General features: G+C 43.6%; 88 protein-coding genes, 2 tRNA genes and 1 pseudogene. 52 read left to right on the forward strand and 39 right to left on the reverse strand.

All coding sequences use genetic code 11. From position 1 onward, the window contains the following. The first annotated feature begins 549 nt into the window (after positions 1–549). From thrS to rplT, 4 genes are all read left to right on the forward strand, one after another. Positions 550–2496 (forward strand): threonine--tRNA ligase, encoded by a 1947-nt coding sequence (gene thrS / locus BLT07_RS18600; RefSeq protein ID WP_091873471.1) that lies wholly within the window; start codon positions 550–552, stop codon positions 2494–2496. A gap of 31 nt (positions 2497–2527) precedes the next feature. Further along, positions 2528–3076 (forward strand): translation initiation factor IF-3, encoded by a 549-nt coding sequence (infC, locus tag BLT07_RS18605; RefSeq protein ID WP_262503262.1) that lies wholly within the window; start codon positions 2528–2530, stop codon positions 3074–3076. Positions 3077–3321: 245 nt separating this feature from the next. After that, positions 3322–3519, forward strand: coding sequence for a 50S ribosomal protein L35 (gene rpmI, locus BLT07_RS18610; RefSeq protein ID WP_091873479.1), 198 nt, complete (start codon positions 3322–3324; stop codon positions 3517–3519). Positions 3520–3649: 130 nt separating this feature from the next. Beyond that, on the forward strand, positions 3650–3994 hold the full coding sequence (rplT, locus tag BLT07_RS18615) for a 50S ribosomal protein L20 (protein WP_091873481.1): 345 nt from the start codon (positions 3650–3652) through the stop codon (positions 3992–3994). Between the two features lie 74 nt (positions 3995–4068). Here the strand turns inward: rplT and BLT07_RS18620 are convergent, their stop codons facing one another. Next, entirely contained in the window at positions 4069–4491 is a 423-nt protein-coding gene (locus tag BLT07_RS18620) for a secondary thiamine-phosphate synthase enzyme YjbQ (RefSeq protein WP_091873484.1), read from the reverse strand. A gap of 305 nt (positions 4492–4796) precedes the next feature. On the opposite strand from BLT07_RS18620, the gene BLT07_RS18625 reads away from it, so the two are divergent. Beyond that, the gene (locus tag BLT07_RS18625) at positions 4797–5591 is read left to right on the forward strand and encodes an HAD family hydrolase (RefSeq protein ID WP_091873487.1); all 795 of its coding nucleotides are present in this window, start codon (positions 4797–4799) and stop codon (positions 5589–5591) included. A gap of 193 nt (positions 5592–5784) precedes the next feature. On the opposite strand, the gene BLT07_RS18630 is transcribed toward BLT07_RS18625, so the two are convergent. The 5 genes from BLT07_RS18630 to tgt all read right to left on the reverse strand — a co-directional run bounded on the left by BLT07_RS18630 (position 5785) and on the right by tgt (position 12312). Then, positions 5785–7047 (reverse strand): asparagine synthetase B, encoded by a 1263-nt coding sequence (locus BLT07_RS18630; protein ID WP_091873490.1) that lies wholly within the window; start codon positions 7045–7047, stop codon positions 5785–5787. 229 nt (positions 7048–7276) lie between these two features. Further along, entirely contained in the window at positions 7277–8827 is a 1551-nt protein-coding gene (gene dnaB / locus BLT07_RS18635; RefSeq protein ID WP_091873494.1) for a replicative DNA helicase, read from the reverse strand. A gap of 156 nt (positions 8828–8983) precedes the next feature. After that, entirely contained in the window at positions 8984–9937 is a 954-nt protein-coding gene (locus BLT07_RS18640) for an acetyl-CoA carboxylase carboxyltransferase subunit alpha (RefSeq protein WP_091873498.1), read from the reverse strand. 162 nt (positions 9938–10099) lie between these two features. Beyond that, complete coding sequence (locus tag BLT07_RS18645; protein WP_091873501.1) at positions 10100–11182, reverse strand: LptF/LptG family permease; 1083 nt, start codon at positions 11180–11182, stop codon at positions 10100–10102. Further along, positions 11182–12312: a tRNA guanosine(34) transglycosylase Tgt gene (gene tgt, locus BLT07_RS18650; protein WP_091873713.1), complete on the reverse strand. Its 1131-nt coding sequence runs from the start codon at positions 12310–12312 to the stop codon at positions 11182–11184. Before tgt ends, BLT07_RS18645 begins: the two co-directional genes overlap by 1 nt. A 266-nt stretch (positions 12313–12578) precedes the next feature. On the opposite strand from tgt, the gene BLT07_RS18655 reads away from it, so the two are divergent. The 3 genes from BLT07_RS18655 to BLT07_RS18665 all read left to right on the forward strand — a co-directional run bounded on the left by BLT07_RS18655 (position 12579) and on the right by BLT07_RS18665 (position 15143). Beyond that, positions 12579–13424 (forward strand): transketolase, encoded by an 846-nt coding sequence (locus tag BLT07_RS18655; RefSeq protein ID WP_091873505.1) that lies wholly within the window; start codon positions 12579–12581, stop codon positions 13422–13424. A 105-nt stretch (positions 13425–13529) separates the two neighbouring features. Next, the gene (locus BLT07_RS18660) at positions 13530–14483 is read left to right on the forward strand and encodes a transketolase family protein (RefSeq protein ID WP_091873509.1); all 954 of its coding nucleotides are present in this window, start codon (positions 13530–13532) and stop codon (positions 14481–14483) included. Between the two features lie 48 nt (positions 14484–14531). Next, positions 14532–15143, forward strand: a complete 612-nt coding sequence (locus tag BLT07_RS18665) for a porin family protein (protein WP_091873515.1) — start codon at positions 14532–14534, stop codon at positions 15141–15143. Positions 15144–15253: 110 nt separating this feature from the next. Here the strand turns inward: BLT07_RS18665 and BLT07_RS18670 are convergent, their stop codons facing one another. Continuing rightward, positions 15254–16204 (reverse strand): FKBP-type peptidyl-prolyl cis-trans isomerase, encoded by a 951-nt coding sequence (locus BLT07_RS18670; RefSeq protein WP_139205170.1) that lies wholly within the window; start codon positions 16202–16204, stop codon positions 15254–15256. A gap of 85 nt (positions 16205–16289) precedes the next feature. On the opposite strand from BLT07_RS18670, the gene BLT07_RS18675 reads away from it, so the two are divergent. Together BLT07_RS18675 and BLT07_RS18680 are read left to right on the forward strand one after the other, a co-directional pair. Next, positions 16290–16676, forward strand: a complete 387-nt coding sequence (locus tag BLT07_RS18675) for an RNA-binding S4 domain-containing protein (RefSeq protein ID WP_091873716.1) — start codon at positions 16290–16292, stop codon at positions 16674–16676. Between the two features lie 236 nt (positions 16677–16912). Then, positions 16913–17410, forward strand: coding sequence for a phosphoribosyltransferase family protein (locus BLT07_RS18680; protein ID WP_091873524.1), 498 nt, complete (start codon positions 16913–16915; stop codon positions 17408–17410). Positions 17411–17711: 301 nt separating this feature from the next. Here the strand turns inward: BLT07_RS18680 and BLT07_RS18685 are convergent, their stop codons facing one another. Beyond that, positions 17712–18236, reverse strand: coding sequence for a shikimate kinase (locus tag BLT07_RS18685; protein ID WP_245726601.1), 525 nt, complete (start codon positions 18234–18236; stop codon positions 17712–17714). A gap of 168 nt (positions 18237–18404) precedes the next feature. Between BLT07_RS18685 and BLT07_RS18690 the strand changes: the two genes are divergently transcribed. Further along, a tRNA-Lys gene (locus BLT07_RS18690) sits at positions 18405–18477 on the forward strand. Positions 18478–20443: 1966 nt separating this feature from the next. Next, a complete protein-coding gene (locus BLT07_RS21105) occupies positions 20444–20599 on the forward strand; it encodes a hypothetical protein (RefSeq protein ID WP_175455367.1) in 156 nt (51 codons plus the stop codon). 118 nt (positions 20600–20717) lie between these two features. On the opposite strand, the gene BLT07_RS21110 is transcribed toward BLT07_RS21105, so the two are convergent. Next, positions 20718–20987, reverse strand: coding sequence for a hypothetical protein (locus tag BLT07_RS21110; RefSeq protein WP_091873533.1), 270 nt, complete (start codon positions 20985–20987; stop codon positions 20718–20720). A gap of 305 nt (positions 20988–21292) precedes the next feature. On the opposite strand from BLT07_RS21110, the gene BLT07_RS18705 reads away from it, so the two are divergent. Beyond that, the gene (locus BLT07_RS18705) at positions 21293–21649 is read left to right on the forward strand and encodes a hypothetical protein (RefSeq protein WP_139205171.1); all 357 of its coding nucleotides are present in this window, start codon (positions 21293–21295) and stop codon (positions 21647–21649) included. A gap of 218 nt (positions 21650–21867) precedes the next feature. On the opposite strand, the gene BLT07_RS18710 is transcribed toward BLT07_RS18705, so the two are convergent. Continuing rightward, positions 21868–22740 carry a diacylglycerol/lipid kinase family protein gene (locus BLT07_RS18710; RefSeq protein WP_091873541.1) on the reverse strand — a complete coding sequence of 291 codons (873 nt, stop codon included), beginning with the start codon at positions 22738–22740 and terminating at the stop codon, positions 21868–21870. A gap of 56 nt (positions 22741–22796) precedes the next feature. On the opposite strand from BLT07_RS18710, the gene BLT07_RS18715 reads away from it, so the two are divergent. Next, a complete protein-coding gene (locus BLT07_RS18715) occupies positions 22797–23765 on the forward strand; it encodes an App1 family protein (protein WP_091873544.1) in 969 nt (322 codons plus the stop codon). A gap of 193 nt (positions 23766–23958) precedes the next feature. Beyond that, a pseudogene (locus BLT07_RS21765) lies at positions 23959–24144 on the forward strand (DUF1206 domain-containing protein); the annotation flags it as partial. An 80-nt stretch (positions 24145–24224) separates the two neighbouring features. Here BLT07_RS21765 and BLT07_RS18720 read toward each other — a convergent pair. After that, on the reverse strand, positions 24225–25622 hold the full coding sequence (locus BLT07_RS18720) for an NAD-dependent succinate-semialdehyde dehydrogenase (protein WP_091873549.1): 1398 nt from the start codon (positions 25620–25622) through the stop codon (positions 24225–24227). Positions 25623–26277: 655 nt separating this feature from the next. On the opposite strand from BLT07_RS18720, the gene BLT07_RS18725 reads away from it, so the two are divergent. Then, a complete protein-coding gene (locus tag BLT07_RS18725; protein ID WP_091873553.1) occupies positions 26278–27021 on the forward strand; it encodes an SDR family oxidoreductase in 744 nt (247 codons plus the stop codon). 221 nt (positions 27022–27242) lie between these two features. Here the strand turns inward: BLT07_RS18725 and BLT07_RS18730 are convergent, their stop codons facing one another. The 5 genes from BLT07_RS18730 to BLT07_RS18750 are packed head-to-tail and all read right to left on the reverse strand — an operon-like array spanning position 27243 to position 31847. After that, on the reverse strand, positions 27243–27461 hold the full coding sequence (locus tag BLT07_RS18730; protein ID WP_317040782.1) for an SDR family oxidoreductase: 219 nt from the start codon (positions 27459–27461) through the stop codon (positions 27243–27245). A 9-nt stretch (positions 27462–27470) separates the two neighbouring features. Continuing rightward, positions 27471–28328 carry a glycosyltransferase family 2 protein gene (locus BLT07_RS18735; RefSeq protein WP_091873561.1) on the reverse strand — a complete coding sequence of 286 codons (858 nt, stop codon included), beginning with the start codon at positions 28326–28328 and terminating at the stop codon, positions 27471–27473. Beyond that, on the reverse strand, positions 28325–29440 hold the full coding sequence (locus tag BLT07_RS18740; RefSeq protein WP_091873566.1) for a hypothetical protein: 1116 nt from the start codon (positions 29438–29440) through the stop codon (positions 28325–28327). Before BLT07_RS18740 ends, BLT07_RS18735 begins: the two co-directional genes overlap by 4 nt. Beyond that, complete coding sequence (locus BLT07_RS18745) at positions 29437–30531, reverse strand: glycosyltransferase (protein WP_175455368.1); 1095 nt, start codon at positions 30529–30531, stop codon at positions 29437–29439. Before BLT07_RS18745 ends, BLT07_RS18740 begins: the two co-directional genes overlap by 4 nt. Then, complete coding sequence (locus tag BLT07_RS18750) at positions 30531–31847, reverse strand: glycosyltransferase family 2 protein (RefSeq protein ID WP_175455369.1); 1317 nt, start codon at positions 31845–31847, stop codon at positions 30531–30533. Before BLT07_RS18750 ends, BLT07_RS18745 begins: the two co-directional genes overlap by 1 nt. A gap of 305 nt (positions 31848–32152) precedes the next feature. On the opposite strand from BLT07_RS18750, the gene BLT07_RS18755 reads away from it, so the two are divergent. After that, positions 32153–33193 carry a helix-turn-helix domain-containing protein gene (locus BLT07_RS18755; protein WP_091873577.1) on the forward strand — a complete coding sequence of 347 codons (1041 nt, stop codon included), beginning with the start codon at positions 32153–32155 and terminating at the stop codon, positions 33191–33193. Between the two features lie 23 nt (positions 33194–33216). Further along, complete coding sequence (locus BLT07_RS18760; RefSeq protein ID WP_091873580.1) at positions 33217–34401, forward strand: glycosyltransferase family 2 protein; 1185 nt, start codon at positions 33217–33219, stop codon at positions 34399–34401. Here the strand turns inward: BLT07_RS18760 and BLT07_RS18765 are convergent. Then, a complete protein-coding gene (locus BLT07_RS18765) occupies positions 34371–35711 on the reverse strand; it encodes a bifunctional PIG-L family deacetylase/class I SAM-dependent methyltransferase (RefSeq protein ID WP_091873584.1) in 1341 nt (446 codons plus the stop codon). The genes BLT07_RS18760 and BLT07_RS18765 overlap by 31 nt on opposite strands. Before the next feature lie 10 nt (positions 35712–35721). After that, positions 35722–36804 carry an acyl-CoA dehydrogenase family protein gene (locus BLT07_RS18770; protein WP_091873588.1) on the reverse strand — a complete coding sequence of 361 codons (1083 nt, stop codon included), beginning with the start codon at positions 36802–36804 and terminating at the stop codon, positions 35722–35724. Between the two features lie 710 nt (positions 36805–37514). Between BLT07_RS18770 and BLT07_RS21115 the strand changes: the two genes are divergently transcribed. From BLT07_RS21115 to BLT07_RS18780, 3 genes are all read left to right on the forward strand, one after another. Next, positions 37515–37682, forward strand: a complete 168-nt coding sequence (locus BLT07_RS21115; RefSeq protein WP_175455370.1) for a hypothetical protein — start codon at positions 37515–37517, stop codon at positions 37680–37682. 244 nt (positions 37683–37926) lie between these two features. Next, complete coding sequence (locus BLT07_RS18775) at positions 37927–40281, forward strand: glycosyltransferase (RefSeq protein WP_217633355.1); 2355 nt, start codon at positions 37927–37929, stop codon at positions 40279–40281. Further along, positions 40281–41288: a glycosyltransferase family 4 protein gene (locus BLT07_RS18780; protein WP_091873591.1), complete on the forward strand. Its 1008-nt coding sequence runs from the start codon at positions 40281–40283 to the stop codon at positions 41286–41288. Before BLT07_RS18775 ends, BLT07_RS18780 begins: the two co-directional genes overlap by 1 nt. A gap of 52 nt (positions 41289–41340) precedes the next feature. Here BLT07_RS18780 and BLT07_RS18785 read toward each other — a convergent pair whose 3' ends face one another. Next, the gene (locus BLT07_RS18785) at positions 41341–42798 is read right to left on the reverse strand and encodes a glycoside hydrolase family 130 protein (RefSeq protein WP_091873596.1); all 1458 of its coding nucleotides are present in this window, start codon (positions 42796–42798) and stop codon (positions 41341–41343) included. Between the two features lie 679 nt (positions 42799–43477). Here BLT07_RS18785 and BLT07_RS18790 point away from each other — a divergent pair. Both BLT07_RS18790 and BLT07_RS18795 read left to right on the forward strand, forming a co-directional pair. After that, positions 43478–43681 carry a hypothetical protein gene (locus BLT07_RS18790; RefSeq protein ID WP_091873600.1) on the forward strand — a complete coding sequence of 68 codons (204 nt, stop codon included), beginning with the start codon at positions 43478–43480 and terminating at the stop codon, positions 43679–43681. Between the two features lie 28 nt (positions 43682–43709). Further along, entirely contained in the window at positions 43710–44231 is a 522-nt protein-coding gene (locus tag BLT07_RS18795; protein ID WP_091873603.1) for a DUF421 domain-containing protein, read from the forward strand. Here the strand turns inward: BLT07_RS18795 and BLT07_RS18800 are convergent. Both BLT07_RS18800 and BLT07_RS18805 read right to left on the reverse strand, forming a co-directional pair. Further along, on the reverse strand, positions 44228–45928 hold the full coding sequence (locus BLT07_RS18800; RefSeq protein WP_091873605.1) for a PAS domain-containing sensor histidine kinase: 1701 nt from the start codon (positions 45926–45928) through the stop codon (positions 44228–44230). The genes BLT07_RS18795 and BLT07_RS18800 overlap by 4 nt on opposite strands. Positions 45929–45934: 6 nt before the next feature. Then, the gene (locus BLT07_RS18805; RefSeq protein ID WP_091873608.1) at positions 45935–46378 is read right to left on the reverse strand and encodes a response regulator; all 444 of its coding nucleotides are present in this window, start codon (positions 46376–46378) and stop codon (positions 45935–45937) included. Positions 46379–46725: 347 nt separating this feature from the next. Between BLT07_RS18805 and BLT07_RS18810 the strand changes: the two genes are divergently transcribed. From BLT07_RS18810 to ligD, 4 genes are all read left to right on the forward strand, one after another. Next, positions 46726–47265, forward strand: a complete 540-nt coding sequence (locus BLT07_RS18810; RefSeq protein WP_091873611.1) for a hypothetical protein — start codon at positions 46726–46728, stop codon at positions 47263–47265. A 22-nt stretch (positions 47266–47287) separates the two neighbouring features. Continuing rightward, positions 47288–48325, forward strand: a complete 1038-nt coding sequence (locus BLT07_RS18815; RefSeq protein ID WP_245726602.1) for an AI-2E family transporter — start codon at positions 47288–47290, stop codon at positions 48323–48325. A 734-nt stretch (positions 48326–49059) separates the two neighbouring features. Continuing rightward, positions 49060–49833, forward strand: coding sequence for a non-homologous end joining protein Ku (ku, locus tag BLT07_RS18820; protein ID WP_091873614.1), 774 nt, complete (start codon positions 49060–49062; stop codon positions 49831–49833). Between the two features lie 3 nt (positions 49834–49836). Then, positions 49837–52263 carry a DNA ligase D gene (gene ligD, locus BLT07_RS18825; RefSeq protein ID WP_091873617.1) on the forward strand — a complete coding sequence of 809 codons (2427 nt, stop codon included), beginning with the start codon at positions 49837–49839 and terminating at the stop codon, positions 52261–52263. A gap of 60 nt (positions 52264–52323) precedes the next feature. Here ligD and BLT07_RS18830 read toward each other — a convergent pair whose 3' ends face one another. From BLT07_RS18830 to BLT07_RS18845, 4 genes are all read right to left on the reverse strand, one after another. Further along, entirely contained in the window at positions 52324–52935 is a 612-nt protein-coding gene (locus BLT07_RS18830) for a hypothetical protein (protein WP_139205172.1), read from the reverse strand. A 186-nt stretch (positions 52936–53121) separates the two neighbouring features. Beyond that, a complete protein-coding gene (locus tag BLT07_RS18835) occupies positions 53122–53274 on the reverse strand; it encodes a YqaE/Pmp3 family membrane protein (protein ID WP_091873622.1) in 153 nt (50 codons plus the stop codon). Positions 53275–53538: 264 nt separating this feature from the next. Next, positions 53539–53859, reverse strand: coding sequence for a four-helix bundle copper-binding protein (locus BLT07_RS18840; protein ID WP_091873625.1), 321 nt, complete (start codon positions 53857–53859; stop codon positions 53539–53541). 139 nt (positions 53860–53998) lie between these two features. Beyond that, positions 53999–55216, reverse strand: a complete 1218-nt coding sequence (locus BLT07_RS18845) for a glycoside hydrolase family 18 protein (protein WP_091873628.1) — start codon at positions 55214–55216, stop codon at positions 53999–54001. A gap of 185 nt (positions 55217–55401) precedes the next feature. Here BLT07_RS18845 and BLT07_RS18850 point away from each other — a divergent pair. After that, positions 55402–55485: transfer RNA gene (locus BLT07_RS18850), tRNA-Leu, on the forward strand. A gap of 96 nt (positions 55486–55581) precedes the next feature. Here BLT07_RS18850 and BLT07_RS18855 read toward each other — a convergent pair. After that, complete coding sequence (locus tag BLT07_RS18855) at positions 55582–58023, reverse strand: Ig-like domain-containing protein (RefSeq protein WP_091873630.1); 2442 nt, start codon at positions 58021–58023, stop codon at positions 55582–55584. 501 nt (positions 58024–58524) lie between these two features. Between BLT07_RS18855 and BLT07_RS18860 the strand changes: the two genes are divergently transcribed. From BLT07_RS18860 to BLT07_RS18875, 4 genes are all read left to right on the forward strand, one after another. Then, the gene (locus BLT07_RS18860; protein WP_091873633.1) at positions 58525–59424 is read left to right on the forward strand and encodes a MerR family transcriptional regulator; all 900 of its coding nucleotides are present in this window, start codon (positions 58525–58527) and stop codon (positions 59422–59424) included. 28 nt (positions 59425–59452) lie between these two features. Further along, positions 59453–60922 carry a phytoene desaturase family protein gene (locus BLT07_RS18865; RefSeq protein WP_091873635.1) on the forward strand — a complete coding sequence of 490 codons (1470 nt, stop codon included), beginning with the start codon at positions 59453–59455 and terminating at the stop codon, positions 60920–60922. Between the two features lie 2 nt (positions 60923–60924). Next, positions 60925–61764, forward strand: coding sequence for a phytoene/squalene synthase family protein (locus BLT07_RS18870; protein WP_091873637.1), 840 nt, complete (start codon positions 60925–60927; stop codon positions 61762–61764). A gap of 233 nt (positions 61765–61997) precedes the next feature. Further along, complete coding sequence (locus tag BLT07_RS18875) at positions 61998–62447, forward strand: sterol desaturase family protein (RefSeq protein WP_091873639.1); 450 nt, start codon at positions 61998–62000, stop codon at positions 62445–62447. Positions 62448–62451: 4 nt separating this feature from the next. Here BLT07_RS18875 and BLT07_RS18880 read toward each other — a convergent pair whose 3' ends face one another. The 6 genes from BLT07_RS18880 to BLT07_RS18905 form a co-directional block, all read right to left on the reverse strand. After that, positions 62452–63015 (reverse strand): TlpA family protein disulfide reductase, encoded by a 564-nt coding sequence (locus BLT07_RS18880; protein WP_091873642.1) that lies wholly within the window; start codon positions 63013–63015, stop codon positions 62452–62454. A gap of 242 nt (positions 63016–63257) precedes the next feature. Then, on the reverse strand, positions 63258–63812 hold the full coding sequence (locus tag BLT07_RS18885) for a TlpA family protein disulfide reductase (RefSeq protein WP_245726603.1): 555 nt from the start codon (positions 63810–63812) through the stop codon (positions 63258–63260). Positions 63813–64125: 313 nt separating this feature from the next. Further along, positions 64126–66393 (reverse strand): aconitate hydratase, encoded by a 2268-nt coding sequence (locus BLT07_RS18890; RefSeq protein WP_091873644.1) that lies wholly within the window; start codon positions 66391–66393, stop codon positions 64126–64128. Positions 66394–66710: 317 nt separating this feature from the next. Then, entirely contained in the window at positions 66711–67664 is a 954-nt protein-coding gene (locus BLT07_RS18895; protein ID WP_091873647.1) for an AAA family ATPase, read from the reverse strand. Between the two features lie 3 nt (positions 67665–67667). Continuing rightward, positions 67668–69119 (reverse strand): peptidylprolyl isomerase, encoded by a 1452-nt coding sequence (locus tag BLT07_RS18900; RefSeq protein WP_245726604.1) that lies wholly within the window; start codon positions 69117–69119, stop codon positions 67668–67670. Then, positions 69112–70017 (reverse strand): peptidyl-prolyl cis-trans isomerase, encoded by a 906-nt coding sequence (locus BLT07_RS18905; RefSeq protein WP_091873652.1) that lies wholly within the window; start codon positions 70015–70017, stop codon positions 69112–69114. The genes BLT07_RS18900 and BLT07_RS18905 overlap by 8 nt, the downstream gene beginning before the upstream one ends. Before the next feature lie 246 nt (positions 70018–70263). Between BLT07_RS18905 and BLT07_RS18910 the strand changes: the two genes are divergently transcribed. The 4 genes from BLT07_RS18910 (at position 70264) to BLT07_RS18925 (ending at position 74220) form a co-directional block, all read left to right on the forward strand. Then, entirely contained in the window at positions 70264–70503 is a 240-nt protein-coding gene (locus tag BLT07_RS18910) for a hypothetical protein (protein WP_091873656.1), read from the forward strand. A 196-nt stretch (positions 70504–70699) separates the two neighbouring features. Continuing rightward, positions 70700–71839, forward strand: coding sequence for a serine hydrolase (locus BLT07_RS18915; protein WP_091873658.1), 1140 nt, complete (start codon positions 70700–70702; stop codon positions 71837–71839). Between the two features lie 65 nt (positions 71840–71904). After that, entirely contained in the window at positions 71905–72639 is a 735-nt protein-coding gene (rluF, locus tag BLT07_RS18920) for a 23S rRNA pseudouridine(2604) synthase RluF (protein WP_091873660.1), read from the forward strand. A gap of 228 nt (positions 72640–72867) precedes the next feature. After that, positions 72868–74220, forward strand: a complete 1353-nt coding sequence (locus BLT07_RS18925) for a carboxypeptidase-like regulatory domain-containing protein (RefSeq protein ID WP_245726605.1) — start codon at positions 72868–72870, stop codon at positions 74218–74220. Between the two features lie 147 nt (positions 74221–74367). Here the strand turns inward: BLT07_RS18925 and recQ are convergent, their stop codons facing one another. Beyond that, the gene (gene recQ, locus BLT07_RS18930) at positions 74368–76563 is read right to left on the reverse strand and encodes a DNA helicase RecQ (RefSeq protein ID WP_091873743.1); all 2196 of its coding nucleotides are present in this window, start codon (positions 76561–76563) and stop codon (positions 74368–74370) included. Between the two features lie 285 nt (positions 76564–76848). Here recQ and BLT07_RS18935 point away from each other — a divergent pair, with 285 nt between their 5' ends. The 3 genes from BLT07_RS18935 to lptB all read left to right on the forward strand — a co-directional run bounded on the left by BLT07_RS18935 (position 76849) and on the right by lptB (position 79582). Next, on the forward strand, positions 76849–77814 hold the full coding sequence (locus BLT07_RS18935) for a KpsF/GutQ family sugar-phosphate isomerase (RefSeq protein WP_091873662.1): 966 nt from the start codon (positions 76849–76851) through the stop codon (positions 77812–77814). Positions 77815–77823: 9 nt separating this feature from the next. After that, the gene (gene tatC, locus BLT07_RS18940) at positions 77824–78678 is read left to right on the forward strand and encodes a twin-arginine translocase subunit TatC (RefSeq protein WP_091873664.1); all 855 of its coding nucleotides are present in this window, start codon (positions 77824–77826) and stop codon (positions 78676–78678) included. Positions 78679–78841: 163 nt separating this feature from the next. Then, positions 78842–79582, forward strand: a complete 741-nt coding sequence (gene lptB, locus BLT07_RS18945; RefSeq protein WP_091873747.1) for an LPS export ABC transporter ATP-binding protein — start codon at positions 78842–78844, stop codon at positions 79580–79582. 68 nt (positions 79583–79650) lie between these two features. Here the strand turns inward: lptB and BLT07_RS18950 are convergent, their stop codons facing one another. Beyond that, complete coding sequence (locus BLT07_RS18950; RefSeq protein WP_091873668.1) at positions 79651–80403, reverse strand: CDP-alcohol phosphatidyltransferase family protein; 753 nt, start codon at positions 80401–80403, stop codon at positions 79651–79653. 116 nt (positions 80404–80519) lie between these two features. Here BLT07_RS18950 and BLT07_RS18955 point away from each other — a divergent pair, with 116 nt between their 5' ends. The 9 genes from BLT07_RS18955 to BLT07_RS18990 all read left to right on the forward strand — a co-directional run bounded on the left by BLT07_RS18955 (position 80520) and on the right by BLT07_RS18990 (position 92023). Beyond that, positions 80520–81698, forward strand: coding sequence for an Lnb N-terminal periplasmic domain-containing protein (locus BLT07_RS18955; protein ID WP_091873673.1), 1179 nt, complete (start codon positions 80520–80522; stop codon positions 81696–81698). Positions 81699–81814: 116 nt separating this feature from the next. Then, positions 81815–83692 carry an ABC-F family ATP-binding cassette domain-containing protein gene (locus BLT07_RS18960; RefSeq protein ID WP_091873676.1) on the forward strand — a complete coding sequence of 626 codons (1878 nt, stop codon included), beginning with the start codon at positions 81815–81817 and terminating at the stop codon, positions 83690–83692. Between the two features lie 111 nt (positions 83693–83803). Continuing rightward, entirely contained in the window at positions 83804–84307 is a 504-nt protein-coding gene (locus tag BLT07_RS18965) for a hypothetical protein (protein WP_091873679.1), read from the forward strand. Positions 84308–84337: 30 nt separating this feature from the next. Further along, positions 84338–84484, forward strand: coding sequence for a hypothetical protein (locus BLT07_RS21120; RefSeq protein ID WP_175455371.1), 147 nt, complete (start codon positions 84338–84340; stop codon positions 84482–84484). Between the two features lie 91 nt (positions 84485–84575). Next, positions 84576–85157 (forward strand): cob(I)yrinic acid a,c-diamide adenosyltransferase, encoded by a 582-nt coding sequence (locus BLT07_RS18970; RefSeq protein WP_091873682.1) that lies wholly within the window; start codon positions 84576–84578, stop codon positions 85155–85157. A gap of 152 nt (positions 85158–85309) precedes the next feature. After that, positions 85310–85534: a DUF2795 domain-containing protein gene (locus BLT07_RS18975; protein ID WP_013994285.1), complete on the forward strand. Its 225-nt coding sequence runs from the start codon at positions 85310–85312 to the stop codon at positions 85532–85534. Between the two features lie 367 nt (positions 85535–85901). Beyond that, positions 85902–89264 carry a preprotein translocase subunit SecA gene (secA, locus tag BLT07_RS18980; protein WP_091873685.1) on the forward strand — a complete coding sequence of 1121 codons (3363 nt, stop codon included), beginning with the start codon at positions 85902–85904 and terminating at the stop codon, positions 89262–89264. Positions 89265–89536: 272 nt separating this feature from the next. Next, on the forward strand, positions 89537–90745 hold the full coding sequence (locus BLT07_RS18985) for a sensor histidine kinase (protein WP_091873689.1): 1209 nt from the start codon (positions 89537–89539) through the stop codon (positions 90743–90745). Positions 90746–90808: 63 nt separating this feature from the next. Beyond that, entirely contained in the window at positions 90809–92023 is a 1215-nt protein-coding gene (locus tag BLT07_RS18990; protein ID WP_091873752.1) for a sensor histidine kinase, read from the forward strand. Positions 92024–92034: 11 nt separating this feature from the next. Here the strand turns inward: BLT07_RS18990 and BLT07_RS18995 are convergent, their stop codons facing one another. Next, positions 92035–92289: a hypothetical protein gene (locus BLT07_RS18995; RefSeq protein WP_091873692.1), complete on the reverse strand. Its 255-nt coding sequence runs from the start codon at positions 92287–92289 to the stop codon at positions 92035–92037. A 256-nt stretch (positions 92290–92545) separates the two neighbouring features. Next, entirely contained in the window at positions 92546–92785 is a 240-nt protein-coding gene (locus BLT07_RS19000; protein WP_091873696.1) for a hypothetical protein, read from the reverse strand. A 268-nt stretch (positions 92786–93053) separates the two neighbouring features. On the opposite strand from BLT07_RS19000, the gene BLT07_RS21125 reads away from it, so the two are divergent. Then, positions 93054–93227: a hypothetical protein gene (locus BLT07_RS21125; protein WP_175455372.1), complete on the forward strand. Its 174-nt coding sequence runs from the start codon at positions 93054–93056 to the stop codon at positions 93225–93227. A 22-nt stretch (positions 93228–93249) separates the two neighbouring features. Here the strand turns inward: BLT07_RS21125 and BLT07_RS19005 are convergent, their stop codons facing one another. Together BLT07_RS19005 and BLT07_RS19010 are read right to left on the reverse strand one after the other, a co-directional pair. Next, complete coding sequence (locus tag BLT07_RS19005) at positions 93250–95751, reverse strand: ABC transporter permease (protein ID WP_091873756.1); 2502 nt, start codon at positions 95749–95751, stop codon at positions 93250–93252. A gap of 50 nt (positions 95752–95801) precedes the next feature. After that, the gene (locus BLT07_RS19010) at positions 95802–96491 is read right to left on the reverse strand and encodes an ABC transporter ATP-binding protein (RefSeq protein WP_091873700.1); all 690 of its coding nucleotides are present in this window, start codon (positions 96489–96491) and stop codon (positions 95802–95804) included. Between the two features lie 93 nt (positions 96492–96584). Here BLT07_RS19010 and BLT07_RS19015 point away from each other — a divergent pair, with 93 nt between their 5' ends. Continuing rightward, on the forward strand, positions 96585–97292 hold the full coding sequence (locus tag BLT07_RS19015) for an arylesterase (protein ID WP_091873759.1): 708 nt from the start codon (positions 96585–96587) through the stop codon (positions 97290–97292). Between the two features lie 63 nt (positions 97293–97355). On the opposite strand, the gene BLT07_RS19020 is transcribed toward BLT07_RS19015, so the two are convergent. Beyond that, a complete protein-coding gene (locus BLT07_RS19020) occupies positions 97356–97601 on the reverse strand; it encodes a hypothetical protein (protein WP_091873703.1) in 246 nt (81 codons plus the stop codon). Between the two features lie 457 nt (positions 97602–98058). Here BLT07_RS19020 and BLT07_RS19025 point away from each other — a divergent pair, with 457 nt between their 5' ends. Together BLT07_RS19025 and msrA are read left to right on the forward strand one after the other, a co-directional pair. Beyond that, complete coding sequence (locus BLT07_RS19025; protein ID WP_091873706.1) at positions 98059–99372, forward strand: invasin domain 3-containing protein; 1314 nt, start codon at positions 98059–98061, stop codon at positions 99370–99372. A gap of 158 nt (positions 99373–99530) precedes the next feature. Further along, positions 99531–100214 carry a peptide-methionine (S)-S-oxide reductase MsrA gene (msrA, locus tag BLT07_RS19030; protein ID WP_091873709.1) on the forward strand — a complete coding sequence of 228 codons (684 nt, stop codon included), beginning with the start codon at positions 99531–99533 and terminating at the stop codon, positions 100212–100214. Positions 100215–100478 lie beyond the last annotated feature (264 nt).

Genomic DNA, 100478 nt, shown 5'->3' on the forward strand with positions numbered 1-100478 from the left:
CATCGTTGTACTTTATATATATTCGCGCACACCCACTGAAAAGCCCTCCCGGCCCCGTCTCTCTCTATTAAATCTTACGCCCGGCCCCCATCGCGCTTTCGCGACCGGGGACGGGCCTCCTTGTTATATGGTTCCTTCCAACGGGCTTTCGCCCGATGGTCGTTGTTTATCTCCACAGTATGTCAATGAACTTGTCAAAAAATCCGCCCCTTAAATCTTCTAGGTCGCCCTATTGTCTCTCAAAGCGGGTGCAAATATAAGAGGGTTTTTCGAATAAAAAATACAAACAAAGATTTTTTTTGAAGTTTTTTTCGAGGCATCCTCCTAGCCCCTATTTATTAGGACTTTACGTCCTATTTTTATTTTAAACGGCCTTGAATATAATACTATTTATCCTATTGTGCAAGCAAGTGTATCCTTTTTTCATCTTCATCCTTATCCAAATACTAATCCTTCCCTAGCAAAACACAGAACAAACATGTCCATCCTAATATAAAATGTTGTGCGCATCCGCTCGGATTGCTATCTTTGGCATCTTAAAAAAATGGTATGATCGCTATCACCTTACCGGACGGTACTGTAAAAGAATTTGCCAAGGGAAGCACTCCCATGGACGTCGCCAATAGCATCAGTGCAGGCCTGGCGCGGAACGTTATTTCGGCCAAATTCAATGATACCGTAGTGGAAAGTGTAACTCCCCTGAACGAAAACGGCAACCTGATACTCTACACTTGGAACGATAAGGAGGGGAAAAAAGCGTTCTGGCATTCTACTTCCCACATTGTTGCCCAGGCTTTGGAAGAACGCTATCCGGGAATTAAACTGACCATCGGTCCTGCGATCGATAACGGATTTTATTATGATGTGGATTTTGGCGAACATACGTTTTCCGAAAAGGATTTTCCCGAAATAGAAAAAAGGGCCTTGGAAATTGCGCGCGGCAAACATGACTTTAAACTGCATGCCGTCTCAAAAGCGGACGCCCTATCCTTATATAAGGAACAAGGGAATGAATTTAAGGTAGAGCTTATCGAAAATTTGGAGGACGGTACGATTACCTTCTGCGACCACGATACGTTTACCGATCTCTGCCGCGGGGGCCATATACCGAATACCGGTATCGTCAAGGCCATTAAAATATTGAACGTAGCGGGCGCCTATTGGAGAGGTGATGAGAACAAGCCGCAGTTGACACGGGTGTACGGCATATCCTTCCCCAAGCAAAAAGAGCTGACCGAATATCTCGAAATGCTCGAGGAAGCCAAAAAACGAGATCACCGAAAATTGGGCAAGGAGCTTGAACTGTTCACTTTTTCACAAAAGGTGGGGCAAGGGCTTCCGCTATGGCTGCCCAAAGGGGCGGCGTTGCGAGAGCGTTTGGAGCATTTTCTTAAAAAAGCACAGAAAAAAGCGGGCTACGAAATGGTCGTCACCCCGCATATCGGCTCTAAAGAACTATATGTCACCTCGGGTCATTACGAGAAATATGGTGCGGACAGTTTTCAGCCCATACGCACCCCGAAAGAGAACGAGGAGTTTTTGCTCAAACCGATGAACTGTCCGCATCACTGCGAAATCTATAACGCCCGACCGTTCAGCTATAGGGAACTGCCCAAGCGCTATGCGGAATTCGGCACGGTATATCGATACGAACAGAGCGGAGAACTTCACGGGCTTACCCGGGTGCGCGGCTTTACCCAAGACGATGCCCATATTTTCTGTACCCCCGAACAGCTGGATCAGGAATTCAAGAATGTTATCGACCTATCTCTATATGTATTGGGAAGTTTGGGCTTCGATAATTTTACGGCGCAGGTTTCCATACGGGACCTTGACACGCCCGAAAAATATATCGGTTCTGTGGATAATTGGGAAAAAGCGGAAAACGCGATCATCAATGCGGCTACCGAAAAAGGACTCGATTTCGTCATCGAAAAAGGGGAAGCCGCTTTCTATGGCCCGAAACTGGATTTTATGGTCAAGGATGCCCTGGGAAGACAATGGCAGTTGGGCACCATTCAGGTAGATTACAACTTACCGGAACGTTTCGACCTTACCTATAAAGGTAGTGATAACGAGCTACACCGGCCGGTCATGATCCATCGCGCGCCCTTCGGAAGTATGGAACGTTTTATCGCCCTGCTATTGGAACATACGGGCGGAAATTTCCCATTATGGCTGATTCCCGAACAGGCTATCGTACTGCCCGTGAGCGAGAAACATGAAATATATGCCGAAAAAGTTTTGAGTTCTTTGGAAAATAACGAAATTCGCGCCCAAATCGATGCTAGAAGCGAAACCGTAGGTAAAAAAATACGGGAAGCTGAAATGAACAAAATTCCGTTCATGCTTATTGTAGGCGAAAATGAAGAGGAAGCGAATACGATTTCCGTACGCCGGCACGGAGGCGAAGATTTGGGATCGATTTCCATAAAAAAGTTTACCGACTTGGTTGCTACTGAAATAAATAGTACCTTAAAGTCGTTCGTTAATTAAAATAGTTTAACTAAAAATAGAAGTCATAGCAATACGTAAAAGATTTAGGCCCCAACCTAGAAGGGAAAACAAGAACCCGCATAAAATCAATAGAAAAATATTGGCGCCAGAGGTACGATTAGTAGGCGACAATGTCGAACCTGCAGTGATACCCATACGCGAAGCACTTGATAAGTCCGTCGAAATGGGTCTCGACCTAGTGGAAATATCACCGGATGCCAAACCGCCCGTAGTCAAAATCATGGACTACAAGAAGTTTCTTTATGAACAAAAGAAACGGGAAAAGGCAATGAAGGCCAAAGCATCGAAGGTAACGGTTAAAGAAATACGATTCGGTCCGAATACCGATGATCACGATTATGAGTTTAAAAAGAAGCATGCGGAAGGGTTTTTAAAAGACGGTGCCAAATTAAAGGCTTACGTTTTCTTTAAAGGACGTTCGATTGTTTACAAGGATAAAGGGGAAATTTTGCTGCTAAAACTTGCCCAAGAATTGGAAGACGTCGGTAAAGTAGAGCAATTACCTAGATTGGAAGGCAAAAGAATGACCATGTTCATTGCGCCCAAGAACAAGAAATAGGGAGGGATATTTAATCATTCATTATCGGTTGCGAAAAACGGTTAGGGTCTGTTTAAATAGAACCAGCTGAAATTAGCGCGATATTTTGAATCTATCCTTAGCCCTCGGCTCAAGCCCTGTTGTGGGGCTTGATGATTGTAAAAGGGATGCTGTAAATGCTAACGGAGTATCATACTATTCTTTACATGGAATTATGGCTCCAGAGAGATTGAGTTTAATAAGTGAGATTAATATAAATAGGAAAAATGCCGAAACAGAAAACAAAATCCAGTGCCAAGAAGCGTTTTAAGCTGACCGGTTCAGGAAAAATCAAAAGAAAGCACGCTTTTAAGAGTCACATTCTTACGAAGAAGTCTAAAAAGCGAAAGCTCAAATTGACACACAGTACGTTGGTCCACAAAGCGGACGAGCCGAATATCAAAGATCAATTGTGCCTGAGATAATTTATTCGGGGACATTGTAAAAGGTAATTTATTAACCATGGAGTTGGGCTAAAAAAGAGTTATGGGTTATGATTCATAGTTAAGGATTCTAACAAAAGTTAACCGCCTACTACAAAAACAAGTAAACAGTATGCCAAGATCAGTAAATGCAGTGGCTTCACGCGCTAGAAGAAAAAAAGTGATGAAGCAGGCCAAAGGGTATTTCGGACGACGTAAAAACGTTTGGACGGTTGCCAAAAATGCGGTAGAAAAAGCAATGTTATATGCTTACCGTGACAGAAGAAATAAAAAACGGACGTTCCGCGCCTTGTGGATTACCCGTATCAACGCAGGGGCACGCCAGCACGGCATGTCGTACTCCCAATTTATGGGAGGCATGAAAGCCGGCGGTATTGAATTGAACCGAAAGGTTTTAGCCGATTTGGCGATGAACCATCCGGAGGCTTTTAAAGCTCTTGTCGATAAAGTAAAATAACTAAATGGTTACCCTGAGCGCAGGCGAAGGGTCATTTTAAAAATCCGATCGGTAAATTTACCGATCGGATTTTTTTATTTCCCGAACGCAGTCAAGACCAACTTTCGCCCCGAAGCGTTGTTGCGATGCTCACAGAGGTAAATACCTTGCCATGTACCCAAATTCAACCTTCCATTAGTAATCGGTATCTGAACCGAAGAGCCCAGTAAGGAAGCTTTGATATGTGCCGGCATATCATCGGGGCCTTCATAATTGTGCACATAATAAGATGCATTCTCCGGTACCATCATGTTAATATGACTCTCAAAATCCGTACGGACTGTAGGGTCGGCATTTTCGTTAATGGTCACACTTGCGGAAGTATGCTTTATGAATATCTGTAGCATACCCGTTTCTATCTGCTTGATTTCTGAAAAAGATTTCGTAATGACCTGCGTAATCAAATGGAAGCCACGTTCATGTGCGGGCAAGCGTACTTCTTTTTGATAAAATTTCATTAGATATCTGTTTAACGTGACCTAATTTGGTATTACACTTCTTAGCTATCGAATATCGAATATCGAATAAAAATAAAACTTTTACCATCCACACCCTAAGGGCATCTCCAAAAACTCTATTTTGGATGCTGACTTGTCCATTTTTCCCGCTACTTCGTTGCCAAAATACTCATTTAGCTCTGCTAAACTCCGCTTTTGGCGCCTCATATCTGAAAAAAAATTCTGCGTCATCATTCCAAAAAGAATTATTAGAGATGCCCTAATTTCATTTTGAAGGGATACCTTTGCCCGTTCAAATCAATACAATGGATCTATCTCGAATAAAAATGGTCGTCACGGATATGGACGGCACCTTGCTCAACTCCGATCATGAGGTCAGCGACCGCTTTCTAGAAATTTTTCGAAAGCTCAAAGAGCGCGATATTCTTTTCGTAGCGGCCAGCGGACGGCAGTATCAAAGCATAGTCGATAAGCTACCCAGCATTAAAAACGATATTACCGTCATCGCCGAAAACGGGGGCGTTGCGATGCAGAACGGAACTGAACTCGTATCAACCCCATTTCCTCATAAAGCCAAGAACAAGGTGTTGGATATTTTGGGGGATATAGAAAATATACATCCCGTGCTTTGCGGAAAGGATGGTGCCTTTATTTTGGACAATTCACCAGAATTCGAAGAAAAACTACAGGAATATTATTCCAAATATACCGTTTTGAAAGACCTGAAAGCATTTGAAGGCGAAATCATAAAAATCGCAATCTACCATTTTGAAAGCTCGGAAAAATATATCTATCCGGCAGTCAAACATTTGGAAAACGATTTGCAGGTTAAAATCTCCGGCCAAAACTGGGTCGATATTTCGAGTCCGAATGCGAACAAGGGGTATGCTCTTCAAAAAGTCCAAGAACTACACGGTATTACCCCGGAAGAAACTATAGTATTTGGAGATTACAACAACGATCTGGAAATGTTGGCCTTGGCGGATTTCAGCTTTGCCATGGAAAACGCACATCCGAACGTAAAAAAGGCGGCTAAGTATAGTACTGCAAGTAATGACAATTTCGGGGTGGAACGGGTGCTGGAACAGCTGTTGTCCTAAAATTCAACTCACCGATGTATAAGGTTCTAGGTTTGATCGCTGCTCTCAGTTCTTCAAAGTTAAACATGCACTAAAAATACCTTGAACCTGAATCTCCGCAGACAGATTTGCAGCCTTAGGTTTTCACCCTTTTTAGCGAAGTGTTTAGCGGTCGCAAATACACTCCGAACCGCACATACAATTACTCATTGCACTAGGTTTTCTGCTTCTTCTTGCGTGCCGCCGGAAACAAGACATTGTTTAGTATCAGCCGATAACCCGGGGAATTCGGGTGCAGTTCCAGTTCCGTTTTTGGGTCTCCTACGCGATGTTGGTAATCTTCGGGGTCGTGACCGCCATAGAACGTGAAAAATCCCTTTCCCTTGATACCGTGAATATAGCGGGCCTCACCATTGATTTTATTTTCGCCCAATACCAACACCGTCGGTTTCACCTCATCTCTCGAAAAAGCGGTAGTCTGCCCCATAAAACCTTTGACCAAGGCGGTGTGGTTTTGACAGAGCATAGTGGGCACGGCATCCCACTTGGCGGAAAAATCCATTAGCGAAAAATAATCCTGTTCTTTTTGGACATTCCCGCGTTTGGTGGTCATATCGATGGACGAAAATTCGTACTTGAGCGGACTCCGCTCCAAGGTAAAATCGGTGAACGCAAAGGTATTGGTGAAGTCCAGCTTCGCTTGATAGTTGGCATCGGAAGGGTCTCCATCGAACATAGGCTCACAGATATCCACCCCTTCCGAGGCCAGTGCGATATCGAAGCTATCCGTTGCAGAGCACATGGCAAACATAAAACCACCACCGATGACGTACTTTCTGATTTTTTGGGCTACCGCGCTTTTTTCGTCGGATACTTTATTAAATCCAAGTTTTGACGCCAAAGCCTCTGCTTCTTCTTTTTGTTCAATGTACCACGGCGCGGCGCGATAAGCACCGTAAAACTTGCCGTACTGACCGGTAAAATCTTCGTGGTGCAGATGCAACCAATCATAAAGTGCGAGTTTATCGCCTAAAACTTCCTCATCATATACCGTATTATAAGGAATCTCGGCATACGTAAGTACCATAGTCACGGCATCGTCCCAAGGTGCGTTTCCCTTAGGGGAATAGACGGCAATTTTAGGTGCTTTTTCAAGAATGACCGCATCTTGGTTTTGAGAGGGGCTGCTAATTTTGTCGAGAATGGATTGCGTCTGTCCGTCGGACAGTATTTCGAACGACACCCCCCTGATTTGGCATTCCTTTCGTATCGCCTCGCCATCGGGCAAGAGAAAAGAGCCGCCACGATAGTTTAACAGCCATTGCACTTTCTGTTGTTTGCTCAACACCCAATAGGTGATTCCATAGGCCTTTAAGTGATTCTTTTGACCCTCGGCATCCATGGGAATAAGAATCGAACTTGCTATAGCGGGAAAAGAAAAAAGAAGAAAGAGAAAGGAGAAAAAAAGATTGCGCATTAGCCGAAATTTACGAGTGTACTCTCAAAGATAACGTAAATCGTCGCTGCGGATTGTTCCGTGGCGTTAAAGGTTTCTAAAGGGGAATGGCTACAAAGGTATGATTAAGCTTAAAAAAGATTGCAAGATGACGAATCTTGAATGTACAAATTTCAAAAATCAAATCTCGAACGCTCACGTCATACTATTGAACTAAACTCATAAACCCCTAAACTCATAAACCTTTTTCTCAAAACGGCACATCACTATCCTCATCCGGCCTTACTCCATCGTTTAAAGAACTACCAAAAGCTTGGTCGGCACTTGGAAGGTTCTTGGTGATAAACGGATTTTCTTCGTTAGCGTTCATTTTGGACTGAAATTCGAACGGGGAATCAAAATCGTCAAGATTATCGAATTTACCGAGCTGGCCGATGAATTTTAGGCGGATGTTATCCAAACCGCCATTACGGTGTTTGGCGACAATAAATTCCGCTTGGCCTTGGGTCGGGGAACGTTCTTCGTCGTCCCACTCGTCGATTTTGTAGTATTCGGGGCGGTAGATGAACGATACGATATCGGCATCCTGTTCAATGGCGCCCGATTCCCGTAAATCGGAAAGCAAGGGCCGTTTACTTCCCCCACGTGTCTCCACGGCACGAGACAGTTGCGACAGGGCGATGACCGGCACGTTCAATTCTTTTGCCAAGGCTTTCAGGTTTCTTGAGATCGTGGAGATTTCCTGTTCGCGATTCCCCCCTTTTTGACTTCCTCCGGCGGTCATCAGTTGCAAGTAGTCGATAATGATCAATTTGATATCATGCTGCGATGCCAGACGTCTCGCTTTGGCACGCAGATCGAATATCGACAGCGATGGGGTGTCGTCAATGAACAAAGGGGCCTTTTCGAGGGACTTGACCTTAACGTTCAATTGCTCCCATTCATGCTTCTCTAATTTTCCGGTTCGGAGTTTCTCCGAGGATAAACCGGTTTCGGAAGAAATCAGACGGGTTATCAACTGTACCGACGACATTTCACAGGAAAAGAACGCCACGGGAATGTTATTATTGACGGCCATATTCCGGGCCATGGAAAGCGTCAATGCCGTTTTACCCATACCCGGCCTTGCGGCTACTATAATCAAATCACTGGGCTGCCATCCGGAGGTCAATTTATCTACCTTATCAAAACCTGAGGGTACGCCACTGAGTCCTTCTTTATTAGCGATTTCCTCAATGCGTTTTTTGGCCTGGATTACCAAATTCTGGGCGGTTTCTGCGGATCGCTTTAGGTTGCCTTGGGTAACATCGTAGAGTTTGGCCTCCGCATTATCCAACAAATCGAATACATCGGTACCGTCATCGTAGGCTTCCTCAATAATTTCGTTGGATATTTTGATAAGGCTGCGCTGAATATATTTCTGTAGGATAATCCGTGCATGAAACTCGATATGTGCCGAAGAAGCGACCTTTTGGGTGAGTTTTATGAGGTAGAAATCCCCTCCAATAGCCTCCAGTTTCCCATCCTTCTTTAGTTGGGAAGAAACTGTTAATAAATCCACCGGTTCGGAGGTTTCGAACAATTTAAAGATAGCCTCGTAGATGTAGCGATGTGCATCCTTATAAAACGCATCAGGATGTAGGATATCTATTACTTCGTCCACCCCCTTTTTATCAATCATCATGGCACCCAGAACAACCTCCTCTAAATCAACAGATTGCGGCGGAATTTTCCCACGCTCCAAGCTAATGATGGTGGACTTGTCTATCTTGCGGCCGATAACGGGATTGATTTTTTCCATGGCTACGAAATTATGCAATTAACCTTGAGTTAACATAAACGAAACGGACTGCGATATTCACAGTGGCATGTTGATAAGTTACGATTTTGTGTTGATAACAAAAAAAATCCGAAGAAAGCGTTCTCCGGATTTTCATCAGCTTGATAAAACCGTGGGTCAACCGTTAAAAACACCCATATTGGCATATTTATCCATCCGTTGATTTACCAATTCTTTTGGGGATAACTTTTGAAGTTCCTCATAATTGGCCGCGATTTTACTTTTTACGATCTCAAATGTTTTTTCGCGATTGGTATGTGCCCCGCCTGCAGGTTCACGTACGATTTCGTCGATCAACTTCAATTTTTTCATGTCCGTCGCCGTCAGCTTAAGGGCCTCTGCAGCCTGTTCTTTATACTCCCAGCTACGCCACAAGATCGAGGAGCATGATTCGGGAGATATCACGGAGTACCACGTATTTTCCAACATTAAGACCTTGTCGCCCACTCCTATTCCCAAGGCACCCCCGGAAGCGCCTTCGCCTATAATAATCACGATTATAGGAACTTTCAAACGGGTCATTTCCAGAATATTTCGGGCTATAGCTTCGCCCTGACCTCTTTCCTCTGCCTCGATCCCCGGATAAGCGCCAGGCGTATCGATCAAACAAACTACGGGAATACCGAATTTCTCGGCGGATCTCATGGCCCGCAAGGCTTTTCTATAGCCTTCGGGGTTGGCCATCCCAAAATTGCGGTATTGTCGGGTCTTGGTATTGTATCCTTTTTGTTGGCCGATAAACATATAGCTTTGGTCTCCGATCTTACCGAGACCGGTGATCATCGCTTTGTCATCCTTAACATTTCGATCGCCATGAAGCTCTAGAAACGCCTCTCCGCATATCGCATTGATATAATCCAACGTATAGGGTCTGTTCGGATGTCGCGATAATTGAACGCGTTGCCAGGCCGTAAGGTTCTTATAGATTTCCTTTCGGGTATCCGCGAGTTTTTTTTCAATCTGCTTGCAGGTCTCGGTTACGTCGACATCGCTCTCTTCTCCGATGACCATGCATTTGTCAAGCTGTTCTTCGAGCTCCTTAATCGGGAGTTCAAAATCGAGATATTCCATATTTTAATAGGTTTAGTTTGATGTACGCGTCTTGATAGCGCAAATATAAAATTTTCTGAACGTTTGTTTCGGATTTAAAGAATTTAACCGTGTGACGGTCAAAGATTGCGCATTGCAGGTTAAAATAGTTTAAGGTCTAATCCGCCATTTTCTATTGCGTTGCTACCTTTTCGCCTTTTGCAACAGCACAAAAGCCAAAATGCCAAAGAGTAGGTTCGGGATAATTACCGCCAATAACGGTGAAAAGCCCGCTTGTTCGGCCAGCGTACCAAAGACCTTGTCAAAAAATATAAAGATAAACGCCACGACGATTCCAAACGCCAGGTTTACCCCCATGCCGCCCCTCCGTTTTACCGAGGCTACGGCGACTGCGATGATGGTCAGGATAAAAGCCGATATCGGGAGGGCCCATCTTTTATATTTTACGAGTACGTAGGTATTGATGTTAGAAGCTCCCTTTTGTCGCTGATCGGCAATAAACCTGTTCAATTGAAAAATATTCTTGGTCTCCGCAACGTACGACACCGGGGTCAGATCCCCGATATCAAATGTGAACAAGGTATCTAACCGGCGTTTGGTATCGACCAGGGCGGTATCGTTTACCAACCTTCTTTTTTCGTACGAGGTGAGGCGGTAAATCGTATCCTTTTCGATCCAACGGATATTGGCCGCGGAAATCTTGAAATCGAGTTCATTATCGGCATTAAAACGCTCATACGTAAAATTGTACCCGATCTGTCTGGCGGGGTCGAAGCTGCTCACATAAATAAAATCCGTTTTATTGAGCTGGGTAAATACATTATTGGTCACCCGATCTTGATTTCCCTTTTTGAGGTATTTAAACTTGAATTCGTTGAAACCTTTGCTCGCCGTGGGCACAATGAACATCCCCATAATAAACATCATCAGGGCTATAATGGATGCCCCGATAAGATAGGGCCGTAAAAATCGGTTATAGGAAACCCCAGAACTCAAAATAGCGACAATCTCAGTATTACTGGCGAGCTTAGAGGTGAAGAAGATGATGGATAGGAACAAAAAAATGGGAAATAACAGGCTTCCTATATATATGGTAAAGTTGCCGAAATAGACCAAAATTTCATCCAAAGGTGCTTCATTGGCCTGCATTTTTCCGATCTGCTCCGCCAAATGGGCCATGATACCGATGGGAATGAACAAAAGAATCATCACCCCAAAAGTGATCAGGTAGCGTTTTAATATGTATTTATCGATGATACTAAGCACTAGAGTCGTTTATCCATTTGTTTGACCATGACGGCCTTCCACTGTAAAAAATCTCCCGCTAAAATATGCTTTCTGGCCTCACGTACCAACCAAAGATAAAAACCGAGGTTGTGTATGGTGGCAATCTGTTTACCCAAATATTCGTTGGCTGCGAACAAATGTCGCAAATAAGCCTTTGAATATTCGGTATCCACAAAGGTAAGGCCCATTTCATCGACCGGGGAAAAATCGTCTTCCCATTTTTTGTTCTTGATATTTATGGTGCCGTGCGCCGTGAACAACATGCCGTTTCTGGCGTTTCGTGTCGGCATCACGCAATCGAACATATCGACCCCCAAGGCTATATTTTCTAAAATATTGATCGGTGTACCCACCCCCATAAGATACCGGGGTTTGTCTTCGGGAAGAATGTCGCAGACCACCTCGGCCATCGCATACATCTCTTCCGCAGGCTCCCCGACGGATAATCCTCCGATGGCATTGCCCTCCGCCCCCACCCCTGCAATATATTCAGCGGACTGTTTCCGAAGGTCTGTATAGGTCGAGCCTTGTACAATTGGGAAAAAAGTTTGCGAATATCCATATTCAAAAGGCGTTTTCTCTAAATGTGTGATACACCGCTCCAACCAACGGTGTGTCATGTGCATCGAACGTTGGGCGTACTTATAATCACAGGGGTACGGCGTACATTCGTCGAAGGCCATGATGATATCGGCCCCGATGGTACGCTGAATTTCCATGACCCGTTCGGGCGTGAACATATGGGTAGAACCGTCGATATGTGATTTAAACTTGACGCCTTCCTCCTTGATTTTTCGGTTGTTGGATAGGGAATACACCTGATATCCGCCGCTGTCCGTAAGTATGTTGCGGTCCCATCCCATAAATTTATGGAGTCCGCCTGCTTGTTTCAGGATATCCGTTTTCGGGCGGAGAAATAAATGGTAGGTATTCCCGAGGATGATATCGGGGTTAATATCTTCTTTCAGCTCCCGCTGATGCACGCTCTTTACGGAAGCCACAGTGCCCACCGGCATAAAAATCGGGGTTTCTATAGTGCCGTGATCGGTGACCATGCTACCGGCGCGTGCCTTGCTATGAACGTCTGTGTGGTGTAGGGTAAACTTCAAACTTCGAATTATGGGGGCAAAGGTAATCAACTGGAAAACATTACTAACCTAACGAAAAAATAAAGTTGTGCGGATGGGTCGCGGTCCAAGGTGATAAACGTTCTTCTAAATTTTTAAAGATTCTTTTTCCACTTTCCACTTTTCACTTTCCACTTTTCATTTTTCACTTTACCCTTCATTAAAAGGATTAAAAATAATCTCGACACCACTTGTATTCCCAAAAGATTGCGATTACATTTGGGAAATTCTTAAATCAAGGCATTACAATGGCAGAACTGGATAAATTACAAAATATCGTTACACAGACCCGACGGGATATACTAAGGATGGTGCATGATGTGAATTCGGGGCATCCCGGTGGTTCGTTGGGCTGTACGGAGTTTTTTATAGCCCTGTACTACGAAATTATGAATCTCAAGGATGATTTTGATATGGATGGGAAGGAGGAGGATATTTTCTTTTTATCCAATGGACATATTTCCCCGGTCTGGTACAGCGTGCTGGCACGGAAAGGATACTTTCCAGTAAAGGAGCTGGAGACCTTCAGAAAATTGAATTCCCGTTTGCAGGGCCATCCGACCACCCACGAAGGGCTTCCCGGTATTCGAGTATCCTCCGGATCTTTAGGCCAGGGCATGTCCGTCGCCATCGGTGCCGCCCTTGCCAAAAAATTGAACGGAGACGAGCATTTGGTATATAGCCTGCACGGGGATGGGGAATTACAGGAAGGCCAGAATTGGGAAGCCATCATGTACGCCGCAGGTAACAAGGTCGATAATATCATCTCGACCGTAGACCGCAACGGACAGCAAATCGATGGCCCCACCGAAGATGTTCTTCCGCTAGGCAATTTGAAACAAAAGTTCGAGGCCTTCGGATGGGATGTGCTCGAAGTACAGGACGGCAACAATTTAGAAGCTGTCATTAAAGGATTGAACGAGGCCAAAAGTAGAACCGGCAAAGGAAAACCTGTTGCCATTATCCTGGATACGGTAATGGGCCACGGCGTCGATTTCATGATGCACACGCACGCATGGCACGGTAAAGCGCCCAATGATGAGCAACTCGAGGATGCGCTTTCTCAAAATGCGGAGACGCTGGGGGATTATTAGGAATTACCACCCAAATGCTTTAATGAACTATTGACAAAAACATACAGATTTCCGCCGGAGTTTAAGCTGAGTGCAGCCGAAGTAAGGAAATGACAAATACGAGTAATCATGAAATATACAGACCAAGGGAAAAAAGATACAAGAAGCGGATACGGAGCAGCCATGACCGAATTGGGAAGAAGCCACCCCAATGTGGTGGCCCTTTGCGCGGATTTGGTAGGATCGCTTAAAATCGAGGATTTTATCGAGGAGAATCCCAAACGCTTTTTTCAGACCGGTATTGCGGAAGCCAATATGATGGGCATCGCAGCGGGACTTACCATCGGGGGCAAAATACCCTTTGCCAGTACTTTCGCCAATTTTGCTACGGGCAGGGTCTATGATCAGATTCGACAATCTATCGCCTACTCGAACAAAAATGTGAAGATTTGTGCATCGCATGCCGGTCTGACGCTAGGGGAAGATGGGGCGACACACCAAATACTCGAAGATATCGGAATGATGAAAATGCTACCCGGCATGACAGTCATCAATCCCTGTGACTATAATCAGACCAAAGCGGCCACCCTCGCCATTGCCGACTATGAAGGTCCCGTTTACCTACGTTTCGGACGGCCTAAAGTGGCCAACTTCACCCCTGTCGACCAGAAATTTGAAATTGGGAAGGCCGTGTTGCTTCAGGAAGGCACCGATGTTACTATTATCGCCACTGGCCACTTGGTCTGGCCTGCATTAATAGCTGCCGATAATCTGAAAAAGCAAGGTATTTCCGCGGAGGTTTTGAACCTTCACACCATCAAGCCCCTTGATGAAGCGGCTGTGTTAAAGTCCGTTAAAAAAACAGGTTGCGTAGTGACCGCTGAAGAGCATAACTTTTTGGGCGGACTCGGCGAAAGTATCGCCAGAACCCTTGCGGTTCAGCATCCTACGCCCCAAGAATTTGTGGCGACCCAAGATACTTTTGGCGAAAGCGGTACTGCAGATGAGCTGATGGACAAATACGGATTGAACAATAAAGCCATCGAAGACGCCGTTGTTAGGGTTAAGAACAGAAAATGATCATGGTATCGTTTTTGATATCTTGATACTAACAAAAACGAGAACTATATGAAAAATTCACTGCTAGTGGCAGCGTTTGCTATGTTCAGCATCGCTGCCTTTTCACAATCGGATTCAGGTTTCGGAATCAAAGCCGGACTCAACTACAACCAAAATGGCGACCTTACCATTGAATCGGTAGGCAATGCTGCCGAGGACATCATCAAAGGTTCGGAGGGTAAAGTCGGCTATCATGTCGGTGTTTTTGGCAAACTGGCATTTTCCAGATTTTACCTTCGCCCAGAACTTGTTTACACCAAGACACAAAGTGCCTATAACTTCGAGGGCGGCACGAAGTACGATATTTCAAGACTTGATCTTCCCGTGCTGCTCGGTGTCCGAATTATTGGACCCCTACATGTGTTCGCTGGCCCGGCATTTCAGTATATGCTGAGCAACGATTTAGAAAATTTCAATATCAACGATGCCGAAAAGGACTTTACCGTAGGTTTGCACATCGGCGCAGGTATCGATTTGGGCAGATTAGGACTTGATGTTCGTTACGAAAGAGGCCTTTCGGAGAACGAAGCTCAATTTGTTGGCGAGAATGTGACCGATATTTCTGGTCGGGTGGATTCTCGGCCGTCGCAGGTTATTTTTGCGGTGTCCCTCAAACTATAGCGTGCTGATCATTGTCTTACAAGCGCCTATAGCATTGAAGGAACTGATAAAAAATAGCCCCGACAGCGAACTGTTGGGGCTATTTTATTTACTTTGGATTCAATTTGCAACTATTTGGTATCCGGATCGAGATAGTCAGGGATACCGTCTTTGTCCTCATCCGGTAGGGGCATTATGAGATTGCCTGCTTCATCAAAGGTAACTTCTTCTCGTGTCGGTGTACCATCATTATCATCATCCGTATCTTCATGGTTATAAATCGGTCTATTTCCCGATTGAGTAAGGGTAAAATCCCCATCGCTGTTGTCATTATTAACATTTCCATCCCCATTAACATCCTCTAAAATAGAGGGCACACCATCATTATCAAAATCGGTATTTTCCACATAAAGGCCTAGTTCCAATTTAAACAGCAAAGGATCATATGGCGCTATACTACCTCTTGGTGAGTTGTAATAGCCCAGACCAGAAGGGAAAAGAATCATTCCGATTCCCGTATTTTCTATAGAAGTTGTTCCGTCGTCGTTAACAATAATTTTACCACCGGCATTCAATTTTGAAATTCCGATGGAAAAACCACGTAAAAAGTTCGGTAAATATCTCCAATTGAAAGACTCGGAAGAATCGAACAAGGTACCGTTCAATTTTACTCCCTCATACTTAAAGAAGGTAGAATCAGCAACCGTAGGACTTCCACCTTGTCCTTTTCTAGCTATTAAATAGTAATATTTAAGAGGCACATCACCACCTTCAGATAATCCTAAATCGCTTGAAGACACTGTGATAGTTTCCGAGGTCATATCTTCCGCTAATGAAGATTTGTCTGCATTATTCCCAGCTATGGTATCGATTTTTATTTTGAAATCGAAATTTTCTGGGATACTATCGAATTCCTCATAGTTATAAAAATGGGTCTCTAAATATTCCTGAATTTTTGCTTCGTCTTCCACCGCTACTTCCGCAAGTGGTCTTGGCGGCGTTGGCGGTGGGGCACCTTCATCATCCTTTTTACAGGAAACTATAAGAAACCCCAATACTAAAAAAGAAACTATTCGGCTCATGGTCATGCATTCGTTTTTAAAGGCGGCAAGATACAATTTTCCCTTACTTTTGTCCGTGAGCTTAACAAAGAATTTTAGTTATATCATGCGTATCGACAAATACCTTTGGCACATCCGTTATTTCAAGACCCGAAGCATTGCCTCCACGGCCTGTAAAAAGGGACAGGTGAAAATCAACGATCAGGTCGCCAAACCATCGCGGGAAGTCTTTAATTTGGATAAAATCATTGTCCGTAAAAACCAGATCGACCTACAGCTCACCGTACTCGATATTCCCGCAAACCGTGTTGGGGCCAAACTGGTCGATATGTACCGAAAAGATACTACACCCAAGGAAGCCTACGAGCATGGCGAGCTCCTAAAAAAAGCCAAGGAACACTACAGAAAACAGGGCACGGGACGGCCAACGAAAAAGGATAGAAGGGATATTGAGGGCTATTTGGATGGGGAGCTTCCCTCTAATACCCCATGAGAGGGCTAACGGAATTAGCCGTGAGAACAGCGTCAGGCTCAAACATCCTTCCGAGATTTATGATGTATTAGGCCATCTCATCGAGAACATTCCGACAAGCTCCGCAGTAGCAAATCACCTTACATCCACTTTATCCGTTTCAAGCCTGCCATTTCGTACCAAATCATAAAAAAATGAGCCTAAATTAGTGTAAATAGCATCTAGCCAATTATCTTTGAGAAGCAAATATCGCATCCATGGACAACAAAATATTATCTCACCAACAAATACAGCATACCATACGCCGCATTGCCTACCAAATCTATGAGGCCAATGTCGAGGAAAAAGAGATCATCATTGCGGGCATCGATGGTGGGGGCTTACAATTTGCCAAAAAACTACAGACCGTACTACTAAAAATTACGGGAGCTGAAATAACGCTTTGTAAAATGGTCATGGACAAGGCCAACCCCTTAAAAAGCGGTGTTGAAACTTCGATACCCGAAGCAGAATACCGTAATAAATCCGTAGTCTTGGTAGACGATGTACTGAACTCGGGCACTACACTGATTTACGGAGTGCACCACTTTCTAAAAACACCCTTAAAACAGTTGAAAACAGCGGTGTTAGTGAACCGCAACCATAAAAAATATCCTGTAAAAGCAGATTATAAAGGCATTTCGTTATCTACCTCGTTGCAAGAACATGTGCATGTGGAGTTCAAGGCCAAAAACGACATGGTGTATTTGGACTAAAATTCTAAGCACCAAATTCCAATTCCTTAATGGGAACGAGCTGCGCTTGAAATCTGAGAAATGAGCTATTTGGTAAGGGGCACTTTGGCTACGCTTAGAACTCTTTTAGAGGTATTGTCTGGAACCGATAATATCCGCTTTTGAGGTGAGATGAAGTCATTCTTTAACAGCATAGTAGAGCTACGGTTTTAAAAAATGAGGAGGAAATAGGGTTTCAAAATGTGATAGTCGGAGGTAAAAGAAAAGTCGAAATGAGTTCTTAGAGTCAATGACGGGTGACGATCGAAAGTTCATTTTCATTTTAAAAAATTTTACCCAGCTTACCCACAATTTCATTTACCACAATCTCGGGTTCTTTACTTCCGCAATCAATTACCTCATGGGCTTGATTGTAAAATCGACTACGTTCGAAAAGGTGTTTGCCAATAAATTCGGGAAGTTCGTCATCGGGAATATGACTAATCAAAGGTCTCTGGGCTTTTTGTTCGGATAATCTTTGTGCCAATTCTGCAATGGGAACTTTGAGATAGAATACGGTTTTAGAGCTGTTTAAAATAACTTCTAAATTCTTGCCGTAGCATGGCGTTCCCCCTCCTACCGATAACACAAAATTATTTTGCTGCTGCAGCACCTCTTTGAGGTGAATGTGTTCTTGTTTCCTGAAATACAATTCTCCCTTGCTCACGAAAATATTCGCAATGGACATTTTTTCCTTTTTTTCAATAAAATCGTCAAGATCCAAAAACTGTAGTTTTAACCGTTCAGCAACTTGCTTTCCCACAGTGGTTTTCCCACTTCCCATATACCCCAACAATATTATTTTCACCTTCTTTATTTTTGTAAAAATGACGCATTTTAGCCTCATTTCAAAGAAAACCGAAATTTCTCTTCAAATCGACTTGCAAAATTAATTATTGATCTTATATTTGCAGCCGCTAAAGGGAAGCATTTTAATTAATTTCGAAAGTATTTTTTTAGCTTTTTAGCAGATATTGACCTGGTAGCTCAGTTGGTAGAGCATCTCCCTTTTAAGGAGAGGGTCCCGGGTTCGAGCCCCGGCCAGGTCACTTTAAGACCTCCATTAGTATTCAAAAAGCCTGTAAATCGTTGATTTACAGGCTTTTTTATTTTCCTTGTATTCATTTGATATCAAATAGGACTATCTGTCGCGGTGCCCTATTCGGTGCCCTATTATGGAATTCGTTAAAAGGGCACCAGATCAATGTTAAAAAAATCGCTGTCAATTTTTTACATCGGATTAAGACTCAAATTGAAACAGGAAAAACAACGTCAAAATGGAAAATGTTTCCTTCTGCGTTTTATGCTATGTCAAAAGAGGAAAACTTGACAAACTTGACAAACTTGGAGAATTTAGCAAAAAACATGATTTAGATCTTGCAGTGCGGACATATGATCGATGAACGGTAAAAAGCCAGGGCGTCTCGATACATTGGTTCCTAAACATCCTATGAATCTATCTCATAAATATTCTACTGATATAAAATCTAGAAAATGATGTGAAAATTCACGAAGTACGTTTGGACGACCGTTTTCGATTTACCTTTTTCATCCATAAAAAAGGCCCAGCATTTTCTGCGGGCCATTTTTTCGACTAAAAAATATGAGATGCCTCTTATTTTTTGGAAGGACTTTTTTTAGGAGCGGTTTTGCCGGGACCTTTCTTATCGGACCCAGAACCGCTTTTTTTGTTTTTGTCCTCTTTCTGATTTTTCTTTTTATCAGGTGTTGCCATAATTACATTTTTTAAGATTAATATTAAGTAAAGTTAGCATATGGGAAAGCTATACTCTGACCTCAAAGAGAATTAATTTAATCCAATCATACCATACACTTGCGCGCATCCATCATTTCATGATCGTTAATATCATATTCATCTCAAAAGCCCTGATAATTGTAAATCAAATTCCGTTCACACTTGAACATGGCCCCATAAGACGCAGAATCCGGCAGTTCAACCAATATCTGGCCATTTCACACACCATTGAATTACATTTGAAGAACCATAACATAAGTAGGTTAAGTTCATGGTAATGATTTGGGGAAAAGACAGGGGCGACCCTGTCTTTTTATTTTATGCCTTTTAAATTATTTCAAAGAATTTATATTTTAAATAAGCGCATTGCAAGAATCGGAAAAGGCGTGGGCCATCATGAGCCTCATCCTTTCAAGGAACAGTTTTAGTATAACATGTGCCCTATTGGTTTTTCAAAACAACGGTACAATAAAGCTTTCTTCACTAGGTGTTTTTCCAACGCGCCATTTCCCGCCCCATACCAAATTGGTAGTGCCCTTTTCAGTGGCCGTTCGAACGTCCCCAGCCATGGGTGCTGATTAATTCCGGAATTTTTATGCTTTCACTGTACGGCGCGCTTACAAGCTTACCTTCTGCTTTAGGGGTGATTTCTTTCGTAGTGTTGTTGATAAGTGCCGCTGTTGGTATGTTTTATTATTTGAAGTATATAAGGTAGAAATTCCTACTGTAAACGTTCAAATAATCGATAACTGAAGGAGCCAAAGTTTACATAATCGGTTTATTTTTCCTATCCCTTGCACTAATCCCCACCATAAATCGGATGTATCCTTAACCTTCGGTCCGGGAGCGGAACCTAAAAATTTTCTTCACTGCGACTATAACCGAAAAATTCAGGATAGGTAGAGTGCTCAATAATGTTCATGCCCAGCTAGCCAAAGGTATTCCTGGCAGTATTGGGGCGGTGGAAAGAAAATCTACCAAGAGACACCAAAATGTTATCTGATGAAATGAACGTAGGCCTATCTGTGTACACAGCCTCCAAACATAATTGCGGTTGCTCGGAACCTGAACGGAAACCGCAAAATGCTGGATTATGGGGAACGTACCGAGCCATTTTGAAATAGCCATGAAAATCGGAGTGAACAGATTATATAGCGGGACTATGTAAATCCTCTATTTATTTTGCGGTTAATCGTTGGCACAACAATTTTCCGCAATAAATGGCATTATAGTACACATAAGAAACAATCATTGCATTTATGAAAAAGATCGAGATAAAGGGCCCATATGAAACCTTGGAAAGGATTTCAATATTTCTTGAAAACAACTACATCAAACACAATGTAATCGGTGATGTAGGTAGCGACCAGGCACCGGAAGAAATCCAAGAAAGTATCGATTGGCCGTTCTTATAGGCCTGAGCAATGGCATGGCGCCCTGATTTTCGTATGGCTGGCCAAAGAAGTGTAAACACAGTTCAAATAAATGGCTCCTGAACTTCAATCGGGACAAAAGAAAATCTATCAGTTTTGCTTAGATTTCTTGTCTTTCCTTAATATTATCATTCAAGAATTCTTTCCAATCTGCATTATTCTCAGTATTTGCTCTGTCTTTAAATTCTGTAGAGTTATCAAAAATTTCCGAACCTGACTTACGCGGAATCTCATCGTCGATATCATAGAAAATTTGAAGGTGGTATTCGTAATTATTGAAGTCTCTTTTTTTTGGATAAAAACAATTGCGTGTTTGCGGGCGAGGACTTTCCGAAGGAAAATCTGAAGCTAGCAAACTAGCAACTAACATTGGTTCAACTGTTCGCGGGCAAGTCCTTTTCGACAAGACTAACAATGGATTTAATAAATTTCATGCCATCGTACGATTCAATCAATATGAGAATTTTTTGCGTTAATCATCCTTTCTCGTTTTCAATACCTTGTAATATGAAAAATAAGAATTCAAATTCGACTGCGAGCCGAGGAGGCATGTACACAAATATACCGGTGCTCGTTTTGTTAATATTAAATATTCTATTAATAACCGCCTGTAAATCAGACAACAAAAGTTCGGAAGATTCGGCCGAATTAACAAATTTACAAAAAACTGAAAGCATGCCCAGCGAAGAATTTACGGATACTACAATACGGAGTACCTATACCCAAAAGATAAAAAATGTACCAAACGCGACCTCAAATGGAGCTACGGGAGGAAATGCAAATATGAACTATCTAATTACGCATGATTCATCCGAAGATTGGGTTGACCTTACCCAACTTTACGCCGACTTGGAGATGACTTCCCGACAGATAGATGATTATCAAAATGCAATGCATATGTATCAAAAAAACCTCGGTGGTGCCAGTCCTAACGAATTACGTTCCATCGGTGATGAGAGGAAAAAACAACTAAAATCTATTCTGTCGGACAAACAATATAAGAAATTTAAGTCCATTAGGTCAAGTAATTAGATTTATGAATCTGAACCTAACCTACATTCAAAAAAAATCATCATAATGGCAAGTCCGCAAGGCACTTGCGCGAGGTACCTGAATCTATATATTTTTTTGATTATTGAAAACCTTTCACTTTTAAACCTTCCCCTAAAATTATAGGTAATTTGGGGTTAATCAAACCCAAAGAAATAAAAAGGCCGGACTGCATAAATAGGTTAGCGCATCTCTCGTCATCAGGTTGCAATGGCGACATAGTCAGGAAGAATAGTAACGGTTATTTCTTCTATATCGTCATAGAATTCCCCATCTATCTGAAAGGAAACCGGCTTTTCAGTGGTGACCCGAACCTCGGTGGATTGTATGACCTCAACAAAATCGGAAGTCATGTCGATATTGCCGTTCAGTGTTTTCAGTACCTCGAAAAAATTGAGCTCTTTAAAAATCAATACTTCAAATTTTCCATCGTCAATCTTTCCGTTTGGATTAACCAGTGCTCCCGTACCGAATTTTTTGCTGTTGGCAAAGGCCACCATTACCGCATCGACTTCACGCTTTACGCCATTTGCCGCTATGCTAAACCGATAGGGAGACTCGGTCTTCCAAAGTGTTGGAATACTGTTCACCAAATACCCAAAATGGCCCCGCACCGCGCTATCAGAATAATTTTTAATAAGTTCCGCATTGATGCCCATGTCGCATATATGTAGACCGATCGATTCTCGTATACGTAAGGCGTCTATACTCTTAATCTGATCGCCCATGGCCACCGTAAGTGCTTTTTCATGGTTTTGGGGAAGTTCTAGATCGGTTGCCAGACCATTGGCGGATCCAGCGGGAATAATACCGATAGTCACATTTTGATCGTGACAGACCTGGGCGGCTAATTTAATAGTGCCGTCACCCCCAACCACCAAAATGCGATCTGGTCGAAAAGCTTTTACTTTTTTACGCAGTTTGTCGATGTCTTCCTTTCCTGTAGTTGTGTACATTGAGTATTCGGTTTCCTTTCCTAAAGAATCCGTAATCATATCAATGATCGGTGTCTTATCGGTATCGCCCGAAACCGGGTTTATTACCAATAGAACTTTATTTAACTTCGCATTCATTTTATGAATTGTTTAAGTATCTATTATTTTTAAAACGCTCTTTATCCAAGGTGCACATGAAACGGAGATTAACAGTTTATCGCGGATATGCCAATGAACAGGAAATCGTTGTTTTTGGACATGTCTTTAAAAAAAATACTCCCGATAGCTACAATTTGGAGGGGAAACGTCTACATCATGCCCATTCCGTTTTGCGGATGTTCACTATCAAGACTTTGGGCGACATACCTATAAGCTTCCGATTCGAGGACATCACCGCAACAACAAAAACTTTGGCGAACGGGTACTTTCGTATCGCCCTACCCTACCCGAAAAAAATAAAGAGCGGATGGCATACGTTTACGATTACCGCAAATTTGAATGGTGAACCCGTGGAGGAAACAGGTGAGTTCAACAAACCCTTCCCTGGTGGTTACGCTTTAATTTCAGATATCGATGACACCTTTCTTATTTCCCATTCCGATAATTTCTTTAAAAAAATATATGTGTTGCTGACCCGCAATGTATACAAACGTAAAATTTTCGAGGGCGTCGTTAGACACTATCAAATGCTCAGTGTCGCAGGACGAACAGCGGAAAATGGAATCAACGCCTTTTTCTACGTATCGAGCAGCGAATGGAATCTCTATAATTTTATCGTGCATTTTACAAAATTGAACGATATGCCGAAAGCTGTTCTAAAATTAAAGGACTTAAAGTCCGGCCTCGGCGATTTTCTGTTTACCGGGGGGGGCAACCATAATCATAAGTTCCGTAAAATAAAACATCTTCTCGAATTTTATCCCGAATTGACGTTCATTCTCTTGGGAGACGATAGCCAAAAAGATCCCTTTATCTATGAACAAATTATTAAAATGTTTCCGACTAACGTAAAAGCGGTCTACATACGCAGTACTGGCCGCAACCAAAAAACGACTGTAATAGAGGCTTTAGACAACATACAATCTTTAAAAGTTGAAACTTGTTATTTTAAGAATAGCGCCACAGCTATATTGCACTCCCAAAACATTGGCCTCATTTCTTAATAGAATGACATCGTATACTTCTCCATTACCATCGCTAAAAATGACTCAGAACAACACGATATATGCTTAAAAATTTTTAATATGAAATATAACGACACGGTTATTCGACCTTTATCTTTTCTATTGCCGTGCCAGCACAGCCTTTCTACCGCACTACCAAAAAAACTATTAGTGGCTTGGATATCAAGGCATAATCTCTAGGGAGATTTTAGGCGGTCTTGTTTCCTATTTCTTTTTTAAGGCTGCGAACGGGGCGGAATCTGAAGAAGTGAAAAGAACCGCAGAGGCTTTTTCGTTCTTACAAGAATGTCCCGCCCCTTGGCTCGCAGGCTTAATTGCTTTCGGGCTGATTCGTTATTGTGTTTATATGTTCATCATGGCGAAATATCGAAGGCTCATAATGCCTGTTCTTTATGATAATGAAATTTTTGAACAAATAAACACCTCGTTTGCACTAAATCATTTCGAATTCAATTTCATTATCGATTTGACGTTTACGAACTCCCGAACACCAAAACCGCCATGTTCCCGTCCGTATCCTGAGTTCTTTACGCCACCAAAGGGCATATTGGGCTGTGCCAGTCCGAAAGAGTTGATGAACACCATGCCGGTATCGAAATGTTGCTTCGCCAACTGGATGGCCCTGTTTTCATCCTTTGAAAAAATACCTCCTCCAAGACCGAAACGACTGGCATTTGCTATGCTCATGGCATCTTCATCATCCTTGGCACGAATCAACGATGCAACGGGACCGAAAAGTTCATCATCGTAAGCCGGTTGACCACTGGTTACGTCTGCAAGAATGGTCGATGGATAATAATAACCTTCCCTGTCGGGTACTTCCCCCCCGGTTAAAATCTTTGCTCCTTTTTCGACGCTATCTTTGACTTGGTCAGCCAGTTTATCCCGTAAATCCTTACGCGCCATAGGTCCCAAATCGGTTGCATCATCAGTGGGGTCACCCATTTCAATGTTGCTCATACGTTCTACGAAGGCTTTTTTAAACTCGTCATAAATAGAATCGACCACGATAAAACGTTTGGCGGCAACGCAGGTCTCGCCGTTATTATAAATACGTCCATTCGCGCAGGTAGCTGCCGCCATGGGAATATCTGCATCGGACAATACCAAGTAGGCATCATTGCTACCGAGTTCCATAACGGTTTTTTTCAGAACCGAACCTGCCTTTTCAGCCACATGTCTTCCCGCCGCCTCGCTTCCGGTAAGGGTAACCCCACGAACGAGTTCATTTTCAATAATCGTATCGGATTGATCGTGGTCAATAATTAGTACAGTGAACAGATTTTTCGGAAGACCGGCACTTTCATAAATCTCTTGGAGCATCAATGCGGAACCAGTAACGTTTTCGGCATGTTTTAGGAGGACACCATTACCTGCCATTAGATTGGCTATGGAATATCGAACCACCTGATAGGCTGGAAAGTTCCACGGTTGTATCCCATATATTACCCCGATAGGCGAGTAGGTAATGATGCCTTTTCCACCCTCGGGTAGTTCACGCTCTTCATCGGCCAATTGTTCTGCCGCATTCGCGGCGGAATACTTGCATATACCTGTACATAAATCGATTTCTTGTTCGCCATGTTTTAAAAGCTTCCCCATTTCTTGGGTCATTAGCTCAGCGAATTCACTTTTTCGTTCTTGTAACGCCTTTCCGATAGCTTCAATAATTTTACCACGCTCGTCGACGGAATACTGTCGCCATTCCTTATAAGCTTCGTGGCATTTTTCTACGGCCTTCCCCGCTTCCTTATCCGTCATGTGCGTATAACTCTTTAGATTTTTCTCGTTTGCAGGATTAACTGTGCTGAATCCATTTTTATTCATTGTTTCCATAGCATTGTTTTTAAAATTTTTTGGTATTGAAGGTATCGCAGGCACAACTGTGACCTACCATTTTAATCCAGTCCCTTACTTTCGAAAATTTGAGGCAGAAAGTATCCGCTGCCGTCTACGGCTTATATAGGTCTTTACTTATAAAATTGGATAGATTTACAAAGACTTTGGGAATGTAGGATTTAAACTATCCGAAGTTTACTTCAATACATTTGGATTTTGCTTCAAAACGTCTTGAAAAGCTAATTGATTGCTAAGTACGAAAGTTATAGCGTCCTCTTTCTAAAACGGTAAAGAATCGTTCTACTGAATACCATCATCCACAAACAGATTGCTGGCGCCGTTATATATAAATAGCGCTTGGACATTCGCATAATTGTCGTTGTTTTCTTTAAATCGGAGCTACAGTCGCCCGAAGGAATAAATCACTATGAAACGAATCGTCCATTACTCCTTACTATTGAATCCCGTCTCTTTTCCAAGGCAACTTCTGTACGGCAAAAGCCCCCCGAAGACGTTGTCAATTCCAAAATATGTGACAGATTAATCGACCTTTCAAATTTAAAGTCAAGAATTATCTTGAATTAGTCAAGCCCTTACCTTTTGAACTGAGATATTTAACTATACTTTAAATTCTTTTCAAAACTAAACTCTTATGGATGTAAAAAACAAAGTTATCATTATCACTGGTGCTTCAAGTGGAATCGGCGAAGCAACAGCCATGAAATTGGCCGAAAAGGGTGCCAAAGTAGTATTGACAGCTCGTAGGGAGAGTAAGTTAAAAGAACTTGAGAGAAAAATCACCTCAAAGGGCGGAAAGGCACTGGTTGTCTCGGGCGATGTAACCAAAAAATCGGACTATGAAAATCTGATAAAAAAAACCTTGAATGAGTTCGGCACCATCGATGCCCTGATAAATAACGCAGGGCTAATGCCGCTATCCTATATAAAAAAGTTAAAGACCGATGAGTGGGAAAAAATGATTGACGTGAATATCAAAGGTGTTCTGAACGGAGTCGCAGCCGTTCTACCCACTATGATTGAAAATAAGAAAGGCCATATCATAAATATTTCTTCGAGTGCAGCCCATGGCTATTTTCCTGGAGGTGCGGTATATTGCGCAACGAAAGTCGCCGTAAAGATGTTCTCAGAGGGCTTGCGAAAAGAACTTGCCCCGAAGTACGGAATCAATGTCACCTCCATTGAACCTGGTGCGGTTACCACGTCGTTGATGGAAACTATAACCGACGAAGATATTAAAAAGGAAATGAAGGAGATGCAAAAAATGACTTTTCTCGAGCCCGAGGATATCGCCAACGCTATTTACTATGCCTTGGAACAACCTGAGCGTGCCAATGTAAATGATGTTTATATTATGCCTACGGAACAAAAAGGGTAACGTATTAGGTGTTTTTGATCGTTAGAATTATTAAAAAATGCAAACGATTCAATTCTTCCATAGGAATACCGTAAAAATAAAGTTTGATACCTATCGATTTTGTCTAAAAGCGGAATGGTCCCAATACCATTTATTTTGAATTCTGGTACGAAGGAACTTTTATGAAACGCTATCAAGAACTGTATATTCGGTTAAATTGATGGGGATAAAGGAAGACAGGATCAAATGAGTCCAGTAGTCGATAGGTCTTTTTGGAGTTTTATGGATGTAGCCAAGCCACCAATAATTTCGCCAACGTTGATATGCAGAACTTGACCCGTCATGTAACTACTGTCGCGACAGGCGAGAAAAACATATGCGGGCCCTACCTCCAACGATTGTCCGGGGCGACCCATTGGCACCTTTTTTCCAAAATCCTTAAGCTTTTCCCTGTCAAACACGATTGATAATTAGCGATAGGGCGCATTCTTGATTAACCGCTCCCTTATATCCTGAGTAGTTGGTTTTCGTTTAAGGGTTATCGGAGTATCCTTGTTCCCTTGCCATTGGATGTAGCCCATATCCGAAAAATCCTGAAGGCAGTCCACCATTGGCCAGTACCCCCATTTTGCAAAGAAAAGGTTTGAATTTTTGATGATAGGTTCCAAGTGATTCAACGGCGGAACATAGATAGGATGTTGTTGATGGTATACCTCGGCATCCGTTAAGTAAAAGGGAATCCCCGCTTTTTTCACTTCCAAGGCGAAATCGGTATCCTCCGCGCCATAACCCTCGAACCTATCATCGAATCCCCCGATGCGCTCGAACAGTTCGCGCGATAGGGAAAAACAGAGGCTCCAAAAAAGTTCGTAACATTCTTCTTTCACAATTCCGTTCACCTCAGGCCTGGACGGATGGAAGATACTATTCTCCCGTAATTCCTTCACGCAAAACCCCATGGGATTATTATGTAATATGTATCGTGGAGACCCCATGGCCAAAGCGTTCCTTGAAGCGCTAGCGGCCACAATTTTCTGGCAGAAATTATCGGAAGGTATGCAATCGACATCCAAGAAGACCAGATGCTCCGTGCTGCTATGTTCCGCACCCAGGTTCCGTGCTGCCGCCAACGGCATAAATTCCCAAAACCTTTCGAAATTGACGATTTTGAGGGGGAATTCAAAATTGTTTTCAAGATGTAAACCTTGGCCCATTTCGATGACAATAACCTCTGTTGGCAAAACGCTCTGTCGATTTAAACCTTTTAACGTGTTTTTGAGGTTGCCTTCCCTCTCATAATGTGTGATGATGACACTGTACGGATTCATATCGCGGATAGTTCGATTTTTGTATTCTTATTTTTATAGCTATTTCCGAGTGCTTGATGGGCTAAATTTCGGGAATGTTCGTACGCTAATTTGTCCGCCCGATACCCGAAAAATTCCAATTTTGCCTTGAAAGCCTCAAGCTCGTGAAGGCTAATACGTGGCAGATCTTTCTGCTGGATATTTGACAGGGCCCTTACTGCGGTATTTAGGCATCCATATTTGGAAAAATCTATGGCCCAACCGAGCCTATCGAGATTCCTTGCTATATATTCCTGCTCTTCGAAATGTCTTTTTTCCGGGGACGCTACAAACCGCTTTCCAAGCGAGAGTAGCTCCGAAGTTGTATTTAAGCCACATGCGGCAATGATGAGATCGGCATGATTTATAAATGCTCTGGTATCGTCTACGACACCGATATACTCAATTCCGGAGCGCCTATCGCTCCCCCCGCGTCCCGGTCCGATAACATAAATATCATAGCGTTTGGGAAGGTTTCCAAAGTCAAAAGCACGAGTACCACCGAATCCGTTCAAGTGCAGGAGAATAGGTTTAAGGCCTATTCTAAATTCGACAGGCCTTTTGTTTACACCCTTATCGAACATAAATTTGGACAAGAACCCGAAATAAACAGTTTTGTTGGTTATCCATGATGGGGTATCCACAGACTCCATTTCCTTGGGAAAATAGGCCAATAGGAAACTTGCGCCTTCAAAGGCGTTCAAGTGCGGGATATCATTCCTATCTCCCTGCAGTCTGACGTAGGCATATGGAATCGAACTGACACGGGCCAACATCGCCATCTCGACACTTACATCGATTATCAGCAGTGAAATGTTTCTTTTCAATACGTTATCGAGAATGGTTTTGTTCCTTCTGGTGATTTTTCCAATATTTACAGGGGCATAATGTAAGGCCCGAGGTTCGGGGAAGCAGCTACGCTGATATTCGTTACCGTCTGGGTCTTCGTTTTCAAGCATCACAACGTCCGTTCCCCTATCGAAGGCGTGGTTCCTATCGGTAAATACCGTTAGCGATTTCCCGAATATCTTTGAAAAAAGGTTGGCATAGTTGCAGTGTCCGGAACCCTGGCTATGTGCATAATAGCCTATCATGGTACCCTATATGTTATATATTCCTTTTGTTCTAAAAGACGGTTGTAAATATTCAAATAGCCCTCCACCATAAGCTCATGAGAGCAGAAGTTCTCGGCCCTTTTCCTACAATCCGAACGATTTAATTTAGGTATCGTGTGTATAGCCGATGCCATTGCTTCACTATCGTGCTTAGGCACTATAATACCGCAGGCATCGGTCAATATTTCGCGTGTTGCTCCGCCTTCAAAGGCAACTACCGGGGTTCCGCAGGCGAGGGATTCCGCCAAAGTCAGTCCGTAGGGTTCCTCCCAAGTACTTGTGAATAATAGGGCCGATGCGTTCGCTAACCATGGTCCCAACTTCTTCTGTTCTATATGTCCGATATACGTTACCCCTGCTTCTTCCAATAGCGGTGCCACCCGGGTATTGAAATAGTCTCTGTTGCTCACAGGGCCTGCCAATATAATTGGAATTCGAGCTCGTAGTGCGGCTTTGATTGCCAAGTCCGTACCTTTTTCCGGACATATCCTTCCATACCACAGCACATAGTCACACGAGGGTTCACGGACCGGTTCCCAATGGGACAGGTCGATCCCATTGTAAACGACCGTCGCCGACGGAATCATTTTGTTCCATGTATTTGCTAAACTTTTGCTTACCATGGTGAAGGTCTGACGCTCGTTTCCCTTCACTCCGTTAGCCCCAAGCTGCAGATAGGGAAAGGTGGGTGTGTGAATAGATGTGACCATAGGAATACCGAGGGAATTGCCCATTAGTATCGGCATATAGTGCAATGAATGATTGTGCACCAAATCATAATCACCCTCTGCAATTTGCTGCATTACATGAGTATAGGCCAATAGTTCGCGAACGGCGACAGCATCCTGTCCCATTGCTGACATTTCCGAAAAAAACGCGCTTGGATATAATTTATCCGTAGGGATAGCCTTTATATGGAAACTTTCATGCGAATCTCTGTGGCCAAATAAATGAACCTTGTGTCCACGCTCCATAAGGGAACGGCATAAAAGGAAAGTGATCATCTCGAGCCCCCCTTCGAAAGGTTCCCGAATGGGATGAAGGCAATGGGCAATAATGGCTATTTTCATTAATGTAATTTTAAGTTCAATGCAATTTGTGAATTTGTGCCGGCACGGCATAGATAGTCGAAACGTGTGGCCATGACATGGAGCGTGGCGAACGTAAATGCATTAACGGCGATTATGATAGAGTCAAAACCCAAGGCACAGAAGAAAAGCGACAGATGCAGAAACGGATAGAGCAGGTTCACTTTATAATCAGAACGGACTTTATTCTTGTTCGTTCTAATAAAAGGTCGATTCTTTCCCCACATCGCAGGCCACCAATCGAAGGCCCCGATATCAAGGCTGGAAAAGTGAATGAGAAACGTACGGAAGGCCCCGGCACCTCGACGACCCTGATCCAACTGTAGCTGTACGATCTTGGAAAGTATAAAAATCCAATAAGCGATATATGCACCTCCGGACAGGTGAACAAAGGTTGCCTGATTTAACCATGGAGTGAGCATCAGGCAACATAGTAGTATCAGAATGGGCATACCCAACATATTTATCCATGCGGTCAATTGGGAAACTCCTGAAACCCATTTCTCGAAATTGTGCCAAGGGCGCATCGAATAGTTCATAAGTGTCTGTACGTTTCCGAATATCCACCGCTTACGCTGCTTTATGAAGTCTTCTTGCTCAATGGGCGCTATGCCTTTGCCTATAATACGGGGTACATATTTGATATCATAGCCGGCAACCTGTAGGCGCGCGCCTAGTTCGGCATCTTCGGTAATGGAATTTGTAGGCCATCCGCCTACCTTGTCAAGTGCGGTAATCTTTATGAGGCTCAAAGTGCCGGTCGCCAGGGCACCGTGGCAGGTATCCGCTTTAAAACAATAAAAATCAAAAAAATGATCAAACTCCGCTATGAGCGGAACATGACGTTTGCTATCACATTGGTAGGCCTGGGGAAATTGAACCAATGCCGTGTTCGGGCGATCAAAATTGGACACCGCAAGTTCAAGTGCATTGGGAGTTAGCCGATAGTCCGCATCGATAACGAACACAAATTCAGCATTTCTATGGGTGACCTTTCTTGCGAAATTAAGCGCCCCTGACTTAAAAAACGGCCATTTTTCTAGATGAAAAAACCGGACATTAGGTAGTGTACTGCAAAAATCTTCGACGGGTACCCAACTATCCCTTTCCGTTGTATTGTTATCTACTACGATAATCTCAATTTGGGCATACTCTTGTTTTAAAATTTCCTTGAGGGTCGATATTACCATGTACGGTGGTTCGTTACATATGGCCAAATGTACGGAGACCATCGGTCGAGTTTCGTTCACCAGAACGTCCGAAGGTTTATGGAATCCGAGCCAAAGCTTGAACTTCATAGCTTCCAAAAGGCATATACAGCATATCAATCCTATTAAAAATATAGAAATAATATATGGAGCTTTCAGTATACCTATGCAGAGCAATAGTATCAAAGCAATATATCCCCAAGACGTATAAAAAAAGTTTAGAATTGATTTCATTACATTCGTGTCTAACGGTAATATTAGCTCTAATAAAGCGGTGTAAATGTCACTATTGATGCAATTTACGTTACGATAGCGAACGGGTCATATTTAATCTTGATTGCGCTAGGGAAAGGTGCCAATTAAATGTCATATTGTATAAGCAGTAAATCATACCCATGAAAAATTTCATTGTAAGTTCGCTTCCCCTAAAAGAGGTAATCTCGGACCTTGCCCGCGAACTCGAAACGGATTATTTGGAGAGTTGCGGCATATTTTACGTGCGGATCCCTGATGAGTACGGTCAAGGTATCATAGTCGGGACGGATTTCAAAGATGGTCTAGGTCTCATCCGTTATGAATGTAGGTTTAAAGAGGATGTTACCATCGAATACACTGTCGATAAGGTGCACCCGGTCAAGTTTCTTTTTTCGATGGAAGGGGAACTACAGCACCAATTCACCGAAGAATCGGAATGGCACAGCATTCCAAAATATAAAAATGCCATCGTTGCCAGTTCTGCACACTATGGTCATTGCATCCGATTTAAAGCCTGCGAACTGACCATTTATAATAGTCTGGAATTGAACAGGAAAGATTTCCAATCAAAAATAAATTGTAAACCATTTAGTATTGTACCCTCTTGGCGGGATATGCTCAATGATATTACCGCAAAAAAAACTTTTTATCACGATGGTTTCTATTCTCTGGAACTATCCCGAATTATTGATGAATGGGATAAATACCCTGAGGGAGATTGGCTTAAATCATTACATCTCGAAGGTTTGGCGTATAGGATTTTGGTTCTTCAAATCACCCAGTTTCAAGACGACCTGAAGTCTGAAGGCAAGAAAACCCTGCTACGTAAATCAGAACTAAATCAAATGCTCAAGGCAATACACATGATAGAGGAACGGTTGGAAAATCTTCCGACAATAAGTGAAATTGCATCGGAGGTCGGACTTAACGATAATAAACTTCAACAGGGTTTTAAGGAACTGTTCGGCAAGACCGTCAATCTATATATCAGGGAAAAACGTTTGGAAAGTGCAAGAACGTTATTGATCAATACGGATCAAACACTTTCGACCATTGCATCTACTATCGGTTACCAAAGCCCTAGCTATCTTTCCAAAATGTTCCGTGAAGAATACGGTGTCAAACCCTCGGAGTTTAGACGACATCGCGAACGTAGGAGGACTGAATTCGGTTCGCTGTAAAATCTAAATTCTTGGAATCTATAATGAAAACTATCCCTGATCAGAACCAAGTAAATTACTTTGATGTTGGCAATTGTGCTCAACTTGATACTATCGCCGATATTTTGGGAAAAGGGATTCCCCCTAGGCAAGTTAACCCTAAGATTGTAATCACCATACCTGCCCATAACGAAGAGGAATTAATCGGAAAATGCATTGAATCTATCGCCGGTCAGCGAACCGTCTATGCCCGTGGAATCGATTGGAACGATTTCGAAATTTTAATTCTTTGCCATAATTGTACCGATGCTACCTATGAAACCAGTATAGGAATGTTGTCGCGTTTCCCAGACCTAAAACTTTCGGTTCTTGAAACAAAAAGCCCGGAAGTCAACAATGTGGGCGCAGTCCGCCGGGTGCTGATGCGCATCGCCAGTGCCAGAATTGCAAACGGGGAGGGATATATCGCCATGACAGATGCCGATTCCGTTGCCCACCCCTATTGGCTTGCCAACATCTTCGGCTACATCGGAAGCGAATATGGTCTTATATGTGGACAAATCGATATTGATACGGCAGGTATTCCCAGTAACGCTTTAAGAGTATTGGCGCTGAAAAAGCACTATGACACTCTTTGGATTTCCTTAAAAAATACGATAGTTCCCGATCAGTCGAACCCGTTACCGCGGCACGCAAATAACTCGGGGCCCAATATGGCAGTCAGGGCGGATGTCTATGAGAATATCGGGGGCATTGATCCCCTCGGTTTTTGTGAAGACATTGCATTTTACGATAAGATAGTCTATGCGGGATACAAGGTTAGACATTGCCCAATGACCCTAATGACGACCTCGGGACGTACCGTGCCCCGTGCCCCCTGGGGTTTTGGAGCGGAGCTCAGTACATGGGACGGGAACAAAGATTCGGGATTACAGGTCGAAGGTCTTGAGGCATTATTAGAAAGGCTGCGCATATTTAAATTGATGCGTGAATATTCGCTCTCCAATGAACAGCAAGACCTTTGGGCGGCCGCTCGACGAAGCGGAATAGAAAAAGAGCGTTTGGTTGACTGTATCCTTAAATTTCGGAACGACTCTGCCCTTATGCTTAGATTGGAAAAAGATTTGGACAGTTTGGAGAGCTGGCGAGAACGTTATCCTAAAATTGAAATACAACGCGCCTGTCAAGAACTCGAAAACTATCTTTCCCTTTCATCGGAAACCTTTTGATATACTTGTAGTACATAGTTTTCTTTACGTTCTAACACGATTTCGCTGAAATGCCCTTTCCTTTTTGCAAAGGCCGCAAAACTCTTATGCACTTCATCACCGCTCAGTGGATAATCGGGCACAAAGCGTGTCCAATGGACCAGCAAAAGTCTGCCGTTGGGTAAAAGCGCGTCCGAAATTTTGAGGAACAATTGTTCAAGATGTTCCCTAGTTAGATAATATCCGATTTCACAGCAGGTCACGAGATTGAATTTACCTTGGGGAAATTCCTTTACTATATCCATAGTTTTAAAAATAATGTTCGCTTTTCCCGAACAGTTTTTTTTCGCCTCATTAATGGCAACCTCGCTGATATCAACAGCGGTCAACTGGTTACAGATTTCGGATAGCAATCCGGTCTGTACGCCAACCGAGCATCCAAGCTCAAGTCCGGAATCGAAGTTGTGGTGACCCAATATCTTTATAGATCTTTTGTATTTACCGAGCTCGTATTCGCTATTCTTAAAATTCCAGGGATCCACCTGTCGGGAATACAGTTTTTCGAAATATAAACTGTCCAACGTCTGTACCGCTTGTTTTGTGACAAAAAAGTATTCGGTATCGGTTTTGAAAGGTTCCAAAAGTTCATCGGTCAGTTCGAACCCGTTGGGATCATCGAAAATTATTTTACCAAGTTGGGACCTGTGCCTTTGTACCGCATGCCATTTTTTTTGAAAAACAGGTTTAATTTGTAATCTATAGGGGATGGCTTCGCCTTCTATCGGCCAATCGTTCTCAGTTCCGTTCTTCCAAAGCCAGATGGGATATTCGAACTTTGTCACATTAGCTTGAAGTTTTTCGATGGCCAGTTCGCCAATGGTGTTCACCACGCGATGATCCGGGTGTGGGTCTCGACGCCATGGAAGCGCGATTGACGAGAAATTACCTACCCCGAAAATTTCCATAACCTCTCGGACCAATGCATCGACCTCCTTTTCCTGAAGTTGACCCAATTTGGAATCGGGGGCCCTTAAGAATCGCAATGCTGAAATAGGTACTCCCAATTCCGAACACGCCCTTATCGCTTCGGCTTCCCTTATTTTAGAAAGCGTTGTCGAAGGATACGTGACTGATGTATGCGATGCCGAACCGCTGGTCACGAAAATAATGGACACTGAACTACCTGCCTCCTTTAATAAGGCGATCAGACCACCACAGCCTAAACTTTCATCATCAGGGTGGGGAGCCAAAACAAGTAGATTTCCTAAATCCGCCGCCAAACGCTCCCTGTTCAAAAAAGGGGCATTCAAAATCCAGGTGTTATTTATCATCGATTTTGTCTTAAGAATAATCAGTAATAAAGGAAGTGCCTATTGCGCTGATGGTTCTATCGGGCCCGGGCTGTTTGAGATAGACACTAAGATCCCTATGAATTCGCTCTAAGGGATGGGGTTCCATCATTCCCTGAAGACCGACGGCCATTTCGCAGATTTTCAGGACTTCCTCGCAAATATCCCTTGCGACGGTCCGGAACATATTGGCAAGATGCATGGTCCCGGAGGGATCCACATAACGACTATCCAAAGCTTCCCCGGCCCGCTTTAACCAAACCATACCCGTTTCACGCAGCACCGCCAACCTTCCCAACCTCGATACCTGTTCCGGGGCACCAGTTCTATTCAAATTCTTGAGATGGGTCGCGGTAGCTCTGATCGCCGCCTCGGCACCCCCTAGTTGTACGGCGGCAAATCTCACCGCACCACTGGTGAAATCCGGTTCGCTAACATAATCATAGACGCCACCTAGTAATTGATCCTCTTGAAATACCGTGCCTGTGAAATCAAAACGGCAACTCACGGATGATCTCATGCCCATGGGTTTCCAATAGGTCATATCTTCCATAAGTTCGTACTGATCCATATGGAGTAGTATCATACGGGTGCCCTGTGGTCCTGCTGCGGTAACAATTGGCCTATGTATGTTGGAAGCCCCCGAACAAAATACCTTGGCTCCCTTCAAAATACCCCCATCTCCGGACGTTTGATATTCCAATGGTTCCGATGGAAACTCCGAGTTCCAGATTCCGAAAAGTTTACCGGACATGGCTTGTTGAAAATAGTCCATCTTTTGATTTTGACCCCCGTATCTGTCGATGAGTAAAAGCGCATTTAGGTGCCCCTCATAAATCCTTCCAAGAGAAAGATCATACGCTCCAATTTGCTTAAGGGCTTTGAGAATTCCGAAATTACCGTGGTCATGGCCAAGGCCTTTTCCTCCGTATTCCGTTGGTACGTTTAAGCTCATCAGTCCAATAGATTGCAATAGCTCAATGCCCAAATAAGGAAAATCATCGTTATTCTCGATATATTTTTTGGGAATGAATGACATCCTTTCCTTGACGATATGAACGGGTATTTCAAACATTTTTTTAAAATTTTATGGGATACAGACGCTTAAGATTGGAAGTTTTAAATAGTAAAAAGTTAATGTAAGGTTGCAAAATTAGATTCAATCAAGGAATTGATTTGTCTTGATACCAACGGATTGTAATACAAATGAAATCTATGGTGTGGATTATAGTGATCTTTATAGGAAGGAAGGATGTTTTTAAAATTTAAGAACCTTTCCACGGATTATTAATTGAAAGGTCTGAATTTAGCCGAAACTTGTCCATTCTAGCCATCCATCTTTGAGCTAAACGAAATAGTGACTGTCTTCGACCCAGGCCGTTCAAGATGGAAATAGTAGTTATACTCCAAACCCAATGGTGGATTCTCTATACATCGATTTGAAATCATCAAAATATCTTCAGTACTGTAGGGCAGGTATAAGCGTTTTTCAAATTTTAACCCTTTGGTATTTGGCGACAGCTATTGGTAGATATACCTAAAAAAATAGAACATTCCATCGGTTAGCTAAAAAATAGGAATTGACAAAAAAATTTTGTTCGAAGTCTGTTTGACAAATTATCGCAATAGGGATAAAAGTTCGAGCAGTTGAGTTGCATACAACAAAGATATCTCTCTACTTTTAAAATTCGAATTCAAATGGTGTTGTAATCGTTACGTCATTATAATGACGTAACGAAATTGAAACGGCTATACTATCAACAAAACTTCAACAGTACAGCATTTATGCAAAATGCTTTAAAACAATATGAAATGAAATCAAAATTATTTGGAATCGCAGCTGCCTTGGTAAAAGGTAGAAAATATACGTTAGCTCTGGTAGGAGCGCAGTTAGTCTACCTTGCATACAAATATATGCAAGAGCGAAAAGTAAAAAGCCTAAGGGGAAAATAACCTTTAAAATGAAAATATCCCATTTGGGAAAGAGCTTTCTGCCTAATTAATTGGGCTACTTTTATATGCAATAGAAATAATCCCAGGGGTATGATTCAGGTAACTTTGCACGGAAGTAGTATAACCTTTTATACGACCCGCATCCGAACGAGCTAATTGTACCATTGAAAATAATTTACGGTGACTTAAAACCCAGTCTTGAGTTAAAATTCCGCTGAAATTAATTCCCCAATAATGAACAAATATGAAGAAGACTATGGAAAGCAAAATCACCTTCGAAAACCGAGTTAAGAAAACAAAAACGGGTATAAGGTCCCTGCCTGACACTAATGTCAATGGTCAGATTGACAAATTGATGTCCGATAAAAGGCATAATCCTAATTTGACGGAAATTATCTGCCTTACTTCATATCCGCCAAGAGAGTGCGGTATCGCCACCTATTCAAAGGATTTGGAAAAGGCCATTATGGATACCTTTGGCGATTCTTTTACGTTTAAGGTTTATCCCTTGGAATCGGGGACTTCGAACCATACGTACCCCAAAAATATCGAGCCTCCCTTGAATACCGATTCCGCCCTCGATTTTCTGAAAGCGGCCTATGCCATCAATGCAAACCCCAAGGTAGGTTTGGTTTTGGTTCAACATGAATTCGGGCTTTTTAAGGGAAACGAACATTCATTCTACGAATTTTTGGATTATCTGGACAAACCTGTGGTAGTTACTTTTCATACGGTACTACCAGATCCGACGCCCGTAATGAAAAACAAGGTATTTACGATTGCCTCGCGATCCGCAGGAATTATTGTCATGACGCGCACCTCAGCCGATATTTTGGAAAAGCAATATGGCATTTCTCCCGATAAGATAAGCGTCATCGCCCATGGTACGCATTTAATTGAATATGAGGACAAACATATCCTTAAAACAAAGTATGATTTAGAGGGCAAAACGGTACTATCCACTTTTGGGTTGTTGGGCCCAGGCAAAAACCTAGAGACTTCATTGTCGGCATTGCCCGGAATAATCGAACGATACCCAGAAGTTATTTTTCTAATTATCGGAAAGACCCACCCCACGATAGTAAAAGAAAATGGGGAGGTCTATCGTGAATTCCTAAAGCAAAAAATCGATGAATTGGGCCTTGGTGATCACGTACGATTTGTGAATCAGTTCGTGCCTACGGATAGTTTGCTCGAATATTTACAACTGACCGATATCTATCTCTTTACTTCAAATGATCCAAATCAGGCGGTCAGTGGAACTTTTGCCTATGCCCTGAGCTGTGGTTGTCCCATAGTTTCAACACCCATACCCCATGCCTTGGAAGTTCTGCAGAACCACGCAGGAGTTTTATTCGATTTTGAGGATTCCCTTCAACTGCAACAATCGGTATTGGAACTGTTGGACGATGAAAAAATCAGGTTCAAAATGAGTCTTAACGGCATGCACACTTCTTCGGGCTCGGCTTGGCAAAATGCAGCGATCGCGCATGTCAAGGTTTTTCAGCAGGCGTTAGATGTGCCGATAAACTTAAGCTACAAAAGACCGCCCATCGATTTGAAGCATCTTAAAAAAATGACCGATGAAGTGGGTATTGTTCAATTCTCGCAACTCAATAGTCCCGATATCGAAAGCGGCTATACCTTAGATGACAATGCCAGGGCCCTGATCGTTATGTGCCAGCATTTCGCTCTGACGGGTAAAAGTTCAGACCTTAAGTATATAACGACCTATTTGAATTTTGTTGAACGTTGTTTTCGTAGTGATGGCACTTTTTTAAATTACGTGGATAAGGAGCGCCAGTTTACCGATCAAAATAACACGGTAAATCTTGATGATGCTTGCGGCAGGGCCATTTGGTCTTTGGGATATCTGCTTTCAATTTCACGGCTTTTGCCAGAGAGTTATCAGCATGTTACCGGAAAGGCACGATTTCTATTCGAAAATGCTTTAGAAACCTTTGAAAATGTGCAGTCACCACGTGCCATTGCGTTTACCATTAAAGGACTCTATTTTTACAATAAGTATGAGAATCGGGAATGTAAGAATACGAATGTAGAAGACCTGGCGGATCGATTGATACGTTTCTATGATAGCGAATCGAACAAAGATTGGCATTGGTTCGAGGGGTATCTCACCTATGGCAACAGTGTACTGCCGCAGGCAATGCTCATGGCTTACGTAATGACCTTGAACCCAAGATATAAAAAAGTGGCGAAGGATTCTTTCGATTTCCTGTTGTCCAAAATTTTTAAGGATGGATCGATCCGAATAATTTCAAATCAAGATTGGCATACGCTCGGTACCGAGAACGATTTCAAATTCAAGGGAGGGGAGCAGCCCATTGATGTTACCTATACTATATTGGCCCTTAACCTTTTCCATACTATCTTTCCTTTAGAGGGGTACGGGCTGCTGATGAAAAATGCCTTTGATTGGTTTTTAGGAAGAAACCCGCTCGGCCAAATGGTCTATAACCCATGTACGGGCGGATGCTATGATGGGTTGGAACTGCATAACGTCAATCTAAATCAAGGCGCGGAATCTACCATCAGCTACCTCTTGGCCCGAATATGCCTATCCAACTTTAAGGATTGATGCGGATCGCCATTTTATCGTCCATTGCTTGGCGAACGCCACCTAGAAGGTATGGGCCATGGGAACTGGTAGCATCGACAATCGCCGAAAGTTTGGTGGCTAAAGGGTTTGACGTTACTCTGTTCGCGACCGGCGATTCGAGGACTTCGGGAAAACTGGACGCGATATGTCCAAAACCCTATGAAGAAGATAGAAATATGGACCCCAAGGTTTGGGAGAGCCTTCATATCAGTAACTTGATGGAAAAGGCCAATACTTTTGACATTATTCATAATCATTTTGATTTCCTACCCTTGACCTATTCTCGGCTTATCGATACGCCAATGGTGACCACTATACACGGTTTTTCTTCCGAAAAGATCATTCCCGTTTACAAAAAATACAATCCATCAGCGACCTATATTTCTATTTCGGATGCCGATCGACATCCCGATTTAAACTATTATCGCACTATCTATCACGGTATCGATTCCGAAATGTTTGAGTTCAATGAGCGTAAGGCGGATTATCTACTTTCCTACGGACGGATACATCCCGATAAAGGTACACTCGAAGCCATTCAAATTGCCAATGCAGCCGGATATCCCATCAAAATCGCAGGACTCATCCAGGACCAAGGGTATTTCGATACCCAAATTGCGCCTCTTTTAAATGATGGGGATGTTACGTATCTGGGAAATTTGGACCAATCACATGGCAATGAACTCTTGGGCAGGGCAAAAGCATTACTGCATCCTATTTCATTCGACGAACCCTTCGGATTAAGTGTTGCCGAAGCTATGATGTGCGGAACTCCTGTGATTGCTTTCAACAGAGGAAGTATGGCCGAACTAATCGCTCACGGAAAGTCCGGCTTTTTGGTCAGAAACGTACCCGAGGCGGTGGAAGCTTTAAAGGTGGTAAAAGACTTGGACCCATTTTTTTGTAGGGCGTATGCCAAGGAAAAATTCAGTATCCATAAGATGCTTTCAGAATATATACAGGTTTTCGAGGATATTGCCAGGTAGAAGAACGATAAACAAATGAAATTTAAAAGCCTACCAAACCCAATTGGATCCCTCAACTTTTCAGGGCATTCATCAGCTCTTCCATTTCAACAGTGGCGTAGGAGGATGAATAGTCCGAAACTGCATACGGCAACACCAAACTGCCGTTGTTGATCATCGACCCACAGGAATAGACCACATTGGGCACATAGCCCTCCCGTTCCTCCTCAAGAGGTGTGAGTAAAGGTCTTGCTAATCTTCCGATTTCTTTCGTCGGATCGTCCAGGTCAAAAAGGGATGCCCCGATACAGTATCGGCGCATGGGTCCCACACCGTGGGTTATCACCAGCCAGCCTTCTTCCGTATATAAAGGTGCGCCACAATTACCGATCTGGGTAAACTCCCATGGATATTTTGGCTCCTGGATTTTGATTGGGTCGTTCCAAAGCGTATTTCGATCGGAATACATCAAATAATTATTGACGCCATCGACCCTTGCCAAAACGGCATATTTACCGTTGATCTTCTTCGGGAACAGTGCAAAGTTCTTGTTCTGTGCCGCTTTTCCGTGCATGGGCATGATACGGAAGGTGGTAAAGTCATCCGTCGATAACAGCTTTGGCAATATGGTACGTCCATCATATGCGGTATAGGTCGCATATATTTTGATCGAGCCATCGTCTTCGGTAAAGCGAACGAAACGCGCATCTTCGATACCTCTGCTTTCAGATGGGGAAATCGGGAATATTACCCGTTCAGAGATATCGGAATCACGACTAAATTCAATATCGTAATACGAATCGACCAACCATGTAATTTCTTCCAATGCAAGGCGCTGGTCTATACTTATACCATTGGCCAGCACCTTGTTTACCGCCACGGTCAGTTGGTGATACTCGAAATGGTCGGGCAAATCTTCCATGATCGATGAGGAATATTGCTTTGATATGTTCATCTCCTGAAGCTTTCGGACAAATCGACCCTTATCGTAGGATTTTTTTTGAACGATATTGGCCATATCGATATGGTTTCTGACCCGGTTTGGATGAAAATTGTTACTGGCATCCAATATCCCCCGACGGAACACAATAGATGAGAGATGGCCCTCACCTGTTGCCCGGAAGGATATAATGACACGCTTTTCGCCTTTCGCCAGAAAAGATTGGTCGAAATCCTCTATAATCGAAGGATTGAACATGGCAGCCGATTCTATGGAATATTCCATGGTGGCATAAGAGCCGATCAGCAGTTTTTCTTCTTGCGAAAATCTGCTTTCATCTATTCCCAAATACGCTATAGGCCCTCTGTGTTCCTCAAAATGGCGTAGGAAAATTTGGGAAATATTACGATGACGGCCCGCAAATTCCCTTAGTGTATGTTCCAGTTCCCTGTTGACCGCCTGAGGGTCCAAAGCTCTGACACGCTTGATCAATTCATGGGTACGTTTTTCACCATTGTTGAAAAATCGAGCCACTACACGACTTGAATCGGGATAAAAATTGACGTTTTTTCTTTGTACTGAAATATGCATAAACAAGGGTTTGGAATCTCGATGTGAGCGTTTACGGTTTGATACGATTTTAGGACCTGTCAAAAATAGGAATAATTAAAATTCGGAATTGATCTGTGGCAAAATTATTATCGGCAAAATGGAATCGGTCAATTCGGAATTCGAAAGAAGATTTGAGGATAGTCTGGCATGAATACATCTAAATTTACCTTTTGGTCCTTTAAAATAGCATTTGAACTATTCATTGTATTCAATGTGCTAAATGGCCTCAATATATTGTACTAATTTTGAAAGATATGTAAAATAGTACTATGGGATTTTGGAACAATCCGAAGAAGCAAAACACTCTATTTTGGACAATTATAGCCATTGTGGCCCTGATTATATATTGGATTGCCCCATGACCGTTCTAACAGGAATTCGTATTTATAAAGTTAGTATTGGTAATTGTTGCGCACTTTGACAATCCTGAATTTTACGGGCATGTTTTAACAATTGTTCCTACCCCTGCTGCAAATACCGGTATTGGATAATCTCATTGTCGATTCCATCTTTTTTCACCATTGCTGCTGGGATAGTCCTTTCGCCAGCCGAAATCGCAAGAGGTATCTTGACCATGGCCTTCTAGCGAAACGAACTTGCCGGAGAAAGGCAATTACATTTTGGGCTATTCCGATGACAATAACTTAAATACAAAATTATGAACGAGGATTTAGGAAAAGAGAGGATGAAGGCGAGCGAGAGCGCCCCTATGCCTACCAAACAAAAGAACGACGGCAAGGTACGTAACCAGACTACCGAGGTTCCAAAGAACAGGTTCCCGTGGACAACGATTATCGTAGTAATTGCGTTCGTTGTTCTTATTGCCATAGTGGTAGGTGTCCTTCAACTGGGAAGCTCGTAGTCATGGGCTTTCGTAATCTAAAATACGAATGGAAAAATTGTTTGATATAACTTGGAACTCGGTCGGCCTGATAGCGTTCAGCGCCCTAGGCATCTATTTATCCGTAATCATTATGACGCGGATATGTGGCAAGCGAAGCTTTTCCAAGATGTCAAGTTTCGATTTTGCCATGACCGTGGCAGTGGGTTCGATTATTGCGACGACCGTGCTTTCGCAATCGGTCAGCATGTTGCAGGGCATAACCGGTCTGGTCGTGGTATATCTACTGCAAATCGGGGCCGCCCTGGTTCGTAGGAATAAAAAAATACGTCAACTCATGGACAATTCCCCGTTGTTGCTTATGGACGGGGCGACCATTCTAGAGGATAACCTTCGAAAGGCGAGGGTCACCCGTGGCGATCTTCGCTCTAAACTAAGGGAAGCGAACGTCACGCGATTGTCTCAGGTAAGAGCGGTCGTTTTCGAGACCACAGGGGATATTTCCGTCCTCCATGAGAAAGATGACGGAGAATTGGACCTTTGGTTGTTGAAGGATGTCGAAAGGGATTAAGACGGATTGGTTCCCATCGCATTGTGTTCCAAAAAAGCCTTGTCCCGCATCGGTATGTAGATGTTGAAATCCGCCCCCCGGCCAGGTTCCCCGTGGGCCGTAACGAAGCCTCCGTGGTTTTCGGCGATCTTTTTCACGATAGCGAGGCCTACACCGGTGCCCCTGTAATTGTCCCGGCCGTGCAAACGCTGGAAAACTTCGAATATCTTTTCCGAAAATCCGTTCTCAAAACCGATTCCGTTGTCGGACACCCTGATATGAACGTATTCTATTTCCGGTACCGCCCTGCTATCAGCAATTTCTGACGAACGGACAGGACTTGCAGAAATTTCTATGACCGGTGCCGTATCCTTGTCGACGTATTTAAGGGAATTGGATATTAGGTTGTAAAGCAGCTGCCTGAACTGGAAGAGCACGACCACGATATCGCATGAACTTTCTAGGTTTACAATGGCGTTCTTAAAAGCAATTTCGTCGGTGAGGTCGTCCTTTACCTCGTTTACAATGGTACGAAGTTCGGTAGTCTCGAAATTTCGCTCCTCCATGTCCAGTCGGGAGTAGGCCAAAAGGTCGTTGATGAGTACCTGCATCCGCTTTGCGGCCGACTGCATCCTGTCAAACTTTTCCTTCCCCTTTTGGGATAGCCGATTATATTCGCTGGCAAGCAGAATGGAACAAAAGGTCTGTATCTTCCTCAGCGGCTCCTGAAGGTCGTGGCTCGAGATATAGGCGAACGACTGCAGTTCCTTATTGGATTTTTCCAGCTCGTTATTGGAGTCGGCCAGTTCCTTGGTGCGCATACCCACCTCTTTCCTCAGCTGTTCCGAGAAGGTCTTCTGCCGGTGCACGTTCATCCCCGTACCGATAAAACCGGTGAGCGTCCCATCCTCGAACCTTGGTACCCCTTTTACAGTGAACCATTCGTAGAGACCCGTTTCCGCGCTGCGGACCCGGTAGTCGACCGAAAAGCCACTTCGCTTTTCGGCCGCTTTCGAAAACGCCTCGGTAACGATTTTAAGGTCTTCTGGGTGCACTATATGCTGCCAGACCTGGCCCGTAAAATCCGAAATGTTTTCTAAGCCGATATAATCGAGAAGGTCACGGTTGGCATATTCGACGTTGATCTCTGCGTCGGTCATCCAAATCCACATCGGTGACTGGTCTGCCAGCCCGCGAAAGCGCTGTTCGCTTTCGGTCAGCCGCTCGTTGGCCAGAACGGCATCTGTGGTCTCGGTACATACGGTCAGCACCCCGGCGGGATTGCCGGAACCATCCCTTACGGGACTATAACAGAACGTCCAATACACATCCTCTATTCGCCCGTTCCTGAAAATCGGAAGCAATAGGTCCTCGTTCCATATCGGAATGCCCTTCTCCATGACCTGTTTGAGCATGGGGCCTATGTCGTCCCATATCTCCGGCCATGACTCTCGCCCCCCTTTTCCCAGAATGGAAGGGTGCTTTCCATTATTTCCAAGGCTTGGCCGGTACGCATCGTTATAGAAACAATAATGGCCATCGCCCCAAAAAAGAAACATTGGGAACAGGGAGTTCAACATGATATCGAGAGTGGCGCGAAGGCTTTGGGGCCAATTTTGGGGCGGGCCCAAAGGGGTGGCCGACCAGTTTTTTTCACGATGTAGTGTAGCCATTTCACCGCTGCCGTCGAGAAAATAAAGGTTATCATTGTCTAACATGGGATATCAGGAATAGATTACGAAATCTTGCTTTGCGACAGGGCCCTTCCCGTCGCGCATTAGGGACTCGATACCCATAAGTATGACCTGTTTCAATTTGTCGTAGCTACCGGGCTTACGGATGTAATGATCTGCACCCTCCTCATGAAGACGGTCCGCGGTCAAAGGGTCAAATGAGGTGGAATAAACAACGATTCTTATATCTTTCAGTCCATGGTCTGCGCGAATCCGTTCGAGGCATTCCCGGCCGGACATAAGGGGCATGTTCAGGTCGAGGAAAATAATATCGGGGCGGACCCTGCCATCCGCAAGCCTTTGCAAGGCCTCCAGCCCGGTACCCACATGTTCGAAACTCGCGCCAATGTCAAGGTCTTCCAGGGCCTCCTCGAAGAACATTCGGTCGTCGGCATCGTCGTCAACCAAAAGGATGTGTACAATATCAGGTCTCATGGGTAAATCAAGTTTACAAATTTAAAATATTTTGTTAAAAGAGATTGTATTTTTTAACATTGATAAGACCGGTATAAGGAGAAAATCCATATCGATAATGATGATATTGATTTCAATCGGGTCATTTTGTACAAAACCCATGGTTTAAATTTACATTTCATAAGGGTTCAGGGAAATAATCAGTGATTATTAATCGTGATATCGTCAATTGTATTAAAGAACGTTTGGATAGAATTAAAAATTCTAGTGGTTAAGAGACTATATTTGACGGATCTTTTAAACAACCTCTGATTTCTCTTAACCTGCAGTTTGCATTTCTATATTAATTCTTTAATGATACGTTGACCATGGAATTTACCGATTATACGAAGCGCGCAATTCTGGGTGGAATTCTGGCTTTGGGAGTTATTGGCCTCGGTACTTTCATGCTGGGGCATTTGAGCGGATATGAGGCTAAGGAGCTCATAAAAGTCAGCATAGGGGGCCTTAATACGCTGTGTAATACTATTGTTCTGGCTTCCGCTACGATATTGGCCCTTATGCTTACCCTTTTGGGCGTCAGTTCGGGTACTTCTTCCCGGCTCAAGGAGGACCATTACAACAATATTATGCGGATAGCGAAAGTGGATACGGTAATATTCGTTGTGGCTCTTTTGTCGTTCCTTTTGTTCAACCTGCCGGTTACCGAGAGCGAGAACATCCCTGCAAACTGGTTCAATGTGATCTACTACATTACCTTGGGTGTCAGTACTGTACTGAGTTCCGCCCTGATAACCGTTGTTCTAATGCTATATAGCACAATAGTCAATATCATCAAAATTGTCGGACTTGGGATGAAAGACCATCCTTTGGTAAGCACTGATGAGGAAAGTAGAGATAAGAAATAAAGAACCCAGTAAATTGGAAAAAATGATGAAAGACGATAAAATTGACATATCCGGAAAGTATCTATTGAAGGCGGTTCTGTTACTTTCTGGGATATGGGTAATCCTTTTCTATGGTTCTGCGCTCGTACTCCCTTTACTTGTGGCCGCTATAATTGCAACGCTTTTGAACAGGCCGACCGAAAAATTGAAAAAATGGGGCTTTCCCGATTGGTTGGCAATGACCGTTTCCCTCATTTTAACGGGCATCGTCCTATTGTTGTTGTTTTGGCTGGTTTCGTCCCAGATTGGCAATATGGCCGATGAATGGTCCACCATCAAGGAGAAGGCCACTGAAAAATACGGTTTCTTCAGTGAATGGGCTAAACGGACCATTCAAATCGATCCGGCCCGGTTCGTCGATAACAACATTGATCTAACGGACAGGTTGAAAAGCATTTCGAAAATTTTCATTGCGTCGTTCACCGACCTGTTGACCCAATCGTTCATCATCCTGATCTACACTATACTATTTTTGATGCAGAAGCGGATGTTCATGCGGTTCTTCAAAAAATTGGTCAAAAATGACAACGCCGGATCCAAAATCTTATCGGGTTCATCACGCATCATCGGTAATTATATGTTCGGTAAAGGCATCATAATGGTCTTCCTATTTATCGTCTATTATTTGGGGTTCACCTTTGGTCAAGTGCCCTTTGCCCTTTTCCTGGCGTTGTTCGCCGCGCTGTTTTCGATCATCCCATATGTCGGGAACCTCATAGGCGGCGGGGTCGCCATAATCCTGGCCTATCTGTATTCAGGGGGAACCCCCGCGCTTATCGTAATTGCCGTTATCTGTGTGGCACAGCTACTCGAAAACTATATCCTCACGCCATGGATTATTGGAGACAAGGTTGACCTGAATCCATTTATCACGATATTCGGGGTAATTCTGCTTTCCGTTCTCTGGGGGATGGTCGGCGCCATAATCGCTTTGCCTGTTCTTGGCGTGCTGAAGGTCTTGTTTCAGCATACCGACGGCATGGAGCCATACACCTACCTTTTAAAAAAGCATGAAAAGTAACCCATTTTCATTTTGAGCCAAAAAGGATATGCCCATTAAGAAGAAGTACTATTGGTCATCGCGGTCATATGGGTAATTTATAAGGTCGTCACGGGGTTCAAACTTCGGTATTCATCTTCGCAAATATCATATGGGCCGTTTATATATACCCGTTCGATATTTTTTGGAGCTACATAATGGTAGTTCTTCTCTTCCAAGCCTCGTTTATCAGACTATTCAAATTTTTACCTATTTCAAAACGCACCGAAACAGGTAATAAAGTATAAGAGGGGAAGATGAAAGACGAAATTTCGATATTGCCGAGCTACGTTCCGATGCATAATAGGGAATATAAAAATTGTTCGACCTAGCCATTACAAGGGATCCGGACTTCCTCCTCTCCTATAATGCAAATTACCCATTGTTGAGATAGCCATCTGATGATGTATTCCGCAGCGAAGATTTCATGTTGATAGAAATTGCGAGGAGAAAGACACATAGGCTCCGACCCTAGAAACAAAATCGGTATAAATCCAGTATTGACTCTACAATAAAATCGGTGCTGACCCATTCGATAATTTTTCAATAGTAGCGCTAACGGTAGATTTACGACCTGTAATGGTTATCGGTCGGTACAAATGCCGATAATTGTTTAAATTAGACAAACAATACTCGATGAGATTCATTCTAGTATAACCTATAGAAATACTATTGGAAGGCAGAACATCGGACAGGTTAACCTTTAAAATAAAAGCATGAGATCAATTTGGAACGGCTCAATTAGTTTCGGTCTGGTATCCATACCTATAAAACTGTTTTCAGGATCCGAGGATCGCGCCTTGGACCTTGATATGTTAGACAGCCATGATGGGGAACGTATCCGCTATAAAAGGGTCAACGAAAAAACAGGCGCGGAGGTCGAATGGAAGGATATCGTGAAGGGTTATAAGAAAGACGACAAATATATCATCTTGGAAAAAGAGGATTTCGAGAACGCCAACATGAAAAAAAGCAAGACTATCGATATCGAGCAGTTCATCGAAGAAAGCGAGGTGGCCGATGTGCTGTTCAAAAAACCCTATTTCGTAAAGCCACAAAAGGGAGGGGAAAAATCGTATTCCCTATTGCGCGACACACTAAAAAAGACCAAAAAACTGGGAGTAGCCACTTTCGTAATGCGCCAAAAGGAACATCTTTCCTTAATGGGAGTTTATAAGGATGCCCTGGTATTACACGTTATCCGTTTCGAAGACGAAATCAGGGATACCACGGAGTTAGAGCTTCCCAAAGAAAAACCCGCAAAGAAGGAACTTGAAATGGCAATCTCACTTGTAGAACAATATACTGAAAAGTTCAACTTCGGCAAATTCAAGGACGTATATAACAAACAATTGTTGAAGATAATCGAATCTAAGGGATCCGGTAAAAAGGCCAAGTCCGAAAAATTCGAATCCAAGGCGACCCCTGCCAAGGATCTGATGGCGCAGTTAAAGGCCAGTCTTGAAAAACGGAAAAAAACGGCATCCTAAGAAGTGGTCCACAAGGAATACAACGACAAAAGGGACTTTTCGAAGACGCCCGAACCCCAAGGGTCCGATGCTTCCGCGACGGGCTCCCATCGTTTCGTGATTCAACGGCACCGGGCCAGAAAACTACATTATGACCTGCGGCTGGAAATCGATGGTACATTGAAAAGCTGGGCGGTACCCAAAGGACCGTCCATGAACCCCAATGATAAACGATTGTCTGTCCGGACCGAGGACCATCCCCTAAAATATCTTCATTTTCACGGTACGATCCCTAAAGGCAACTACGGGGCGGGCGAAATGGGCATATGGGATTCGGGCAACTTCGATATCGATACGACGGAAAACGATCTTGGCGCCCTACAACAGTTCCAAAAAGGAAATCTGAAACTTCTAATGCACGGCCAAAAAATAAAAGGACGTTTCGCATTGGTCAGAACGGGGGAGCACGGCGGAAAGGAAAGTTGGCTTCTTATCAAAAAGAAGGACGCATTTTCCACCGATCTGTTCTATGATGCCGAGGCTTTGGTCGAACCTTCCCAACAACCTTCTAAAAAGTATTCAAAGGAAATCGCTCCCGGACAAATAGTACAGCCCATGTTGGCCGGATCGGCCAAGGAAATCTTCAATGATCCCGAATGGATATATGAACTCAAGTGGGACGGCTACAGGGTGCTGGCACACATTTCAAACAAAGGAGTGCTGCTACAATCTAGAAATGGCATACGTTTGAACGGCAAGTTTCCCGAACTGGCCAGAGATCTAGAAAATCTGGAGCATGACACCATTCTCGACGGTGAGGTCACCGTGCTGGACGAAAATGGGGTATCTCGATTCGGCGAGCTACAAAATTGGCCAGATACTAAGGGCACTTTACGGTTTTATGTGTTCGACATGCTCTACCTGAACGGTCATGGTATGTTAGACCTGTCGCTTTTGGACCGAAAAAGCCTAATTCCCGATGTAATCGAAGGGCTCCATCTGACGCAGTATTGCGATCATATCGTGGGCATGGGCTCCGCGCTTTTCGATAAAGCCATCGGGGAAGGCATGGAAGGGGTCATGGCAAAAACTGCCGATTCCAATTATGTTCCGGGAGCCCGCACCGAAAAATGGCTGAAAATCAAGTCCGTTGAAAGCGAAGATGCCCTTATCTGCGGCTATACCGATTCGACGACCGGCGGGGCGGCCTTCGGTTCCCTGATCTTGGGAAAGTCGGACGGCGAAAAACTCAAGTATATCGGTAATTGCGGATCGGGATTCAGCGAAGCCTACCGGACCGAACTTTTGGAAACCTTTGGGCGTTACCGAACAAAAGAAAACCCGTTCGGTAAAAAATTGGCCCTGAAGGGAAGAAAACCGAATTGGATGGCGCCTGTATTGGAGTGCGAGGTAAACTATTCGGAACGCACCAAGAACGGTCTGCTCCGCAACCCTGTATTCAAAAGGTTGTTCAATGCACCGGAAATTTCCAAGGCAACTACCGGAACGCGCATCTTAAAATCAGAAACCGGATCGGGTTCAAGGGAAATTATCAAAATCGATGGGCTAGACGTTTCCATTAGCAATCTGGAAAAAATGTATTGGCCAACGTCGGGATATACAAAATATGACCTGATTGATTATTACCTGCAGGTTTCCGATACCATGGTACCCTATCTTAGGAATAGGCCCCAGAGCCTTCATCGGCATCCCAATGGAATTCTGGAGGAAAGTTTTTTCCAAAAGGACAATGAAAATGTTCCCGAATGGATGCAGACCGTTACCATCCATTCAAAGTCCTCTGAACGGGATATCGATTATCTGCTCTGTCAGAATACGGCCTCTTTGATCTACATGGCGAATCTGGGTTGTATCGAAATTCATCCTTGGAATTCAAGTACCACCGATTTGGACCGACCGGATTACGGGATAATCGATTTGGATCCTCCCCAAGGAATGGATTTTAAAAATGTGGTCAAAGTTGCCCTGACCGTACACCAAGTTCTGAAGGAAGCCGATATTGAAGGCTATTGCAAAACTTCCGGGGCTAAGGGCCTGCATGTATATTTACCGATGGGAGGCAATTACAGGTATGAAGAGGTCCGGAATTTCATAAAGCTCATCTGTTATTTTGTTCAGCAGCGGATCCCCGATATTACCACGATGGAACGCCGGATAAAGAACCGGGAAGGGAAGATTTACCTGGACTTTCTTCAGAACCGGAAAGGGCAAACGGTCGCAGCTCCTTATTCAGTGCGTCCCGTGGAAGGCGCACAAGTTTCCGCCCCCTTACACTGGGGCGAAGTGGAGTACGGGCTCGGGGCCTCCCATTTTACGATAAAAAATATGGCGCAACGTCTGGCCAAAGAAGGTGATCTGTTCGCTCCGGTGCTTGAAGCAGGCATAGATATGGGAACGGCCCTGGAAAGTCTCGAAAATATGGAAGATTAAGAAATATTGAAGACTGAGATCAAGAAGTTTAGATGTTGTTTTGATAAGTTAATAAGGGATTTAATTTTTAAATGGTTCAAGTAGCGCCTGTGTGAACCCAAGCCAATTTAAGTTGCCTATTCCCAGCTTACTACCAATAGCTACTGCCTTGTTCCGTATGGTATCCATTACTGGAACCGTTGAAGTGTTTTCTATCTCATTTCTACCATGGACCTCAGCATAGATACAGGTTCCGACGCGTCTTACGATAAATGTACTGCTCGCTTCCCCATTGTAGAAATGGGCCACGGTACCATCGGTACATTTGGGTGCCGGACACGGCCTGACGGACAAAAGTAGGAAAGGAGCGCCCTGTTCCGCCTCCCCGGTTTGAATCGCTACTATTTTGGTCCAATCGTAACCTCCACCACTAGGGTTGCCTATACCGGGAACTTCTATTCTAATCAGGTTTCCCTTTTTGACAACACTGGTCGGCTGTTGGGTCTTGCCATCGAACAAAGCAAATTCCGCCTTTATTTTATCGGAGAATGTGTGCCATTCATTTACAGATGTTAATCGCTCCTGAAGTTTTTTATAACAATCGATGGCTATATCAACGTTATCCGTACAGTGCATACTGACCGTATCGTGGCAGCCTCCTTGTATTTGATTTGGTATATTTGGATGCAACATCTTGTTTTATATGGAGGTGGGATTAAAACCGAATGCATACCGATATGGCATACCTAAGTTTTCAAATTATTAGATATGGCTTTGGTTCGGTGACTCACAAAAGTAATTTTGTTTTGAAAACAATAGCACTAAAAACTATCGATTAATAAACCAACAGCTAATCAGTTTAATGACCACAGCAAATTCTTAACCGTTCACTATAAAAGCATGTATTATCCCTGGTAACCAGGCCAGTGCTGTCAATAATATGCTGATAAGGAACGCCGATCCAAATCCGTGGTTCAAAAATACCGCCAAGGGCGGCAAAAGAATGTTTAAAATAACTGTTGTTAAGGACATTTTCGTGGTTTAAGTTTTAATATTAGTTTATGACTTCGGAAAAATCGAGTACAGGTGTTTCCATCCAAAAATAAAATTATCTATTCATTTGTTTGATTATTTTGCGACTTGCCCCGTCCTTATCGATTAATACGGCATAATTGGGTAAACCGAAAATGCCTTAAAAATGCGGCACCTTCTCCCAAAGGAAATAAAGGAAAATTACTATACCGGACGTAACGAGTATATTGGTTACTTTATAGTTATTGGTCTCAAAACTAAATTTCAAATGGAAAATTCGCTGCAGGCCGCCGCACACGTTCTACATACTTCCGCACAATCCTTACAATGTTGATGCTCGTGTTTTGAACATTCATCGGCACAGGTTTGGCAAATTTTTCTACAATAATCCACCAGCCCCTGAACGTCATCATAAGAGGTCGCCAGTACTTGCGCTAACGTGCTGCATACTTCGGCACATACGCGATCCATCCGTATACAATTCTTCATCATCGCCACGTTTTCTTCGTCCAGACATGCATCCGCGCAATAATTACAGTGATTAATACAATTACCTAAGGCATGAATTAATTTTTCATTTCTCATGATTTGAGTTTTTTGGTGATAGGTGTCGTACGCAAGATCTACTAATTCAAAATCTTTAACCTATTAAAATTAACGTGTTTACCGTTCACCAAATAGCTCAAATACGATTTAAAGTGTTACAAAAGGATTTTGGCTGTTTTCACTCTTGTGCGGCCTCATATATTGCGTCGAGCAGACTTCCCTCTTCCTTGGTATCATTCCCCAATTCCCAGAACATAATGCCGCCCAAGCCTTTTGCCTTGACGTATTCGGTTTTTTGCGCTACTGACACCGTATCGTCATAGGAGACCATTAAGCTATCCACTGAATTGTACATAAATGGTGCTTTGGCGCTATCATCCCAATAGCGCTGAAAATCAGGGTCCGGTTCATAAGATTTTCGAATCTGGTGATAGGGGATCCACCCAATATGGATGCCTCCGCTTTTCTGGTACAGTCCGTGGTTTTCCGGCGGCACACCTTTCCAGACCCTGCCGTAGAAGGCGCCTCCAATCACTATCTGTTTCGGATCGACACCTTCTTTGATCAGAAAATCCACAATTTTTTGTGACGAGCGCGGATGGGGATCGGAATTGGCACCCGTCTGATACAAGCTGTCTAGATAATCATGGAACGGGGTACCTGTGATATTTTGACTACGGACGTCCCTTAACGGCGTATGATGTCCCGTATATTCGGATACCCCGGATACCTGGTCATAAGTCATTACGTTGGTGTAATCGGCATATTTCATTACCTCGCCCATTTCGATGTGATCATAGTACCGCTTCCAGCCTGCCGAGGCGAAGGTAAGTACCTTGGGTGTCTTAAAGGTGTCCAGCATCCCGCGAAGGCCCTTCATAAGGGCAGTGAAATTTTGAGTGTCTCCTTCACGCGCCATGGTACCGGCACCAGATATTCCCGGATACTCCCAGTCCATGTCCATACCGTCTAGCTGATACCTCTTTATAAATTCCGAGGCACTATTAATAAATTTTGTGCGGCTCTCTTCGGTCAGCGCCATGTCCGAAAATCCATCAGCGCCCCACCCGCCACAAGCGATCATTACTTTTAAATCCGGATTGCGTTTCTTTTGCCTGACAAGGGCCTCCAGCTTTGGCCCCGCTACCTCCGGCTTTCTCAATCTCATTTCCCCGTCTATCACATTAGTGAAAGAGAAGATGATATGGGTAAGCTTTTCGACAGGAATCTCTTCCGGCTCAAAATTACGTTCTGGTACATAATAAGCCATAATTAACGGTTCGGGCAAGGTTTCAGCATCCAGAGATTCTTGAGTCTGCTGCTTTGATAAGGGTGAACAAACCAGAATAAAAATCAGGATAATAAACGGTGATAGAATTACGTTTTTCCGGTCCATTTAATTTTTTTTGTCTTGAAAGATTATTTCATTAAGATAGCCAATCATACAATTATTTCATTAAGATAGCGAAATAAAAACCTGTATCCCAATCATCGATTGGGTGAAGTATTGGAGAAATAATTAAAATACATTTTTTGATACCACAAACCGCACTATATTTGCACCCTTAAATATAAATACATGCGCACGTGGCGGAATTGGTAGACGCGCCAGCTTGAGGGGCTGGTGGCCATTAGGTTGTGGAAGTTCGAGTCTTCTCGTGCGCACACAAAAAAGCCCTGACAAGATTGTCGGGGCTTTTTCTTTGAACCGAATATTCATCGGTCAGTTGCGGGGGATTTGAAGTGATTTTTCAACGCATTTCAATCGGAAATGATAAACTTGGCCTTTTCGGTATCGGATTCTAAAATATATAAGCCCGGTGCCAGACCGGAAACATCGATTCTTTCCGATTCGCCAGCATCGTTTATTTGCTTAACCAACACTCCATAAACACTCGTTATCCGCAAATTACTGCTTGTTTTTTGGAAAACGTTCATTTGGGATCCTTCAACAGGATTGGGTGCAATTCGCAACGATAGGTTTTCATCGTTCAAAAGGTTTGCAGAGTCATTATTTATCCGGGCAACCAAACCGACGGACGTACTGCCTACATTGAATTGGAGCGTTTTAGTCTCTTTATGGCCATCTTCATCGGTTACCTCCACTTTTACGGCATACGTTCCGCGTTCTACATTGGTAATCACATACGGCGTAAAATAAGCGGGATCTGTATCTACTAGATTGCCGTTTACATAAATCTGATACTTTATAATGCTGCTACTGTTTGCAGCGGCAGAAACATTTACCGATACGTTGGTACCTTCTAGAAAGGAGGAACCGTCTTCGGGTGATACGGAAAAGCGTATCGGAGTCTCATTTACAGAGGGCACCTCTACCGTTGGTTTCTCATTACCACCTACTTGCACGATACTAGTTTTAACGGTCTTTGCCCCGCTGGCTTCCGTGGCTTCAGCCCTTACCGTGTAAGTTCCTTTTTGGGCATGGGTTATACGATATGCGGTAAAATTGGAAGGATCGGTATCCACCAAATTTTCGTTAACGAAAATCTGATATTTTACGATATCGCTACCGCTGGCGGTGGGGGCCAGGTCTACAGTTATGGTTTCCCCAACATCAAAATTAGCATTATCGGCAGGCGAAATAAAATTAAACGTAGAGGTTTTGATATCTGGATTTTGTTCAGGCTTTTCCTCCTCGGGATTTTGTTCAGGCTTTACTTCCTCCTCTTTATCGTCGGTTTTGATGCCTACAACACTAATAGCAACCGATTTAGTCGCTTTGACGCCCGCTTCGTTTGTAGCTTCGACGCGAATGTCATAGGTTCCCTCTTGAATATTTTCAATGGTATGGGAGGTGAAATTATCACCGTCGGTATCTACCAGATTATCGTTCAAGAAAATTTGGTGCTTTACGACATTTCCCTTTTCGGTGGTGGATACGTCGATATCAACACGATCGCCCACAGCAAAAGTTTGGTTATCTTTTGGGGATGTGATTGAAACGACGACGGGAGTACTGTTTTCGGTATTCGTCTCCTCCTCCTCTACGGTAATGCGTAGGGTCTTAGTGGTTGTCGCCCCGTCGTTATCCTTTGCCACGAGTTTTAGAACATAGTTTCCTTTTTTTAGATTGGCCAAATTTTCGTCTTGGCCGCTCCACTGGTATGGGGCCTGGTAATCTTTGCCGACCGGAGTATCGTTTATAAAAAGGGCAACTTCGGAAATGGAACCATCGGAATCATTGGCAACGCCTTCCACCGCAATATTGGCCCCCGCCTTAAAGGTCTGGCCGTTCGAAGGAGAGTTAAAACTAAGCTCTGGCGCTTTGTTTATTTCAGGTTTAGCCTTGCTCTGACACGGGTTTTCCAGTAATTTTTTGGCATCGTTATGATCCGGAGTTTTGTTGCCTCCGTTGAAAGGCCCACCGGTAATCAAGAAATAGGCCATGCCTGCGTCAGAGGGATCAAAACGGGAGCTCCACGGATTACGGCTATAAATCCAACGATTATATTCCTTATCACTGTTCCGCATCCATTCCCAATTGCTTTTGGCCGAGTTAAAGCCTCCGTTTTGGTCGTTAAGTTTGTTGGAACTACTGCATCCACCGTTATCACAATTTTCGACGAAGAACACCCCTTTTCCCTGATATTTATTTTTAAGGTCGCTATAGTTGTGGGCATCGCTACAATGTGTATGATTCTCGTTCCACCGTGAATGGGAGATGACTACCACATGGTCAAACCCCTTGTTGGCCCGCTCGAAGCCGCGCCAAACAGTTTCCATAGGCCCTCCCGCAAGAATCCAAAGCGGATTCGACGCTGTTGATTTCTCTATTTCAGCAGCCATTTTAGCGCTCGATGTCGAACCTTGACGTTCATAATCGTAAAAAATAGTGGAACTGTATCCGAAATTAGAAATAGCACCCGAAGCAGTCGCCCTCATATTTGCGCTATCATCGCCGGCACCGGCACCGGTTCCGTCGGATTCATTCACGCCAGTATCGCAAACATGGTTGTTGTACTCAATCTGTACCACCTTGTCTTGAAGACCGGCCGCCCAGAAAAGTCCGGCAGAATAGGCCATGGCTACAATATCATCGTCGTCGTGTACGTTTCCGTCAAAACTCATGACGACCCTGCCACCAGGAAAGTTTACTTCTGCAATTGGGGTGCATTCGGATTGTCCGATAGCATAATAAGTTGTTAAAACAAATAGGATAAGTAATTGTAATTTTGTTCTCATATGGGGGATTTTAAAAATTTAAAAAAATAATAATGAAAGCTAAGATTCACGAATCTTTGAATTTAATGTAATTCACCTTATAAATCTGCCTTAATTACGTGCAAAAGTATCTCGTTCGATGTCAGAATACAATTTTTAATGTTAAAAAAACAGGCAGTTCATCGATTATTTTGACACCTTACGGATTTAGCATATACTTATCCTACAACTAACGTAAGATTTATAAATTTAGTGCCCCACTTTTCGTTAATAAATTTAACATCATCTTCTTGTGATGTGCCTGGACGCTAAAATCGGCCAAGGGCAGGTAAAAATGGAACTGCAGTATACTGCAAATATGGAAATTAGTTAATTCTAATCACCTTCAAAAGGGCCTGGACGTCTACGCTTACATTCAAATTCCAAACCAATCAAATAACTGGGATTATTCAAAAAATTAGTGTATAGTTGTTCTTCTGCTCCTATTTTATCGTAAATTTGTTTAACGTTTGAACTTTATTAATGAACAATCATAAAAAATCTTTTAGCATCCGAGATTTGGAGAACCTTTCGGGTATCAAGGCACATACTATCCGAATATGGGAAAAGAGGTATAATTTATTATCCCCCGAAAGAACGCGTACCAACATCCGCTCATACAGTGTTAATAGTTTACAGAAGTTGTTGAATATCACCCTGCTTTACAACGGTGGGTTTAAAATTTCGAAAATCGCCGAAATTCCCGAAAAGAATATTCCCGTAATGGTGCGCGAAATAATTACCGATAATAATTCCAAAAACCATTCGATCAGCGCTTTTAAGCTTGCCATGATTAATTTTGATCAGGCTCTTTTCACAAAAACCTATAATGGTTTATTGACAGGTCGTTCGTTCCGGGAAATATTTCGTGATATTTTCATTCCCCTGCTCAAAGAACTGGGTATGCTATGGCAGACGGATACCATCAGTGCCGCGCACGAACACTTCATCGGTTGCTTGATCAAGCAAAAGATTTCGGCGAATACCGAAAAACTGCAACACATTGAACCGGTGAACAAAGACAAGATATTCGTTGCTTTTCTACCCGAGAACGAAATACATGATATCTGGCTGCTATACCTGAATTATGAAATCGTTTTAAGGGGATATAAATCCATATACCTTGGGCAGACGGTACCCATGGCGAATTTGGCCGATATTATGAAATACTTTGACAATCTCTATTTTGTTTCCTATCTCACCGTGGTGCCTACAAAAGATAAAATTGATGGGTATATCCAAGATTTCACCACTATGACCAAGGGGTACACGAACCCTCACCTTTGGCTCTTAGGGCGTCAGACCCAGTACATAGTCGACAAAAAACTACCTGATTTCGTGAAAATATTTCCTTCTCTCGATCGGCTTATCGAAAGACTTTAACTGCTTCAAATTAGAACTTGAACATTATATGCAAAAAATAATTTCCATCATCGGTTCCGGATTTTCATCATTGGCTGCCGCTTGCTATCTTTCGAAAGCGGGTCATACGGTGACGATCTATGAAAAAAACGCTACCGTCGGTGGAAGGGCAAGGCAATTTAAAAGAGATGGTTTCACTTTCGATATGGGACCCAGTTGGTATTGGATGCCCGATATTTTCGATAGTTTTTTTGAGGATTTCGGAAAAAAAACTTCGGATTACTATCAACTGGACAAGCTCGATCCCGCCTACAAAATCTTCTTTTCTAACGATACCATAACTATTGGTGACTCCATGGAAAAGATATGCGCTGAATTCGAGCGTATCGAACCGGGCAGTGCAGTTCATCTAAAAAAGTTTATTGCCGAGGCCCAAGAGAATTACGACATTGCCATCAATAAGGTGGTCTTGCGCCCAGGTCTCTCCCCGTTTGAACTCGTCACGCCCGAGACGGCGATGCGGGTAGATCGGTTCTTCAAGACCATCAGTGGTGAGGTACGAAAGAAATTCAAAAATCCTAAACTGGTGTCCACCCTGGAGTTTCCGGTGCTTTTTTTGGGCGCCAAACCGAGTAAAACGCCTTCTTTTTACAGTTTCATGAACTTCGCCGATTTCGGACTCGGCACTTGGCATCCTCAAGGGGGCATGTACGAGATCATTAAAGCGATGAAAGCCCTGGCGGTTAGCTTGGGAGCTACCATACACACCGACAGCCCCGTGGAAAAAATCCTCGTGGAAAACAAAAAAGCCATAGGTATTTCGGTCAAGGGAAAACACATAACTTCCGATATCGTACTAAGTGGTGCCGATTACCACCACTCGGAGACGCTTATCGACCAAGAGCATCGGCAATATTCGAAAGCCTATTGGGCAAGCCGAACCTTTGCGCCATCAGCACTCCTATTTTATATAGGATTTGATAAAAAGCTGAAAAATATAGAACATCACAACCTGTTTTTTGATACGGATTTTGAAAAGCATGCCCAAGAAATTTATGATGTGCCCCAATGGCCTACCAATCCCCTTTTCTACGCCAACTTTCCATCCGTGACCGATAGCAAGATGGCGCCGGGTAATTGCGAAACGGCATTTTTTCTCGTCCCGATTGCTCCCGGCCTATCGGACACCCCAGAACTCAGGGCAAACTATTTCGATATCATAATGGATAGATTTGAGGATATAACTGTGCAGGATGTGAGAAATAACATTATATTTAAGGAGTCCTTCTGCGTGAACGACTTTATAGAGCAATACAACTCGTATAACGGAAACGCATACGGGATGGCCAATACCCTATCGCAAACTGCCTTTTTAAGACCTAAACTGAAAAGCGGTAAGGTGAAAAACTTATTTTTTACTGGGCAGTTGACCGTTCCGGGACCTGGGGTACCCCCGGCTTTAATCTCGGGAAAATTAGTAGCCGATCTGATTCTTAAAAAATTTAAAACGAACCCTTAGCTATGAAAGCCACATTCGATCAAGTTTCATACCAGTGCAGCAAAATCGTAACCCAATCGTACAGCACTTCGTTTGCCCTCGCCACGAGAATGCTCGCCCCTGCGATTCGCTCGGATATTTATAATATCTATGGATTCGTTCGCTTTGCCGATGAAATAGTAGACACTTTTCACGACTATGACAAAGAAATATTGTTTGAAAGGTTCGAGACCAGTCTGAAGGAAGCATTGGAAGACAAAATCAGTTTGAATCCCATTTTGAATGCTTTTCAACACACCTACCATAAATATGATATTTCCTATGATCTAGTAGCCGCCTTCTTAAAAAGCATGCGAATGGATTTGAACAAAACCATTTATTGTACCGAAAAGGAGTTCCGGGAGTATATCTACGGCTCGGCCGATGTAGTGGGACTCATGTGTCTAAAGGTGTTTGTTAAAGGGGATGCTAAAAAATACCACACGCTTAAGCAAAGTGCGATGGCTTTGGGCTCCGCTTTTCAAAAAGTGAATTTTCTAAGAGATCTCAAAGCCGATTTCGAAGACCTGAACCGTAGTTATTTCCCGAATACCGATCTTAAAAAACTGGACGAAATATCGAAAACTAGAATAGTAAACGAAATCAAGGCCGATTTTGAACTGGGCTATTCGGGTATCGTAAAACTACCCAACGATGCCAAATTCGGGGTATACACAGCATATAAGTATTATCATAAGTTGCTTAGAAAATTGCAGAACACCCCTCCCCTAGAGATTAAAAACGCTCGTATACGCGTTCCCGATTATCAAAAATTTGGCGTCCTAGCCAGGTCTTATGTCAAATTTAAATTGAGATTGGTCTGATAAAATGTTTATAGTTTATTGGTTTAGGAGTTTAGGAGTTTAGGAAAAATGGACATTGGTCCTGGATTGAAGAGTTCGGAATTCAATACTGCCTTCGGCAGCTTTAAAGTTGAAGGATGAAGGTGAAGTTTGAAGAGTAAGGCTTGAGGAAGGTAAAGAGTGAAGAGTGAAGAGTGAAGAGTGAAATTAATTTTATTACATTAGAATTTGATAATCGATAATTTAGTACAACAATGAAAATAGCAGTTTGGATACTGATTTTTTTAGGAACATTTTTGTTCATGGAGTTTATGGCGTGGTTCACGCATAAGTACATCATGCATGGATTTTTATGGAGCTTGCACAAAGACCATCATAAAAAAGATCATGATTCGTGGTTCGAGCGGAACGACGCCTTTTTTATTTTCTATGCAGTGGTCAGTATGGTACTTTTTTATTTAGGTGCCCAGACCGATTTTTGGTACGGCTGGCCATTAGGTTTTGGCATTCTCGCTTACGGTATCGCCTACTTTTTTGTACACGACATTTTTATACACCAGCGTTTTAAGCTTCTCCGAAATGCTAATAATTGGTATGCGAAAGGTGTGCGAAGGGGTCATAAGATGCACCACAAACATTTGGGGAAAAATGACGGGGAATGCTTCGGTATGCTTATAGTACCCTTTAAGTATTTTAAAAAGTAATCGGTTATTCCGCTAACAAGCTATTCAATAGGCCACGTACCTCAGAACCATTCCAATTGGCAGCTCCGGTTTCTGCTCGGGCAATTTTTCCGGATTTACCTATGATGTAGGTAGTAGGCATTGATTTGGATGCGATTTCCTCAGGGATATCTCCTTTATCGGTAAAATATATCGGGAACGTGTACCCCTTTTTTTGCAGGAAAGTATTCACTTTTGCGGTCTCTTCTTGCGTAACCAAAAAGAAACCGACCTTTTCGCCATAATCAGTATACAACTTTTGAATATCCGGCATTTCCTTTAAACAAGGGCCGCACCAAGTCGCCCAAAAGTTTAGGAAAATCACCTTGCCCTTCGCTTCTGTAAAATCGTATGCATTTCCCTCGGTATCGGCCAATTGCCATACATATGAATCTTCGGAAATCTGCCGATCGGTTTTAAGGGCCACTGCATTTTTAGACCACAACCTACCTGCGTACCCCCTCACTTTTGGGCCTAACGGCGTAAAAAAGTAAACTCCAAGCCCGACTAGAAATACAATCGAAAATTTAACTACTAACGAACGTTTCATAGGTTTGCGTATTTTTAAAACTAAAAAATCGAACCGAAATCCGCTCTCTGTATTCAGCTCCTTCTTTTATCTCTTCTCAGTATTATATGAGGTCATTTAGACTTTTTCTTTTACCTATGAATATCACATTTTGAGATTCTATCTCCACATTTTTGAAAACCGTAGCCCTGCAATGCTGTTGAGAAATGACTTCATCTGACCTCAAAAGCCGATATTCTCGATTCCAAACAACGATGTCATGTCTATTTCACAACCAGACTATCCAAAAGTTGGGTGACTTCTTTGTTATACCAATCCGTCATTTCTTTGGATTTCACTACGATACTTCCTGTTTTATCGATGAGGTAAGTTCCTGCGGGATCGGGAATTTCAAGTGGCGACGGCTCGTCCATACTACGAAAGGTAATCGGAAACGAATAGTCCGTTTTTCCCATAAACTCCTCCACGGGAAATTGCGCTTCGTTGGTAACCATATAAAAGTCTACCTTGCCCGAATAGTCATCATATAGCTTTTGAATATCCCTTAATTCCGCTGTACTGGGCGTATGCCATGTGGCCCAAAAATCGACGAAGGCTACTTTTCCTTTTGACCTTTCAAAATTAAAATTGTTTCCTTCGGCATCCCGTAACCGCCAATCGTAACTGGACAGCTGTTCTTGATTTTCAAAAGAAATAATATCCGGCGTGGAAGCGAACAATCGCATCAGACCACTTTTTGCGAAATCGCCCAAAGGGGTCATGAAAAAAGAGAGTATAAAGAGGATCAGAAGCAGTGTATAAACCGTTTTTCTTTTCACGAGAGAACATTCAGATAAGCAAGAACCATTGCGCCCAAAATAGACAATATTGCAGCAAGCCTATTTACTAAAAACAATCTATCGAACTCTTACAAAAGTTCAATAGATTGCTTTGCTGTGCTGGCTATGACGTTAACTAATTTAACGTTTTGACTTAAGGGTTTGTTTAAAAATAACCCGTATATATGCTGGTACATTTGCTCGCCAACTGAGTTGAAAATACGCGCTGTTACGTTGCTAAGGCCGCGTTTTCATCCTTATTGACAAACAACATAATTGCCTATCAATTGTACCCGCTGTTTTTGACCAGACCCTAAGCCGCGTTCTCCCTTTTGATGACATTAAGTGCCGAGCCTTCGTTGAACCAACCAATCTGAGCTGCGTTGTACGTATGGTTCGCTTTTATAGAATCCTTACTTCCATCGCCATGCACTACTTCAATAGTCAATTGTTTATCTGGTGCGAAGTCCGCAATATCTACAAAGTTAAAGGTATCATCCTCTTGTATAAGATCATAATCCTTTTCGTTGGCGAAGGTCAGGCCCAACATGCCCTGTTTCTTCAAATTCGTCTCATGGATACGGGCGAAGGATTTCACCAATACGGCGGCAACACCCAAGAAACGGGGCTGCATAGCCGCATGTTCACGCGACGACCCCTCACCGTAGTTATGATCACCGACAACAATGGTCTTGATGCCCTTTGCCTTATACGTTCTTTGCACATCGGGTACCCCGCCGTATTCGCCGGTCAATTGGCTCTTGACAAAATTGGTCTTTTTATTGTACGCATTGACCGCGCCGATAAGGGTATTATTGGCAATATTATCCAAATGGCCACGAAAACGTAACCAAGGTCCGGCCATTGAAATATGGTCTGTAGTACATTTACCAAACGCCTTGATCAACAGCTTCACGCCTTGTAGCTCATCTGGGGTAATTGGCTCGAACGGCTCTAACAACTGAAGTCGTTCAGAATCTTTGGCCACTTTGACATCGACACTCGAACCGTCTTCACGGGGTGCCAGATATCCGGCATCCTCGACTTCGAAGCCCTTTACGGGCAATTCGATACCCATTGGCTCGTCCAACATTACCTCTTCTCCATCTTCGTTGATTAGCGTATCGTTCATAGGATCAAAATCCAGTTTTCCGGAAATCGCTATCGCCGCGACCATTTCGGGCGAACCTACAAAAGCGTGGGTATTGGGATTACCATCGGCCCTTTTGGAGAAATTCCGGTTAAAGGAGTGTACAATGGTATTTTTTTCGTCACCTTTCATATCACTCCTATCCCATTGTCCGATGCACGGACCACAGGCATTGGTAAAAACGGTCGCACCCAGATCTTCAAAAATCTGGAGCAGGCCATCGCGCTCTGCGGTGAACCGGATTTGCTCAGAACCGGGATTGATACCGAAATCCGATTTCGGTTTTATATTTTTTGTAATGGCCTGTTTGGCTATAGAGGCCGCACGGGTCAAATCTTCATACGAGGAATTGGTACATGACCCTATGAGCCCCCAATCGACATTAATCGGCCAATTGTTTTCTCTAGCTTTAACCCCTAATTCACCCACGGGAGTCGCTAAATCGGGTGTAAAAGGCCCGTTTAAATGGGGTCTTAACTCATCCAGGTTAATTTCGATCAGCTCGTCGAAGTAGTTGTCCGGATTATCATATACTTCAGGGTCGGCGGTAAGATATTCGCGTACTTTGTTGGCTTCATCGGCAATATCGCTTCTATCGGTAGCCCGCAGGTAACGCTCCATAGAATCGTCATAACCAAAGGTGGAGGTCGTTGCGCCTACCTCGGCCCCCATGTTACAAATGGTTCCTTTTCCCGTACAGGATAGATTCTTGGCACCCTCGCCAAAATATTCTATTATGGCTCCGGTACCTCCCTTAACGGTGAGGATTCCGGCTACCTTTAAAATAACATCCTTGGCGGAGGTCCATCCGGAGATATTTCCTGTCAATTTCACACCGATAAGTTTGGGGAATTTCAATTCCCAGGCCATTCCGGCCATCACATCAACGGCATCGGCACCACCCACACCGATAGCTACCATCCCCAATCCACCGGCATTTACGGTATGTGAGTCCGTACCGATCATCATCCCTCCGGGAAACGCATAATTTTCCAAAACTACTTGGTGGATGATACCTGCTCCAGGTTTCCAAAATCCGATGCCGTATTTGTTGGAAACGGATTCCAAGAAATCGAAAACTTCGGCACTGGTACTATTGGCGGATTTCAAATCCGCAGCCGCACCGCTTTTTGCCTGAATCAGGTGATCGCAGTGTACCGTAGTCGGTACGGCTACTTGAGGCTTGCCGGCCTGCATAAATTGCAGCAGCGCCATTTGCGCCGTAGCATCTTGGCAGGCGATACGGTCGGGAGCGAAATCGACATAATCCTTGGCCCGGGTAAAGGCCTTGGTGGGATTACCGTCCCACAAATGGGAGTATAATATTTTCTCCGAAAGGGTCAAGGGTTTGCCGGTTACTTCACGTGCCTTGTCCACACGTTCGGCCATCTTGGCGTACACCCCTTTGATCATATCTATGTCGAATGCCATTCTATGTTTTGTTTTAAGTTATCAGTCTCACAAATTTACTAAAAAAGGACTAGGATTTTATGGATTTCAAGGGATATTTAGGATTTGGCACTGCGTTGAAGAAAGGACTTAATTAGTAAAGGTTCCTTTTTTGTAAGCATTGCTTTCAATGACTTATTATTATCTTGTCTTGACGACGGAGGAGGCATCTTACGAGCGCTTTCAGGGTAAGGGGTGAATTGATTGCCTGCCGGATGCCTTAAGAACGATTCGCCCGTCTTAGCTTAGGCAAGAGCCAGCAAGATGATTCGCTGCGTTCCGCATGACGGCGTAGTGATTTACAACAACTTCACAACAATATCATCCTCCGAAATACCTTCGGCCTCGGCCTTATAGTTTTTGATGATACGATGGCGTAAGATACCCATGGCAACGGCCTGTACATCTTCGATATCGGGGGAGAACTTTCCATGGATGGCCGCATGTGCCTTTGCACCCAAAATCAAATTCTGGGAGGCTCGGGGACCAGCGCCCCAATCTATAAACTGTTTCACAAAATCAGTTGCGGACTCTAAATTCGGTCGGGTGCTATTGACCAATTTTACGGCATACTCCACCACATTGTCCGGTACGGGGATACGACGGACCAGATGCTGCACCTCTAAAATTTCCTGGGCGTTAAAAAGGGCGTTGACGGATACATTAACGTCCGAAGTTGTGCGCTTCACCACTTGCATCTCTTCGGCTATCGAAGGATATTTCAGTTCTATCGCGAACATGAAACGGTCGAGCTGGGCTTCCGGCAATGGGTAGGTACCCTCCTGCTCTATCGGGTTCTGTGTTGCCAAAACAAAATAAGGGAGTTCCAGTTTGTGCCGCTGCCCGGCAATAGTGACCGATCGCTCTTGCATGGCTTCGAGCAGGGCCGCCTGCGTTTTGGGCGGGGTACGGTTGATCTCGTCGGCCAAGATGATATTGGCGAAAATCGGCCCTTTGATGAACTTGAAATTCCGGTTTTGGTCTAAAACCTCGCTGCCCAAGATATCACTGGGCATCAGATCCGGTGTAAATTGAATGCGTTTAAAGTCAAGGCCCAAGGTCTGGGCGATGGTGTTGACCATTAGCGTCTTTGCCAAACCCGGCACACCGATAAGCAGGGAGTGCCCCCCCGTGTAAATGCTCAAAAGAATTTGATCGATGACCAGGGTCTGCCCGATGATCACCTTGGCGATTTCTGCTTTAAGGGCGTTGTGCTTTTCTACTAGTTTGTTGATTGCGGCTACGTCTGACATGCACTATTCCTTTACCCAATTGTTGGCGAAATCACAACTTCTATTGCTCTCGCTTACGCTGACATAGGTATCCGAAATATGTTTGTCCATCCATTTTTTAATGGCCTTATATTGTTTTTCCGTCTTGGCCAATTCTTGGATCTTGGTATAGTCCTTAGAAAAATCGGCCGTATGCTCGTCATAGCGATTCGTGACTTTGAGCAATTTATATTTCGGACCACCACCTCTTGCATCTTCTTCGATAAGCGGATAGGAAATCTCGTCATCCTTCAGGTTACGGACTTGATTGTAAAGGGTCGGATCCATCTTGGTCAGTTCAAAACGGGAATCGTAGTTAATGGGATTCCGTAAAAGTCCCCCATCGAACTTGGTCTCTTTTTCATCGGAAAAATTAAGGGCGGCTTCGGCAAAGGTATACTTCCCGTCTATAATCTGCTGTCGGATGGTATCGAGTTCATTTTTCACTTCGTTCAAGGCCGTTTGAGAAATTTCAGGCTGCATGAGAATATGGCGTATATCCCGTTCCTGTCCCCTTATTTTTTCCATATAAATGATATGGTATCCGAATTGGGTTTTGAACGGTTCGGAAATTTCGCCCTGCTTAAGACTGAAGGTGACATCCTTGAATTCCCTGACATAACCGGACTCTTTGGTAACACTTGGTATGTATCCGCCATCGGATTTAGATCCGGGGTCTTCAGAATACAAAATCGCCTTAACGCTAAAACTGGCATCATTATCAAGCACATCGGCCCTTATCTTGTTCAATTTGTCAATGACCTTCTGTTCTTCTTCTTCCGTCGGTTTGGGTGCCTTTACAATTTGGGCTATTTCCATTTCCGCTCCGAAAACCGGGAGTTCGTCTTCGGGAATATTGTTGTAGAACTGTCGTACCTCTTCGGGCGTAATTTCAATCTTCTCAACAATACTCGTTTGCATTTTTTCGGAAAGCATCCGCAATTTGTTGATTTTGTTGATATCCTCGCGGAGGCTTGCCTCATCTTCCTTTCGATAAAACTTCAACAGTTTTTCCATGGAACCGGTCTGCTGTACGAACGACTGAATCTGCCGCTCTGTGGTCGCGGATACCTCATCGTCGGAAACCAAAAGACTGTCCTGTACGGCCTGATGGGCATAAAGACGGTCTTCCATAAGCTTTCCTAAAAGTCCGCATCGGGTAACGTCCTCTGTGGAAACGCCTTGACTTTTCAGATCGATAAGGGTCTTTTCGATATCGGAATCCAATATCACATAATCCCCTACAACAGCGGCGATACCATCCAATTTTATCTTCTTGAAATTTTTTGTAGTATCCCTTTTAACATCAAGACTAGCCTCTAAACCAGGTTCGTCAGGTTCGATTTGTGTGTCGGGCAACTCGCCGGTCTGCTGGGCGAAGGTTAGGCTACACACGCACAACATCCCAAAAAATGACCCCATCCTAATCCTATTCATCTTCATTGTTTTTACTATTTGTATCCATTTCATATACTTCAAATTCTTTCTTTTTGATGGCCTCGTCTATGACTTCGGTTTCCAGTTTACGTAGAAAGTCCAGTTTCCTTCGACTTAAAAGCACCCGTTCAATAGTAGGTTCGATAAAGGAAAGAGGCGCAATATCGTCCACAGGCCTCACATCGAGGATCTTGGCCAAATATACCCCGTTCTCATCCTCCAAATTTAAAAATTGTGATTTCTTTAGTTGTTTCTCCACGTTTTCCAATGTCAAGGGCGGAATTTCATCAATGATCCGGGAGGCCGTAACCCAAATGGAATCGTTGAAACTCGTCTTTCGGAACTGAACACTGATAGAGTCGAGAACCGCGCGATCTTTTTCCCCAAAATTCTTGAGTCGTTCGGCTACTTCCACCTTGTTCAAAAAATCTTTGGGCAGGGCCACGAACCGCAGTTTTACCAACATTTCCTTTAAACGGAAATTCTCTTTTTCCTTTTCATAAAAACTTTCGAGCTCCGCCCTGCTCACGGTCGAATCGTTCACCTGCCGCACCAAGGCCTCTTTATATGCGCGGGTGTACAAATCGGTACGATAATCAGATACCAAGGCATCGTATTCCGCCAATTTATCTTCGGTCAGGTTGATTTTTGCTTTATCGAGAAGCAGTTGTTTTGAAGCCCAATTGTTAATGTAGCTGGTCACAAAAGAAGTACTATCCTCTTTCGATAGGTTTTTACCCATAAGCGCTTTTACATCGGCTTCATACAGGTAGGTTTCGCCGACCCTCGCCAACGCCTTGGGCTGCTTTTTTCTCCAAATGGAGTCACAAGCTCCCAAAAGTACAATCACAAAAAGACTGCACATTGCGTATGAAAGGGAAGGCATAACTGATTTCATTGCGCAAAAATAACAAAAGCCTAACGCTGCGCAAGGATACCTTATTATTACTTAACAGAATTTTGGGGGAGCGCGGTATTATTCGTTAATTTCGTTCGCGTTTTGTAATTGGAGATTTTAGAGGGTGGATTTTCGATGAACGGATGATGCGACAGATGGCCCAAGGCATACGGATGCCGCATGCCAGTAAGCCACTATTCAGACTAAAATTCACCTGTCCGACGCGCGGGCTTTTAAACTTTTTACATGGGGAAAAAAATAAAACTGATATGGGATTTTCGAGGTCCCGCAGCCGCTACCACTGCCGAACATCACGAAAAACATCTTAAGGAATATGTCGCCATCGAAGGAACGGCTTTAAATATCACAGGTCATCACAATGTCAACGACATGCTCAGTTTTGCCTTTATGGTCGTCGAGGAAAAGGAGATGATTCCGATTCGGGATGCCCTAAAACCGCATCGCGGGGAAATATATGAGACCTAGGTGCAGCATGAACTACTTCGAGGCAGAGCTATCGACCTCGGGGAAATTCTATTGATTGAAGGTTGCGGTCCAGATAATTTAATATTCACATCTGTCTTCGTGAGGTTTACGGCATACGACCATTTTCAAAGTATAAACTGTTAATCGGAACTGCAACCGCATCTTAAAGTTATTTCTATAAATTGAATGTATTACGATGAAAATCCGCTTTCTGTTCCTCGCCGTTTTGTTCGCGGCCCTTTTCTCGTGTTCGGTTCAAAAACCAATGGGCAACAATCCATTGGAAAATGTACTGACTTCCCAAAATCCGAACATAAAGCGGGTGATGGATAGCGTCGCGCAGTACGAGGTGCAAATCCGATACACCCAAATCGATCGAAAAAAGGATAGTGTCATTTTTACGGACTACGATTTTCAGGTCAATACGGAAAACTATTTTTATCCGGCCAGTTCGGTGAAATTCCCCACAGCGGTACTTGCCCTCGAAAAATTGAACCGTACCGATGAACTTGACAAGGACACTCGTTTTTACATCGAAGGGGATTCGGTAGAAACCACTTTTGCCCAGGCAATTTCAGAAATCTTTGCCGTCAGCGATAACGACGCGAACAACCGGCTGGTAGAATTCTTGGGGCAAGACGCCATAAATTCCGGACTGGAAGAAAACGGAGTCAAGCCTGTACGAATCGCACATCGATTGGGGCAACACTCCGATGCCTTGGCCACCAAACCCCTGATTATCTATCAAAACGACAGTACGACCACGATGTTGGAGGGAACGTTCAACACGGCTCCAAAACCCCTAAAATTAAAGGGGATCGAAAAAGGCTCGGGATTTTATGAAGGGGACTCCCTTATTGCCGAACCTTTCGATTTCAGCCTAAAAAATTATTATCCCATCCAAGCGCAGCACGGATTGTTGAAAAGGGTCATTTTTCCACAAAATTTTACTTCCGAAGAACGCTTTGATTTGAGCGCAGGGCAACGGGAATTCCTTTTGACCGCCATGCATACAGTTCCAAGAAAAAAAGGTTATGACCCCGAAACGTACTACGATGGCTATTGCAAATTTTTTATGTTCGGGGATACCAAGAACGACATCCCATCGCACATCAAAATTTACAATAAAGTAGGATTCGCATACGGCACTTTGACCGATTGCGCCTATATCACCGACAGAGAAAATGGGGTGGAATTCATGGTCACCGCCACAATTTTGGTGAATAAAAACGGTATCTTCAATGATGATATCTACGAGTACGATGAAGTCGGAATTCCCTTTTTGGCGGAGTTAGGGCGGCAGTTATACGATTATGGGATGCATCGGAAGGATTGATGAACCACTGATATTTAGACACATCTATAATTCCCTTAACTTTGTACTTTCAAAAAACATAGTAAGTGCCAGACCCCAAACAAACCCGTATCAACAAATACCTCAGCGAAGTCGGTTATTGCTCGCGCCGAGCGGCCGACAAACTGATTGAACAGGGTAGGGTGACCATTAATGGCCAAGTGCCGGAAATGGGCACCAAGATTAGCGATGGGGACACCGTGAGGGTCGATGGTAAGCTAATTACCGAATCACAAGAAAAACCGGTGTATTTGGCCTTTAATAAACCCATTGGCATCGTTTGCACTACCGATACCCGAGTGGAACAGGACAACATCATTGATTTCATCAACTACCCCAAACGGATTTTCCCCATTGGGCGGCTGGATAAACCCAGCGAGGGTCTTATCTTTTTGACCGATGACGGCGACATCGTCAACAAGATTTTACGTTCCCGAAACGGCCATGACAAAGAATATCTTGTTATGGTCGATAGACCGATTACGGAAGAATTTCTGGAAAAAATGCGCAATGGCGTTCCTATTTTAGACACCCTTACCAAGAAGTGTGAGGTGACGCAGATTGGCAACCGCGAATTTAAAATCATCCTTACACAAGGCCTTAACCGACAGATCCGCCGCATGTGCGAGCATCTCGACTATCGGGTAAAGCATCTGAAACGGATTCGTATCATGAACGTTAAATTGGATGTTCCCGTTGGCAAATGGCGGGACTTGACAGAAGCAGAACTCCTTGAGATCAACCGTTTGACCGCTAATTCCGATAAAATTCACAAGAAATAACAATAGGTTATGTTCGTTTGACCGGTGAAAAAGTTCATGCAGAAATGGCGTAGAAGACACTTTTGACCTAAACTATCGGTAACAAATCCATCGCAATTTTTAGTAGTACCTGGCTACGTTTAAACATCCAAAAATACCATGCGTTAATTATCATATTTTAACGCTCTATCCCGTTTAAAATCATTAACTTAGAGAATCCAAAATAAGTTGGACCTCTAAGTATCTGCTATGAAACAGAAAAAAAATCAAAACCCAATAAAATCCTGGTTCGCGGCCTGCATAATGATGTCGTTGATCTGGGTATCCGGAACGCAATCCGCATTCGCCTTTTTTCAAGATGTTCAACAAGAACGCCAAGATCAGAGCTTTAAACAATATAAAGGCGAGGTAACGGGTGCAGATTCCAACAAGTCCCTCGTCTTTGCTACGATAGCCATAGAGGGCACAAACGTGAGCACCATTACGAACGCGGACGGGGAGTTTTCGCTTAAAGTGCCCAATGATATGTTCAACGACGCAATGAATTCCAACGTATTGGTATCTTTCTTGGGATATCGTACCAAGTCGATACCCTTGGTCCAATTCGACGAAAATGGCAACAACAAAATTGAACTGAGCGTTTCGATTACCGAACTTCCGGAAGTGAACGTTGAGGTACCCAAAGATGCGGAAGCCCTAGTTCGGGAAACTTTAAAGCAAAAAGGCGTAAATTATTTTGACGATCCAACTTTGATGACCGCATTCTATCGAGAAACAATCAAAAAAAGACGTCGGAACGTCTCCCTCTCCGAGGCTGTAGTGAATATCTATAAAACGCCGTACAATTCGTCGAAAAAGGATGGGGTAAAATTGTACAAGGCCCGAAAGAGTACGGATTACAGTAAATTGGATACCCTTGCCCTAAAATTACAGGGCGGGCCCTTCAACGCTCTATTTGTCGATGTCATGAAGTATCCGGAGTATATTTTCACGGACGAAACCCTAGAAAATTATAACTTCAGTTTTGACCGCTCGACAAGGGTCAACGACCGTTTGATCTATGTAGTCGATTTTAAGCAACTGGAATCGATTACGGATCCGCTGTACCAAGGTAAACTCTATATCGATGCCGAAAATAAAATCCTTACCAGTGCTATTTTTTCGCTCAATATTACGGACAAAGATTTGGCCTCACGGATGTTCGTACGCAAAAAACCCGCCAACGCCAGGGTGTGGCCCACCGAAGTGGCCTACCGTGTCGATTACCGAGAAAAAAATGGCAAATGGTACTACGGATATAGTAATGTATTAATGGAATTCAAGATCAATTGGGACAAGCGGCTTTTCAATTCCGTTTACAGTATGACCTGTGAAATGGCGGTAACGGATTGGGAAAAAAATATGGCCACCGATTACCCAAAGTCTAAGGATAGAATCAAATCATCTATCATCTTGGCCGACGAGGCCATCGGTTTTGCCGATCCCGATTTTTGGGGGGAGTACAATATTATAGAACCGGACAAATCCATTGAATCGGCCATTGAGAAAATCCAGCGCCAATTACAAAAAACGCGGGATAATGGGGGTACTTCAGCTAGGTGAAATGATTCCTAAGCGAAGTGAAGTGAAAAACTATTTTCAGAAATTAAAATCGGCCTTAAACGGCCGATTTTTTTATGATTGATTATGTGATTTAGTGTCGAACATCTTGAAACCATCCATACAAATACGTTAGGTCAACAGAAATAGTTAATTCGCCACCTCGCTAATAAATTTCAAGCGATAAAGTCGCAGCTCATCGTCTTCATAATCGCCATCGAATTCTTCCATGGCTTCGTCGATATCGTCGGTTTCGGCCTCTAGGAAATAATCGTGGATTTCTTCTTGTTGTTCCTCATCCAAGACCTCATTGATCCAATAATTGAGATTCAATTTGGTACCACTATATACGATTTGCTCCATTTCTTGTATGAGTTCCGGTATTTTGAGTCCCTTTGAAGACGCTATATCCGTCAGTGGAAGTTTCCGGTCCACATTTTGAATAATGTACAGCTTTAAACCGGAATTCGCACCTGTACTTTTGACCACTAGGTCATCGGGACGAATAATATCGTATTCCTCAACATAGTTGGCAATGAATTCGATAAAGGGTTTTCCATATTTTTTGGCCTTCCCTTCCCCTACCCCATGAATATTGGTCAATTCTTCGCGAGTGATGGGATATTTCATCGCCATATCGTCTAAAGAAGGATCTTGAAAGATCACGAACGGAGGTACGCCCAATTTTTTCGCCTGGGCTTTGCGAAGATCTTTCAGCTGTTTCAACAATTTTTCATCGGTGACACCCGCCTTTATGCTACTTACAATGTCATTGACCTTTTCCTCGCTATAGGTATGGTCCTGCGTCATCATGAAAGACTCAGGAGTATTTAAATAGGACGCCCCCTTTTCAGTTACATGCAAAATTCCATATTGTTCGATTTCCTTTTTGAGGAGGCCGGCCACCAACACTTGACGTATCAAAGCCATCCAATAACTCTTGTCCTTATCGGCGCCGATACCGAAAACGGACTTCTCATCCGCTTTATGCGATGAGACCAGGGCATTGACCTTTCCGGTGAGCGTTTTGACAATTTCTTTGGACTTGAACTTTTCGCTGGTCTCTTTGACCGTTCGTATAAGTTTTACGACGTCGTCTTTGGCTTCTTGCTTTTCTTTGGGATTCTGGATGTTATCATCCATATCGGCTCCCTCGCCATTTACCTCATCGAATTCCTCACCGAAGTAATGCAGCATAAATTTTCTACGGCTCATCGAGGTTTCGGCATAGGCCACTACTTCCTGTAATAGGGCACTACCGATTTCCTGTTCCGCCACCGGTTTGTTGGATATGAACTTTTCCAACTTTTCGATATCCTTGTAGGCATAAAATGCCAGACAATGTCCTTCGCCACCATCCCTTCCGGCACGACCCGTCTCCTGATAATAGCTTTCGATACTTTTCGGGATGTCGTTATGGATAACGAAACGCACGTCGGGCTTGTCGATACCCATTCCGAAAGCGATGGTTGCAATGACCACATCGACATCCTCCATCAAGAACATATCCTGATATTTAGATCGTGTCTTGGCATCAAAACCGGCGTGATAGGGTACTGCACTCACCCCGTTTACCTGTAAAATCTGGGCCAGCTGCTCCACACGCTTTCTACTGAGACAGTAAATGATGCCAGATTTTCCCGCATTCTTTTTAACGAACCGAATGATATCGGAATCGACATCGGCGGTCTTGGGCCGAACCTCATAATAGAGATTGGGCCGATTAAATGATGCTTTGAATGTTTTTGCCTCGGGTATTCCTAAATTCTTTAGAATATCTTCCTGCACCTTGGGCGTAGCCGTTGCGGTAAGCGCGATAATGGCCATGGTCGGGTTCAACCGATCGACTATCGACCTAAGATTCCGGTATTCGGGCCTAAAGTCATGGCCCCATTCTGAAATACAATGGGCTTCGTCGACGGCGATAAAAGACAGTTTTACCGATTTCAAAAAATCGACGTAATCTTCTTTGGTCAAGGATTCGGGAGCCACGTAGAGCAGTTTGGTAATACCGTCGCTAATGTCCTGTTTTACCTGTTTTACCTCACTTTTGGTAAGGGAGGAGTTCAGTACATGGGCGATACCATGATGGGAGGAAATTCCCCTAATGGCATCGACCTGATTTTTCATAAGGGCAATCAATGGCGATACAACGATTGCCGTACCTTCTTGAATCAGGGCCGGAAGTTGATAGCACAAAGATTTACCACCGCCCGTGGGCATAATGGCAAAGGTATTGTTGCCCTGGACGATGTTTGTAATTACATCTTCTTGAAGGCCCTTAAAATCGGAAAAACCAAAATATTTTTTAAGGGAGGCGTGTAAATCCGTTTTGTGCAACGGCATATTGTTATTTGTCATTGTTATTACTAAAAGTCAAGGGATTAAGTTACGTATTTTTGATTGGTCGACCTACGACTTGTTCATAATTTATTTTCTTTCAAAAGGGGTACTTTGCTGTCCTGTGAAATTGATTATGTAATTTTGTACGGATACATAAATCGTTTCGACAACTTTTTAAAGATAAAACAAACTTTTAAAATCCATTTTATTTTTTGGATAGTTTTAGCAAACTATTGGATTCTTAGTACGTAAATATCTAGAACAAAAACACCTAATATTGATCGTGATTTGACCGATACCCAAAGTATTCTTGCCATAGCCAAGAGAACCATAGAGACCGAGAGTGCCGCCATCAGCCATCTGTCGACGCTGGTCAACGAAAAATTCGCCGATGCGGTAAACTGTATTATCTCGTCAAATGGAAGGGTAATCGTTTCCGGAATCGGTAAAAGTGCTATTATAGCCGCAAAAATCGCCGCGACCTTAAACTCTACGGGAACCCCCGCTATATTCATGCATGCGGGCGATGCCATTCACGGCGACCTCGGCACCATTCAAGAAAACGATGTCGTAATCTGTATCTCCAGAAGCGGTAGTACGCCGGAAATTAAGATGCTGGTACCCTTGATAAAACGGGGTAAAAATAAACTCATAGGAATGACCGGCAATCCCGATTCGTTCTTGGGGCAACAAGCGGATTTTGTACTTAATACTTTCGTAGAAAAGGAAGCCTGTCCCAACAATCTAGCCCCTACAACCAGTACCACTGCGCAATTGGTCATGGGCGATGCCCTTGCTATCTGTCTCTTGGAAATCAAGGGGTTCAGCAGTACCGATTTTGCCAAATACCATCCCGGTGGTGCCTTGGGTAAGCGCCTGTATCTTAGAGTCTCCGATATTGTCGCCACTAACCAGAAACCTGAAGTGGATATCAATACTCCGGTCAAACAGGTAATCGTAGAGATTTCCGAGAAAATGCTGGGGGTTACCGCAGTAATCCAGAATGAGGAGATTGTGGGCATCGTAACCGACGGAGACATTCGAAGAATGCTCAACAAATATGATAATATTAGCGGTCTTATTGCTAAGGATATTATGACCTCGAACCCAAAGACCATACCGGTTGAAGTGCTTGCCATCGAGGCTTTGGAACTGATGCAGAACAAGGGCATCTCACAATTATTGGGCGTGGACGGTAAAAAATATAGCGGTGTTGTACATTTGCACAATCTAATCAATGAAGGTATCCTTTAACTAAGCGCCATGGCAAAAACCAATACCAAATCTCCCGACGAAATGTCGTTCCTAGACCATTTGGAGGAGCTGCGCTGGCATCTGATCCGTTCGGTCCTAGCGGTCGTCATTCTGGCCACAGTCGCTTTTGTATTCAGTAGGTTTATTTTCGATGTCATTATTTTCGGGCCATCGCGAATGGATTTCCCCACCTACCAATTCTTTTGCGATATTGCTACCTCCTTGGGTTTTACTTCCGATTTTTGTAAGGACGAGCTACCCTTTACTATACAGAGCCGTACTATGGGCGGACAGTTCTCCGCCGATATCTGGACCTCCATTTATGTCGGATTCATTATAGGATTTCCTTATGTACTTTATGAGCTTTGGAAATTTATCAGTCCCGGACTTCATCCCAAAGAGAGGCAGCATTCCCGAGGATTTATTTTCGTTGCCTCGATGTTGTTCTTTATGGGAGTACTTTTCGGCTACTACATCGTTGCACCACTTTCCATTAACTTTTTAGGCACCTATCAAGTCAGCGAGATTGTACTCAACGAATTCGACTTAAGTTCATATATAAGTACGGTAAGGGCAGCCGTCATTGCCTGTGGCGTTCTTTTTGAGCTACCTATCATCATTTACTTTCTGACCAAGGTCGGTATCGTAACCCCGGAAATTCTCAAAAAATACCGAAAAATTGCAATGGTCGTCGTATTGATTCTCTCGGCGGTCATCACGCCCCCAGATGTCGCCAGCCAGATTATCGTGGCCGTACCTGTACTCATGCTGTATCAAGTAAGTATCACTATTTCGAGAATGGTATTGAAACGGGAAGCTAAAAAAGAACGTCGGGCAAAGGCCAAGTCGGTGGTAAAGAAGTAGTCCGTAGCAGTTGCGGTAAATGATTTCTTTTCTAATTTCATAAACCAATAAACCTAGAAAGAATTTTAACCTTGAATTTTGAACAGCTCCGCGGAGCGATTGCACTTTGAATTTTTTGAACTTGCCCCGAAATTTCGGGGGGATTGAACTTGAACTTTGCCAAATGAAACTAAGAGCCGAGAATATCATGAAATCCTACCGAGGGCGTAAAGTCGTCAAGGGTATTTCCTTGGAAGTCAATCAAGGGGAGATCATCGGACTTTTAGGCCCCAATGGCGCGGGAAAGACGACCTCTTTCTATATGATTGTCGGCCTGATAAAACCTAACGGTGGAAATATTTACTTGGATGGGACGGATATCACTAAATTCCCCATGTACAAAAGGGCACAGAATGGTATCGGTTATCTGGCCCAAGAAGCTTCTATTTTTCGAAAACTGAGTGTAGAAAAGAATATTTTGAGCGTACTGCAATTGACCGATCTCAGCAAAAAGGAGCAATTGATGAAGATGGATGGGCTGATCGAGGAGTTTGGTCTCGGCCACATCCGTAAAAACCGGGGCGACCTACTTTCCGGGGGCGAGCGGCGACGGACGGAAATCGCCCGCGCCCTGGCCACAGATCCAAAATTTATTCTGTTAGACGAACCTTTCGCAGGTGTCGACCCAGTTGCGGTCGAGGATATTCAACGGATTGTTGCCCAATTAAAAAATAAGAACATCGGTATTCTCATCACTGACCACAACGTACAGGAAACCTTGGCCATTACCGAAAGATCATATCTCATGTTCGAGGGCGGCATCCTAAAATCAGGCCTGCCCGAAGATCTGGCGGCCGATGAAATGGTACGGAAAGTGTACTTGGGAAAAAATTTCGAGCTGCGGAAGAAGAAGTTAGATTTTTAAGGGGGGCCTTATGTCTTTCCCCTTTTCAAACTTTCCCCTTCTCAAACTTTTCCATTCTCCTCAACTTTTCAACTATCCCCAAAATTCGCCAGCACCGAACTCAAAACATAAAACACAATAATTATCGGAACCGCCAGAAACTGCAACGTGACCAATAATACTAGGCTGATGATAATGAATATGTAACGCATGGCATTATCCTTAAAGCCCCAATTCTTGAACTTTAGGGCGAAAAGCTCGATTTTAGCATTTAATAGGTAGGTGCTCAATAGGGTTAGACCTATTAAAAACCATTGGTTCAAGATGATTCCGTTTAAGACGTCGTTTTTCTGATACAATAGAATAAGGGGTAGCGATAGAATCAACAGCGCATTCGCTGGCGTTGGCAGGCCGATAAAAGAAGCCGTCTGGTTCTCGTCGATATTGAACTTGGCCAAGCGATAAGCGGAGGCCAGGGTGATAAGAAAACCAAGTAATGGCAACGGATGAAATATCATGGAAAGTCCGTATTCGGAGCTGTGATAGCCGAACATATCGCCAGCGTTCCACCCACCTGTCAGAGACATTCCGAGCAACTGGAACATCACGATACCCGGCACCAATCCACTTGTAATCACGTCCGCCAACGAATCGAGTTGCAGGCCCAGTTCGCTTTTCACGTTCAAGGCCCGCGCGGCGAGGCCATCAAAAAAATCGAAGAATATCCCCAAAAATACAAAAATAGCAGCCAGTTCCAGTCGATTCAGCACGGCGAATACAGTCGCGATGCAGCCGCAGAAAACGTTGAGCAGGGTAATCAGGTTGGGAATGTGTCTTTTCATCGGAATGTAGTATCGGTGAAAGGTTAATTATCGTAAAAATAATACAATTTCCCCTGAATCATGCCAGCCCATAATTTATTCGGATATTTGCTCCGTATAATTTTTCTAGGATTACCATGCAATTGAAAAATATCTTTTTTATACTATTTCTTAGTCTTTCGATGGTCGGTCGGGCGCAGAAAATCGAACTGTCGCCACTTTCCGAAATCAGTGTACTTACTGCGGGTTCGGGCAGTGAGCTGTATTCTTCCTTTGGCCATAGCGCCATTCGGGTACAGGATCCGACCTTGGGCATCGACTCCGTATATAATTATGGGGCGTTCGATTTTACCACGCCTAATTTTTACACCAATTTTGCGCGGGGCAAACTAAACTACACCCTAGACCGGCAACGTTTCCCCTATTTTTTGTTGGGATACGACTATGAAAAACGTTGGGTAAAGGAACAAACGCTCCATCTTACATTAGATGAGCGAAAAGCACTTTTCCAATTTCTAGAAACGAACTATCTACCGCAGAATCGAGATTATAAATATGACTTCTTCTACAACAATTGCGCAACCAAAATTTGGGATGTGCTCAAGAAAGTTTACGGGGACCGGCTCGTGTTCGATGAAAATTATCTGAGCGAAAGCTACACCCACAGAGAGCTCATCCATCAAAATGTACCGTCCAACTCTTGGTCCGGTTTTGGCATCGATCTGGCACTCGGCTCCGTAATCGACGATATCGCAACGCCTAAAGAGCACATGTTCTTGCCGGAGTTTATTATGAAACAATTGGGCAAGGCACAACTGGGAACAAAATCCTTGGCGGCCGAACCGGAGGAAATTCTGAGCTTTGAACCCGTGGACAATCGACCGCCGTTTTTCCTTTCCCCCGTTTTTTGGTTGTCGCTATTTCTCGTCAGCATCTTGATATGGACCTATCTTGATTTTAAGTCCAATACCCGACGCCGCTGGCTCGACTTTATTCTTTTCTTTACTACCGGCATTGTTGGCGTGGTCATCATATTCCTTTGGTTTTTTACCGACCATACCGCCACCGCGGGCAACTTCAATATCTTATGGGCTTTTCCGCTCAACTTGATCGTTGCCTTCATCGCCGCACAAAAAAGGGGACCGAACTGGGTCGCCAAATACGCCCTTTTTTTATTGGCCCTACTTGGCCTTACCCCTGTGTTGTGGGTGTTCGGCGTACAGGTGTTCTCGCCGCTGTTGATTCTGGTATGGTTGGCCTTGGGCGCCCGATACTTCTTTCTTTTTTGGTCGTACCAAACGCCAAAAATCGCATAGCGAAAGCACTATGCACTAATAGACATAGGTTTTAAATAATGAGTAAAATCACAGTACAAAAAATTCTAAGTAACTGCTCTAAATTCTCAAGTTCTAACTATAATTGAAACCAATACATGAATCTTCTTTCCGTAGAAAATATTACCAAATCCTTCGGGGAGCTCGTGCTCTTCAAAGACCTTTCCTTTGGCATCAACAAAGACCAAAAAATCGCCTTGATCGCCAAAAACGGAACGGGCAAAACATCCATTCTTCGTATTATGTCGGGTGCCGATACACCGGATAGCGGACAGGTCAACTACCGAAAGGGCATCCGTATGTCTTTTTTGGAACAGGAACCCGACCTTGATCCGAAGCTGACGGTCGAAGAAACGATATTTGCTTCTGATAACGAGATTCTTAAAGTAATCCATGCGTATGAAAAGGCTTTGGAGAATCCCGAGGATGCAGATGCCTACCAATCCGCTTTCGAAGGAATGGAGCGCTTTAACGCCTGGGATTTTGAGACACTCTACAAACAAATCCTTTTTAAGCTAAAACTGGAAGACTTAAACGCCAAGGTAGAAAAGCTTTCCGGGGGGCAAAAAAAACGCCTAGCCCTGGCGAACGCCCTTATCAATAAGCCAGATCTATTGGTGCTCGACGAGCCGACCAACCATTTAGATCTGGAGATGATCGAGTGGCTGGAGGACTATTTCGCCAAGGAAAACATGACCTTGTTCATGGTCACCCACGACCGTTTTTTTCTGGAACGGGTGTGCACGGAAATCATAGAGCTCGACCACGGACAACTGTACCCGTACAAGGGTAATTATAGCTATTATTTAGAAAAAAAGGAAGCGCGGATCGAACAGGAATCCGCAGAACAGCACAAATCGGAGCAACTCTTCAAAAAAGAACTGACCTGGATGCGCAAACAGCCCAAGGCGCGAACCACGAAGTCAAAATCGCGTATTGAGGATTTTCAGGAGATAAAGGCCAAGGCCAGCCAACGCCGCAAAGAGCACGAGGTGCAGTTGGAAATCAACATGGAACGGGTGGGCAGCAAGATTCTCGAATTGCATAAAATCTCAAAATCATACCCCGATAAACCGATTCTCGACCAATTCGAATACACGTTTACCAAGGGTGAGCGGATCGGCGTCATCGGCAAGAACGGGACGGGTAAGTCCACCTTTCTGAACATTCTTACCGGCACGGACCAACCCGATGCCGGCAAGGTAGTGGTTGGGGAAACCACCAAATTCGGCTATTACACCCAAACGGGTATCGAAATAAAGGCGGGCCAAAAAGTAATCGATGTCATCCGCGATTTCGGGGATTTCATTCCACTAAAGAAGGGCCGCCAAATTTCGGCCCAGCAATTGCTCGAACGTTTTCTGTTCGACCGCAAGAAACAGTATGATTTTGTGGACAAACTAAGCGGCGGAGAGCGCAAACGACTGTATTTATGCACGGTACTCATCCAAAATCCGAATTTCCTGATTTTAGATGAACCTACCAACGACCTCGACATCGTAACGCTGAACGTCTTGGAAAGTTTTCTGTTGGATTTCCCCGGATGTCTTATTGTAGTCTCCCACGACCGCTATTTTATGGACAAGATCGTGGATCACCTCTTCGTTTTTCGAGGGGATGCCGTAGTAGAGGATTTCCCCGGCAACTATTCCGATTATCGGGTCTATGAAGACAGCAAGGTGATTGAAGAACGCAAAGAAAAATCCAACGCTAAAGCCACTTCAGAGGATAAAATTACCCAAATACCTAAGAATTCCAAAGCTAACCTGACCTATCTGGAACAAAAAGAGCATAAAAATTTGGAGAAGGACATCCAAAAGCTGGAAAAAAAGAAAACGGAAGCCCAGCAAAAGTTCGCCGACCCCGGACTATCGGGTGAGGACATCGATAAGCTGTCCATCGAACTCCAAGAAGTTTTGGATGCCATCGAAGCCAAAACGGAGCGTTGGTTCGAGCTGTCGGCCATGTTGGAATAAAGGCCACACGACGACGCCCCGGCGTATTGCCGCCACAGCATACCTCTCTCAAAAAGGTCCGTCAGGCGTACAGAAAAATGGAGGAAACCCAATACGAAAATTGATAGCGCCGTGCAAAACTTCCTAAACTACCTAAAATTCCTACTGACCGCTACCAATCAGCACGGCGTTCACTCTCCTTTCGTTTATAATTATGTTACGAAATGCCTGTATTCCAAATCCAAGTATGGCAAAGTCAGATCACTGAACATCCTATTAAAAAGTATCGCCTATTTTAAGGCGGAACGAGTATGGCTTCCGCCTCAAAAAGACGGTATCCAAAAAGAGATACGGCGCATATTCCCCTCGTTGCAGTTTGAAAACGGGCCGTATGACGTTCTGTTTGCAAATCCATCCGAAGCCGAAAAACTAATCCGTGGGACATACGAAGAAAATAAAATCCACAATACTACCTTATTACTTATTGATGGCATTCATGCGAACCACACGAACCTTTCTTTTTGGAAAAAAATCACGAACCATCAAAAAGTAACGGTGAGCGTAGATATGTTCCATTGCGGGGCAGTATTCTTCCGAAAGGAACAAGCCAAGGAACATTTCAAAATACGGATTTGAAGTCGTAACTTTATCTTTCAGAATTTTGTCATGGGCAAGTATACAATTTACGCGGTTTTGGGGATACTTTTTGTGGTATACCTATTTGTTACGTTTTCCAACCGAAGAAGTTCGAACCGCCGCAAAGACCATAAGTTTATGGAAGGCTATAAGCGCCGGGACGAGGAGAAGAAATAGGTAGTTGCTGTAATTTGTTTTTTCAAAACCTATAAACTCATAAACTTCTTTCACTAAACCCATCAACTTCTAAACTCCTAAATTTCCTTTCATGAAAATTTACACAAAGACCGGGGACGATGGAACTACGGGACTGATCGGTGGCACCCGAGTAAAAAAACACCATATCAGGATAGAAAGTTACGGTACGATCGACGAACTGAACTCATGGCTCGGCCTAATCCGTGACCAAGAAATTGACGCCTCTATAAAAGATGTACTGACCAAAATTCAGAAAAAACTCTTCATCATAGGTGCCATCTTAGCGACAGATCCCGAAAAAGCGTTATTAAAAAACGGAAAAAAACGTCTGAATATCGCCGAGGTTACGAAGGCCGACATCCGTTTTTTAGAAAATGAAATAGACAAAATGGACGCATCGTTACCCCAAATGACCCATTTTATATTGCCCGGAGGTCATACCACCGTGTCATACTGTCATATTGCGCGAACGGTCTGCCGCAGGGCCGAACGCATGTGTACCTTACTTCAAGACAATGCCCCGTTCCATACAACAGTATTACAATATATCAATCGACTTTCGGATTTCCTTTTTGTACTGGCACGAAAATTGTCGCTAGAACTGCAGGCTGTAGAGATACAATGGATACCGGAGCGCAACGATACCGAATAAAAGTGGAAATCGTTTTGGTTTTCTCCAATAAATTCTTTATTTATCCGTTATCGCAGTATTATACTAACAAATTTTAGCAGAAAGTGTCAATTTTACTTGCCCATGTGCTTTTTAAAATTACTTTTGCAAAAAATTAAAATCACACCACTAGCATGTATTGGACATTAGAATTAGCGTCGTATCTAAGCGATGCACCCTGGCCGGCAACAAAAGACGAATTGATCGATTATTCCATTCGTACCGGAGCGCCATTGGAGGTTGTAGAAAACCTACAATCCATGGAAGAGGAAGGCGGAGAGATATACGAATCCATCGAAGAAATCTGGCCCGATTACCCTACCGAAGAAGATTACCTCTGGAACGAGGACGAATATTGAAACCATCATTCCGTTAATTCAAATAAAAAAGCCGCTTGTGTGGCTTTTTTTTATGGACTCGTTTGAACTTTTTATTTAAAACTGGTATTATCGGATTTTGTGACCAAATAAAGTCATTTTATACCCGTATAACAGGGCTTCGGTGGCAAAAAATGAGGAAATAGAAGGGCAGAATTTGATATTCGGAGGTAAAAGAAAAGGTTTAAACGAGTTCTTTATGTAATTTTGGCAGCAATTCAATTGTTTTTTCACGAATTCCATTGTTGGAATACCTTTTGTTGATATAGCACAACCATAGTCAAAAACGGATACTTCGCCGCTTACCTTAACATTCCAAACAAAGCGGTTTAATATTAATCATCATAAAATGAGTCTTTTAAATTCGGTCATCAAGATATTTGTAGGGGATAAATCAAAAAAAGATGTACAGGCGCTACAGCCTTTAGTCGAGCAAATAAAATCTTTTGAACAACAATTGGAGTCTATCAGCAACGACGAACTGCGAGATAAGACGAATACCTTCAGGCTAAAGATAGCGGAGGATATCAGTGAGATCACACAACAGATCCAGGCCTTGGAGGAGGAGGTAAAAGCATCCGACGATATCGATAAAAACGAGGATATCTACGCGGAAATTGACAAGCTCCAGGAAGAAGCCTATAAATTCACGGAAGAAACCTTGAACGAAATTTTACCGGTCGCCTTTGCCGTGGTGAAGGAAACTGCAAAACGCTTCGTTAACAACGAGACCTTAACCGTAACCGCCTCGGAATATGATCGGGAACTTTCCGGCACAAAAGACTATGTTACCCTGGATGGTGAATCGGCCATCTGGAAAAATTCTTGGGATGCCGCCGGTAAAGAGGTCACTTGGGATATGGTACATTACGATGTACAGCTGATCGGGGGAATAGCGATGCACCAAGGCAAAATTGCCGAAATGCAGACGGGTGAAGGTAAAACATTGGTCGCTACCCTTCCCCTCTACCTCAACGCCCTCGCTGGCAAAGGAACCCATTTGGTAACCGTAAACGATTATCTGGCCAAAAGGGACAGTGCCTGGATGGCGCCGATTTTTCAATTCCACGGCCTTTCGGTAGATTGTATCGACCACCACCGGCCAAATTCCGCCGGAAGAAGGGCCGCCTATAATGCCGACATCACCTATGGTACGAATAACGAATTCGGTTTTGATTATCTGCGCGATAACATGGCGCACAAGCCTCAAGATATCGTGCAACGTCCACATCACTACGCCATCGTCGATGAGGTCGATTCTGTTTTGGTAGATGATGCACGTACCCCTCTTATTATTTCAGGACCGGTACCCGAAGGCGATCGCCATGAATTCAACGAACTGAAACCAAAAGTAAACGACATTGTCAATAAACAGCGCCAACATTTGACCCACGTTTTGGCCGAAGCAAAAAAACTGATTGCAGAGGGCGACACCAAAGAAGGTGGTTTTCAATTGTTAAGAGTACATCGTGGTTTGCCCAAGAATAAACCCTTGATTAAATTCTTGAGTGAAGAAGGGGTTAAACAGCTCTTACAGAAGACCGAGAATTACTACATGCAGGACAATAATCGCGAAATGCCAAAAGTCGACGAAGACCTGCTTTTCGTAATCGATGAAAAGAACAACCAGATTGAGCTTACCGATAAGGGCGTCGATTATATTTCGGGGGAACAAAACCGTGATTTCTTTGTCATGCCGGATATCGGTGGTGAAATCGCCAAAATCGAAAGCCAGAATCTCGGAATCGAAAAAGAGGCCGAGCTAAAGGAAGAACTTTTCAAGGATTTCGGCATCAAGAGTGAACGTATACACACTATGAGCCAATTGTTGAAGGCCTATACCCTTTTTGAAAAGGATGTGGAATATGTGGTGATGGAAAATAAGGTCATGATTGTAGACGAACAGACCGGCCGTATAATGGACGGTCGCCGCTATTCCGATGGCCTGCATCAAGCCATCGAGGCCAAAGAGAACGTAAAGATCGAAGCCTTGACCCAGACGTTCGCCACGGTCACTTTACAGAACTATTTTAGAATGTACAAAAAGCTGTCCGGTATGACCGGTACGGCTGTCACCGAAGCAGGGGAACTTTGGGAAATCTATAAGTTGGATGTCATGGAAATCCCGACCAACCGCCCTATTGCCCGTGATGACAGAAACGATTTGATCTATAAGACCAAACGCGAAAAATATAATGCAATCATTGATCAGGTGACGGAGCTTTCACAAGCTGGGAGACCGGTGTTGATCGGTACGACTTCTGTTGAAATCTCGGAGCTTTTATCACGTATGCTGAACATTCGAAAAGTGGATCACAACGTGCTCAACGCCAAACTCCATAAAAGGGAAGCCGATGTTGTCGCAGAAGCCGGTAAAACGGGGGTAGTAACTATTGCTACCAACATGGCCGGTCGGGGTACGGATATCAAACTTTCCAAGGATGTGAAAAAAGCAGGCGGACTCGCCATTGTAGGTACCGAACGCCACGATTCCCGTCGTGTGGACAGGCAGTTGCGAGGGCGTTCAGGTCGTCAAGGTGATCCCGGAAGTTCTCAGTTCTACGTATCTCTCGAAGACAACCTCATGCGCCTTTTCGGCTCGGAAAGGGTCGCTAAAATGATGGACAGGATGGGCCTTGAAGAAGGTGAGGTCATTCAACACGGTATGATGACCAAATCTATAGAACGTGCCCAGAAAAAAGTAGAGGAAAACAACTTCGGCGTGCGTAAACGTTTATTGGAATATGATGATGTAATGAACGCCCAGCGTGAGGTCGTCTACAAAAGAAGGCGTCATGCCCTGCAAGGCGAACGTCTTAAGGTCGATATCGCCAATATGATCTATGATACCTGTGAGGCCATTACCGAAACCAACAAGGCCGCTAACGACTACAAGAATTTCGAGTTCGAACTTATCAAGTATTTTTCGATTACCTCCCCAATCGAAGAAGCGGAATTTACAAGAATGGGCGCTCGCGAAATCGCGACCAAAATATATGCTGAAATCTACCAACACTATCAGGAAAAAATGCAGCGCAACGCTGCTACCGCTTTTCCGGTTATCAAGAAAGTGTACGAAGACAACGCCAACAAATTCGAAAGAATCGTTGTACCGTTTACAGATGGCGTAAAGACGCTTAATGTCGTCACCGACTTGCAGAATGCTTATGAAAGTGCCGGAAAGGTATTGGTTACCGATTTCGAAAAGAACATCTCACTGGCCATCATCGACGAATCTTGGAAGACCCATCTACGCAAGATGGACGAGCTCAAGCAATCGGTTCAGCTAGCGGTACACGAACAAAAAGATCCCTTATTGATTTATAAATTCGAGGCCTTTGAACTTTTTAAGGTTATGATCGACAAGGTAAATAAAGAGGTCGTTTCCTTTCTTTTCAAAGGAGAACTGCCCAGTGGCAACCCCAATGCCATTCAGGAGGAACGAAACCTACGCCGTCCTAAGGAGGAATTACAGACCAGTAAGGCAGAAATTCCCAATAGCGATGAGCTTGCCGCCCAAAACCGTGCAGCCGGGCAAACACAGGGCCAACGGCCGCAGGTTACGGAAACTATCGTTCGCGAGCGGCCAAAAATAGGACGTAACGAAAGAGTAACCATTAAGAATGTATTGTCGGGCGAGAACAAGACCGTAAAATACAAACAGGCCGAGCCCTTAATCGACAAGGGGGAGTGGGTTTTGACCGAGGATTAAGAAATAGATATTGAAAAACTTAACGGCAATCTCTCAAAAGATTGCCGTTTTTTCTGTTAAATACCAAAAGTATTGAACTACCTAAAATCAAAAAGATATAATTTCCTTCTTATAAATCCCCAATATCCTGCACTTTCTGACATACATATAAGATATTTCTGAATAAAGTTCCAGTTATTATCTGGATTGACGTAACTTAACAAAGTGTGAAGGGTTTTTCGTTAGCTCTTTTAGGCGCTTTCGCACGGTTCTATCCAAAACGAAGCGATGCCATGAACAAAATTCAATATAAAACGGACGATCAGACGCGACTAATGTTCCGGTTTGTATACGTTTCAACGACCTTGACCGCAATATTGGGTGTATTTTGCTTGTATCCCCTAAAAATTTACGGGGTAGTGCCCTTTGCGTTTTTTGTTTATAGTGTCTTGAATCTCTTCAATATTTCCTGGTTTAAAAAGCGGGGGAATTTGAAAGCTACCGCAATACGTTCCGGCGTTATTTCCTTACTGGTTACCATAGCCATTATACTCTATAGTGGTGGTATCGCCAGTCCGTTTATCTTTATTCTGGGCGTAATAGTTCTAGGGGGCTATGCGGGCGCCCGTATTTTCGGCACCATTTATTTGAATGCGGTAATTTTAATCATAGTGCTGATTTATGCTGTTGGCGAAGCCCAGTTTTCCTTTATTATAAATGATGTTCCAACGGAATCGAAACCGCATTTCAGTCTAATATCCCTTCTATTTGCCGTATACCTGGTAGGTGGTGTTTTTGGAAAGACGCTTCTAAGGGCGCACGAAGCCTTGAACCGGTCAAAAGCGGAAATAGAAATACGGATTATGGAGAAGGAACTGCTTTTGCGGGAAGTACACCATCGAGTAAAGAACAATTTACAGACCGTTTCGAGCCTACTAAGCCTTCAGGCAAAAAATTCCGCCAACGATAAAATCAAGGAATTGATACACAGTAGCCAGAACAGGGTCATTTCGATGGCCATGATCCATGAGATGCTTTATATACGGAACAATCTTTCAAAAATCGAGTTTCGGCCCTACGTACAGGAACTGACCGATTATCTTATGAATTCCACTGATTGCAAGAACAAAAACATTCGCATAAAGCTACACATACCCGAAGTAGCGCTGTGTATTGACACCGCAATTCCCTTGGGACTTGTCATCAATGAAGCAGTGACAAATTCCCTCAAATATGGATTTATAGACAATGGAACCGGCCAGATTGACATCAGCCTAAAAAAAGAGGATGCAAAAAACGCATACGTTTTAGGCATTAAGGATGATGGCATCGGTTTTTCGGAAGAATTGAATTTTAAGAATACCAAATCATTAGGGCTTAAACTGATCCATAACCTGGCCAGGCAACTTAGGGGATCGGTAAAACGCAACTCTTTTGCAAAGGGCACCGAATACCAAATCGCCTTTCTAGATGTCGATAGGCATCTGGTGCATGGCAACTAAAGCGCGCCACGAATTTCAGCAAGACCTTGTATGGGTAATGTAAAATTCAATATCTTTAACGCTATGCAAAAAAACTTACAACTGGAAGAACGCCTTAGAGATAAGACCCGTTTGGTCATAAAGGTCAATTATTTCAGTTCGATATTTGCGTTGATTTTTTGCTGTATCTGTTTGTTCTTATTGGATATAACCCGCGTTATTCCCTACGTATTCCTGATTTTCGGTGTCCTTAACTTGATCAATACCATTCTTTTTAATTACCACCGCAGTCTGACCTTGACCTATAATATCGTGTCGATAATGACTTTGACCGGGGCAAGTATTATTACGCTATATAGTGGGGGTATCAACAGTCCGTTTATTTTCGTGCTTGCCCTGATAGTTGTAGCTGGCTATGTGACCACCAAGGCATATGGAACTCTTTATTTGAACCTCAACCTGCTGATTATCGTCCTGATCTATTCGCAGAGCATCGTCGATTTTAGTTTCGTCTCTAATGTGATTCCCGAAAAATCACGGAATATATTTGCCCTGATCAGCGTTCTTTTTTCCGTCTATCTCTTGGGAGGTGTATTCGGCAAGAACCTTTTGCACGCCCATCACAATCTCTACAAGACTAAAAACGATCTCGAGGAAAAAATCAATGAAAAGGAAACCTTGATCAAAGAGGTACACCACAGGGTCAAAAACAACCTACAGACCATATCAAGCTTATTAAGACTGCAATCGCGCAGCATTGCGGACAAAGAGGTCAAAAGTCTTCTAAAAAGTAGCCAGAACCGGATTATTTCAATGGCCATGATCCATGAAATACTTTATATGCGTGAAGATCTTTCAAGAATCGAGTACAAATCATATGTACAAGAACTGGGGGAATATCTGATACGTTCGGTTAAGGGTACTAGCAGCAATATTACCTTAGATATAGACATTCCTGAGGTAAAGCTCAATATCGACACTGCCATTCCCTTGGGCCTTTTAATAAACGAAACCGTGACCAATGCTTTAAAGTATGGTATTATTGACGAAAACAAAGGTGAAATATGTATCAAATTACGTAAGGGCGATGACAATGAATTTCTATTGAATATCGGGGACGACGGTATCGGATTCGCGGAAAATATTACGTATAAAAATTCTAAATCGCTTGGTTTGAAATTGATCCACAACCTGGTACGCCAGTTGCAGGGCTCCATAATCCGTGATTTTTCCAAAAATGGGACACACTATATCGTCAAGTTCAAGGAGGTAGGAAATAAAATGCCTTCTGTCGCGTAAGATACTCGACCTTATACCCATTTAGCCGTGCTGTGTTTTGTATCGAATGTCAAAGCCTTCTTGACCCTCGCATTTTGAAATTTGTACAAACGGGCTAAACCGTTTTCGGTGCCAACCTTAGTTTGCGAAGCACTGCTAATACTGTCAGTGCCACTACCCAGAACAATACCCATTTCAATACTATTAATTTTACCATCAGTTTCCGTATTTGCCAGAGCCAGGGCTCCGAAGATTAGAACAAAAAATAAGGTCGAAATAGCTTTCATGTGTAAGTTTTAGGTTACATAAATATAATGTGAAAAAGATATTCGGCCCGATGTTGTCCGTTGAAAACCAGTGTTTTTCGGTATAATGAAGAATCAACGGTAAACGGTAAAAAATGTTGGATGAGCGTACTGGGACGTCGAAACCGATTAACGATGGGATGTGTTTTTAAACGTTGATTTTTCTCAAAAAAATACCATGCAATGGGTGCATGGCGGTTAAAGTATGGTGTAAAGCCCATTTCGTTTAGCAGAATGCTTACGACATCTTGGCACGGTTCGCCTTGGTATAAAAAGTAAGTTCTTTTTTTACCCTGGTATTAGAACGCTTATACAAACGGGCGATCTCTGTGGCAGATTGAAAAGGTATTGCTTTAAAAGAGGATTCGGTAACGATAGTCATTTCGACCCCATCGACTTTTACGTCATCAGTTGCATTTTGGGCTTGTGCGTTAACTCCGATAAAAAGAACAAAAATTAAAGTAGCGATAGTTTTCATGACTTGCGTTTTTATATAAGTAGAACGCAGTATACCCTATTTTACAGAGTTGTAAATCGTTGAAAAACACGTCATTTTCGGTAATCGGCACCACTCCGGTCAAAGGGTCAAAACCTGCCGTTAAACGGATTTAGGTTCGAAAACACTTTATCGGAACAGGGTGTATTTTAACCGATTCTGTTCTTGAAAATAAAAGGTAAAGCATGAATTTTTGAAAGTTTTATCGACACTTGTGACCCCTATTTAATTTTTTTCTACTTTTGATGCTATGGATTTAAAGAAAATTTTCGGTACCGTTTTAACGGTATTGGGCATCGGCGGCCTCGTATACACAGCAATACTTTTCGCCAATGACTCGGGCACTACGAAAATGCTGTTCGTATATGGTATTCTAGGAGCTATATTCTTCTTTTCGGGGGTCGGCCTGGTAAAAAAGGGGTAGAGCGGGGTTAGTTAACAGCCTCTTAAACGCCTTCCTTTCGCAAAACTTCCAAAGGCGGACTTTTCAGAACACTGCGACTGTTCAGCAATCCAATGGCAAGAACTAGGGCCGTGATTCCAGGCAAAACGATTAGAAACGGCACCCATGAGGGTACAAAGGCGGTCTCGAAGACAAAGAGCGCCAGCAATTGGCTACCGATTAACGACAGTAGAATGCCGATACTGCTCCCCAAAACACCGAGATACCCATATTCCAAAGCGGTAATTTTTAAGATCTGTTTGCTTTTGGCCCCTAAGGTCCGAAGCAGAACACTTTCTCTGATGCGCTGATACTTGCTGGTACGTACGGAACCAATGAGCACGATGATACCGGTGAGGATGCTAAAGAAGGCCATGAAATTGATGACCCATGAAATTTTTCCGAGAATAGCGTCCACGACTGTCAATAGCTGTCTAAGATCTAGTATGGAGATGGTCGGGAATTCTTTTACCAGCTCCCGCTGTAAGGAAGCTGACGTGCTTTCGTTCGGCGTATTGGTGGTCAAGACCCGAAATTGAGGAGCGCTTTCCAGAACACCGGTCGGAAATACCACCGAAAAGTTCAATTGCATCCGCCCCCAATCCACCGCACGGATACTGGCTACTTCGGTTTCCATCAACATGCCCTGTACATTGAAAACGAGCTTATCCCCTACCCCGACCTCGGCATCACGGGCTACATTATCGGAAAGGGAAACGGGTACGACATTTTCCTCTTTAGATTTGGCGGGCCAACTTCCGGCCTCCAAGGTTTCGGAAGCGATCAACGAATCGCGATACGTGACTCGAAACTCATGGTTCAGTATCCACCCGTTAATAGTCGAAGCAGTATCCAAACGGATTTCATTTACTGAACGGTCCTTTATTTTCTGCATTCTCATGGTTACGATGGGGATGTTGTTCAGTAGTGGCAATCCCTTTTCCGTAATCCGGCTTGCAGCGGCATACTGTTGTTCGGGCTGTACATCCAATAAAATCAGGTTGGGTGCCTTTTCATTGGCTTCCAACGAAGTTTTCGCCAAAAGGATATCCTTGGAAAAATATAAGGTACTGATCAAAAACGTACCCACACCGATGGCCAGAATCAAAACCATGGTCTGATTATTGGGCCTAAAAAGATTTAAAAGGCTTTGCCGCGCCGTAAAGCCCCAAGACGCCGGAAAGTATTTTTTTATCGCTTTCATAAAGAGATTCGCAACCCCGCCCAACAGGGCGAAAACTATCAAAATACCCGCTGCGAAAGACAGGGCGTACTTCCAGTTGCCCAACAACCAAAAAGAGAAGAGAAAAATAAATACCATGATGGCCGACAGCACCAAAATATTGGCTTTACGAGATTTTTGGCTTCCATTTTCCTGAATGCGCAATACCTGGAGCGGCGACACATACCACGTGCTTAAGAGCGGCGATAGGGCAAACAATACCGACATGAACAACCCGAGTAGCAGCCCCATAAGAATTGGCGCCACGGACAGGGAAATTTGGACATCGAAAGGTAAAAAGCCTTGTAGCAGCAAAGGAAACGATTGTTGTATGAGCAATCCCACCAAGGTTCCGACCAGTCCACCGATAAGACCCATTCCCGCAATCTGTATGAGGTAGATCAAAAATGTTTGCTTACGACTGGCCCCGATACATTTGAGTACGGCGACGGACTGCAATTTTTCTTTAATATAGATATGTACCGAACTGGCGATACCCACACAACCCAATAATAAGGCAATAAAAGCGACCAAATTCAGAAACTTACCGAAGTTTTCATAACGGCGGCCCAAACGCTGGCCGGTAGAAGTATGCGTGTCGAGATCGGCATTTTCAGCATCGAGCAATGGATCAACCTTGTCCTCCAAAGCCTCGAGATTCTGATCGAGCTTAGCCACAAAATAAAAGTCGTAGCCGACCCGGCTACCAATTTGTACCAATCCACTTGCTTCAATAAAACGATAGGGAATCAACACCGGTGGTGCAACGGAGGCTGAAACCCCCGTACTTCCCGGTGCGGAAATCAAAGTACCTGCAATAGGCAAAGAAATATTTCCTATGGAAATGGAATCGCCGGGTTTTAAATCGAACTGCAACATTAAGGTCGCATCGACCAGTGCCTTGCCCGATTGTTGATATTCCGTGGCCGCGGAGACGGGGTCGGTTTCCAGTTCTCCATAAAAAGGAAACTTGCCGTCAATACCCTTAACATTTACCAATTTGGTATTTCCGCTTTTCGGGAAAACGGCCATGGATGGAAAACCGACACTCTTGGCATCGGCCCCGCCCAGCGAATCAATGATCTGTTGCACCCTTTCATTAGGAGGCTGATTACTGTCGATGATAAAATCCGCTCCCATCAAGGCTTTGGACTGGAGTTTTATATTTTCCTTTAAATTTTCGCTGAAGGATTGGATGGAAACCACTGCGGCGATACCCAGAATAATGGAAGCCATGAACAGTACCAAGCGTTTGCCACTGGCCTTACCGTCGCGCCACGCCATTTTAAGTAGCCAGTTCAAGTTCGTTTTGGTCGAATTGCCCTTATCGTCTTTCACAAGTGTACGGTGCTTTCGTTGGCAATAATCTTTCCACCTCTTAATCGCAGGATGCGTTGGTTTCTTTGGGCCAATTCCAGATCGTGCGAAACGATGACCAGTGTGGTATTGGCTTCTTGGTTCAGCTCGAATAGCAGCTGCACGACTCTTTCACCGGTTTCCTCATCAAGGTTCCCGGTAGGTTCATCGGCAAATAATATGGAAGGATTGCTTGAAAATGCCCTGGCCAAAGCAACTCGCTGCTGTTCACCGCCGGAAAGCTGGGAGGGATAATGGTGGGAACGATCCGCCAAACCGACCTTGTCCAACAAATCCATGCCAGATTTACCCGGGTTTTTAATCCCCTGCAATTCTAAGGGTACGATTACATTTTCTAAGGCCGTTAAGGTGGGCAACAGCTGAAAGTTTTGAAAAATAAACCCGACTTCCCGATTGCGCAACGCGGCACGTTCGTCTTCGTTCAGGGTCGACAAGTCGATACCGCAAAGGGCCACCGAACCGGAATCCGCTCGGTCGAGACCGGCACAAAGTCCCAATAAAGTGGTCTTACCACTGCCCGAAGGCCCCACAATAGCAAACGTTTCCCCTTCTTCGATATCGAAGGTGATATCGTCTAAGACCGTTAACTCTTTTGTGCCACTTGTATAGTGCTTCGCCAAATGGCTTACGTTTAATATCTTTGCCATGAAATTGCTTAATTTTCTTGTGTACCCGCCAGTTTATTGTCGGACAGAATCGGAAAAATAGGCAAATGATTCCGATTTTCAGACCCTATGGCTATGCAGAACCTCTTAAAGTTTCGTTATATTTTACTGGTGGCATTCCTCGTGTCATGTGGGGATGCCCCGAAAAAGGAAGCCGATCCAGCGCCGGCCAAAACCGAAGACGCCATCACTAAGGCCGCTGAAATATCCGACGAAAAGATCATCCTTTTTTTTGGCAATAGCCTCACCGCGGGCTACGGTCTCGATACGGAAGAAGCTTTTCCTGCATTGATTCAAAACCGGTTGGATTCGTTGGCCCTGAATTATACCGCCATCAATTCGGGACTGAGTGGGGAAACCACCTCGGCCGGACTCAACCGGCTCGACTGGGTACTCAATCAAAAAGTAGCCGTTTTTGTATTGGAACTGGGGGCCAACGACGGACTTCGCGGTATTCCCATAAAGGAAACCCGTGCAAATCTTCAAGCTATAATCGATTTGGTACGCAAAAAAAATGCCGATACGCAGATTGTTTTGGCGGGCATGCAGATTCCTCCGAACATGGGCCAGACGTACGCTAGCGAATTTCAGGAGATTTTTCCGGACTTGGCAGAAAAGAACGATATAAAACTGATTCCCTTTTTATTGGAAGGTGTCGCGGGCCATCCCGACCTAAACCAAGACGACGGAATTCATCCTACACCAGAAGGACAACTCATCGTAAGGGATAATGTCTGGGATGTTTTAAAGGATATTGTTCAGAAAGAAACAGTGTTGAACTAAATGAACAGTACAATCTGCGCATTTCGCAAGAGGCATTTCGCTTAACGCACTTTGTAACACCTTTTACACCCACTTCATGTATTTCTTTTTTGGGGTAAAGGAAAGTTCCCTGCGGATGATATTCTCTTTCATCTTATACAGGATAGCCGTTTTGTTTTCAATAACGGGCGAAGGCTCGGAACCCTGCAATGGAGGTAGCGTCTTTTCAAGCGGTATCGTATCGATTTCAATGATTTGAGGACGCTGGACTTTGGCGATTGCATTTAAACTGAAGAAAAGTATGGTTACCAAAGTCAAGATTAATCGCATAGTCCATTATTTTAAAACAGTTACCCTATACTAACGGCACCTATGAATTTTTAATAGGTATTTTTCGTTAAAGGGTATGAAATTTCGGTAAAACGTAATAAATCGGATGAAATACAGTCGATGAGGTAGGGTAAAGGACAGACTCAGCTGTTAGTAATACAGTTTGCAATGTGTTAACTTACCTGTGTTAATAGATTAAAGGAAAAGCAAACAAATCAAAAATAATTGGGAAAAGATCCGTTTTATACTTGCTTCCGTATGTAACTTGCACTTTATTCGGAATAAAATTTTTCTTACAAAATATATTTGATTGCCCTATCGAAAACATCGGTATTTCATCGATAAAATGAAAATTAAATAGGCGAGCAACAAGGATTTCAATAATTTTGCTCCTTTAATAGTATTGTGAATTACCCTTTAGTAGTACAGTGATTTAATAACTTAAATGTAATAATCTATGAAACTCAAATTGTTTAAAAGGTACTTTCTGTTCGCGATTATGGCCGCCTCTTTTGCGGTGATACCAGTTGCCTGTAGTAGCGACGATCCCGGTACCGAACCCCCCGTAGTTGTTGACCCTATCGCCGATCCGACGAATGCCAACTCGACCATCGCAGCCAGTTCGCCAGTGGTCGCCGACGGGATGGCGACATCAACGGTGACCGTTAAGATTGCGGATACCGATGGAAAACCCTTTACTAAAAGTGCCGGCACGGTAGTTTTAAATTCGACCGGTTCTGCAACCTTATCCGCGGTAACCGATAATAACGATGGTAGTTATTCCGCCACGGCAACCAACACCGTCGCCGAAACAGTGACCATTTCCGGTACGTTGAAGGCTGTGGCCATTACTAAAACGGCCGAAATTGTCTTTGCGGCCGCTGCTGTCGTTGCTGGAGATCCCGATCCGACCAACGCCAATACAACTATCGATGCCACCGCAACGGCCTTGGTGGACGATGTTTCGACTTCAACGGTGACCGTACAATTGGCGGATGCCGATGGTATATTATTGGCCGTCAGCGGGGGTACGGTGACATTGACCTCCACGGGCTCTGCAACCGTATCTGCAGTAACCGACAATAACGACGGCACGTATACGGCTACCGTAACAAATGGAGTAGAAGAAAATATTACTATTTCGGGTACGCTTAACGATGTCGCTATTACCGATACGGTCGATATTACGTTCAATCCCGACGATTCGAATCCCGCCCAGGATGTAGGTCAATCGACTGTGCCCTTAGGACCTTCACTATTGCGGATCAACAGTGGTGGCCCTGAAGTTACTTTAGATGGCAATGTCTTCATGGCAGATCAGTATTTTGATGCCGCCAATACCGTAGCATATACTAATCCCCAAGTTACCGAAATAGCCGGCACCGATGACGATGCGCTTTATCTTACGGAAAGAATAACTTCTGATAACGCAGCAGGCGGTATTAAAGGCCCATTTTCTTATACTATTCCTATTAGCAATGGTACCTATTCCGTAAAACTCTATTTTGCGGAAATCTACTGGGGCAGTCCAAATCCCCAAGGTTTTGACGGTGATATAGGTAAACGAATCTTTAATGCAACAATAGAAGGAACTCAAGTTTTTACCGGATATGATCTTGTTAAAGACGTAGATCCTGCCACGGCCAGTGCAAGAATGTACGATATTGAAGTTACCGATGGCGAATTGAATATTTCGTTCGAAGCCACGGTCAACAAACCAAAAATATCGGGCATCGAAATACTTGGAACCGGTACGATAGAAGGAATGTAATATCTAATCAATCGATAATCGGTCCTTAAAGCGATCGATGGATTATAATTTACAATTGATTTAAAAGGACTGTCCGGAAAACTTCGGACAGTCTTTTTTTTTATGAACTTTTTGAGTAAGTTATCGTAAATAAAAGGACTAACAAAAAAAAGCTACAAATGAAAATATTTACTAAAACAGTACTTGCCCTTTCCCTTATATTAACCACTTCGTGTCAGTCCAATGTCAAAAGTAAGGCCGATACCCCAAAAAATGAAATGGCTCAGGTCGTCAAACCCACAGCCCAAGAATTAGACAAATACGAGACCGCTTATTTTGCGAGCGGCTGTTTTTGGTGCGTGGAAGCCATTTTCGAAAGTGTGAAAGGGATCAAGGAGGTTGTATCGGGCTACGCCGGGGGTACTCAAGAAAACCCCACCTACGAGCAGGTTGGTGCCGGGCAGACCGATCACGCGGAAGCAGTCAAAATTTATTACGACCCAAAGGTAATCTCGTTTACCGCCTTGGTACAGGTTTTTTTCGGTTCCCACGACCCTACCACCTTAAATCGACAGGGGCCTGATAGAGGGCGGCAGTATCGGTCTATTGCTTTTTATAAAAATGAGAAGCAAAAGGAAATCATAGAGGGTTACATCAAAGCTTTAAAAGACCAAAATGTGTATCAAGGGGAGCCGATTACTACCGAGGTGACGGCATTTACGAAGTTTTATGAGGCGGAAAAGTATCATCAGGACTATGAACGGAAGCATCCTAATAACTCGTATATCACTAATGTTTCGATTCCCAGATTGAACCGGTTCAAGGCCAATTTTTCGGAATATTTGAAAGCGGATGTTCATTAGCATCGATTTGCCCTGTCGGCGGAGCAGGGTGCAACGCTAATTGAAATTGAGAAGCAGGGTTTGGAACTGACAGAAAGCGAATCGAAGGTTCGAGATGAAAAAGTTCAAATCCGTAGTATTGAAAAAACCTGCCAATGGCAGGTTTTTAGATTTATATAACTTGGAGATTGGGTGTGTAAATTAAACTCTGTCCGGTTCATTTTTTCTCCATTCCAAAATTGGTCAGATCTTTTATCTGACCGGTTTTGGAATGCGACCTAGCGT

The organism is Pricia antarctica, from assembly GCF_900101815.1.
GTDB lineage: Bacteria > Bacteroidota > Bacteroidia > Flavobacteriales > Flavobacteriaceae > Pricia > Pricia antarctica.

What these genes read in the sequence shown, in the direction of transcription:
- BLT07_RS18985 (WP_091873689.1), top strand. Translation starts at nt 89,537, where the DNA reads ATGAACAAAATTCAATATAAAACGGACGATCAGACGCGACTAATGTTC.
- BLT07_RS18710 (WP_091873541.1), bottom strand. Translation starts at nt 22,740, where the DNA reads ATGAATGCGAAGTTAAATAAAGTTCTATTGGTAATAAACCCGGTTTCG.
- BLT07_RS18900 (WP_245726604.1), bottom strand. Translation starts at nt 69,119, where the DNA reads ATGAATAGGATTAGGATGGGGTCATTTTTTGGGATGTTGTGCGTGTGT.
- BLT07_RS18725 (WP_091873553.1), top strand. Translation starts at nt 26,278, where the DNA reads ATGGATGTAAAAAACAAAGTTATCATTATCACTGGTGCTTCAAGTGGA.
- BLT07_RS18735 (WP_091873561.1), bottom strand. Translation starts at nt 28,328, where the DNA reads ATGAATCCGTACAGTGTCATCATCACACATTATGAGAGGGAAGGCAAC.
- BLT07_RS18625 (WP_091873487.1), top strand. Translation starts at nt 4,797, where the DNA reads ATGGATCTATCTCGAATAAAAATGGTCGTCACGGATATGGACGGCACC.
- BLT07_RS18770 (WP_091873588.1), bottom strand. Translation starts at nt 36,804, where the DNA reads ATGTTTGAAATACCCGTTCATATCGTCAAGGAAAGGATGTCATTCATT.
- tatC (WP_091873664.1), top strand. Translation starts at nt 77,824, where the DNA reads ATGGCAAAAACCAATACCAAATCTCCCGACGAAATGTCGTTCCTAGAC.
- BLT07_RS18775 (WP_217633355.1), top strand. Translation starts at nt 37,927, where the DNA reads ATGAAGAAGACTATGGAAAGCAAAATCACCTTCGAAAACCGAGTTAAG.
- BLT07_RS18670 (WP_139205170.1), bottom strand. Translation starts at nt 16,204, where the DNA reads ATGAGCCGAATAGTTTCTTTTTTAGTATTGGGGTTTCTTATAGTTTCC.
- BLT07_RS19005 (WP_091873756.1), bottom strand. Translation starts at nt 95,751, where the DNA reads ATGGCGTGGCGCGACGGTAAGGCCAGTGGCAAACGCTTGGTACTGTTC.
- BLT07_RS18750 (WP_175455369.1), bottom strand. Translation starts at nt 31,847, where the DNA reads ATGAAGTTCAAGCTTTGGCTCGGATTCCATAAACCTTCGGACGTTCTG.
- BLT07_RS19010 (WP_091873700.1), bottom strand. Translation starts at nt 96,491, where the DNA reads ATGGCAAAGATATTAAACGTAAGCCATTTGGCGAAGCACTATACAAGT.
- BLT07_RS18715 (WP_091873544.1), top strand. Translation starts at nt 22,797, where the DNA reads ATGAAACGGAGATTAACAGTTTATCGCGGATATGCCAATGAACAGGAA.
- BLT07_RS18720 (WP_091873549.1), bottom strand. Translation starts at nt 25,622, where the DNA reads ATGGAAACAATGAATAAAAATGGATTCAGCACAGTTAATCCTGCAAAC.
- BLT07_RS18875 (WP_091873639.1), top strand. Translation starts at nt 61,998, where the DNA reads ATGAAAATAGCAGTTTGGATACTGATTTTTTTAGGAACATTTTTGTTC.
- BLT07_RS18785 (WP_091873596.1), bottom strand. Translation starts at nt 42,798, where the DNA reads ATGCATATTTCAGTACAAAGAAAAAACGTCAATTTTTATCCCGATTCA.
- recQ (WP_091873743.1), bottom strand. Translation starts at nt 76,563, where the DNA reads ATGCCGTTGCACAAAACGGATTTACACGCCTCCCTTAAAAAATATTTT.
- BLT07_RS18880 (WP_091873642.1), bottom strand. Translation starts at nt 63,015, where the DNA reads ATGAAACGTTCGTTAGTAGTTAAATTTTCGATTGTATTTCTAGTCGGG.
- BLT07_RS21120 (WP_175455371.1), top strand. Translation starts at nt 84,338, where the DNA reads ATGGGCAAGTATACAATTTACGCGGTTTTGGGGATACTTTTTGTGGTA.
- BLT07_RS21110 (WP_091873533.1), bottom strand. Translation starts at nt 20,987, where the DNA reads ATGTTAGTTGCTAGTTTGCTAGCTTCAGATTTTCCTTCGGAAAGTCCT.
- BLT07_RS18950 (WP_091873668.1), bottom strand. Translation starts at nt 80,403, where the DNA reads ATGAAAAGACACATTCCCAACCTGATTACCCTGCTCAACGTTTTCTGC.
- thrS (WP_091873471.1), top strand. Translation starts at nt 550, where the DNA reads ATGATCGCTATCACCTTACCGGACGGTACTGTAAAAGAATTTGCCAAG.
- rplT (WP_091873481.1), top strand. Translation starts at nt 3,650, where the DNA reads ATGCCAAGATCAGTAAATGCAGTGGCTTCACGCGCTAGAAGAAAAAAA.
- BLT07_RS18745 (WP_175455368.1), bottom strand. Translation starts at nt 30,531, where the DNA reads ATGAAAATAGCCATTATTGCCCATTGCCTTCATCCCATTCGGGAACCT.
- BLT07_RS18620 (WP_091873484.1), bottom strand. Translation starts at nt 4,491, where the DNA reads ATGAAATTTTATCAAAAAGAAGTACGCTTGCCCGCACATGAACGTGGC.
- BLT07_RS18905 (WP_091873652.1), bottom strand. Translation starts at nt 70,017, where the DNA reads ATGAAATCAGTTATGCCTTCCCTTTCATACGCAATGTGCAGTCTTTTT.
- BLT07_RS18995 (WP_091873692.1), bottom strand. Translation starts at nt 92,289, where the DNA reads ATGAAAGCTATTTCGACCTTATTTTTTGTTCTAATCTTCGGAGCCCTG.
- BLT07_RS18955 (WP_091873673.1), top strand. Translation starts at nt 80,520, where the DNA reads ATGCAATTGAAAAATATCTTTTTTATACTATTTCTTAGTCTTTCGATG.
- BLT07_RS18680 (WP_091873524.1), top strand. Translation starts at nt 16,913, where the DNA reads ATGGACAACAAAATATTATCTCACCAACAAATACAGCATACCATACGC.
- BLT07_RS18790 (WP_091873600.1), top strand. Translation starts at nt 43,478, where the DNA reads ATGAACGAGGATTTAGGAAAAGAGAGGATGAAGGCGAGCGAGAGCGCC.
- BLT07_RS18975 (WP_013994285.1), top strand. Translation starts at nt 85,310, where the DNA reads ATGTATTGGACATTAGAATTAGCGTCGTATCTAAGCGATGCACCCTGG.
- BLT07_RS18970 (WP_091873682.1), top strand. Translation starts at nt 84,576, where the DNA reads ATGAAAATTTACACAAAGACCGGGGACGATGGAACTACGGGACTGATC.
- lptB (WP_091873747.1), top strand. Translation starts at nt 78,842, where the DNA reads ATGAAACTAAGAGCCGAGAATATCATGAAATCCTACCGAGGGCGTAAA.
- BLT07_RS18630 (WP_091873490.1), bottom strand. Translation starts at nt 7,047, where the DNA reads ATGCGCAATCTTTTTTTCTCCTTTCTCTTTCTTCTTTTTTCTTTTCCC.
- BLT07_RS19020 (WP_091873703.1), bottom strand. Translation starts at nt 97,601, where the DNA reads ATGCGATTAATCTTGACTTTGGTAACCATACTTTTCTTCAGTTTAAAT.
- dnaB (WP_091873494.1), bottom strand. Translation starts at nt 8,827, where the DNA reads ATGGAAAAAATCAATCCCGTTATCGGCCGCAAGATAGACAAGTCCACC.
- BLT07_RS18705 (WP_139205171.1), top strand. Translation starts at nt 21,293, where the DNA reads ATGCCCAGCGAAGAATTTACGGATACTACAATACGGAGTACCTATACC.
- BLT07_RS18895 (WP_091873647.1), bottom strand. Translation starts at nt 67,664, where the DNA reads ATGTCAGACGTAGCCGCAATCAACAAACTAGTAGAAAAGCACAACGCC.
- BLT07_RS19000 (WP_091873696.1), bottom strand. Translation starts at nt 92,785, where the DNA reads ATGAAAACTATCGCTACTTTAATTTTTGTTCTTTTTATCGGAGTTAAC.
- BLT07_RS18870 (WP_091873637.1), top strand. Translation starts at nt 60,925, where the DNA reads ATGAAAGCCACATTCGATCAAGTTTCATACCAGTGCAGCAAAATCGTA.
- BLT07_RS18795 (WP_091873603.1), top strand. Translation starts at nt 43,710, where the DNA reads ATGGAAAAATTGTTTGATATAACTTGGAACTCGGTCGGCCTGATAGCG.
- BLT07_RS18990 (WP_091873752.1), top strand. Translation starts at nt 90,809, where the DNA reads ATGCAAAAAAACTTACAACTGGAAGAACGCCTTAGAGATAAGACCCGT.
- BLT07_RS19025 (WP_091873706.1), top strand. Translation starts at nt 98,059, where the DNA reads ATGAAACTCAAATTGTTTAAAAGGTACTTTCTGTTCGCGATTATGGCC.
- BLT07_RS18675 (WP_091873716.1), top strand. Translation starts at nt 16,290, where the DNA reads ATGCGTATCGACAAATACCTTTGGCACATCCGTTATTTCAAGACCCGA.
- BLT07_RS21115 (WP_175455370.1), top strand. Translation starts at nt 37,515, where the DNA reads ATGCAAAATGCTTTAAAACAATATGAAATGAAATCAAAATTATTTGGA.
- BLT07_RS18830 (WP_139205172.1), bottom strand. Translation starts at nt 52,935, where the DNA reads ATGTTGCATCCAAATATACCAAATCAAATACAAGGAGGCTGCCACGAT.
- BLT07_RS18765 (WP_091873584.1), bottom strand. Translation starts at nt 35,711, where the DNA reads ATGATAAATAACACCTGGATTTTGAATGCCCCTTTTTTGAACAGGGAG.
- BLT07_RS18860 (WP_091873633.1), top strand. Translation starts at nt 58,525, where the DNA reads ATGAACAATCATAAAAAATCTTTTAGCATCCGAGATTTGGAGAACCTT.
- BLT07_RS18655 (WP_091873505.1), top strand. Translation starts at nt 12,579, where the DNA reads ATGGCAGAACTGGATAAATTACAAAATATCGTTACACAGACCCGACGG.
- BLT07_RS18665 (WP_091873515.1), top strand. Translation starts at nt 14,532, where the DNA reads ATGAAAAATTCACTGCTAGTGGCAGCGTTTGCTATGTTCAGCATCGCT.
- BLT07_RS18845 (WP_091873628.1), bottom strand. Translation starts at nt 55,216, where the DNA reads ATGGACCGGAAAAACGTAATTCTATCACCGTTTATTATCCTGATTTTT.
- BLT07_RS19015 (WP_091873759.1), top strand. Translation starts at nt 96,585, where the DNA reads ATGCAGAACCTCTTAAAGTTTCGTTATATTTTACTGGTGGCATTCCTC.
- BLT07_RS18640 (WP_091873498.1), bottom strand. Translation starts at nt 9,937, where the DNA reads ATGGAATATCTCGATTTTGAACTCCCGATTAAGGAGCTCGAAGAACAG.
- BLT07_RS18925 (WP_245726605.1), top strand. Translation starts at nt 72,868, where the DNA reads ATGAAACAGAAAAAAAATCAAAACCCAATAAAATCCTGGTTCGCGGCC.
- BLT07_RS18800 (WP_091873605.1), bottom strand. Translation starts at nt 45,928, where the DNA reads ATGTTAGACAATGATAACCTTTATTTTCTCGACGGCAGCGGTGAAATG.
- rpmI (WP_091873479.1), top strand. Translation starts at nt 3,322, where the DNA reads ATGCCGAAACAGAAAACAAAATCCAGTGCCAAGAAGCGTTTTAAGCTG.
- BLT07_RS18915 (WP_091873658.1), top strand. Translation starts at nt 70,700, where the DNA reads ATGAAAATCCGCTTTCTGTTCCTCGCCGTTTTGTTCGCGGCCCTTTTC.
- BLT07_RS18815 (WP_245726602.1), top strand. Translation starts at nt 47,288, where the DNA reads ATGATGAAAGACGATAAAATTGACATATCCGGAAAGTATCTATTGAAG.
- BLT07_RS21105 (WP_175455367.1), top strand. Translation starts at nt 20,444, where the DNA reads ATGAAAAAGATCGAGATAAAGGGCCCATATGAAACCTTGGAAAGGATT.
- BLT07_RS18865 (WP_091873635.1), top strand. Translation starts at nt 59,453, where the DNA reads ATGCAAAAAATAATTTCCATCATCGGTTCCGGATTTTCATCATTGGCT.
- BLT07_RS18810 (WP_091873611.1), top strand. Translation starts at nt 46,726, where the DNA reads ATGGAATTTACCGATTATACGAAGCGCGCAATTCTGGGTGGAATTCTG.
- BLT07_RS21125 (WP_175455372.1), top strand. Translation starts at nt 93,054, where the DNA reads ATGGATTTAAAGAAAATTTTCGGTACCGTTTTAACGGTATTGGGCATC.
- BLT07_RS18910 (WP_091873656.1), top strand. Translation starts at nt 70,264, where the DNA reads ATGGGGAAAAAAATAAAACTGATATGGGATTTTCGAGGTCCCGCAGCC.
- BLT07_RS18805 (WP_091873608.1), bottom strand. Translation starts at nt 46,378, where the DNA reads ATGAGACCTGATATTGTACACATCCTTTTGGTTGACGACGATGCCGAC.
- BLT07_RS18740 (WP_091873566.1), bottom strand. Translation starts at nt 29,440, where the DNA reads ATGATAGGCTATTATGCACATAGCCAGGGTTCCGGACACTGCAACTAT.
- BLT07_RS18755 (WP_091873577.1), top strand. Translation starts at nt 32,153, where the DNA reads ATGAAAAATTTCATTGTAAGTTCGCTTCCCCTAAAAGAGGTAATCTCG.
- BLT07_RS18890 (WP_091873644.1), bottom strand. Translation starts at nt 66,393, where the DNA reads ATGGCATTCGACATAGATATGATCAAAGGGGTGTACGCCAAGATGGCC.
- BLT07_RS18760 (WP_091873580.1), top strand. Translation starts at nt 33,217, where the DNA reads ATGAAAACTATCCCTGATCAGAACCAAGTAAATTACTTTGATGTTGGC.
- BLT07_RS18835 (WP_091873622.1), bottom strand. Translation starts at nt 53,274, where the DNA reads ATGTCCTTAACAACAGTTATTTTAAACATTCTTTTGCCGCCCTTGGCG.
- BLT07_RS18840 (WP_091873625.1), bottom strand. Translation starts at nt 53,859, where the DNA reads ATGAGAAATGAAAAATTAATTCATGCCTTAGGTAATTGTATTAATCAC.
- secA (WP_091873685.1), top strand. Translation starts at nt 85,902, where the DNA reads ATGAGTCTTTTAAATTCGGTCATCAAGATATTTGTAGGGGATAAATCA.
- BLT07_RS18960 (WP_091873676.1), top strand. Translation starts at nt 81,815, where the DNA reads ATGAATCTTCTTTCCGTAGAAAATATTACCAAATCCTTCGGGGAGCTC.
- BLT07_RS18855 (WP_091873630.1), bottom strand. Translation starts at nt 58,023, where the DNA reads ATGAGAACAAAATTACAATTACTTATCCTATTTGTTTTAACAACTTAT.
- ku (WP_091873614.1), top strand. Translation starts at nt 49,060, where the DNA reads ATGAGATCAATTTGGAACGGCTCAATTAGTTTCGGTCTGGTATCCATA.
- msrA (WP_091873709.1), top strand. Translation starts at nt 99,531, where the DNA reads ATGAAAATATTTACTAAAACAGTACTTGCCCTTTCCCTTATATTAACC.
- BLT07_RS18780 (WP_091873591.1), top strand. Translation starts at nt 40,281, where the DNA reads ATGCGGATCGCCATTTTATCGTCCATTGCTTGGCGAACGCCACCTAGA.